Source organism: Ancrocorticia populi (assembly GCF_003123745.1).
GTDB lineage: Bacteria > Actinomycetota > Actinomycetes > Actinomycetales > Actinomycetaceae > Ancrocorticia > Ancrocorticia populi.
Window position 1 is genome coordinate 115344 of sequence record NZ_QETB01000003.1, and the last position, 115343, is coordinate 230686.

Annotated in this window: 99 protein-coding genes and 3 pseudogenes (2 of these 102 cut by a window edge); 29 read left to right on the plus strand and 73 right to left on the minus strand. The window is 59.8% G+C overall.

What is annotated here, in order from left to right; genetic code table 11:
• The 3 genes in view from DD236_RS06030 to pheS are tightly spaced (at most 33 nt apart) and all read right to left on the minus strand, a layout consistent with a single transcriptional unit that may run on beyond the window.
• Window positions 1-119, minus strand: the 5' end (the start) of a protein-coding gene (locus DD236_RS06030) for an SDR family NAD(P)-dependent oxidoreductase (protein WP_109093492.1). The gene continues 673 nt to the left of window position 1, outside the view; 119 of the gene's 792 nt are visible here — the first part of the coding sequence; its start codon is at window positions 117-119; its stop codon lies beyond the left edge, outside the window.
• 33 nt (window positions 120-152) lie between these two features.
• Window positions 153-2705 (minus strand): phenylalanine--tRNA ligase subunit beta, encoded by a 2553-nt coding sequence (gene pheT / locus DD236_RS06035; protein WP_109093493.1) that lies wholly within the window; start codon window positions 2703-2705, stop codon window positions 153-155.
• A 1-nt stretch (window position 2706) separates the two neighbouring features.
• Window positions 2707-3792 carry a phenylalanine--tRNA ligase subunit alpha gene (gene pheS, locus DD236_RS06040; protein WP_109093494.1) on the minus strand — a complete coding sequence of 362 codons (1086 nt, stop codon included), beginning with the start codon at window positions 3790-3792 and terminating at the stop codon, window positions 2707-2709.
• Window positions 3793-3894: 102 nt separating this feature from the next.
• On the opposite strand from pheS, the gene DD236_RS06045 reads away from it, so the two are divergent.
• The gene (locus DD236_RS06045) at window positions 3895-4746 is read left to right on the plus strand and encodes a PfkB family carbohydrate kinase (RefSeq protein WP_109093495.1); all 852 of its coding nucleotides are present in this window, start codon (window positions 3895-3897) and stop codon (window positions 4744-4746) included.
• On the opposite strand, the gene DD236_RS06050 is transcribed toward DD236_RS06045, so the two are convergent.
• The 9 genes from DD236_RS06050 to infC form a co-directional block, all read right to left on the minus strand.
• A complete protein-coding gene (locus tag DD236_RS06050; RefSeq protein WP_109093496.1) occupies window positions 4743-5552 on the minus strand; it encodes an SGNH/GDSL hydrolase family protein in 810 nt (269 codons plus the stop codon). The genes DD236_RS06045 and DD236_RS06050 overlap by 4 nt on opposite strands.
• Before the next feature lie 15 nt (window positions 5553-5567).
• On the minus strand, window positions 5568-7202 hold the full coding sequence (locus DD236_RS06055) for an NAD(P)-binding protein (RefSeq protein WP_109093497.1): 1635 nt from the start codon (window positions 7200-7202) through the stop codon (window positions 5568-5570).
• Window positions 7203-7205: 3 nt separating this feature from the next.
• Window positions 7206-8264 carry a thiamine pyrophosphate-dependent enzyme gene (locus tag DD236_RS06060; RefSeq protein ID WP_109093498.1) on the minus strand — a complete coding sequence of 353 codons (1059 nt, stop codon included), beginning with the start codon at window positions 8262-8264 and terminating at the stop codon, window positions 7206-7208.
• Window positions 8264-9520 (minus strand): pyruvate ferredoxin oxidoreductase, encoded by a 1257-nt coding sequence (gene porA, locus DD236_RS06065; RefSeq protein WP_109093499.1) that lies wholly within the window; start codon window positions 9518-9520, stop codon window positions 8264-8266. The genes DD236_RS06060 and porA overlap by 1 nt, the downstream gene beginning before the upstream one ends.
• Window positions 9504-10085, minus strand: coding sequence for a 2-oxoacid:acceptor oxidoreductase family protein (locus DD236_RS06070; protein ID WP_109093500.1), 582 nt, complete (start codon window positions 10083-10085; stop codon window positions 9504-9506). Before DD236_RS06070 ends, porA begins: the two co-directional genes overlap by 17 nt.
• 117 nt (window positions 10086-10202) lie before the next feature.
• On the minus strand, window positions 10203-11045 hold the full coding sequence (locus DD236_RS06075) for a TrmH family RNA methyltransferase (RefSeq protein WP_165819842.1): 843 nt from the start codon (window positions 11043-11045) through the stop codon (window positions 10203-10205).
• 112 nt (window positions 11046-11157) lie between these two features.
• Window positions 11158-11538, minus strand: a complete 381-nt coding sequence (rplT, locus tag DD236_RS06080; protein WP_109093502.1) for a 50S ribosomal protein L20 — start codon at window positions 11536-11538, stop codon at window positions 11158-11160.
• Between the two features lie 19 nt (window positions 11539-11557).
• Window positions 11558-11752, minus strand: coding sequence for a 50S ribosomal protein L35 (rpmI, locus tag DD236_RS06085; protein ID WP_109093503.1), 195 nt, complete (start codon window positions 11750-11752; stop codon window positions 11558-11560).
• A 54-nt stretch (window positions 11753-11806) separates the two neighbouring features.
• Window positions 11807-12493: a translation initiation factor IF-3 gene (infC, locus tag DD236_RS06090; protein ID WP_109093504.1), complete on the minus strand. Its 687-nt coding sequence runs from the start codon at window positions 12491-12493 to the stop codon at window positions 11807-11809.
• Between the two features lie 407 nt (window positions 12494-12900).
• Here infC and DD236_RS06095 point away from each other — a divergent pair, with 407 nt between their 5' ends.
• A complete protein-coding gene (locus tag DD236_RS06095) occupies window positions 12901-14355 on the plus strand; it encodes an HNH endonuclease (protein WP_133246065.1) in 1455 nt (484 codons plus the stop codon).
• Here the strand turns inward: DD236_RS06095 and DD236_RS06100 are convergent.
• Complete coding sequence (locus DD236_RS06100) at window positions 14352-15365, minus strand: LacI family DNA-binding transcriptional regulator (RefSeq protein WP_165819843.1); 1014 nt, start codon at window positions 15363-15365, stop codon at window positions 14352-14354. The genes DD236_RS06095 and DD236_RS06100 overlap by 4 nt on opposite strands.
• A 158-nt stretch (window positions 15366-15523) precedes the next feature.
• On the opposite strand from DD236_RS06100, the gene DD236_RS06105 reads away from it, so the two are divergent.
• On the plus strand, window positions 15524-21526 hold the full coding sequence (locus DD236_RS06105; protein WP_165819844.1) for a GH92 family glycosyl hydrolase: 6003 nt from the start codon (window positions 15524-15526) through the stop codon (window positions 21524-21526).
• Here the strand turns inward: DD236_RS06105 and DD236_RS06110 are convergent.
• Genes DD236_RS06110 through DD236_RS06140 form a run of 7 tightly spaced genes read right to left on the minus strand, consistent with a single transcriptional unit; the run spans window position 21523 to window position 26879 of the window.
• Window positions 21523-22260, minus strand: a complete 738-nt coding sequence (locus tag DD236_RS06110; protein ID WP_109093508.1) for an SseB family protein — start codon at window positions 22258-22260, stop codon at window positions 21523-21525. The genes DD236_RS06105 and DD236_RS06110 overlap by 4 nt on opposite strands.
• Window positions 22260-22991 (minus strand): bifunctional 1-(5-phosphoribosyl)-5-((5-phosphoribosylamino)methylideneamino)imidazole-4-carboxamide isomerase/phosphoribosylanthranilate isomerase PriA, encoded by a 732-nt coding sequence (gene priA, locus DD236_RS06115; protein WP_243410026.1) that lies wholly within the window; start codon window positions 22989-22991, stop codon window positions 22260-22262. Before priA ends, DD236_RS06110 begins: the two co-directional genes overlap by 1 nt.
• 8 nt (window positions 22992-22999) lie before the next feature.
• Window positions 23000-23632, minus strand: coding sequence for an imidazole glycerol phosphate synthase subunit HisH (gene hisH, locus DD236_RS06120; RefSeq protein WP_109093509.1), 633 nt, complete (start codon window positions 23630-23632; stop codon window positions 23000-23002).
• A gap of 23 nt (window positions 23633-23655) precedes the next feature.
• The gene (locus tag DD236_RS06125; protein WP_109093510.1) at window positions 23656-24255 is read right to left on the minus strand and encodes a hypothetical protein; all 600 of its coding nucleotides are present in this window, start codon (window positions 24253-24255) and stop codon (window positions 23656-23658) included.
• Between the two features lie 3 nt (window positions 24256-24258).
• Window positions 24259-24858 carry an imidazoleglycerol-phosphate dehydratase HisB gene (gene hisB, locus DD236_RS06130; RefSeq protein WP_109093511.1) on the minus strand — a complete coding sequence of 200 codons (600 nt, stop codon included), beginning with the start codon at window positions 24856-24858 and terminating at the stop codon, window positions 24259-24261.
• Window positions 24859-25962, minus strand: a complete 1104-nt coding sequence (locus tag DD236_RS06135) for a histidinol-phosphate transaminase (RefSeq protein WP_109093512.1) — start codon at window positions 25960-25962, stop codon at window positions 24859-24861.
• Window positions 25963-26012: 50 nt separating this feature from the next.
• Window positions 26013-26879, minus strand: coding sequence for a universal stress protein (locus DD236_RS06140; protein WP_109093513.1), 867 nt, complete (start codon window positions 26877-26879; stop codon window positions 26013-26015).
• A gap of 254 nt (window positions 26880-27133) precedes the next feature.
• Between DD236_RS06140 and DD236_RS06145 the strand changes: the two genes are divergently transcribed.
• Window positions 27134-27841, plus strand: a complete 708-nt coding sequence (locus tag DD236_RS06145; protein ID WP_109093514.1) for a VIT1/CCC1 transporter family protein — start codon at window positions 27134-27136, stop codon at window positions 27839-27841.
• Here DD236_RS06145 and hisD read toward each other — a convergent pair.
• The 3 genes from hisD to recO are packed head-to-tail and all read right to left on the minus strand — an operon-like array spanning window position 27827 to window position 30768.
• A complete protein-coding gene (gene hisD / locus DD236_RS06150) occupies window positions 27827-29161 on the minus strand; it encodes a histidinol dehydrogenase (protein ID WP_109093515.1) in 1335 nt (444 codons plus the stop codon). The two genes, DD236_RS06145 and hisD, sit on opposite strands and share 15 nt — an antisense overlap.
• Window positions 29162-29196: 35 nt before the next feature.
• On the minus strand, window positions 29197-30006 hold the full coding sequence (locus tag DD236_RS06155) for an isoprenyl transferase (protein ID WP_423716461.1): 810 nt from the start codon (window positions 30004-30006) through the stop codon (window positions 29197-29199).
• A gap of 18 nt (window positions 30007-30024) precedes the next feature.
• Window positions 30025-30768, minus strand: coding sequence for a DNA repair protein RecO (gene recO / locus DD236_RS06160; RefSeq protein WP_109093516.1), 744 nt, complete (start codon window positions 30766-30768; stop codon window positions 30025-30027).
• 110 nt (window positions 30769-30878) lie between these two features.
• On the opposite strand from recO, the gene DD236_RS06165 reads away from it, so the two are divergent.
• Window positions 30879-31601, plus strand: a complete 723-nt coding sequence (locus DD236_RS06165; protein ID WP_109093517.1) for a glutamine amidotransferase-related protein — start codon at window positions 30879-30881, stop codon at window positions 31599-31601.
• A 1-nt stretch (window position 31602) separates the two neighbouring features.
• Window positions 31603-32757: a glutamate--cysteine ligase gene (locus tag DD236_RS06170; RefSeq protein ID WP_109093518.1), complete on the plus strand. Its 1155-nt coding sequence runs from the start codon at window positions 31603-31605 to the stop codon at window positions 32755-32757.
• A 14-nt stretch (window positions 32758-32771) separates the two neighbouring features.
• Here the strand turns inward: DD236_RS06170 and leuA are convergent, their stop codons facing one another.
• The 9 genes from leuA to hrcA form a co-directional block, all read right to left on the minus strand.
• Complete coding sequence (leuA, locus tag DD236_RS06175) at window positions 32772-34544, minus strand: 2-isopropylmalate synthase (RefSeq protein ID WP_109093519.1); 1773 nt, start codon at window positions 34542-34544, stop codon at window positions 32772-32774.
• Between the two features lie 190 nt (window positions 34545-34734).
• Window positions 34735-36318: an alpha/beta hydrolase family protein gene (locus tag DD236_RS06180; RefSeq protein ID WP_109093520.1), complete on the minus strand. Its 1584-nt coding sequence runs from the start codon at window positions 36316-36318 to the stop codon at window positions 34735-34737.
• The gene (gene era, locus DD236_RS06185; RefSeq protein WP_109093521.1) at window positions 36318-37247 is read right to left on the minus strand and encodes a GTPase Era; all 930 of its coding nucleotides are present in this window, start codon (window positions 37245-37247) and stop codon (window positions 36318-36320) included. The genes DD236_RS06180 and era overlap by 1 nt, the downstream gene beginning before the upstream one ends.
• Complete coding sequence (locus DD236_RS06190) at window positions 37240-38505, minus strand: hemolysin family protein (RefSeq protein WP_109093522.1); 1266 nt, start codon at window positions 38503-38505, stop codon at window positions 37240-37242. Before DD236_RS06190 ends, era begins: the two co-directional genes overlap by 8 nt.
• Window positions 38505-38999 carry an rRNA maturation RNase YbeY gene (gene ybeY, locus DD236_RS06195; protein ID WP_109093523.1) on the minus strand — a complete coding sequence of 165 codons (495 nt, stop codon included), beginning with the start codon at window positions 38997-38999 and terminating at the stop codon, window positions 38505-38507. Before ybeY ends, DD236_RS06190 begins: the two co-directional genes overlap by 1 nt.
• Complete coding sequence (locus DD236_RS06200) at window positions 38996-39970, minus strand: PhoH family protein (protein ID WP_207785708.1); 975 nt, start codon at window positions 39968-39970, stop codon at window positions 38996-38998. The genes ybeY and DD236_RS06200 overlap by 4 nt, the downstream gene beginning before the upstream one ends.
• Before the next feature lie 6 nt (window positions 39971-39976).
• Window positions 39977-40735: a 16S rRNA (uracil(1498)-N(3))-methyltransferase gene (locus DD236_RS06205; RefSeq protein WP_109093524.1), complete on the minus strand. Its 759-nt coding sequence runs from the start codon at window positions 40733-40735 to the stop codon at window positions 39977-39979.
• On the minus strand, window positions 40732-41859 hold the full coding sequence (gene dnaJ, locus DD236_RS06210) for a molecular chaperone DnaJ (RefSeq protein ID WP_109093525.1): 1128 nt from the start codon (window positions 41857-41859) through the stop codon (window positions 40732-40734). Before dnaJ ends, DD236_RS06205 begins: the two co-directional genes overlap by 4 nt.
• 29 nt (window positions 41860-41888) lie before the next feature.
• Entirely contained in the window at window positions 41889-42896 is a 1008-nt protein-coding gene (gene hrcA, locus DD236_RS06215) for a heat-inducible transcriptional repressor HrcA (RefSeq protein ID WP_109093526.1), read from the minus strand.
• Window positions 42897-43016: 120 nt separating this feature from the next.
• Here hrcA and DD236_RS06220 point away from each other — a divergent pair, with 120 nt between their 5' ends.
• Complete coding sequence (locus tag DD236_RS06220) at window positions 43017-43862, plus strand: DUF3097 family protein (RefSeq protein ID WP_243410029.1); 846 nt, start codon at window positions 43017-43019, stop codon at window positions 43860-43862.
• Window positions 43863-43872: 10 nt separating this feature from the next.
• Here DD236_RS06220 and hemW read toward each other — a convergent pair whose 3' ends face one another.
• Genes hemW through lepA form a run of 3 tightly spaced genes read right to left on the minus strand, consistent with a single transcriptional unit; the run spans window position 43873 to window position 47767 of the window.
• Window positions 43873-45069: a radical SAM family heme chaperone HemW gene (gene hemW, locus DD236_RS06225; protein WP_109093528.1), complete on the minus strand. Its 1197-nt coding sequence runs from the start codon at window positions 45067-45069 to the stop codon at window positions 43873-43875.
• A complete protein-coding gene (gene trmB / locus DD236_RS06230; protein WP_109093529.1) occupies window positions 45053-45907 on the minus strand; it encodes a tRNA (guanine(46)-N(7))-methyltransferase TrmB in 855 nt (284 codons plus the stop codon). The genes hemW and trmB overlap by 17 nt, the downstream gene beginning before the upstream one ends.
• Window positions 45908-45910: 3 nt before the next feature.
• Complete coding sequence (lepA, locus tag DD236_RS06235) at window positions 45911-47767, minus strand: translation elongation factor 4 (RefSeq protein WP_109093530.1); 1857 nt, start codon at window positions 47765-47767, stop codon at window positions 45911-45913.
• Window positions 47768-47924: 157 nt separating this feature from the next.
• Between lepA and DD236_RS06240 the strand changes: the two genes are divergently transcribed.
• Both DD236_RS06240 and DD236_RS06245 read left to right on the plus strand, forming a co-directional pair.
• Complete coding sequence (locus DD236_RS06240; protein ID WP_109093531.1) at window positions 47925-48527, plus strand: hypothetical protein; 603 nt, start codon at window positions 47925-47927, stop codon at window positions 48525-48527.
• Window positions 48528-48564: 37 nt separating this feature from the next.
• Window positions 48565-49098, plus strand: a complete 534-nt coding sequence (locus DD236_RS06245; protein ID WP_109093532.1) for a PH domain-containing protein — start codon at window positions 48565-48567, stop codon at window positions 49096-49098.
• Window positions 49099-49103: 5 nt separating this feature from the next.
• On the opposite strand, the gene DD236_RS06250 is transcribed toward DD236_RS06245, so the two are convergent.
• The gene (locus DD236_RS06250; protein WP_243410030.1) at window positions 49104-50159 is read right to left on the minus strand and encodes an LCP family protein; all 1056 of its coding nucleotides are present in this window, start codon (window positions 50157-50159) and stop codon (window positions 49104-49106) included.
• 241 nt (window positions 50160-50400) lie between these two features.
• Here DD236_RS06250 and rpsT point away from each other — a divergent pair, with 241 nt between their 5' ends.
• A complete protein-coding gene (rpsT, locus tag DD236_RS06255) occupies window positions 50401-50664 on the plus strand; it encodes a 30S ribosomal protein S20 (protein ID WP_109093533.1) in 264 nt (87 codons plus the stop codon).
• 73 nt (window positions 50665-50737) lie between these two features.
• A complete protein-coding gene (locus tag DD236_RS06260) occupies window positions 50738-52279 on the plus strand; it encodes a hypothetical protein (RefSeq protein WP_133246066.1) in 1542 nt (513 codons plus the stop codon).
• Here the strand turns inward: DD236_RS06260 and DD236_RS06265 are convergent, their stop codons facing one another.
• From DD236_RS06265 to DD236_RS06300, 8 genes are all read right to left on the minus strand, one after another.
• Window positions 52280-52792 carry a DUF4870 domain-containing protein gene (locus tag DD236_RS06265; RefSeq protein ID WP_207785709.1) on the minus strand — a complete coding sequence of 171 codons (513 nt, stop codon included), beginning with the start codon at window positions 52790-52792 and terminating at the stop codon, window positions 52280-52282.
• A gap of 32 nt (window positions 52793-52824) precedes the next feature.
• The gene (gene pntB / locus DD236_RS06270) at window positions 52825-54264 is read right to left on the minus strand and encodes a Re/Si-specific NAD(P)(+) transhydrogenase subunit beta (protein WP_109093535.1); all 1440 of its coding nucleotides are present in this window, start codon (window positions 54262-54264) and stop codon (window positions 52825-52827) included.
• A gap of 1 nt (window position 54265) precedes the next feature.
• Complete coding sequence (locus tag DD236_RS06275; protein ID WP_109093536.1) at window positions 54266-55795, minus strand: Re/Si-specific NAD(P)(+) transhydrogenase subunit alpha; 1530 nt, start codon at window positions 55793-55795, stop codon at window positions 54266-54268.
• Window positions 55796-55908: 113 nt separating this feature from the next.
• Entirely contained in the window at window positions 55909-56889 is a 981-nt protein-coding gene (gene holA / locus DD236_RS06280) for a DNA polymerase III subunit delta (RefSeq protein WP_207785710.1), read from the minus strand.
• A gap of 13 nt (window positions 56890-56902) precedes the next feature.
• The gene (locus DD236_RS06285; protein WP_165819845.1) at window positions 56903-59071 is read right to left on the minus strand and encodes a ComEC/Rec2 family competence protein; all 2169 of its coding nucleotides are present in this window, start codon (window positions 59069-59071) and stop codon (window positions 56903-56905) included.
• A gap of 67 nt (window positions 59072-59138) precedes the next feature.
• The gene (locus tag DD236_RS12160) at window positions 59139-59927 is read right to left on the minus strand and encodes a ComEA family DNA-binding protein (protein ID WP_207785711.1); all 789 of its coding nucleotides are present in this window, start codon (window positions 59925-59927) and stop codon (window positions 59139-59141) included.
• Between the two features lie 96 nt (window positions 59928-60023).
• Window positions 60024-60995 carry an aldose 1-epimerase gene (locus DD236_RS06295; protein ID WP_109093539.1) on the minus strand — a complete coding sequence of 324 codons (972 nt, stop codon included), beginning with the start codon at window positions 60993-60995 and terminating at the stop codon, window positions 60024-60026.
• A 22-nt stretch (window positions 60996-61017) separates the two neighbouring features.
• Entirely contained in the window at window positions 61018-63939 is a 2922-nt protein-coding gene (locus tag DD236_RS06300; protein WP_109093540.1) for a leucine--tRNA ligase, read from the minus strand.
• A gap of 95 nt (window positions 63940-64034) precedes the next feature.
• Between DD236_RS06300 and DD236_RS06305 the strand changes: the two genes are divergently transcribed.
• Window positions 64035-64472, plus strand: a complete 438-nt coding sequence (locus tag DD236_RS06305; protein WP_109093541.1) for an HIT family protein — start codon at window positions 64035-64037, stop codon at window positions 64470-64472.
• On the opposite strand, the gene DD236_RS06310 is transcribed toward DD236_RS06305, so the two are convergent.
• Genes DD236_RS06310 through DD236_RS12165 form a run of 3 tightly spaced genes read right to left on the minus strand, consistent with a single transcriptional unit; the run spans window position 64469 to window position 66451 of the window.
• Window positions 64469-65155 carry a vitamin K epoxide reductase family protein gene (locus tag DD236_RS06310; protein ID WP_109093542.1) on the minus strand — a complete coding sequence of 229 codons (687 nt, stop codon included), beginning with the start codon at window positions 65153-65155 and terminating at the stop codon, window positions 64469-64471. The genes DD236_RS06305 and DD236_RS06310 overlap by 4 nt on opposite strands.
• Window positions 65130-65924 carry an HAD-IIB family hydrolase gene (locus DD236_RS06315; protein ID WP_109093543.1) on the minus strand — a complete coding sequence of 265 codons (795 nt, stop codon included), beginning with the start codon at window positions 65922-65924 and terminating at the stop codon, window positions 65130-65132. Before DD236_RS06315 ends, DD236_RS06310 begins: the two co-directional genes overlap by 26 nt.
• Entirely contained in the window at window positions 65921-66451 is a 531-nt protein-coding gene (locus tag DD236_RS12165; RefSeq protein ID WP_133246068.1) for a hypothetical protein, read from the minus strand. The genes DD236_RS06315 and DD236_RS12165 overlap by 4 nt, the downstream gene beginning before the upstream one ends.
• A gap of 196 nt (window positions 66452-66647) precedes the next feature.
• Here DD236_RS12165 and DD236_RS06325 point away from each other — a divergent pair, with 196 nt between their 5' ends.
• The 5 genes from DD236_RS06325 (at window position 66648) to DD236_RS06345 (ending at window position 70954) form a co-directional block, all read left to right on the plus strand.
• The gene (locus tag DD236_RS06325) at window positions 66648-67355 is read left to right on the plus strand and encodes a purine-nucleoside phosphorylase (RefSeq protein ID WP_109093694.1); all 708 of its coding nucleotides are present in this window, start codon (window positions 66648-66650) and stop codon (window positions 67353-67355) included.
• 13 nt (window positions 67356-67368) lie between these two features.
• On the plus strand, window positions 67369-68061 hold the full coding sequence (locus DD236_RS12050; RefSeq protein ID WP_165819846.1) for a metal-dependent transcriptional regulator: 693 nt from the start codon (window positions 67369-67371) through the stop codon (window positions 68059-68061).
• A 303-nt stretch (window positions 68062-68364) separates the two neighbouring features.
• Window positions 68365-69357 (plus strand): methionine ABC transporter ATP-binding protein, encoded by a 993-nt coding sequence (locus DD236_RS06335; protein ID WP_109093545.1) that lies wholly within the window; start codon window positions 68365-68367, stop codon window positions 69355-69357.
• Window positions 69354-70040: a methionine ABC transporter permease gene (locus tag DD236_RS06340; RefSeq protein WP_109093546.1), complete on the plus strand. Its 687-nt coding sequence runs from the start codon at window positions 69354-69356 to the stop codon at window positions 70038-70040. The genes DD236_RS06335 and DD236_RS06340 overlap by 4 nt, the downstream gene beginning before the upstream one ends.
• 71 nt (window positions 70041-70111) lie before the next feature.
• Window positions 70112-70954 carry a MetQ/NlpA family ABC transporter substrate-binding protein gene (locus DD236_RS06345; RefSeq protein WP_109093547.1) on the plus strand — a complete coding sequence of 281 codons (843 nt, stop codon included), beginning with the start codon at window positions 70112-70114 and terminating at the stop codon, window positions 70952-70954.
• Between the two features lie 84 nt (window positions 70955-71038).
• On the opposite strand, the gene DD236_RS12290 is transcribed toward DD236_RS06345, so the two are convergent.
• Window positions 71039-73636 (minus strand): multicopper oxidase domain-containing protein, encoded by a 2598-nt coding sequence (locus tag DD236_RS12290; protein WP_165819847.1) that lies wholly within the window; start codon window positions 73634-73636, stop codon window positions 71039-71041.
• Window positions 73637-73944: 308 nt separating this feature from the next.
• Here DD236_RS12290 and DD236_RS06355 point away from each other — a divergent pair, with 308 nt between their 5' ends.
• Together DD236_RS06355 and metE are read left to right on the plus strand one after the other, a co-directional pair.
• A complete protein-coding gene (locus DD236_RS06355; protein ID WP_279322737.1) occupies window positions 73945-74877 on the plus strand; it encodes a methylenetetrahydrofolate reductase in 933 nt (310 codons plus the stop codon).
• A 9-nt stretch (window positions 74878-74886) separates the two neighbouring features.
• A complete protein-coding gene (gene metE, locus DD236_RS06360; RefSeq protein WP_109093549.1) occupies window positions 74887-77199 on the plus strand; it encodes a 5-methyltetrahydropteroyltriglutamate--homocysteine S-methyltransferase in 2313 nt (770 codons plus the stop codon).
• Here the strand turns inward: metE and rocD are convergent.
• From rocD to DD236_RS06385, 5 genes are all read right to left on the minus strand, one after another.
• Window positions 77191-78384 carry an ornithine--oxo-acid transaminase gene (gene rocD / locus DD236_RS06365; protein ID WP_109093550.1) on the minus strand — a complete coding sequence of 398 codons (1194 nt, stop codon included), beginning with the start codon at window positions 78382-78384 and terminating at the stop codon, window positions 77191-77193. The two genes, metE and rocD, sit on opposite strands and share 9 nt — an antisense overlap.
• Window positions 78385-78416: 32 nt before the next feature.
• Window positions 78417-79514 carry a hypothetical protein gene (locus tag DD236_RS06370; protein ID WP_109093551.1) on the minus strand — a complete coding sequence of 366 codons (1098 nt, stop codon included), beginning with the start codon at window positions 79512-79514 and terminating at the stop codon, window positions 78417-78419.
• Window positions 79515-79608: 94 nt separating this feature from the next.
• Entirely contained in the window at window positions 79609-80367 is a 759-nt protein-coding gene (locus DD236_RS06375) for a succinate dehydrogenase/fumarate reductase iron-sulfur subunit (protein ID WP_109093552.1), read from the minus strand.
• Window positions 80364-82283 carry a fumarate reductase/succinate dehydrogenase flavoprotein subunit gene (locus tag DD236_RS06380; RefSeq protein ID WP_243410060.1) on the minus strand — a complete coding sequence of 640 codons (1920 nt, stop codon included), beginning with the start codon at window positions 82281-82283 and terminating at the stop codon, window positions 80364-80366. Before DD236_RS06380 ends, DD236_RS06375 begins: the two co-directional genes overlap by 4 nt.
• Before the next feature lie 116 nt (window positions 82284-82399).
• The gene (locus DD236_RS06385; protein ID WP_109093553.1) at window positions 82400-83119 is read right to left on the minus strand and encodes a succinate dehydrogenase cytochrome b subunit; all 720 of its coding nucleotides are present in this window, start codon (window positions 83117-83119) and stop codon (window positions 82400-82402) included.
• Window positions 83120-83512: 393 nt separating this feature from the next.
• Between DD236_RS06385 and DD236_RS12390 the strand changes: the two genes are divergently transcribed.
• The gene (locus tag DD236_RS12390) at window positions 83513-85465 is read left to right on the plus strand and encodes an ABC1 kinase family protein (protein ID WP_109093554.1); all 1953 of its coding nucleotides are present in this window, start codon (window positions 83513-83515) and stop codon (window positions 85463-85465) included.
• 225 nt (window positions 85466-85690) lie between these two features.
• Here DD236_RS12390 and DD236_RS12300 read toward each other — a convergent pair.
• A pseudogene (locus DD236_RS12300) lies at window positions 85691-87010 on the minus strand (MATE family efflux transporter); the annotation flags it as partial.
• A gap of 192 nt (window positions 87011-87202) precedes the next feature.
• On the opposite strand from DD236_RS12300, the pseudogene DD236_RS06400 reads away from it, so the two are divergent.
• The 3 genes and pseudogenes from DD236_RS06400 to DD236_RS06410 all read left to right on the plus strand — a co-directional run bounded on the left by DD236_RS06400 (window position 87203) and on the right by DD236_RS06410 (window position 90038).
• A pseudogene (locus DD236_RS06400) lies at window positions 87203-87844 on the plus strand (ABC transporter ATP-binding protein).
• Between the two features lie 5 nt (window positions 87845-87849).
• Window positions 87850-89517, plus strand: coding sequence for an ABC transporter permease (locus tag DD236_RS06405; RefSeq protein ID WP_109093556.1), 1668 nt, complete (start codon window positions 87850-87852; stop codon window positions 89515-89517).
• The gene (locus tag DD236_RS06410) at window positions 89436-90038 is read left to right on the plus strand and encodes an ABC transporter permease (protein ID WP_109093557.1); all 603 of its coding nucleotides are present in this window, start codon (window positions 89436-89438) and stop codon (window positions 90036-90038) included. The genes DD236_RS06405 and DD236_RS06410 overlap by 82 nt, the downstream gene beginning before the upstream one ends.
• 16 nt (window positions 90039-90054) lie before the next feature.
• On the opposite strand, the gene DD236_RS06415 is transcribed toward DD236_RS06410, so the two are convergent.
• From DD236_RS06415 to DD236_RS06460, 10 genes are all read right to left on the minus strand, one after another.
• Window positions 90055-91095, minus strand: coding sequence for a zinc-binding dehydrogenase (locus DD236_RS06415; RefSeq protein ID WP_109093558.1), 1041 nt, complete (start codon window positions 91093-91095; stop codon window positions 90055-90057).
• A 160-nt stretch (window positions 91096-91255) separates the two neighbouring features.
• On the minus strand, window positions 91256-92302 hold the full coding sequence (locus DD236_RS06420) for a zinc-binding dehydrogenase (protein WP_109093559.1): 1047 nt from the start codon (window positions 92300-92302) through the stop codon (window positions 91256-91258).
• A gap of 152 nt (window positions 92303-92454) precedes the next feature.
• Window positions 92455-93960 (minus strand): FGGY-family carbohydrate kinase, encoded by a 1506-nt coding sequence (locus DD236_RS06425; protein ID WP_243410033.1) that lies wholly within the window; start codon window positions 93958-93960, stop codon window positions 92455-92457.
• A gap of 127 nt (window positions 93961-94087) precedes the next feature.
• A complete protein-coding gene (locus DD236_RS06430; RefSeq protein WP_133246069.1) occupies window positions 94088-94840 on the minus strand; it encodes an SDR family NAD(P)-dependent oxidoreductase in 753 nt (250 codons plus the stop codon).
• Window positions 94841-94886: 46 nt separating this feature from the next.
• The gene (locus DD236_RS06435) at window positions 94887-95885 is read right to left on the minus strand and encodes a 2-hydroxyacid dehydrogenase (protein WP_207785713.1); all 999 of its coding nucleotides are present in this window, start codon (window positions 95883-95885) and stop codon (window positions 94887-94889) included.
• Window positions 95882-97435 carry an FGGY-family carbohydrate kinase gene (locus tag DD236_RS06440; protein WP_133246070.1) on the minus strand — a complete coding sequence of 518 codons (1554 nt, stop codon included), beginning with the start codon at window positions 97433-97435 and terminating at the stop codon, window positions 95882-95884. The genes DD236_RS06435 and DD236_RS06440 overlap by 4 nt, the downstream gene beginning before the upstream one ends.
• Before the next feature lie 8 nt (window positions 97436-97443).
• Window positions 97444-98007 (minus strand): glycerol-3-phosphate responsive antiterminator, encoded by a 564-nt coding sequence (locus DD236_RS06445; RefSeq protein ID WP_109093563.1) that lies wholly within the window; start codon window positions 98005-98007, stop codon window positions 97444-97446.
• Entirely contained in the window at window positions 98004-98804 is an 801-nt protein-coding gene (locus DD236_RS06450; RefSeq protein WP_207785714.1) for a class I fructose-bisphosphate aldolase, read from the minus strand. Before DD236_RS06450 ends, DD236_RS06445 begins: the two co-directional genes overlap by 4 nt.
• Window positions 98805-99456: 652 nt before the next feature.
• A complete protein-coding gene (locus tag DD236_RS06455) occupies window positions 99457-99999 on the minus strand; it encodes a DNA-3-methyladenine glycosylase I (protein WP_243410035.1) in 543 nt (180 codons plus the stop codon).
• Between the two features lie 238 nt (window positions 100000-100237).
• The gene (locus DD236_RS06460) at window positions 100238-102247 is read right to left on the minus strand and encodes an HNH endonuclease signature motif containing protein (RefSeq protein WP_109093565.1); all 2010 of its coding nucleotides are present in this window, start codon (window positions 102245-102247) and stop codon (window positions 100238-100240) included.
• A gap of 716 nt (window positions 102248-102963) precedes the next feature.
• On the opposite strand from DD236_RS06460, the pseudogene DD236_RS06465 reads away from it, so the two are divergent.
• Window positions 102964-103674 (plus strand): annotated as a pseudogene (locus tag DD236_RS06465) (SDR family NAD(P)-dependent oxidoreductase); the annotation flags it as partial.
• 76 nt (window positions 103675-103750) lie between these two features.
• The gene (locus DD236_RS06470) at window positions 103751-104560 is read left to right on the plus strand and encodes a MerR family transcriptional regulator (RefSeq protein ID WP_207785716.1); all 810 of its coding nucleotides are present in this window, start codon (window positions 103751-103753) and stop codon (window positions 104558-104560) included.
• A gap of 58 nt (window positions 104561-104618) precedes the next feature.
• Here DD236_RS06470 and tal read toward each other — a convergent pair whose 3' ends face one another.
• From tal to DD236_RS06490, 4 genes are all read right to left on the minus strand, one after another.
• Complete coding sequence (gene tal / locus DD236_RS06475; RefSeq protein WP_207785717.1) at window positions 104619-105713, minus strand: transaldolase; 1095 nt, start codon at window positions 105711-105713, stop codon at window positions 104619-104621.
• Window positions 105714-106089: 376 nt separating this feature from the next.
• Window positions 106090-106428 (minus strand): hypothetical protein, encoded by a 339-nt coding sequence (locus tag DD236_RS06480; protein ID WP_109093567.1) that lies wholly within the window; start codon window positions 106426-106428, stop codon window positions 106090-106092.
• Window positions 106429-106526: 98 nt separating this feature from the next.
• Window positions 106527-106850: a cupin domain-containing protein gene (locus DD236_RS06485; RefSeq protein WP_109093568.1), complete on the minus strand. Its 324-nt coding sequence runs from the start codon at window positions 106848-106850 to the stop codon at window positions 106527-106529.
• The gene (locus DD236_RS06490; RefSeq protein WP_109093569.1) at window positions 106847-107449 is read right to left on the minus strand and encodes a GNAT family N-acetyltransferase; all 603 of its coding nucleotides are present in this window, start codon (window positions 107447-107449) and stop codon (window positions 106847-106849) included. Before DD236_RS06490 ends, DD236_RS06485 begins: the two co-directional genes overlap by 4 nt.
• A 188-nt stretch (window positions 107450-107637) precedes the next feature.
• On the opposite strand from DD236_RS06490, the gene DD236_RS06495 reads away from it, so the two are divergent.
• Complete coding sequence (locus DD236_RS06495; RefSeq protein WP_109093570.1) at window positions 107638-108033, plus strand: hypothetical protein; 396 nt, start codon at window positions 107638-107640, stop codon at window positions 108031-108033.
• A gap of 50 nt (window positions 108034-108083) precedes the next feature.
• Here DD236_RS06495 and DD236_RS06500 read toward each other — a convergent pair whose 3' ends face one another.
• The gene (locus DD236_RS06500; RefSeq protein WP_109093571.1) at window positions 108084-109025 is read right to left on the minus strand and encodes a VOC family protein; all 942 of its coding nucleotides are present in this window, start codon (window positions 109023-109025) and stop codon (window positions 108084-108086) included.
• Window positions 109026-109108: 83 nt separating this feature from the next.
• Here DD236_RS06500 and DD236_RS06505 point away from each other — a divergent pair, with 83 nt between their 5' ends.
• A complete protein-coding gene (locus tag DD236_RS06505) occupies window positions 109109-109486 on the plus strand; it encodes a hypothetical protein (RefSeq protein ID WP_207785718.1) in 378 nt (125 codons plus the stop codon).
• 123 nt (window positions 109487-109609) lie between these two features.
• The gene (locus DD236_RS12180; RefSeq protein WP_207785719.1) at window positions 109610-110062 is read left to right on the plus strand and encodes an ankyrin repeat domain-containing protein; all 453 of its coding nucleotides are present in this window, start codon (window positions 109610-109612) and stop codon (window positions 110060-110062) included.
• 137 nt (window positions 110063-110199) lie between these two features.
• Here the strand turns inward: DD236_RS12180 and DD236_RS06510 are convergent, their stop codons facing one another.
• Complete coding sequence (locus tag DD236_RS06510) at window positions 110200-111390, minus strand: MFS transporter (protein WP_109093572.1); 1191 nt, start codon at window positions 111388-111390, stop codon at window positions 110200-110202.
• Between the two features lie 145 nt (window positions 111391-111535).
• On the opposite strand from DD236_RS06510, the gene DD236_RS06515 reads away from it, so the two are divergent.
• Window positions 111536-112435 carry a class I SAM-dependent methyltransferase gene (locus DD236_RS06515; protein WP_109093573.1) on the plus strand — a complete coding sequence of 300 codons (900 nt, stop codon included), beginning with the start codon at window positions 111536-111538 and terminating at the stop codon, window positions 112433-112435.
• Between the two features lie 65 nt (window positions 112436-112500).
• Here DD236_RS06515 and DD236_RS06520 read toward each other — a convergent pair whose 3' ends face one another.
• The 3 genes from DD236_RS06520 to DD236_RS06530 all read right to left on the minus strand — a co-directional run.
• Window positions 112501-113511: a zinc-binding alcohol dehydrogenase family protein gene (locus DD236_RS06520; RefSeq protein WP_109093574.1), complete on the minus strand. Its 1011-nt coding sequence runs from the start codon at window positions 113509-113511 to the stop codon at window positions 112501-112503.
• A 52-nt stretch (window positions 113512-113563) separates the two neighbouring features.
• Window positions 113564-114325 carry an HAD-IA family hydrolase gene (locus DD236_RS06525; RefSeq protein ID WP_109093575.1) on the minus strand — a complete coding sequence of 254 codons (762 nt, stop codon included), beginning with the start codon at window positions 114323-114325 and terminating at the stop codon, window positions 113564-113566.
• 108 nt (window positions 114326-114433) lie between these two features.
• Window positions 114434-115343: the final stretch of a glycoside hydrolase family 3 N-terminal domain-containing protein gene (locus DD236_RS06530; RefSeq protein WP_109093576.1), read on the minus strand. 1382 nt of this gene lie beyond the right edge of the window; the window shows 910 of its 2292 coding nt (coding positions 1383-2292); the start codon falls outside the window, past its right edge; it ends in the stop codon at window positions 114434-114436.

A 115343-nucleotide genomic window follows, 5' to 3' on the forward strand; every position in this document is an offset into this window, starting at 1 on the left:
GTGCGCGCCACAAGAATCAGGGTGCGGCCGGGCCGCGCCAGCTCAACTGCCATGCGTTGGCCGATCCCGCGCGATGCCCCGGTGATGAGGATGTGCTCGGCCGCTGGAACTGTAGTCATGAGATAACGCTACAACTCCAGCGGCCCATCGTACTAACTGCGCAGCTCGGCGCCCAGCTTCTTCTTGGTCTGCTTAACGATCTTCTTGCGCAGTCCGGCGGTCTCCTCGGCGCTCAACGTGTGGTCTGCGCGAAGGCGCAGGGCATAGGCCAGAGACTTCTTACCCTCCGGCACCTGCTCCCCTGTGTACACATCGAAGAGGCGCAGATCCTCCAGCAGATCGCCGCCTGCCTTGCGGATGACGGCTTCAAGATCCGCGTTGGTTACTGACTCATCCACAACGAGCGCAAGGTCCTCCTTGGCTGCTGGGTGCGTAAGCACCGGTGCCACCTGAGCCGGTTCGGTCCCGCGAGCCCCAAACAGCGCATCGGAATCGATCTCGAATGCAACAGAACGCGTGGGAAGCTCGAAGGCCTTGCACACGGCGGGCGCCAGTTCGCCGGCATATCCGATCGGCAGCGTGCCAGCAAGAATCTGTGCACAACGCCCCGGGTGCCATGGCGCCTGCTCTGCGGAAACCACAGTGACGTCTAAGCCAACTGTACGGCCCATGGAAGCCACTGCCTCGATCGCATCGCGCCAGTCCCACAAAACCGCGGGGAGCTCAGCCTGAGCCTCGGAGACCGCCCCACACGCCACGCCGGCGATGTGATGTGGCTGGGACGGGATGGCACCCATGAGTCCGTTCAGAGTCTCCTCGCTCGGACGCTCCCCGACGGGCGCAGGGTCAGCGGGAACTACTCCATCGGGACGGCCCACGAGGCTCGCCTCGCACACGGCCACCGCAGGATTACCACGGGACACATTCAGACGCGCGGTATCCAGCAGCGAATCCAAGATGCTCGTGCGCAAGTAGGGCGCCTCATCCTGCAACGGATTAGCTAGACGAATCGCTGTGCGCCGCTTATCGTCAATCCCCTGCTTATCAAACGTATCCACACCAACGAACGGGTAGGAAAGTACCTGTACCCAGCCTGCCTCGGCCAACGTCCGAAGCACGTCGCGCCGCTGGCGCTGGACGGGAGTTAGTCCCCCGCCCGCGCGCGCCATCGGCAGCTCCACCGGGATCTCGTCGTAGCCAACAAGCCGCGCGATTTCCTCAACGAAGTGCGCTGGGCCCACAAGATCGGGGCGCCAGGTTGGCGGAGTAACGGACAGGACCTCGCCCTCGCCCTCGACCGCACAGCCAATGTCAGTCAAGATCTCCCGGATGCGATCCTCGGCCACAACAAGCCCGGTCAGGCGCTCCACCTCAGCCACAGGGAAGTCTTGCGCCGCGGGCGCCACCGTGTTGTTGAGATCGAACACCTCGTTGCCGGCCTCGCCGCCGCCATACTGGACCAGCAGATCCACCACGGCCTGCGCGGCCACGGGCCCGAGTTCGGGATCCACCCCGCGCTCGAAACGCTTGGCGGCCTCGCTGGGAAGCTTATGCCGGCGGGCCATGCGCGCCACGGACACCTGATCGAAGTGCGCGGCCTCAACTAGCACGTTCACAGTTTCCTTGGTGATCTCCGTATCGAAGCCACCCATCGTCCCGGCAAGCCCCAGAACCCGATCGCCGTCAGTATCGGTGATCAGCAAGTCCTCGGCGCCGAGCTTGCGCTCCACCTCGTCCAGCGTCACAAGCTTCTCGCCAGCCCGGGCGCGCCGCACGATGATCGGCCCGTTGACCTTATCCAGATCGTAGGCGTGCAGTGGCTGGCCCAAATCGAACATCACGTAATTCGTAGCGTCAACGGCCAGAGAGATCGGCCGCATCCCGGCCGCCGTAAGGCGATCGCGCAGCCATTTGGGAGACTCCGCATTCGGATCCACCCCGCGCACCACGCGCGTGACGAAACGATCGCAGCCCGCGACCCCGTGAATCGGGGCACCGTCGCGGACCTCAACCGGGTAGCCATCCGAATTAGGCTCGGGTAGCCCCTGTTCCAACGCAGGATCCGTGAATACAGCGCCCGTCGAATGGTGATACTCGCGGGCCACCCCACGCATGGCAAAGCAGTAGCCACGATCGGGGGTGATATTGATTTCGAGGGTCCGCCCCGCGATACCCAAGATGGGCCGCGCGTCCGTTCCAACTGCGGGAAGGGAGGCGATCGCTTCGTCGTCGTCACCCTTCGCCAAAACAATAATCCCGGAGGCGTCCCCACCGATCCCCAACTCTGTAGCCGAACAAATCATGCCGTCGGAGGTGTGGCCGTACGTCTTACGGGCGGCAATAGCGAATCCGCCCGGTAGAACTGCGCCCGGAAGCGAGACCACCACGTAGTCCCCCGCCTCGAAGTTGTGCGCGCCGCAGATGATGCCGCGCGAGGGAAGATCGGAGGGCTCCTTGCCGGTGCCGGGAGCATCGTTGTGATCGCCTACATCCACGCGGCAGTAGTTGATCACCTTGCCGTTGGACTGCTCTTTGGCCTCCAACGTCAGGACCTTGCCCACAACAACCGGACCCTGAACCTCGGCCTCGTGGATCTCTTCTTCTTCAAGGCCAACGCGCACCAGATCGGCCGCGAGCTGCTCCGGGGTCAGATCCTCGGGGACCTCAACGTGATTGGCCAGCCAATCGATTGGAATGAGTGGCATATCAGTTACCCCTTCCGGTAGTTCCGAACTGGAGCGAGAAGCGGACATCGCCCTCGACCATATCGCGCATATCCGCGATTCCGTGGCGCAGCATCAGGGTGCGCTCGATCCCCATGCCGAACGCGAACCCGGAATACACATCGGGATCAATCCCGGCATTCTTCAGCACCTCGGGGTTCACCATGCCGCAGCCGCCCCATTCGATCCAGCCTGGGCCGCCCTTCTTCTGAGGGAACCACAGGTCCATCTCCGCGGACGGCTCGGTGAATGGGAAGAAAGAGGGGCGCAGGCGGGTCTTGGCCTCAGGCCCGAACATAGCGCGCGCGAAGTGATCCAGCGTGCCCTTCAGGTGTGCCATCGTCAGGTGCTTATCCACCGCGAGGCCCTCGACCTGATTGAACACAGGCGTGTGCGTGGAATCCAGCGCATCCGTACGGAACACGCGGCCCGGGCACGCGATATACAGTGGCGCTCCGCGCTCCAACATCGTGTGGGACTGGACGGGCGAGGTGTGGGTGCGCAGCACGAGGTTCGGCTGGGCCTCCAGCGTTTCGCGATCGCCGGCCTGCTCCACACCCTCCACATAGAAGGTGTCCTGCATCTGGCGCGCGGGGTGATCCGGCCCGAAGTTCAGCGCATCGAAGTTGAACCACTCGTGCTCTACCTCGGGGCCCTCGGCGATGTCCCATCCCATGCTGACGAAAAAGTCCGCCACGTCCTCCATCAGGACGGTGAGCGGGTGACGCGCTCCCTGCGGGTTGCGGCGAGTGGGTAGCGTGACGTCCACGCGCTCCTCCGCCATGGCGCGAGCCTCCGCCTCGGCCTCGAGGCGCTCAGTTGCGTTGGCCAATGCCGCCTGAATCTGCTTGCGCGCCCCGCCCATGAGCTTGCCCGCCGTGGGCTTCTCGGACTTATCGAGCGTACGGATTAGGGCGTTGGCGTGCGTGATCGGGGCATGATCTCCGCTATGTGCCAAGCGTGCCGCCTTGAGTTCTTCGAGCGTTCCCGCCGCTGCAAACGCGGACTTTGCCGCCTCAACTGCTGCGGCGATGCCCGCCTCATCGAGCGGGCTCAGTTCCTCAGACATGTCTGCCTTTCGCTTAGATGACCACGCTACAGTCTAGTCAATAGCGTGTGATCGTATCCGCACCGCCCACCACGTTGCGTGCATTTTCACTAAGGTGGGGCCATGCGCACCGTGTTTTGTGGCCTGACAACCATCGATTTGGTCCAGCGAGTTGAGCGGGTACCCGGCCCCAACGAGAAGGTCGTGTCCGATTCCGCGCTCCTTGATGTGGGTGGCCCCGCCGCAAACGCCGCCCGAACCGCGGGAGCACTTGGCGCCTTCCCCACCTTGGTCTCCCCCATCGGTCCCGGGGTGTTCGGCTCGCTGGCAAGTGAGTGGTTGCGTTCGAGTGGAGTTTCCATTGTGGATATTTGTGCCGACGACGGCGACCCCGCCATCTCCTCCGTCTCCATCGACTCTGATGGGAATCGAGCCGTTATCTCCTCGAACAATACGGGGCGTACCCACGGTTTCCCCGATGAGGACATCCTAGATGGCGCCACCGCGCTCATGGTGGACGGGCATCTGTTGGACGTTCAGATCGCATTGGCACGAACTGCCGAAAGTCTGGGCATTCCGGTAGTCCTTGACGGCGGGTCGTACAAGCCGGGTCTCGATGCGCTGCTGGGTCACGTGACGCACGCGGTTGTTTCCGCCGATTTTCACCTGCCTGGGGCGGAGGACGCTCAGGTTCTCGAGACCCTCGTAGGTGCTGGTGCCCAGTTCGCCGCCCGCACCCACGGCGGCGGGGCGATCGAGGCCATCGTGGACGGCAAGCTTTACAAGCTCCCTATCCAAAAGGCGGCACACGTGGCGGATTCGCTCGGTGCGGGCGATGTTCTGCATGGTGCCTTCACGGCCGCGCTCGGAGCCGGTCAGGATCCGCTCTCCTCGCTGGCCGCCGCAGCTCAGTTAGCCACGTTGTCTGTCCAGAGCGCTGGCGCCATGGGATGGACCGAAAACCTAGAGGACTAGATCCCCTTCCAAGTCGGGACGGCACTCATGTCCACACGTGTGAACTCAAGCCGGTCACTGATCTGGTCCATGAATAGCTGCGACCACCGGTGATACCACGGGGTGTTCGGATGGAACATATCCCCCGCGTGATACTCGTTCATATACACCCACGTGGTGAAAGTGTTCGAGAGCTTTTGCAGCTCGATGAGACCCGCCCCGCTCTCCCGTGAGGCGCGAGCGATCTCGGCAGACATTTCCGCCGCGCGTGGCTCCGTCTTCAACGGTTTGAACGTGGGAATGTCCGCCACGAATGTGGGCGCAGAGATTCGCCCGAGGATCGCGTCCATGCGCCGCCCAAACTCGGGGACGGTTAGGCCCGCGACGCCCACGTCATTGCCACCGATGTCCAGTGTCACAACGTCAGGAACAAGCGGCTTGCCACCGATCGTCAGCCCCTCCAATTGAGGGATCTGGGTGCCCAAAACAGAGGCGGCGGTTCCGCCGGAGAGCGAGATGTTGAGCAACGCCACGTCGCGCCCAGTGGCCGCTTTCAGACCAGCTGCTATGCGCGGAACATACCCATCCTCGAAGCGTGCAGCACCCAGCCCTTGCGCCGCAGAATCGCCAAGCGCCACGTAGATCAGCGGGAGTTCGCCGCCCGATTGCGCGGTCTTCTCTAGCCGAGCCATCGTGGCGAGAAGGTTTTCCTCCCAGCGCCGCCTGAACGGGGTGTTCTGCTTTGCCACCGCCTTAGCGCGCCGATAAATCGTCAGCGTTCCTGCGCCGATACCCAATCCTGTTAATCCGCGTGCTGCCCTATTCATACTCTCAAGTTACAGCTAAATCTCCTCCGGAATCATCTCGATCGCACCACATGGACACTCCGCGGCACACACTCCGCATCCCTTGCAATAGTCATACTTGAACTCGTAGCTTCCGGGCTCCAGCTTGGTGATGGCATTGTCCGGGCACACGCCGAAGCAGTTGTCGCAACCAAAGCAGTTACCGCAGCTCATGCACCGCCGGGCCTCGAACAGTGCCGAATTCTCGTCGAGTCCCTGCACAACCTCCGCGAAGGTGGACGCCCTTCGGGCCCCTTCGATGCGCTCGCGCACCTGATGGGGAGCATCCGAGTAATACCACGTCTCCATGCGGTCCAAACCGGCATCCCCCGGCTTGGGTGCGGGGTTGTACTCGGTTCCACGCAGGTAGCCATCGATGTAGCGGGCTGCCTTCTTGCCGTGGCCGATCGCCATGGTCACGTTCTTCTCGGACGGAACCATGTCACCGCCGGCAAACAGGCCGGGGCGTCCCGTGCGCATCTGGCGATCCACCTCGACGATCCCGTCCTTGACCGCAACGTCGGGCATGCCATCAAGCAAGCCCAGATCAGACTCCTGACCGAGCGCCATGACCACTGAATCAGCTTCAAGCTGCTCGTATTCGCCGGTGGGCTGAGGGAAACCGTTTTCGTCGAGCTCCATCTTTTCGATCATGAGCTCCGCTGAATCAATGTGCTTGATCGTCGAAAGCCAGCGCATCTTGATACCTTCTTCTTCGGCCTCAGTGACCTCGGAATCGTTGGCAGGCATACGATCGCGTGTGCGCCGGTACAGGATGACAGAATCGGTGGCACCCAAGCGCTTTGCGGTGCGCGCGGCATCGATGGCCGTGTTTCCACCGCCGTATACCACTACGCGACGGCCAAGCAAAGGCTGTGCCTCGCCGCCTTCCTGAGACGTCTCAACACCGCGCAGCATCTCCACTGCGTCCAGCACGTGTGAGGCCGAACCGGCCGGGATGTTCACATGCTTGCCGATCTGGGCGCCAACAGCGAGGAATACGGAATCGAATTCGGCCAGAGCCGCCTCCAGATCGGTGACCTTGGTGTTCATCTCGAAGGTCACGCCCATGTCTTCGATCCGCTTGATCTCGCCGTCAAGGATTCCCCGTGGTAGGCGGTAGGACGGAATGCCATAGCGCATCATCCCGCCGGGTAGTTCGCCGTCGTCCCTCACCGTCACCTTGTGTCCCAACCTGGCGAGGTGGTACGCGGCCGAAAGCCCAGAAGGCCCGGCGCCCACAATCAGTACCGTCTTTCCGGAGGCCGGCCCCATCGGCTTCACGCTCCAGCCTTCCTGAAGTGCCTTATCTCCTAGGAAGCGCTCGATGGCGTTGATGCCCACGGCCTCGTCCACCTGTGCCCGGTTACAAGCGGTCTGGCACGTGTGGTAGCACACGCGGCCCATGACTGCTGGGAGCGGGTTATTTACCATGATCTCGCGCCAAGCGGCCTCGTAATCGCCTTCTTCGGCGTGGTAGAGCCACTGCTGGATGTTCTCCCCGGCGGGGCACTCCTTGTTGCAGGGAGGCATGAGGTTCACGTACACCGGGCGCTCGGTGCGCCACGATCCGGTTCGATTAGCGGCGGAGCTCCCCACCGGGAGCATCACCGCGAATGGTAGATTCTGCATTCCTCAGTCCTCCTCGTGCTTCACGAACGGGTCTAGGCCCTCTTCGTCGATAAGCCCGTACCGTCGGATGTTCTTGTCCGCGACTCCCTGCAGGCGCTCCAACACGCTCTGATCAGCGCCCTTCTTGAACAAGTGGGCGAACCTCCGCTGGGGGCGCAGATACTCCTCCACGGCTACGGGCCGGCGAATCTTCGTCACGGCCGTGACCTCACCTTCTTCGGCTTCAAACACCGGGAACAGTCCCGATTGGGTAGCAAGCCGGGCCAGCTTAATCGTCACGTTGGAAGCCGATCCCCAGCCGAGCGGGCACGGTACCAGCACGTGGATGTAGCGCGCCCCGCGATACTTCATCGCCTTATCCACCTTGTATTCAAGATCGGATAGATCCGCCACGGTTGCGGTAGCCACGTAAGGGATTTCGTGGGCCATGGCAATGCGCGGCATGTCCTTGCCCTGCCCCCACACGTTTCCAGGGTTGGGCCCAACGGGTTGCGTTGTTGCCGTGCGAGCTGTTGGAGGTGTTGCTCCAGAACGCTGCACGCCTGTGTTCATATAGCCCTGATTGTCGTAGCAAATGTAGAGCACATCGTCATTGCGCTCGAACATGCCGGAAAGGGCACCCATGCCGATATCAACGGTTCCGCCGTCGCCGCCCTGTGCGATCACGCGGGTTTCGGTCTTGCCCTTGGCACGGAGTGCGGCCTGCACACCCGTCGCTACAGCTGGGGCGTTGCCAAAGAGTGAATGGATCCACGGAAGCTTCCATGAAGTTTCCGGGTAAGGCGTAGAGAACACTTCGAGGCAGCCAGTAGCGTTGACCGCGATAACGTTATTCCCCGCGGCGTTCATCGCCGCATCCACGGCGTACCGGGCGCCCAGCGCCTCGCCGCATCCCTGACAGGCGCGGTGTCCCGAGGTCAGCGAGTTCGCGCGGTCTGCCTCAGACTGGACAGATCGCAGTGCTTCGGGAACCAGACGGTTTCCCACCGCGAACGAACCAACTTGGTAATACTTCACCTCGTTGCGCGCGGCTGCATCCTTTTCGAGTGGCTGCGTACTCATTATTCAGCCTCCTGCAACACCATTTCGGTGATGTCTTTAATCATGTTCTCGGGCGTTGACCCGGACCTACGGGTACCGCGCTGACGCTCGAGCTCCTTCTCCACCAGCTCACGGTTCAAATCCAAGAATGTGAAGCGCTTCTGCTTGCCCGCCTTTAGCTCGTCTAGGTAGCCGTGCAGCGAAGCTGAGGTAATGTCGCGTCCGCCCAAGCCAGCGATAAGTTCGTAGTGATCTACGTTTTCGTCCAGAAGCGCCGTGCGAACGTTTGAGGAGACGATGCCTCCGATACCTACGGAGAACGCCTTTTCAAGAACGACGACGGTCTTCGCTCGTGCCAAGGCCCTCCTCACAGCGAGACGAGGGAACGGGCGGAAGGACACGAGAGAAACAACGCCGATCTTCTCGCCAGCTTCCCGGCGCTGATCGATTACGTCACGGAGCGTTCCGGTAACCGAACCGAGGCAGAGAACAATGGTTTCCGCGTCCTCCGTCCGGTACTCATGGAGCAGGCCTCCCGAATCGCGGCCGAACACCTCTTGGAATTCCTTCTGTACCTGCGGGATCAGCTCTAGCGCCTGCATCTGCTTGTGGTGGGCAAGGTACTTCACCTCGGTGAACGCCTCAGGCCCCACCATCGCGCCCATGGAGAGCGGGTTCTCCGGGTCAAGGACCACGCGCGGCTCATAGGACGGGAGGAACGTCGCGATGTCCTCAGCATCGGGAACATCTACCTGCTCCACGGCGTGGGTCAGAATAAACCCATCCATGCATACCATGACGGGCAGTGAGAGCTCCTCGGCAATCTTGAAAGCCTGAACATGTAGATCTGCGGCCTCCTGATTGTCCTTGGCGTAGAGCTGGAGCCAGCCGGAATCACGCTGCGACATTGCATCCGAGTGGTCATTCCAGATGTTGATGGGGCCGCCGATGGCGCGATTGGCCACCGTCATGACGATGGGCAGACCAAGTCCCGAGGCGTTGTAGACCGCCTCGACCATAAACAGAAGTCCCTGCGATGCAGTTGCGGTGTAGGCCCGGGCGCCGGCCGCCGACGCGCCGATGCAAGCGGACATGGCCGCGAACTCGGACTCCACGTTCACGTACTCGCAGCCTTCGAGCTCGCCTGCCTTCACTTGGCGGGACAGCTCCTCCACGATGTGCGTCTGTGGCGAAATCGGGTAGGCCGAAATTACCTCCGGGTGGCACCCGGCCACCGCATGGGCAATTGCCTTAGACCCCTCAATTTGCTGCAGCATGCTCTACCTCCTTCGCCACCAGGGCGTACGCGGCCTCCGCGGCCGCCACGTTCTTTTCTCCCACTGCCCCGGGGAAGCGCTCGCGAACAGCGCCTTCAACTGATTCCAATTGGAACGGGTGTGCCAGTGCGGCCATCCCTCCCAGAAGCACAGCGTTGGGGACCGTGCGTCCCGTGTGCTCGCGGGCAATGTCCGTTGCGGGAATGGACATAACGTGCCCGGCTGGCTGCTGGGTGACCAGCCAATCTAGCCCAAGCTCGCTGGGCGATTTCGAGGAGTTGATGAGGGCATAACCGTCCTTGGTTAAGCCCGAGAACACATCGAGGATCGGCAGGAGGGTGGGGTCCTGAACAATAATAAGATCAGGGGACAAAACAGGTTCTCGCGTGCGGATCTCTGTGTCTCGAATCCGCGCGTAGGCAACAACTGGTGCGCCCGTCCGCTCAGATCCAAACGACGGGAAAGCTTGCGCGTGGCGGCCCTCATGGAAGGCTGCCATAGCCACCATGTCGGCGGCCGTGACCACTCCCTGTCCGCCTCGTCCATGAATGCGTACTTCGACCATGTCCTCAGACTAGGACTCCGTGAAAATACGTGCGTCGCTATCCGCGCCTATGAAACACGTTTCGTTTTATGCAACGAAACTCGTGCGAATTGATGCGGCAATAGCAGGACCCTAGTCCTACGAAACGGTGCGTTGCGCCATTGCGGTTGTATACAGACAAATGGATGCTGCCACCGAGACATTGAGGGACTCAGCTTGCCCATAGAGCGGTATGGCCACCTTGGCATCTACCTCTGAGAGATCCACGCCATCGAAGCCGCGCGCCTCATTGCCCACAACCCATAGAGTTGAGCGAGAAATGTCCGGTCCACCAGTTACTCCCGCGCCATATGCCGCCTGTACGAGGGCCGGAAGGTCCCACTCCCCCGTACCTTCCGCAGCCAGTACCTGCATGCCCGCGGCATGCGCCTGAGCAATGATTTCAGCGAGGTCTAGGTTCGTTGCAGCAGGGACGTGAAAAAGGGAACCGACCGTTGAGCGGACCACCTTGGGCGCCGTCAATTCGGCGCATCCCTTGGTCAAGAGCACTGCGCCTGCACCCGCCGCATCGGCGCTGCGCACGATGGTCCCTACATTGCCCGGGTCGGATGCGCCCACCGCGGCAATCGCAAGCTGCGTGTCCGCCAGCAAACTCTCCAGCGTGGGCTGCTGCGGCATCTCAGCCACAACAACGAATCCTTGGCCATCGCCGGAGAGGTCGCGAAGCGCGTCGTCGTCGACAATATGCGTCCACACCCCGGCACTCACGGCCAACTCGCGGATCTCGGGGTAACGCTCGAAGGCGCCCTCGCTCACGTACAGGTCCCGGATCAAGCCGGGCTCGCACGCGAGCACCTCGCGTACTGCCTGCGGACCCTCCACCAAGAACTGTCCATGGCGCGTGCGCTGTTCGCGGCGGTGCAGCTTCTGGGCGCGTTGGAGCTGGTTACGGGTGGCGGGCTTGAGGCGCAGGGATGTCATGGCCCCATCTTCCCACACGGTCTGAGAGGTTCCCCAATCCGGTCCCTCATGGCACAAAAAATCCGGCCACGAGCGTGCGTGACCGGGTTTTTTCGTTCGTATATAAGGTAAATCAGGCCTTGGGGGCGTTGACATCCTCAGGAAGAGCGGCCTTTGCCGACTCGACAACAGCCTTGAATCCCTCGGGATCGTTGACAGCCATTTCGGCGAGCTGCTTGCGGTTCACTTCGATACCAGCAAGGTTCAAGCCCTGGATGAAACGGTTGTACGTCATGCCCTCGGCACGGCATCCGGCGTTAATGCGCTGGATCCACAGCTTGCGGAACTCGTTCTTCCGGACCTTGCGGTCGCGGTAGTTGTACACCATTGAGTGCGTGACCTGTTCCTTCGCCTTACGGTAAAGGCGGGAACGCTGGCCACGGTAACCCGAGGCGCGATCGAGTGTTGTACGACGCTTCTTCTTTGCGTTTACTGAGCGCTTAACGCGTGCCATAAGAGTTCTCCTTCTACCTTCAGCGTCCGAGCAGCTTCTTGACCTGCTTGGCGTTTGCCTTGTCCAGAACCTGATCGTTAGACAGGCGGCGCTTGCGGCGGCTGGACTTCACTTCGAGCAGATGGCGCTTGTTGGCCTGCTCGCGCATAAGCTTTCCGCTACCTGTGGCGCGGAAACGCTTCTTGGCACCGGAGTGCGTCTTATTCTTAGGCATTGTTAGCCCCTCATTCGGGCCGCAGTTTCCCTGCGGCGGTGTACTCGGATAAAACTAGTTCGAAGCCCGTGGCGGCTTAGGCATTGGCATGGAGGGCTTTGCTGGCGCCTGAGGCGTCTCAGCTGGCTTCACCTCGTCTTGCTCCTCGCCTGAACGGCGTGTCTTTTCGGCCCTGCGCGATTCACGCTCTGCCTCGCGGCGGCGGCGTTGATCGGACTTAGCCTCAGACTTCTTACGCAGCGGGGCCAGCACCATAGACATGTTGCGGCCCTCGGCGCGTGGCGCGGCTTCGATCGTGGAAATCTCAGAAAGCTCTTCAGCAATCCCGCGCAGCAAGCGCACGCCCTGATCGGGGCGGGACTGCTCGCGGCCCTTGAAACGCAGATCGAACTTCACCTTATCGCCACCATTAAGGAAGCGTTCGGCTTGGCCCTTCTTCGTGTTGTAATCGTTCTCATCAATCTTCAGGCCGATCCGAATCGACTTGATGACCGTATTGGACTGATTCCGGCGAGCTTCACGAGCCTTCTGAGCAGACTCATACTTGAACTTCCCGTAGTCCATGAGCTTCGCGACAGGTGGGTTGGAGTTTGGCGCGACTTCTACCAGATCAAGTCCAGACTCTTGGGCAAGGCGGAGGGCATCCTCCACGCGGACGACACCTACCTGTTCACCACCCGGGCCGACAAGGCGAACCTGATCGACGTGGATGCGCTCATTGACTCTTGGTTCGTTGTTAATGGCTGCTCCTCAACATATTCCTCGACGTGCGCGCACGGAGTACTCCCCAAAGAGCATACGAACCCAAGCCACATGCGTGGCTGGACCGTAGGACCCGGCACCGCTAGGCACCCAGGTGGGATTTCTCCGCTTGCGTTCCGGCGGTTTCGCCGGTCGGTCGGCTAATAGTGTAGCAAATCTGGGCCGTGCCCCGCATCGTTGGAGCGTCACGGTGTTGGTGAGCTTGCTTTCACTCTTTCCATTTTTAGTGTTTTAACGACGACGACGTTTTCTCCTCTCTCCGTATTTATTGATGCTGTTTGGGTGTGTTTAGGTATTGTGTTTCGAATGGTCGTTCGGTAAACTAGGGGTAGAACAATCATTCGGACATGTGACAGTTTCTTGGTAGGCACGAGGGGGTGGGTGCGGTGAGCGCAGTAGAAGATCAGGCTCGCGGAACAGATGTGCCAATCACACCACCCACTGACGCGGAATACGCTGCACACGAGGCGGCATGGATGGCCGAATCAGCCGCCGTGCTCACCACGACTGTTTCCCAAGACACCGCCGGGGCCGTGCGGGTCCTGCAGATCGTACGGGATCTACTGCGCGGACGGCTGGCTGCTGGTAGCGAGGCGGCCTGTATTGATCAGATCCGCCTGTTAGAGGACATTAAAAGCGCTGCCGCCGCAGCCCAGGTGGTGGCGACCGAGGAGTTTCGCCATCGTCGTGATCAGGCCGAGGCAGATGCTGGTATCAAGCTGGAACAGCGAGCCAGAGGCATCGGCAGCGAGATCGGGCTCGCTAGGAGGGTCTCACCCCAGCAAGGATCCGCAGCGGTCCGCACCGCCCACACGTTAACCACTGACATGCCCCACGCGTTGGAAGCACTGTGCGACGGGCGACTGTCCGAGTACACGTCGGGACTGGTGGTCAAAGAAACCAGTCATCTGGACCCGGCAGGCAAAACCGCGATCGATACCCACATGGAACCCCGCTACGGAAAGACCGGTTCCCGCCGCCTGGCCGGTGAGGTCCGGGCCCTAGCCCAGCAGGCCGACCCGGTGGCTTATATTAAAGCCCACGCCCTGGCTAAGTCTGCGCGGGCGGTGAACATACGCCCAGCACCCTCGGGGATGGCCTACCTAACCGCCCTACTACCGTTAGGGCAAGCCTTTGCCTGTAAGAAAGCCCTCCACGATACCGCCACCTCTATGGCCTTCAGCGAAGAAACCGTGCAGGCTGGCCCGACCCAGCTCGAAGCCGACCTATTGGTCCAGCGCCTGACGGGGCAATCCCATGCTGAGGCAGTCAACATCGAAGTCCAGTTGGTCATGACCGACGAAACACTGCTCGGCACCACCACAACCACCCCCAGCCACGCTCCGGTCATTGATAATACGGGCCGGCACGCCGAGGATGTGTTTACCTCGGCGTGGATGCCCGGCTATGGTCCCATCCCCGCCGCACTCGCGCGGGACATGCTTGACCCGGTCCATGATCACCAGACCCCAGCTAGGGTGTTTCTACGGCGCGTGTTGACCGATCCGGTCACCGGTGAGGTCACGAAGATTGACACGAGGAAGCGTGAATTCACCGGTCCGCTACGACGAGCTCTGGTTCTGCGTGATCAGCAGTGCCGGACCCCGTGGTGTAACGCACCCATCGCCCATTTAGACCACGCCCACCCCTACGCCAAAGGCGGCCACACAAGCGCTGGCAACGGGACCGGGCTCTGCGCCAGATGTAACTACACCAAAGAAAACCCCGGCTGGCACCACACCCCCACCAACACCAGCACCCGAAACATCACCACACCAACCGGCCACACCTACAACTCAACCCCGCCCCCAATAACGCCAAACCTCAACAGGCGGATCTAGGAAAAGGGAGGCCGCTCCCCCGAGCCACGCTCAGTCAGGGCAACTGGCAACTCAATCATCTCTGCTTCCTTACTCGGATCCTCGATGCGCGCAAACGCCAAATCCGCCGCCTGCCGCCCCATGTCTCGTGAATCATGTGATATTACGGAGAGCCCGAGTACGCCGGCCCATTCGACGTCGTCGAACCCAATCATGGCCGGACGGCGTCCAACGGGATACCGCGAATGTACCTCGTGCAAAATGGCCAGTGCGGATCTATTATTTCCACCTACGAAGGCCGTGGGCGGGGCCTCCAGATCGAGCAATTCGCGGACTATCTCGCGGGCCCGAGCAACATCATGAGCATCCTTGCGAACCAGGCGCTCCCAATTCGAAATGCCCGCCTCAGACATCGCGTCGGAAAAGCCAGCCAGTCTGGCCTGTTGGGTGGGAAGCCATTCGTAGTCCCCCACATATGAAATACGGGTATGACCATGCTCTAGTAGGTGCGTAGCGGCCAACCTGCCACCTGCTTCATTGTCGAGTACCACGGAATCTGCTTGAATAGCCCGCGGCTCGCGATCTACGAAGACAACGGTAAGGCCGGTCCGGACTAGGTCAAGATATTGCGAATTGTCCTCCATCGAGGACACAACGATCAGTGCTCGGGACCTCTGCCGGGCCGCACCTTTCGCCAACTCCCACTCGGTATCTGGATCCTCGCCAGAACTCGACAAGCTAAGGATCATACGGTGCTCGCGTGCGCGTTCCTCGATACCCTGCGCCATTGCAGCATAGAAGGGGTTCGTCATATCACCGATGATCACGGAAATTGCGTCCGCTTGTTGCCCACTCGCCAAAAGGCTCGCCGCGGCGTTCCGCCGATAACCAAGCACCCGAGCTTCCTTCAGGACGCGTTCGCGAGTCTGAGGAGCCACGTGAGGTTCGCCCGCCAATACGCGGGACGCCGTCTTCAGGCTTACTCCAGCAGCCGTGGCCACCTGTGCAAGCGTGACGTTAGTGTGTGTCATTCTTCTATTATCTGTGATCTCGGACTCCCACATAGTGATTTGAGATGCTAGACTCGCCACTATTCGTGACAGCGTTGTCAGAGGCGCTGGATCGGATCACACTACTGGACGAAGGAGACCACCACGTTATGAGACGCCCATCAAGTAGTCACAGGCGAGTGTCAGGGAGGGTAGGCGCGGCGTTTGCAGCGAGCACCCTTGTCCTCACGCTTGCCCCGGGAGCCACGGCGGCGCCGGAAGGTGATGATGGCTTTGCCACGTCATTCGAAGATGACGATAAAGAAGTAGCAGTATCAACCCCCTACGATGACCCCACCAATCTCACGGGACAGGCCGGCAAGCCTGGCAGCCTGCTTGGCTCCGTCACAGAAGTTAGCGCATCTGGTGAGAACCCTCCGAGCGAGGTAGCAACTGCGCTTGCGGATGCCAACCCGTCGAGCAAGTGGCTGGTCAAGGAAAAGACCGCGTGGGCACAGTACGAATTGGAGGAGCCCGCGGCGATCACCTCGTATACGCTCACATCCGCCAACGATGCCGAAAAGCGCGACCCGAAGGACTTTGAGGTTCTAGGATCGAATGACGGCGAGAAGTGGGAAACGATTGATTCCCAAAAAGACCAGACTTTTGACGGGCGGCTGAAGACCAACAATTACGAGCTGTCGGAAGCCTCCGACGAATACTCGTACTACAAGCTTGATATCACCGCGAACGGCGGTGAAACCATGATCCAGCTCGCGGACTGGGAGCTCATCGATTCACGGATCGAGGACACAGCTACGCCCATGACGTCCAAGCAGGGAACGGGACCGTCCAGCTCTTATACAGCCAAGACCGGCGTGGGCTTCACTGGTCTGAAGTCGCTGGAGTATGGTGGCAGAATTCTGGCCGATGGTGCGGCCTCGGCAACTAACGAACTCTATGACGTGGACGTAGATATTAAGGACGGCATGGAGCTCTCTTACAAGATCTTCCCCGTCTTGGATTCGGATCTGACGTATGCCTCCACATACGCCTCCGTTGATCTGCTGCTTTCGGACGGATCGCTACTGTCCGCCGGCGATCTGACAGATCAGAACGGATTTGCGGCGAACGCTTCGGTACAGGGCGCTTCGGATGCCCTGTGGCCGGATCAGTGGAACTCGATCAAGATCGATCTGTCGGGCCTCGCGGGCAAGAGCATCGATAAGGTCCTGTTCAGCTACGACATTCCCGATGCACCGGCTGGAACCGTGTTCCGCGGCTACGTGGACGATGTTGAGCTTTCCACGCCCGAGGCCCTCGATACAAGCGACGGACTCATTTCCTACGTGGATACCCGCCGCGGAACCAACTCCTCGGGAGGCTTCTCGCGTGGCAACAACTTCCCGGCGGCCGCATGGCCCAACGGATTCAACTTCATCACACCCATGACGAACGCTGATTCCACGGGCTCGCTCTACCAGTATCAGGCGGCGAACAATTCTGAGAATCTGCCAACACTCAACGGGATCGGTTTTTCACACGAGCCCTCAATCTGGATGGGCGATCGCAACCAGCTCACATTCATGCCCGCGGCAGGCGATTCACCTACCTCGAATATGAGCGATCGGAAGCTGGCCTTTAAGCACGAGAACGAGGTGGCGCGTCCAGATCTGTACTCCGTTGCGTTTGAAAACGGGATCGAAACGTCCGTGACTCCCACAGATCACGGCGGAGTCTTCTCCTTCACCTTCACTGGTGATAAGGGCAGCGTCCTTGTTGACAAGGTCACCGGCGATTCGAAGTTGTCCGTTAGTGAGGACGGCGTGATTTCCGGTTGGGTCGACGGCGGCACAAGCTACCCAGGCCGGACCCGCATGTATGTGCATGGCATATTTGACGCAAAGCCGGCAACAGCTGGAACACCGTCCAATGGTGACCGTGGCGATGCCCGCTACGCAGCCTTCGATACATCATCAGACAAGACCGTTGAGCTGCGCGTTGCTACCTCATTCATATCCTCTGCTCAGGCACAGAAAAATTACAGCCTTGAGCTTGATGGGCGTAGCTTCGACGCGGTCCAGCAGGCCGTTGAGGCCGAATGGAACGATCGTCTGGGCGTGATCACGGACATCAAGGGTGCAACGGACGAACAGCTCGTCAACGTGTACTCGGACCTGTACCGCATGAACCTGTACCCGAACTCCCAGTTCGAGAACACGGGCACTGCGGATTCGCCTACGTATGCGTACGCGAGCCCGGTATCCCCCACATCGGGCGATGCCAGTGACACCGAAACGAATGCGAAGCTCGTGGACGGCAAGGTGTACGTCAACAACGGATTCTGGGATACCTACAGGACCGAGTGGCCAGCCATTGCGTTCTTCTACCCGGACCTCGCCGAAGAACTAGTGGACGGATTCGTTCAGCAGTACCGCGATGGTGGTTGGGTTGCTCGGTGGTCCTCTCCCGGTTACGCCGATTTGATGACGGGAACCAGCTCGGATGTTGCCTTCGCTGAAGCGTATCTGGCTGGGTCGATGTCCAACGAGAAGGCGCTCGATGCCTACGATGCCGCGGTAAAGAACGCGACGGCGCAGCCGGCTTCCTCGGGAGTTGGGCGCAAGGGGCTCGAAACCTCGATCTTCCTCGGCTACACGCCGGAGAGCACCCACCAGAGCGCATCTTGGGGGCTTGAGGGATACATCAACGATTTCGGCATCGCGCAGATGGCGGCCGCCCTCGCGGAGGATCCCGACACACCGGAGGAACGCGTTGAACAACTCGAGGACGAGGCCGCCTATTTCGAGACGCGCAGCGAAGAGTTCGTCAACATGTTCAACGAGAAGGCTGGCACCTTTACATCTAGGAACGCCGATGGCTCCTTCAGCGACGGTGCCGATTTCGATAAGAAGGATTGGGGAGGGGCCTTCACGGAGGCCAGCGGTTGGACCTTCGGGTACCACGCGCCTCACAACGTTGACGGCCTCGCCGCGCTGTACGGCGGCCGGCAGGGCCTGATCGACAATATTCACGAGTTCCTCACGGAACCCGAAGAAGCTGCCTACTCCAGCATTCATGAGGCCCGGGAGGCCCGCGACGTCCGAATGGGCATGCTGGGCATGAGCAATCAGGTTGCTCACCACATCCCCTATGTTCTCGGCGAAGCTGGCGATGTGTCCGGTTCTCAGAAGCTAATCTCGGACATTCAGGATCGTTTGTTCGTTGGATCGGACATCGGTCAGGGATACCCCGGCGACGAGGACAACGGAGAGTTTTCGGCATGGTACGTGTTCTCCACCCTCGGGTTCTACCCGCTGGCTGTGGGCTCCGGTGACTACACCGTGGGTTCACCCATGTTCGACTCGGCCACAGTGAACCTAGGTGGCAAGCACCTCACAGTGAACGCTAAAGGAGCTTCCTCCGGCCAGAACTACGTGGCTGGTGTTGACATCAACGGCGAATCGATCGATTCCACAACCTTCGATGGCGATCTCATCCGCGATGGCGGAACCCTCACGTTCACGATGAGCGGCGAGCCCTCCAACTGGGGTGCGAAGGATCTGGACGAAGATCTGGAAGTGCCGGAGATGGCAGTGGACGCCACAACGTACGGAACGTTCAGCGCCGCTGGGGATACTGAGATCGAAAAGGGCGGAGTTGCTTCGCTCTCCGACAACTCGATGAAGTCCTCCGTGACCTTCACAGGAAACGAGGCCTCGCTCATCTGGAAGTCCGGGTCCGGCCCTGTGGCACTGGAGCGCTACACGCTCACCGCACTGGAGGGCGCGGGAGCACCCGAAAGCTGGGCGCTATCGGGCTCACTCGACGGGGAAACCTGGGTGGAGATTGATTCACGCGAAGGAGAGTCTTTCCCGTTCGGGACACAGACACGTCCCTTCTCCGTGGACTCTGCCTCGGCCTTCACCTCATATAAGTTGGACGTGACCGGCACCGAGGCGAAGAACGTTGCTCTAGCTGAGATCGAGCTATTCGGTGGGACGGCGGAGAGCTCGGACCTTGTTCTGACTCCTGCTGATCCAATCTCCGCGAAGGTTGATACCGAGGTCTCGGCCACGCTGGGCACTCTGGTGGGCGCGGAAGAAGACGCAAGCGATTACTCGGTTAAGGTTTCCGCCGGGGACGGCTCAGATTCCGAAGATGGCGTTCTTAAGAAGAACAAGCTGGGCGGATGGGACATCACCGCGCCGCACACGTATACGGCCGCGGGTACCTACACGATCACTTTGACTGCCACCGATTCCCAAGGGGGTGCCGCAACGGCAACCACAACCGTCAACGTGAGCCGCGATGAGACGTTCATCGGCATGTTCAATAACACGTGCATAGCCGATTCAACGTATCCCGCAAGCTGCGACGGTCAGGGTTACGGCTACATGCGGGAGAGCCTTGCGGAAGACGGATTCACTCAAGGTGAGACCATCGATCTTGACGGAACAGAGCTCAGCTTCGACCTGCCAGAGTTCGTGCCCGAAAAGCCGGATAACATCACCACGGAGGGCCAAACCTTCGCGGTGAATCTTGGTGAGGGAGCAACCCAGCTCTCGCTGATCGGTGCAGCCACAGAGAACAAGAAGGACCTCACGGCCACTCTCACGTTCTCCGACGGCTCCACGCAGGAGGTTCCCGTCCAGTTCGGTGATTGGGTGGGCGCATCAGGCGATCCGGTATTTGGCAATACCGTGGTTGGCCTTTCCGAGGGCCGGTACTCTGGTACAACTCCCGAGGGAACGGTAAAGAATACCGCTGTCTACGCCACAAAGCCGCTGACGATCGATACCGATGATGACGGCGCCCCCAAGGTAGCCGTGAGCCTCACGTTGCCGCAGGATAAGGGCACGCTCCGCAACGACGGCCGCCCCCACATCTTCGCCATCGCATCCGATGGTGATCGCAGCGTTTCAGACGAACTGACAGTGACGCCCGCCGAGGGCCTCACTGTTGAGCAGGGTGCGGAGCTCTCCGATGTACTCGCAACGGTTGAAGGTGGCGCTGAGGATCAGTCCGCCACGATCAATTGGGGTGATGGGAGCGCAACCGATGAGGCCGCTGTTGAAGACGGCGCGATCTCAGGCACCCATACCTTCGCTGAGGCTGGCGATTACACCGCGATAGTGACCGTGGATGATGGCCTAAAGTCCGTCACCGCCGAGGTCACCATTGAGGTCACTGAGACCGATGCCTACGAGCCCACGCTCAGCGCAGATCCGAATTCGGCTAACGCTGGAGACACGGTCTCGCTCACGGGCGCCGGTTTCAAGCCCGGTGAGGATGTCCAGGTCACCAGCGGCGATTCGGTCCAGACCGTTTCCGCGAATGACGAAGGTGGCTTCACCGCATCCATCGATATCCCGAAGGATGCAGGAGCGGGCGATTGCGTGGTTTCGGCCGTGGGCACTGAATCCGAGGTTCCCGCTCGCGTGACCATCACCATCAAGGAAGCCGTACCTGGCCCCGAACAGACCACAACTGCGCTCTCCGCATCTCCGGAAGCACCGCAGGTGGGACAATCCGTTGAGCTCAAGGCAACCGTTGAACCTGCGAACGCAGAAGGTTCCGTCCGCTTCGTGGAGAACGACGAGTTGTTGGGAACAGCGCCAGTTGCGGGCGGTACGGCGTTAATTGACGTAAGTTTCAATTCCAGCGGTGGACACGGCGTAGTTGCGGAGTTTATTTCCGACGACGACACTGCATTCACCAACTCCTCCTCCAACACGGTGGCCATCACTGTGGAAGAGGCTTCCGCCGATGAACCGTCGATTGTTCTCTCGGACATCGAGGTCATGGCGGGTGAGTCTGTCACGGTGACCGGCAAGGGCTTCGAAACGAAGGAAGCTGTTTCGCTGGAGCTGCATTCGGATCCGGTGGAGCTAGCCACCGTGACAACGAACAGTTCGGGCGGCTTCTCTCAGGTGGTAACTATCCCGGCTGATACCACCAATGGTAAGCACCAGATCGTCGCGAGCGGCGCTGATTCTGGACTAGAGGCCAGCGCCAATATTCAGATCACAACAACTAGCGGTGGAGGGAACGACGGCGATGGTAATAACACGGGCGGATCGGACAATGATTTGAGCTTCACTGGAGCTCAGGTTGGCGGGTTGATCGCCGCGGCCATCCTTGCGGTTGCTGCAGGAATCGTCCTGGTCTCGGTCCGCAGGCGAAAGGGAGGTGAGGTTTAGGCCAGACGAACCGGAACTACCTCGATAAGGTCCAGGCGGGATGCAACGTAACTATCGTTGCGGGAGACGTCGATTAGCTTTTCGGCAGCCTCCATCGCGTCGGCCTGTGTGGCAAAATCAGACATTCTCAATGTCAGCCGCACAAGCCCACGCGGGCCCGCCTGGACCTTTACCGTTAGGGCTTCGTGGCTCCCAGCGATTGCCTCCTCGAGCTTATCGGCCAACGTAGGATCCAGCCACGGAGCGAACCACGGTTCGTCCATCGCTAGGCTGACTGTTGCAGTACGGCCAACATAGGTGGCATCCGCGCCATTCATATCCGTCGGATCGAGCGCGATGATGCCGGTATTGAGCAGTGCTTGCGCGGCAACGGCCTGCCCCTCGAGGGGCAGTGGGCGAGCCTGCGTATCAAACGCAGTGAGCGAGGCCATCGAAGTAAAGGCCGGCATGGCCCTGAGCCCACCCGGGGCCGCAACTGTGAGAGCGCCAGCTTCCTCCTGAGCGGCCTCGTTAACCCCCTCGGGGTCGTGTTCCTTGATCGCACCATCACCTCCCACACCTGGATGCGCGTGCGGCTGTACGGCGAGAAATAGGCGCCCAGTGCCAATCGCGGCAACAACAGATTCTTGGCGTTTGGCATTATCCGATTCAGCCAATGCGGCGGCCATCTGGGGCTGGACGGATCCGTCGTCGCCAGAAAAAGGGTTCGGACGTAGCAAGCGTTCAAAATCCACTAGAGCTGCTCCCCCGCCATCTCGATAGCTTGCGCCAGCGTAAACGCGCCTTCGTACAAGGCCTTGCCCACAATGGCGCTATCAACCCCGGCGGGAACCAACTCGCGCAGGGCGGCAAGATCGTCGAGGGAAGAAATCCCTCCCGAGGCTACAACGGGTGCCTTCGCGGTGCGGGCAACCCTGCTGAGAAGATCCGTGTTGGGGCCAGTCAGGGTGCCGTCCTTCGTCACGTCAGTCACCACGTAACGGGAGCATCCTGCTGCTTCCAACTGTGCCAATACGTCCCACAGGTTGCCGCCCTCACTGGTCCAACCACGGCCCGCAAGTACCTCGCCCCGAACGTCCAGTCCCACGGCCACGCTCTGCCCGAAGCGTTCGATCACCTTCGCAGTCCAATCCGGGTTCTCGAGTGCGGCAGTACCGATGTTGACGCGGGCGGCACCGGCATCGAGGGCGCGCTGGAGGCTGGCATCATCCCGAATGCCTCCGGTTAACTCCACGCGTACGGGTACGTCGCGGACGATGCGTGCCAGTAGTTCGTGATTCGATCCGCGGCCGAACGCGGCATCAAGGTCCACGAGGTGGATCCATGTGGCGCCCTGATCGGCCCAGTTCGCGGCCGCCTCGGCGGGATCGCCGTAACCGGTCTCGGAACCGGCCTCGCCTTGCAGGAGGCGGACGGCCTGCCCGTTCACTACGTCAACGGCGGGCAGAAGCTGAAGTGGTTGCACGGAGATTCCTAAAGGGTAGATAGCCAATTGGTCAGAAGCTGTCCGCCAGCTTCGCCGGACTTTTCCGGGTGGAACTGGGTGGCCATAAGCGGCCCGTTCTCCACAGCTGCAACGAACCGGGCTCCGTGTTCGGCGAAGGTGACGAGCGGTGGCTCTATCTTCTCGCTTGGCGTTAGTGCGGCCGCTGGGTCGGACTGAACGCCGTACGAGTGAACGAAGTAGAAACGCTCGTCCTCGATGCCTTCGAAGAGGCGGGAGCCCTCGGGCACATCCACGAGCGACCACCCCATGTGAGGAACAATGTCCGCCGGCAGCCTGTCTACGGATCCGGGCCACTGCCCGAAGCCCTTATGAGCGCCATGTTCGGTGCCCTGCTCAAACATCACCTGAAGGCCCACGCAGATCCCGAGCACGCTCTGACCGCCGGCAAGGCGCCGTTCAATCAGCCGGTCCGCACGCACGGACCTGAGCTTCGACATCACGGCCGTGAACGCACCAACGCCGGGAACCACGAGGCCATCGGCGGCCATAACGGCGCCGGGATCCGCCGTAAGTTCCACGTCGCCGCCCACGTGTTTCAGGGCGCGAACCACCGAATGGACGTTACCTGTTTCTGCGGCGAGTACAACGATCTTCTTCACGTGCGCAATTGTAACCGGTGTTGCTAGTCAGACTGCTTCCGGTTCCAGAAGTGACGCTTCGGGCCGTCGTTGTCCTTAGCCTGATCACCAGATTCTTGGGCCTCACGCGTCTTCTTCACAATTTCGGCGGGTGTGATGTCAAGTGAATGCACCGCATCGTAATCCTTCGGGGACTTTTCACCCAACACGATACGTTCAATCACCGGATCAAGGCTATTGAGGAGAAGACCTGCCGCGATCTCATCACCCGATTCACCTCCGATGAAGCGGCGTGCCCGAACCACACCCGAAATGCCGGCTTCAAAGCCCGTGTCCTCCCCAAGATCTACATCGATGAGGACTACACCATACTTAGACAACCGAGAAAGGAACGCCGCAACAGCAGGGGCGTTATCAGACGGGCTATCCTCCCCCAGCTCCGCCAGGTCCGAATCGTCTGGGCCAAGAATATTTCGGATATCCCACTCGTCATACTGGGGCACTGGCAGCTCGCGAACCACGAGGGCCCCAGATTTCGTGCCCATGACCTCAACGTCCAACTTCTGGAGCGCAGCAATGCCCGCCACCACTTCCGGCTTATCGAACGGAGTTAGAATTGCGTAGCGCTTGATCTTTGTGCCCATAGGCTACAGGCTACCCTTTGTGGAGGGGATGCCAGAAACCCTTGGGTCAGGCTCAACGGCCTCCCGCAGAGCACGCGCTAGGGCTTTGAACTGCGCCTCGACAATATGGTGCGGATCGCGGCCGCGGATGAGATCCACGTGCAGGCAGATGCCGGCGTGATAGGCAATCGCCTCAAAGCAGTGCCGTGTCATCGAACCCGTGAAGTGACCGCCGATTAGATGGTACTGCTGGCCTTCCGGTTCACCTTCGTGAACCAGATACGGACGTCCGGAGATATCCACCACCGCGCTGGCCAACGCCTCATCAAGGGGCACAGTGGCCTGCCCGAATCGGCGGATACCCGCCTTGTTGCCCAGCGCCTCGCGCAGGGCCTCACCAAAGCAGATCGCGGTGTCTTCCACCGTGTGATGGACGTCCACCTCAACGTCTCCGCGCGCCGTGACGTCTAGGTTAATCAGCGAGTGCCGCGAGAGCGCCGTCAGCATGTGATCATAGAAGGGCACGCCGGTATCGATGTGCGATTCGCCCGTGCCATCGAGGTCAATAGCAAGCGAGATCGTGCTCTCTGAGGTTGAACGTTCGATCTTGGCGGTACGTGACATTTAGATAACCTCCTTGAGGGCCGCGACAAATGCGGCGTTTTCCTGCGGCGTGCCGATGCAGACCCGCAACCAGCCTTCGGGACCCACTTCGCGGATCAGGACTCCACGGTCAAGTATGCCCTGCCAGACTGCGTGGCGGTCCGCAAAGGTACCGAACATGACGAAGTTCGAATCGGATGGGACTGTTTTCAGTCCCAAAGCACCCAGCTCTTCGACCAAACTATCGCGGTCCTCTCGAATCTTGGCTATCTGATCCGCCAACTGATCCGAATGGGCTAGGCAGGCGCGGGCAGCAGCTTGGGTGAGGGCCGAGAGGTGATAAGGCAACCGGACAATAGTGAGTTGGTCGATCACCTCTTTGGCTGCGGCAAGGTAGCCCAGACGCAGGCCAGCAGCGCCAAAAGCCTTGGACATCGTGCGCGAGACCGCCATGTACGGATAATCCGAGAGGAGCTCGAGGGCAGACGAGACTCCGTCGCGGCGAAACTCCACGTACGCCTCGTCAATCACCACGAGCGATGCCTGCCCTGGTTCAGGACCGGTATGTCGGGCAATGTCGAGGATCTCAATGAGTTGCTCCTGAGGCAGGGCCGTACCCGTCGGATTGTTCGGGCTGGTCAGCAATACCACTCCCGGGCGCTCACGTTCCAAAACACTACGCACTTCGTCCAAGTCCAGCTCGAAGGAGTCCGTTCGCGCACCCGCCACCCAAGTAGCAGACACATCACGTGCGTACTCCGAGTACATGGAGTATGTGGGGGCAAAGGAGACCACAGTACGCCCCGGGCCCGCGAAGGCTTGGAGCACGTGCAGCATCACTTCGTTCGATCCGTTGGCCGCCCAGATGTTGGCCGGGTCAACATGCACGTGAGATTCGCGCTCCAGGAAGGCCGAGAGGTCCTCGCGCAGTTCCATGAAATCACGGTCGGGATACCGGTTGAGCCCCGCTGCCGCAGCGGCAACGCCACGGGATATATCCGCGATCAGCTCTGGGCTGGGCGGATAGGGGTTCTCGTTAACATTCAGGCACACGGGAACATCGAGCTGGGGAGCACCATACGGGCTCTCATTGGCGAACTCTGGACGGTACGGAAGAATACTCACGGCACTAGCTTACGAAACGGCCCGCCACAATGGGCGGGCCGTCCGTATGCTTATACCTCCTTGGGTATCACTGCCACAATGGGCGCACCGGTTAGCACACCATGGGTGACCGAGCCGAGCAGCTGCGCCGTCATCGCGCCAGCGCCGTGGGCACCCACAACCGTCAGGCACGCATCATTCGAGGCCTCGAGCAGAGCGTCTACCGCATGGAGCATCGAAACATCTAGCGACGCCTCAACGTCCGGGAAATCTTCGCGGAGCTTGTTGAAGGCCTCGGTGCCACGCTTCTCAGCCATGTCCATTCGCGTGGCGATCATGGAACGCATCGCTGTTTCGGGAAGCGTCTCGTAGTTCGCTGCGGCATGCTGCTGAGACTGAATCACATGGACGGGGCATCCGCGCCTGCGTGCTTCCTCAAACGCATACCGCACAGCTTCCTGTGAGCCACCTTCTGGGGACATACCCACAATGACGGGCCCTTTCTCGTTTCCGGCATTACCACGAACAACTACGACTGGGCACTTCGCGTGCGCGGCAACCTTGGACGATACGGAGCCAAGCAGAAGCCTGCGCACGGCGCCGAGACCACGCGCTCCCACGAATACAACCGTTGCCTCCGCCGATTCCTTGACCAGTGCTACCGAGGGGTCTGCGACGATCACTTCGGTTGTGATCTGAAGCCCCGGGAAGTCTTTCTCGATACGCGTCTGCTCGGAATCCAACACGTCTTGGCACGATTGCAGAATGTCCGGCGGCGGGGTCGGATCCAAACCCGCGTATCCATAAAGCGGGGCAAATCCGTAGATGAGCCTGAGCGGAAGGTCTTGACGCACAGCCTCAGCCGCGGCCTCCGTTACAGCGGCCCCTGCACGAACAGATCCGTCGGTACCGGCAACTACCGGATAGACGTCAGCCATGATGGCCTCCTCTTGGGCCCGCGTGTCTGAATTGCCAGATCGTTGCCGCTGGCCCGTACACCCATTCTACCTTCGAATGTGTTATGGGTCACGACGTTACATAATGTGACCGACTTCACTTTAATGTCTGTATAGCTTGATACAAAGCCACTTCCAGAGAGTTTTCAGGCCGTTAGGAACCCCTAATATAAGGCTCTCCAAACTGGAGCTATTCCAGATTACTTTCTAGCCTTAGCTTAACGAAAGGAGGCGAGATGTCCACAGAAGTCGCGCAAAAAGAGACACCATCAATCCAAAGCAAGTTGAACTGGCTACGCGCTGGAGTGCTTGGGGCAAACGACGGCATTGTCTCCACCGCCGGACTGGTTGTGGGGATATCCGGCGCCGCCCTCACGGGCAATGCTCTCCTCGCAGCCGGCGTAGCCGGAATGATTGCCGGGGCGCTCTCCATGGCTGCGGGCGAATACGTATCCGTCTCCACTCAACGTGACACTGAGAGAGCTGCGCTCCACGCCAAAAGGATCGCCCTGTCGGAAGATCCCGATGGAGAACTCGAGGTCCTCACCGGTCGGATCGAGGCCTCCGGCGTGAAGCCTGAACTCGCTCGCCGCGTTGCCGTGCAGCTTTCCGCACGCGACGCCCTCGCCGCCCATGCACGATGGGATCTGGGTATCAATCCCCACGAGATCGTGAATCCGTGGCACGCAGCCTTCGCCTCGTTAATCTCTTTCATCTTGGGCGCCATCATCCCTCTAGGGGCAATCGTCCTCAGCCCCGCCGCCATCGCGGTACCGCTCACCGTAATTGCCGTGACGATATCGCTCGCAATTACCGGATCCGTCTCCGCTCATCTGGGAGGAGCTCCCAAGCAGCGCGCAACGATCCGGAACATTTGTGGCGGGTTGCTCGCAATGGGCGTCACCTACATTATCGGGACGGCAGTGGGCTCATTCGGTGTCTAGCCGGGCAGCGAGTGCCTCGGCGTGAGCAGGCAGATCCTCGTCTAATGCCACCGCCTTGAGGAGCGGATACACCTTCTCCATCGCCTCGCGCGAGTATTCGACCGATTGAACGGACTTGATAAATGCGTGAACGTTCAGGCCGGAATTGAAAACAGCAGTACCGCCCGTGGGCAGCACATGGTTTGATCCAGCCATGTAATCCCCGAGCGGAACAGGATTGTAGGGCCCAACGAAAATTGCTCCCGCATTATGAATGAGATCGGCGTGGTGCGGCGCCTTCTCCGTCTGAATCTCCAGGTGCTCGGCGCCGTAGGCGTTCGCCACGGCTACGCCGGCATCCATATCGTCAACCAGCACCGTTCCCGACTGCGGCCCAGTCAGTGCTGTGTGCACCCGCTCGGAGTGCTTGGTAGCATCAGCGCGGCGTTCGAGCGCCACATCCACCCGCTCGGCAAATTCCGTGGAATCGGTGATGAGCACGGAAGCCGCGGCCGGATCGTGTTCGGCTTGCGAAAGCAGATCAGCGGCCACGTGTTCGGGATTGGCCGTCGCATCGGCAAGAACCGCGATCTCCGTGGTGCCAGCTTCCGCATCGATGCCCACTACGCCGCGGACGAGACGCTTGGCGGCCGCAACGAAGATGTTCCCCGGGCCTGTTACTACATCCACCGGATCACACAGTACCTCCGGGTCTTTGGTACCCGGCTCCCCCGCCGCCCCGTATGCAAACATGCCAACGGCGCTTGCGCCACCAACCGCGTACACCTCGGTAATACCGAGCAGGTGGCACGCGGCGAGGATAGTGGGATGCGGAAGTCCGGCGAACTCCGCCTGTGCGGGCGAGGCCAGCGCGATCCCTTCAACCCCGGCCACCTGCGCGGCCACGGCGTTCATGATGACGGACGAGGGATAAACTGCCAACCCGCCGGGAACGTAGAGACCCACACGCTTGACCGGGATCCAGCGCTGCCGAACGAAGCCCCCCGGCATGACCTCGGTGAGCTTTTCCTCGGGAAGCTGAGCTCTATGGCCCGCTCTGTTATGCGCGATGGAGACTTCGAGTGCTTTGCGAAGCTGGGGATCCAACTGTGTTGCAGCGCGTTCAAGTTCCTCGGCGGGAACACGCAGGGCAGCTGGCCGGACTCCATCGAACTTTTCTGCGGAATCGCGTAGGGCGGCGCCACCACGCTCCCGCACATCCTCGATGAGCGGGCGCACAACATCTAGAGCGTGTTCAATGTTGAAGGCCGCACGGGGTAGCTTATCTGCCAAAACTGATCGCGAAACCGATACTCCGCGTAAGTCAATCCTCTGCAACATGCCTGCAAGTCTACCGGTTACCGGGTCCCCAAGGCTCAGGCGTCCGGATCGTCGTATTCCTCAGGTGCCCACACCCTAGGCTCAGTTGTGGCTACGCGATCAACCGCACCGCCGTACCTGCGGTCGCGCCCCGCGAATTCGCTACAGGCTCGCCACAGCGCCAGCCTGTCAAAATCTGGCCACAGCAGATCTGAGAAGTACATTTCGGCATAGGCAGATTCCCACATGAGGAAATTGCTGGTGCGTTGCTCTCCGCCGGTTCGGATGAAGAGGTCAACGTCAGCCATGTCTGGCGCGTAGAGATACCGCTGGATCAACTGGTCATTCACGCTGGACGGTTTAAGAAGGCCATCAGCCACATCGGCCGCGATACGCGCCATAGCATCCGCGATCTCGGCTTTCCCGCCGTAGTTAATACAAAGATTAAAAGTGAGCTTGCGGTTATCTTTCGTCAGTTCCTCGGCTGCCCTCAGTTCCGAGAGCACCGATTTCCACAGGCGCCCCTCGCGGCCAACCCAGCGGACACGGACTCCCCACGCGTTGAGATCATCACGTTGTTCTCGAAGGATCTGGCGCGAGAAACCGAGGATATATCGGACTTCTGCTGGGGATCGCTTCCAGTTCTCAGTAGAAAATGCATATGCCGAGAGCTCGCTAACACCAATCTCCAGCGCTCCCGCAATCACGTCCATGAGGGTGGCCTCACCCTCACGATGCCCATCGGTACGGGGCAATCCCCGGGTGTTGGCCCATCGGCCGTTTCCGTCCATGACCACAGCAACGTGGTGAGGAACCTTGGCAAGTTTTGGGGCGACTGCGCCAGACGGGTGTGCAGGCGGCTGGATATGTTCCACGAAACCTTCCTAAAGATGAATGAGTGGCGTTCCCACCATGTCCAACGATTTGACCTTGCGCTCGATGTGCCACTGCAGGTAGGCCGTTACGAGGCCCGCACTCTCATGCCGCGCCGTCAACCCGGACCGGTCCACAATGTCCCAGTCTCCGATCTGGAGAGCCGCGAGCAGCTGGACGGTTTCATTGTGGGGATGGGCCGCACTTCGCGGCGCACAACTCTCGCACACCATACCGCCCGCACGCACATCGAAGCGATGCAAGGGGCCTGGGGTGCCACACGTAGCGCAGTTGCCGATAGCCAAGGCCCACCCGGCGTTAGCCAGCGACCGAAGGATGTAGGACGCGAGAATCGATTCGGGATCATGAGCCTTCAGCGACAGTGCGTTAAGCGCCCCCACCAGTAGCAGATACTGACCCTCGTCCGGTAAGCCTTCCTGCGAGGTCAGCTTGTCCGTTACCTCGGCCATCGCGCTCGCGCAGGTGTATGAATCGTAATCCCGGCCGATCTTCCCGGCAAACGAACTCATGGTGGACACTTCAGTGATGATATCGAGCGATCTACCCTCATAGAACTGCGCATCCACCATCGCGAAAGGTTCTAGCCGCGCCCCGAATCGAGATTTGGTGCGCCGGATCCCCTTGGCAACAGCTCGCACCTGCCCGTTCCTCCGCGTCAGAAACGTGATGATGCGATCTGCCTCCCCCAAGTCATGGGTTCGCAGGACTACGCCCTGATCACGGTAGAGTTTCACGCGATCATTCTTGCACGTTCGCCAACCTGCGCAATGAGGCGGGCCGAATGATTAGCTCAGGGAGTAATACCCACTAACCTACCGGTTATATCGCGTGTTAAGATCTCGCTATGAAACCGTTCTTGCTCTTGGTAGCACGCCCGGATAGCCCCATCAAGGCCGACGAAGTGAACTCCCTTCTGCGCTATGGGGCATTGGACGATGAGAAACTCGTCGTCGTCGATCTTCTTCAGCCTCTCACCAACACGCCGGACTTTACCCAATACTCAGGAGTATTCATCTCGGGCTCCCCTTACAACTACCTCACGCCGCTTGCACAGAAATCCCCTGAGCAGGTTCGCGTGGAATCCCAACTTCTACCACTGGCGAAAACCTTGGTGGATCAGGACATCCCCACGCTTGGGTTGTGCTACGGCCTCCAAATTCTCGCACTTGCCGCCGGCGGTACCCTGACGCGGGAGTTCAGCGAAGATATGCAGCCCGTGCGAGTGAGCCTGACGGAGGCTGGACGGAAAGATCCCGTAACGGGCCAGCTCCCGGAGACCTTCATCGAGTATGTGGCACATGCCGAATCTGTTGGCGAGCAGCCCGAAAACATGGAAGTGTTGGCATCCTCAACGGGTTGTCCCGTGCAACTTGCCCGCATCAAATCCAACATCTACGGAACGCAGCATCACCCGGAGATTGATCGGGAAGGTATCGCTATCCGGGTGAAACAATATGTCGGAGTGTATTTCACCGAAGAAGAGCATCCAGCCGTTCTAGAATCGGTCCAATCCGTTTCAACGGAACAGCGGCTCATTACTTATTTCGTTCAACATTACGGAGTCTGACATGGAATTTGCCCAGTCACAGCAATCCACAATCGGCATCGAGTGGGAACTCCAGCTCGTGGACAAAGATTCTAACGATCTGCGTCAGGCCGCCGCATTTGTGATCGATCAGCTCAAGGGCAAACCCTTCATCCAGAAGGAGATGTTGCTGAACACGGTGGAAGTTACTTCCGGCGTGCACCAGACCGTGGCCGGATGCATCGGCGATCTGCGAGAGGGAACCGAATCTGTGCGCAGGACAACCGATCCCCTGCGTATCGATATCGCTGCGGCCGGATCCCACCCGTTCGCTAACCCCATGTACCAGCGCGTCACGGATAATGACAGATATGCCGAACTCGTGAACCGGACGCAGTATTGGGGCCGGCAGATGCTGCTGTTCGGCACACACGTCCACGTGGGCTTGGACCGCCGCGACAAAGTGTTGCCGATTCTCAAGGCCCTGCTGACCCGGGCGTACCACATCCAGTCACTTTCGGCTTCCTCCCCTTTCTGGGCGGGAAATCGCACTAACTATGCTAGTAACCGCGCCATGGTGTTCCAGCAGCTTCCAACCGCGGGCACTCCACGCCAGTTCGATGCCTGGGAGGAGCTGGAGCAATACACCCGCGATCTTCGCAAGACGGGGACTATCGAAGAGTTCAATGAAGTGCGCTGGGACGTGCGGCCTTCCCCCGGCTGGGGAACCATCGAGGTGCGGGTGGCCGATGCTAGCCCGAACCTCATGGAGATGAAAGCCGTTGCCGCCCTCGTTCACTGCCTAGTGGACCATTACGCTGCCGAATTGGATGGCGGACGCGAAATCCCAACCCTCCCCGATTGGTACGTGTCAGAAAACAAATGGCGTTCAGCGCGCTACGGCATGGACGCGGTGCTCATCAAAGATCGCCATGGCAATGAGCAACTTGTGGGTGAGACGTTACGGGAAACAGTTATGGAGTTGGAGCCCGTGGCCGAGCGGTTGGGCTGCGTTCAAGAGCTCGCCGGAGTGCTGGACATTCTCGATACTGGGGCGGCCTATCAGCGCTTCCTTGCCGTGTCTGATGTGCACGGAGGATCGCTGGACGCGGTTGTAGAGCACATGCGCGAAGAGATGAAGGAAGAGCGGCCGCTGCCCGCCGAGGCAACCCAGAATCACCCCGACGGGCTGCGATAAGCCCTACCTAGGACTCATCGCAGCGAACGGTTCACCGCGGAAACGATAGCCTTGAAACCGGCACGAACCGTGGACGGGTCGATTCCACAGCCCCACAGCGTTTGGCCGTTGACCTCACACTCGATGTAGGCGGCCGCCGTCGCGTCGTGGCCAGAGCTCAGCGCGTGTTCGGCGTAATCGAGCACCTTGACATGAACGCCTGCTGTGGCCAGCGCCCCGACGAATGCATCGATCGGTCCATTGCCCTCCGAGCTCACTACGTGATCAAACTGGGAATCGCCCTCACCGTACTCGCGAATGACGGTGCTGAGCTCGGAATGTGAGCCTTCCTCGCCCGAGACCAACGTGCTGGATATGAGCCGATACTTGCCCCATGGGGAAAGTCCCTTGGCCTCCTTGTAGGGCAGGTACTCGTCCACGAAGATCTGCCAGAGGCGATCCGCGGTGATTTCCCCACCGTAGCGATCGGTGTGGAGCTGAACCAGCTTGGCCAGTTCCAGTTGCATCCGGCGGGGCAGATCGAGATGTCGCGTGGAAGACATCAGGTAGGCAACGCCACCCTTACCAGATTGCGAGTTCACGCGAACAACGGCCTCGTAGTTTCGACCAACATCCTTCGGATCCAGCGGCAGATACGGAACATCCCACGGAACTGCACTCTGGTCCCCGCCAGCGGCGGCCACGCGTTCATCGCGATCCGCGAATCCCTTCTTAATGGCATCCTGATGAGAGCCCGAAAAGGCTGTGTAAACGAGGCTCCCCGAATACGGCGTACGCTCAGGCACCGCCATTGAGGTGCACTCCTCATAGATATCCACGATCTGATCGATATCAGAGATATCTAGCTGGGGATCGATGCCCTGGCTGAAGAGGTTGAGCGCAACCGTCACAAGATCTACGTTGCCGGTGCGTTCACCCTGCCCGAACAGGCAGCCTTCCACGCGATCGGCGCCGGCCAGCATAGCCAGCTCCGTGGAGGCTATGCCCGTGCCCCGATCGTTATGGGTGTGGGTGGACAGCGCAATGAAGTCGCGGCGCGAAAGGTTCCGGCTCATGTACTCCATTTGATCGGCATAGACGTTGGGCGTGGCACGCTCCACCGTGGTGGGCAGATTAATGACCATCTCACGGTCCGGGCCAGGCTGCCAGACGTCCATTACCGATTCGCATATCTCCAGAGCGAAGTCGAGTTCGGTATCCATGAAGATCTCGGGCGAATACTCGAAACCAGCGATCGTATCGTCAGAGATCTTCTTCTCGAGCCCGCCTAGAACCTCGTGAGCACCCGCGACGGCGAGCTGCTTAGTAGCTTCCTTATCGTTGTGGAACACCACGCGACGGAAGATAGGCGCTGTTGCGTTGTACAGATGAACGGTAGCGCGCGGCAGGCCGTCAATCGCCTGAACAGTCCGCTCGATGATCTCCGGGCGAGCCTGAGTGAGAACCGAAATCGTAACGTCCTCAGGAACCGCATCATCGGCAATGAGGCTGCGGCAAAAATCGAAATCGGCGGCCGATGCGGCCGGGAACCCAACCTCGATCTCTTTAACTCCCATCTTCACCAGCAGATCAAACATCGCTCGTTTCTGCGCCGGATTCATGGGATTGACGAGCGCCTGATTACCGTCGCGCAGATCGGTGGAAAGCCAACGAGGAGCTTTCGTTATACGATTGTTTGGCCACTTGCGGTCCGGTAGAAGGATTTCATTCGTCTCGAGGAAAGGCCGGTACTTACCGTACGGCATATTTGAATTCTTCTGACGATTCGCGAATCCTGAAGTCAACATTGAGGGTACCCCCTTTAATCGTTTGGCCATCTATGGCGACTGGCGCAACGATTTACCCGCGGCGGGGAGCCAGTCAGCTAGGACCCGTCGCGGCGGCTAAGAAGGAGCATCGCCGTACGCATAGGTTCACCCTAGACAATTCGCTTCGAGTTCGCATGCTCAATTCCGCATGTTGATACGCGTGTCGCGATCAGAAGAGAGCTGGGTACACGCCCCAATATGCCAGCGCGAAGAGCAACATCACCTGCGCCACGAAGGAAATAACCACGATCGCATTGGCGAATCCGCTCAGGGTGTGATTGCCGCTGCCATCTTCCGGGTAGTGCGCACGGTGCCACGCAAACGGAACCCGAACTACCATCCATACAGCCAGAATTCCGATCACCTGCGCCAGTAACCAGCCACCCTGGACAAGAAGTCTGTTTTGCTCGTAGGACACAGCTAGTTCGGCCACCGCCACCGTGTAACCGAGCGTAACGATCCAGGCGAGGATCACCGTGAGTGACGCAAAGTTAACCGCGCCCCCACAACCGTGGAAGTACAGAAGCCTCTTGCGCCGGTAACTCATCGCCCCGATCGTGGTCATGACAACCCCTACGAGGGCCAACCCAAGACCGATCAGGAGGATCCAGACTGCCACCATCCCCGAGGCGAACCACGGAGGTTGATTGACCCGGCCCGCCATATAGTCTTGCTTGGGCTGAGCCCCAGCCACGTGTGGCGCCGCGTCGGCGGTGTACGGCAGGCCGTTGACCCAATCGGCTGTGTCCTGCATAGCCTGATCCACCAGCACTTTGTCCACCTGAAGCCCGTGATCTGCGTCCTCGTAGTAGCGTACAGTGAGGTCAGAATTTCCCGCGGTTTCCAAGTCTTCTCGCGTGATGATTGGGCCCTGTACCGTGGGCATGGACATGTCTCCGGTGCCGTAGAGCATCAACACCGGCATCGTCATCTGCCGCTGGTATTCGGAGACATCGAAATCGATGTATTCGAACGCATCCTGCCCAAAATCCTGACCTATCAGCTTTGGGATGGCGGACAGGATTTGCTGCGGCGCGCCGAGATTACGAAGGTAAGAATCGGCCGCCAAGGCTCCCTGCTCGCGTATGGGGAGCACGGGGGCGGAAACGAGGGCAACGTAGCTAACGGCAGAGTTCCGCGCCGCAACAATTGGAGCTATATTGCATCCCTCTGAAACCGCATAAAGCCCAGTTCGCTGCGGATCTACCCCCGGCCTACTCAACAGATCGGTGAAGGCATCCTCGTAATCCTTGGAAAGCTCCGGATAATCGCGATGGGTGGTGGTGTAGTTATCCGTCCGTTTGTCCGGTACCAATGTGATCACGCCAGCCGAAGTGATCGCATCGGCCTCCCGATCAAAGTTCTGGTAGGAATCGGTGCCCGTCCCATGGACGAACACCATTCCTGGAGCCAAGCCATCCGTTCCCACGGGTGTGCGGAGCGTTGCGGGTATCTCAGTGCCGTCGCGCAGCTCAACCGTGATCACCTCGCTTTGGACTTCATAATCGCCCAGCCCGGGAGTTTCGTTGCGCGTGGCAATGGAAGTATCGGCCGATTCGGGCACGATCAGCGAACGCATCGGCTGGGGGTTCCAGCCGGGCCCAGCCCAGCTCCCCCACATTCCAAAGATCAACACGGCGATCAGCCACACCATGAGGCGTGGATGGCGCAAGGCGAACCGGCGGATGCCACGGGGTTCGGTGGATTGATCCGGTTCTGGTTCCGAAACTTCTGCTGATACTTCTTCCGACACTAAAAGCCGAGCCGCCCCAGCAGCTTTGGGTCACGCTGCCAATCCTTAGCAACCCTCACGTGTAGGTCAAGGATCACACGCGCACCCAACAGCGGCTCGATCCCCTTGCGTGCGTCACGCTTAATGCGCTTAAGCCGCGCCGCGCCCTTCCCGATTATGATGCCCTTCTGGGAGTCTCGCTCCACGTGCAAGCTCGCGTGCACCCGCAGGATCGGGCGCTGGTCCGGATCGCCCTTGGCCGGCTGCTCATCAAGCATCTCCTCAACGGTAACCGCGAGGGAGTGTGGGAGTTCGGCGTGCAGGCCCTCGAGCGCGGCCTCCCGAATCAGCTCGGAGATGAGGGTCTCCTCTGACTCATCCGAGATCGCATCTCGGGGATACAACGGCGGGGAATCTGGCATCTGATCAAGAACAACCTCGGCCAGAACATCAACCTGCTCGCCTATTGTGGCGCTGACGGGGACAACGTCCACAAACGGTGCCATCTCGGACACTTCCACAAGGTGCGCTGCCAAATCATCGCGTCCCACCCTGTCCGTCTTGGTTACGGCAGCAATGATCGGCACGTTCATCTGTGAGACGAGATCCAGTAGGAACCTATCCCCCGGTCCAATCGCCTCATCGGCAGGCAAGCACATAACTACCACGTCCACCCCGGCCAGCGAATCCCGCACCATATCGTTCAGGCGTTCTCCGAGAAGAGTGCGCGGACGGTGCAGCCCCGGCGTATCCACTAGGATGATCTGCCCATGATCGCGATTAACTATCGCGCGGATAACACGCCGCGTTGTCTCGGGCCTATCCGAGGTGATGGCTACCTTCTGCCCCACCATCGCGTTGGTAAGCGTGGATTTGCCCGCGTTCGGGCGCCCCACGATGCAGGCGAATCCAGCCCGGAAATCATCGGGCCACGCGGGCTGATCACTCATCGTCTTCTGCCTCGTCTTTCGCTCTGGTGGCTATCAGTGTGGCAAGGGCGCGCCTACGCCCTTCGAACCGTTCGGCGATCAAACGGATGCCGTCAATCTCCGCCTCTGCACCGGCCAATGGTACCCTCCCGAGCAGCTTTGCCAAGAGTCCGCCGGCGGTGTCTACGTCGTCGTCGTCCAAATCAACTCCGAACAACTCACCCATATCGTCAATCGGGAAGCGCGCCGGAACCCGGTACGTATCCTCGTCAATGCGCTCCACCACGGGTTCGGCTCGATCGTGTTCATCCGCGATCTCTCCAACCAGTTCCTCAACCAGATCCTCGATCGTCACTAGGCCGGCGATACCGCCGTATTCGTCCACGGCTAGGGCGATATGGATCTGATCCGATTGCATCTGGCGCATGAGAACATCCACCATCTGGGTTTCGGGCACGAAGAACGGCTCGCGCATCACCTCGCGCACCGTCAGGCCCTCAGCATCAGAGCGGTGATGCGTGTGCTGGATTGCGTCCTTGAGGTAGAGAACTCCAAGAAGATCATCCACGCTCTCCCCGATCACGGGAACGCGTGAATAGCCTGAACGCGTAAACAGCGACAGCGCGCTATCGATGTACTGATCCACACCAATCGCAATCATGTCCGTTCGCGGCACCATGACCTCGCGGACCATGGTGTTACTCATCTCGAACATGGATTGAAGCATCTCGCGATCGTTATCGTCCAAAGCCTCCGATTCGGCCACGTGCTCAACCATGAGAGCCAGCTGATCTTCCTGCCGCTGCTCAAACTCCTCCGGGCTCGGTCCGCGGCGCCGCACGAACGGCCCAAAGGCCACCGCTAGCGGCAAGATAATAATCGACCCGCTGCTCAACACCCAGACCGGCCTGTTAACACCGAAGGTGGTGGGAGACGCCGCGATCTGCAGGAGCAGGCACACAACAAGCACGCCCACGAAGATGAGTACCAGCTCCCACCACGTGTTCGCCACACTGGCGGCAACGAGCGCCGCGGAAAATGCGAATCCGGACGTCAGTGCGAACCTACTCGTGACAAGCCCAACATCCGCCGCCTCACGCCGATCCAAGATCTTGGCTATGCGCTGGGCTCCACGCCCGCCTCCGGAGACAGCATCTTCAACTTCGGATCGTGTGACGCGCCCTAAGGCCGAGAGGGCCGCCGTACACGCCATCGTGGCTGCGAGAAAGATCAGGGCAAGCGCGGACAGCAACCCGATGGGTAAATCGCCTGTATCCATCAGCTAACCGTCGGCTCAGGAGCGGTTGCGGGGCCACCGCGCGAGGCAAGAAAACTCAGCAGCAGGGTGCGTTGTAGATCAAACATCTCTTTCTTTTCGGCCTCTTCTATATGATCGAAACCTAAAAGGTGCAAGATTCCGTGGGTGACGAGGAGCAGAATTTCTTCGGCCGTGGAGTGCCCGGCCCGAAGTGCCTGACGCGCCGCCACTTGCGGGCACACCACGATATCCCCGAGCGTGCCCTCGCGTGGCTCCTCGCCAATCGGGGCTGGGCGCAGTTCGTCCATGGGGAAGGACAGAACGTCGGTGGGGCCGGGAAGATCCATCCACTCGATGTGTAGGTTCTCGATAAACTTCTCATTGCCCATGAGCACGTTGAGCTCAGCTTGAGGATGGACGCGCATCTGATCCAGCACGAAACTGGCTAGCACGGACACCTCCTCTAAATCGACCGGTGGCTCAAACCCCGATTCGTCATGAACTTCAACTGTCACCGCGAGTTCTCACTCTCTCCAAACCGTGCGTATGCATCGATGATTTCGGCCACGAGGCGATGGCGCACCACGTCCCCAGATCCAAGCTCGATGAACTTGATGCCGCCCACGTCCCGCAGGATGTTTCGCACAAGAATAAGCCCAGATTTCTGCCTGCCAGGCAGGTCAACTTGCGTCACATCTCCCGTGACTACCATCTTCGAATTGAACCCGAGGCGCGTCAGGAACATCTTCATCTGCTCGGGTGTGGTGTTTTGTGCCTCATCGAGCACCACGAACGCATCGTTGAGAGTGCGCCCGCGCATGTACGCCAAGGGTGCCACCTCAATCGTTCCGGTCTCCATAAGCTTGGGGATAGTTTCGGGATCAAGCATGTCATACATCGCGTCGTAAAGCGGGCGCAGATAGGGATCGATCTTGTCCGTAAGCGAGCCCGGTAGAAAGCCGAGCGATTCGCCGGCCTCCACTGCGGGTCGGGTCAGGATAATCCGGGAAACCTGCTTCTTCTCGAGGGCCACCACCGCCTTCGCCATCGCCAGATAGGTCTTGCCAGTGCCCGCCGGCCCGATTCCGAACGTGATCGCGTATTCGTCAATCGCGTCCACGTAGGCCTTTTGCCCGAGCGTCTTGGGGCGGATCGTCTTCCCGCGCGCTGAAAGAACATCAGTGGTCATGAGGTCCGTGGGGCGCGCCACCCCACGCCGCGCAATCGCGATCGCACGCGAAACGGATTCCATCGTGAGGTGTTCGCCGCCTCGTACCACGTCAATCAGCTCGCCGATCAGTGCGTCCGCGAGGTCCACCGCGGCAGCCGGACCATCGAGCGTGATCTCGTGCCCTCGCACGTGAATCGTTGCTGGGGCTAGCCCGCGTTCGAGGGTACGGAGAACTTCATCCTCGTGCCCCAGCAGGTTGATCATCGCCACGCGATCGGGAACCACTAGGGTTCGTTCTATCGAATCTTCAGTCATTTGTTCTCAGTCTACTGGGCGCGATGCGTAAGATGCCATAATCGTTGCGATAGCGTATGGCCCAGCCGTTGCCGAGCGGAGTACGTGCGCAGACAGTAGGCATGTTTTCGCCCCTACCCGCGTGAAAAGCTCCAGTTCATCCGGAGAGATTCCGCCCTCTGGGCCGACGACGGCGATGTACCGTTCCCCCGCTTCCGTCGCAATCTCTGGAAGGCTGCTCGTGGCCTCCTCATGGCAGATGAGTGCAACTGCTCCCGCAGATATCTGGGCCTCGAGCGCACAGGCAAGCTCGGCCGAGCTAACAGGAGCTTCAACCTCGGGTATCCATGCCCGTCGCGATTGCTTTGCCGCGGCGGTGGCACAATCCTGCCACTTCTTACGGCCCTTCTCCTCTTTGCCCCGCCAGTTGGCTATTGACCGCGCGGACTGCCACGGGATAATTCGGGATGCCCCAAACTCCGTCGAGGTCTCAACCGCCTGCTCGTCCCGTCCGCCCTTTGCCAGTGCTTGAACCAGCACGATGTTCGGGCTAGGGGCGGTTTCCTGAACCACGGTCAGGACCCTCAGATTAAGAATTCCCTTGCCAAGCTGGCCCACCTCACAACGAAGCCGTCCGCCCGATCCATTGACGAGGTCTATCCGTTCGCCGACGCGTGTGCGGCGCACCGTGGCAGCGTGGTGCCCCTCTTGCCCCGCCAACTCGATTGTGGCACCGGGCGCCATATCACTGGGATCGAAGGCGGCAACGTAGCAAGGTGCAGTCATCGGCCCGCGAACTTGTCCTTGAGCTTGGAGAAGATGGAGGAGTTCTGCTGAACCAAGCGCGCGGTGGGCTGCTGTTCGCCGCGCATCTGGGCCAGTTGTTCGAGGAGGGCGCGCTGGGCCTCATCCAGCTTCGTAGGTGTCTTGACCGCTACCGCCACCTTGAGATCTCCACGGCCGCCTCGATGGAGGCGCCCAACGCCAAGGCCGGATAGCACAATGACGTGCCCGGACGGCGTACCCGCGGGGATCTCGATGTCCTGCGGGCCATCGAACGTATCGATGGTGACAGTGGTGCCCAACGAGGCGCTGGTCATCGGAACCTGGAGCTCGCACTGGAGATCATCCGCCGCCCGCTGGAAGACGGGATCTTGGTTGATGCGAACCTCAACGAAAAGATCTCCGGCCGGGCCGCCTTCGACGCCCGCATTGCCCTGCCCGGACAAGCGGATACGCATACCTTCTTCTACACCCGCCGGGACCTTAACCTTCGTGGACTTCGTGACACGCACGCGGCCTTCCCCGGCGCACTCGGAGCATGGCGTCACAATGACGGTCCCGTGGCCGTGGCACTTCGGGCACACGGACTGGGAAACCATCTGGCCAAAGAGTGAATTGGTGACCCGCTGAACGGAGCCGGTGCCGTTGCACTGATCGCACGGAATGGGTTCGGTTCCCGGTGCGGCGCATGTCCCATGGCAGGTGGGGCACTCGCCGGCCAGTGTGTGAGAGATGCTCTTCTCACAGCCAAACACAACCTCTTCGAGGTCCAATGTGGCGCTCACAAGGGCATCTTGGCCGCGCCTACCGCGCGGTACCGGGCCGCGTTGGCCGCCGCCCATGCCTCCGCCCATTCCGCCAAAGAACGTATCGAAGATATCTTGGAACCCGCCGAAGCCTGCTCCTCCGCCTCCATGAAGCGCTTCCTCACCGCCCATGTCATACAGCTTGCGCTGCTCCTGATTGGACAGAACGTCATAGGCCTCGTTCACGGCCTTGAACTGTTCCGCTCCCTCTGGACCGGCAACATCGGGGTGTAACTTGCGTGCGAGCTTCCGGTACGCCTTCTTGATTTCTTCCTGCGAAGCGTCACGGTTCACGCCGAGCGTTGCGTAGTAATCAGCCAACGGTCTCTCTTCTTAGATGGGTTTCCAGCTCAGTGAGCTGAAAGGATTTCTGACAGGTATCGTGCCACTGCCTGCACGGCGGCGATCGATCCGGGGTAATCCATGCGGGTAGGCCCGATGATTCCCACGCGAGCTACAGACCGATCGTCCACATCGTAGGTGCTGGATATAACCGAGGCCTCAGAGAGGCCATCGGACTGGTTTTCTTCGCCGATCGATATGGACATGCCGTCTTGCATGGCACCCAACAGCTTCAAGAGCACAACCTGCTCCTCAAGGGCCTCCAACACGGGAGAAATTGAGCGGGCGAAGTCTAGGTGGTGGCGCGAAAGATTCGCCGTTCCGGCCAGCATGATCCGCTCTTCCCCTTCGGCGCGGAGCGCGGATTCAACAACGGCGGAGACCGCCTGTGCGATCTCTTCCACTGGCGGTGCCAAGTGTTCAGGCATCGAGCTACCGAGCGAATCAAGGCTCTTGCCCGCCCACTCATTGTTTAGTGTTCGCGCGAGGTCCTCGAGGGTTGCAGCGGCTACCGGTTCAGGGAACACCAGCGTTCTCTGCTCGACGCGCCCCGCCTCCGTGATGATAACAAGTAGCGCATGAAGGTCACCCACCCCGATGAGCTCAAGATGACGCAGGGATACCTTGTTCAGCGAGGGGTATTGGACCACTGCGGCCTGATGTGTGATTCCGGCTAGGAGCCGCACCGCCCGGGCGATCACATCGTCAAGGTCAACCGCGCCGTCCATCAGGCGTTCCATGGCGCGCCTCTCTGACGGGGAAAGAGGCTCGATGATCTGAAGCGAATTAACGAAAGTTCTGTACCCCAGATCCGTTGGGATACGGCCTGCGGAGGTGTGCGGTTGCGCGATCAGGCCTTCATCTTCGAGGACTGACATATCGTTTCGCACCGTGGCCGGGGAAACGCCTAGGCGGTACTTCTCTACGAGCGCGCGGGAACCCACGGGTTCCCGATGAGAGACGTAGTCACGCACAATTGCCTCAAGCACGCGCGTACGCCGTTCCTCGCTTCCCACAACCGCTCCTTAGACATAGCACTCGACGTTCCTGAGTGCTAATCCTACGCTCGCAGACCCCGGGAACACACCATTACACCCGTCATGCATTTGCCCACACCCTGAAGCTAGCCTTATCTGGTGTTCGAAGATCCCTACGGTAGTGACGTTTTGTCCGATGATCCGCACCGTCAGCCTCAATCCCAAAAGGTCGCGGCCGCACCCGGCCTACTCATCGAGGATCTGCAGTCTGGCTTCGTAGGTGAAATTGTGAAGGTGGGACGGGTTGCCGGCCAATGGCAGTTTGAGGCCGAGGGCCGCGGTGGGATTCGACGATCGTTTCGGATGGGACGCGGCTTCTGGATCGAAGGCAAGCCGGTGGAGCTAGTTGCCCCGGAGCCGGCCGTCACAAAGAAGGGCCCCGCCGTTACCGCCTCCGGATCCTTCCACGTTGACCACCGCGCCCGCGTTGCCCGCGAATCGCGCATCTGGGTAGAGGGTAAGCACGATGCCGAGCTGGTCTCCAAGGTATGGGGCGAGGACCTCGCCTACGAAGGCATTGTGGTGGAGGAACTCCTCGGGGTTGATCGTTTAGAGGAAATGATCGCTCAGTTCCAGCCTTCTCCCATCCGTCGTGCCGGTGTGCTCGTAGATCACCTCGTGCCCGGCTCAAAGGAATCGCGGCTCACCGATCGCTTCGCCCGCATGCCCGGCGTGCTCATTCTGGGCCATCCATACGTGGATGTGTGGCAGGCTGTCAAGCCCGCTGCGGTTGGGATTTCTTCTTGGCCCGCCGTCCCGCGTGGGGAGGATATCAAGATGGGCACGCTCAAGCGGCTGGGCCTACCCCACGAGAGTCCGGGAGATATCGGCCGCGGCTGGGCTCGGATACTCTCCCACGTTCACAGCTACAAGGATCTTGAACCGAGCCTGCTTGGGCGTATGGAAGAGCTCATAGATTTCTTGACGGAGGCGGGGGCGCGGTAGGCCGTCGTCGTTATAAATCCTGCCACAAAGCCCGGGTTACGGAATCTGCCAATAGCCTGCCCCGCAACGTGAGGCGCAGGGTGCCGGAGAATGCGGAGGCAGGGTCAACAAGCTCATCCGATATAAAGCCGGCAATAACTTCGCGGCCCGTCGCGGCCGGAACCGGAATTCCTTCGGCGAGCCGGATCCCCAGCATGATGGTCTCCTCGGCACGCTCCGTGGCGGACAGAAGCTCGCGGGCCGCCGCTGGGCTGGCCCCATCCAGCAGCCGATTTGCGTAGGCGAGCGGGTGCTTAACGTTCCAGAACCGCGTACCGCCTATATGGGAGTGCGCGCCGGGGCCATAACCCCACCAATCACTACCGCGCCAATATGCGAGGTTGTGGGCGCACTCGTGGCCGGGACGCGCCCAATTCGAGATCTCATACCAGTGGTAGCCCGCTGGCTCTAGCATCGCGGCGGCCATCTCATAACGATCGGCCTGCATATCTGGATCGGGCAGAGAAATCTCACCGCGTCGAACCTGGCCGCCCATCTTGGTGCCCGGTTCAACCGTCAGTGCATAGGCGGAAATATGGTCCGGCTCCAGGGCCAGGGCCGCCTCCAAGGAAGCTCGCCATTCAACATCGGTCTCCCCCGGCGCACCGTAGATGAGATCGAGGGAAACCTCCAAACCGGCCTCCCGCGCCCAGCGCACCACTTGCGGAACTCTGGACGGGCGGTGCTGGCGATCCAGAATGGACAGCACGCGCGGAACCGCCGATTGCATGCCGAAGGAAACGCGAGTAAAGCCGCCAGCTGCTAGCTCCCGTAGCGATTCGGGAGTCACTGACTCGGGATTTGCCTCAGTTGTGATTTCAGCGTTTGCGGCAAGCCCGAAGGTGGCTTTCAAATCGCCCAGAACGGCAACCAACTGGGCCGAATCCAGCATCGTAGGGGTACCACCACCGAAAAAGACGGTCTTGATAGGGCCGTTCCCTTCGAGCACGCGCCGGCTGAGCGCGATCTCGCGGGCCAGCGAATCGGGGAAGTCTGTTAATCCCGCACCCGGCCCGAAATTCGGGTTCGTATACGTATTGAAATCGCAGTACCCGCAGCGCACAGAACAAAACGGGATGTGGACGTAGGCGGAGAAGCCCGCACTAATATCCGGGTTCGGGAGCGAGCCGTCTTGAGGCGCCGGTTCACCGTCAGGAAGACTGGCCATTGCGAATAACCTCGAGGTCGTGGATCGTGCGCCCGGCCTCGATACCCCGCTCCTCAAAACGCGTCATAATCCGCCCTTCCCAGCGTGGTGCATAACCCCCGCGCTCGGGCTCAGGATCGGCCGGATCTTGGAGGTTGCCAGCATGCGGGTTGTCGAAGTAGGGCGAAGCCTCAACGGTGTCGCGCATCTGCCAAGCGTAATCGTCCCAATCGGTGGCCATTCGCCACGTTCCACCCTGACGCAGGAGGCCCGCGGCAACACCTGCGAAGGTGGGCGAAACGATCCGGCGCTTGTGATGGCGCGCCTTGCGCCACGGATCCGGGAAGAAGGTCCACAGCATGTCCGCACGCGGGTTTTCTGCGTTCGGATGGGCAGGGTTAAGACGTGGGCCAGCGGCGATGATCTCCTCTGGGGCGTTTTTCCCTGCCGCCTCCAGCCCGAAGAGGATCGGAAGGGCTTGAGCCGCGTCCGCCTCGATGATGCGCACATTCGTAATGTTCTCGCGGGCGGCGCGGGCAACACACCGGGCCACACCCGGGTGCCACGCTTCGAGCGCCAGCACGTTCCAATCGGGATGGGCCGCGGCGAAAGACACAAGTTGTTCGCCGGAGCCTGGCCCGATCTCAATGGCGAGGTGGCCCGAGCGCCCAAACTCCCGCACAAGGTCGAAGCGGGCATCGGCGGCCACGGCAGTAGCGTCGTGTCCGGCTGGCAGATCGATGATGAACTCTGGGCCGCGTTCTGCCAGAAGGGTTTCGTATTTATCGCCAAGGCGCGAACCGCGCAGGGTAAAAGACTTAATGCGGGCAAACTCGGGACGGCCCGATTTTTCCGGCATATGCTACTTCTTCTCTGACGTTGGCTCGGAGGTGAGAGCGGCAACGAAGGCTTCCTGCGGTACATCCACTCGGCCAATCGTCTTCATACGCTTCTTACCTTCCTTCTGCTTCTCCAATAGCTTGCGCTTTCGCGAAACGTCACCTCCGTAGCACTTGGCCAGCACGTCCTTTCGGACGGCCCGGATAGTCTCGCGTGCGATCACTCGCGTGCCGATGGCCGCCTGAACCGGGATCTCGAACTGCTGGCGGGGTATGAGGTTCCTCAGCTTTTTCGTCATTTCAAGGCCGTAACTGTACGCCTTTTCACGGTGAACGATGGCGCTGAAAGCATCAACCGGCTCGTGGTTTAGCAGCAGATCCACCTTGACCAGATCGGCCTCCTGCTCGCCTTCGAGATCGTAATCGAGGGATGCATAACCCTTAGTACGGCTCTTGAGCTGATCGAAGAAGTCCGTCACGATTTCGGCGAGCGGGAGATCGTAGTGCAGCTCCACCCGCTCCTCGGAAAGGTAGTCCATACCCTGCAGGTTCCCTCGGCGTTGCTGGCATAGCTCCATCAGGGTTCCCACGTATTCGGAGGGTGTCAGGAGCGTGGCCTTGGCCATCGGCTCGGAGATATGAGCGACCTTGCCGTCAGGGAACTCCGAGGGATTCGTGACGGTTACCTCCTCGCCGCCGTCCGTGATCACGCGGTACACAACAGATGGGGCCGTGGCGATGATCGAAATATCAAACTCGCGCTCGATGCGCTCACGGATGATATCCAAGTGAAGCAACCCGAGGAACCCACAACGAAAACCAAAGCCAAGCGCCACGGAGTTTTCAGGTTCGTATTGGAGGGCGGCATCATTCAGCCTGAGCTTGTCTAGCGCCTCACGCAGGGCTGGATAGTCCGAACCATCGATCGGGTATATACCCGAGAAAACCATCGGCTTGGGATCGGCGTAGCCCTCTAGAGGCGCGGGCGCCGGGCGCGAAGCGGATGTAACAGTGTCTCCCACACGGGACTGCCTCACATCCTTGACTCCCGTGATGAGGTATCCGACCTCTCCCGCCGCCAGCCCGGCGGTGGGCTTGGGTTCGGGCGCGATAACGCCAATTTCTAGAAGCTCGTGTGAGCTGCCGGTAGACATCATGGCCACGCGCTCCCGCGGATTGAGCCGGCCATCCTTCACACGGACGTAGGTGACAACACCCCGATAGATGTCATAGACCGAATCGAAGATCATGGCACGCGAGGGCGCATCTAGATCACCCTCCGGGCTCGAAATCTCGGACACGATGCGATCCAACAGCTCTGGTACACCCGCGCCCGTCTTGCCCGATACGGCGATGCACTCTTCCGGTTCCACGCCCAGCAAGGAGGCGACCTCCTGAGCGTATTTCTCAGGCTGAGCCGAGGGGAGATCAATCTTGTTAAGAACCGGGATGATCGTGAGGTCGTTTTCGAGGGCCATGTACAGATTGGCGAGCGTCTGGGCCTCGATGCCCTGAGTGGCATCCACGAGCAGGATCGCACCCTCGCAGGCAGCAAGTGAGCGATTTACCTCATAGGAAAAGTCCACGTGCCCGGGGGTATCAATCATGTTGAGGGCGTATGCCTGCCCCTCCATCGTCCAGGGCATCCGCACGGCCTGAGACTTAATGGTGATACCGCGTTCACGCTCGATGTCCATGCGATCGAGGTACTGATCGCGCATCTCTCGCGCGTCCACAATGCCGGTCAATTGCAGCATCCGATCAGCCAGCGTGGACTTGCCGTGATCGATATGGGCGATGATGCAAAAGTTCCGGATATATTCCGCAGGGGTTGCGGAGGGCTGGATTGATTCCAGCTCTGCAGGGGTTGTGACGGGCACGGTACTCCTTCTTCAACAGTCGCGCCCATTCTAGTGGTGAAAGCTGGTTTCCAACATTTCTCAGAGTGTGGGGTTGGTCAGTTTGACTGTGGATTGGTCAGTTCACCCTGAGAGTGAAGGCGTGCCGGGCACGGCCGAGTGATGGAACAATTAGGACATGTTCCCCTTCTATGGCTCGCTCAAGGACATTGTCCCGGTTATCGAAACCCTCACGCGGTTGCCCGGGCAGCTCATGGGGCGCGCATTGGCGGTTCTTAGTACCCTTGTAGCTGTACTCGGATGGTTCGTGGGGCGCGCTGGCGAGGGCTTCATCGACTGGCTCCCGTTCGCCGCCGGAATCCTCGGGCTGGGCGTTGCCGGGTTCTTCACGTGGCGGAGGTACCGGCTAGCGAACGCTGTTGGCGTATGGGTAAAAAATCAAGAGTCCACTATTCAGGGAGAGGCCGCCACCTCGGAAGATGTCACGATAATCTCGCAGGATGGAACTCCTCTAGGAACCAACTCGCGCGCCACTCCCGCCGAAGATACGGACGCCCAGCGCAACTATGACGCCATGATGGAGGAAACCCAACTGCGCGACACTTGGATGCCGCGGGTGGAGGCAGCTCAGAGGGCAGCTGTCGCGGCTGCGGGCGGAACGGTGAACGCCCCCTATCTGAAGGACGATCTACGCATCACGTTGGTTTCCGCGATAGCAACTGGCGTTCTCATTCCGATTGAGACTCTATTCGCGTTTATTGCGTTTTTTGCCGTGCTCTAAAGGCGCGCCGCACAAATATTTGTGACACTATAGCCGCATGAAGTTCTCAGAAAAGCTCTTGGGCCAGAACGAGCACGTTATCCTGCACATGCGCACCCACATCAAGGAAATCATCCCGAACCTGATAGCCACTATTGTGCTGATCGTGGTGGCGGTTCTGGCATACGTGTATCTGCCTGAAGACTGGCGGCCCGCATCGACGGTAGCGATCGTGGCAGTTGCCGTGACGCTCTTCCTTGTGATCTTCGTGTGGCCATGGTTTAACTGGCTCACATCCACTTACACCATCACCAACCGCCGCATCATCACCCGCCGTGGAGTCCTCACGAAGACGGGGCACGACATTCCGCTGAGCCGCATCTCCAACGTCTCCTACGAGCGCTCGGTCCTTGACCGCATGCTCGGGTGCGGATCCCTCGTTCTTCAAACCTCTGCCGCCGAACCGCTCCTCCTCGATGACGTTCCCAAGGTTGAGCGCGTCCACGTCACGTTGACCGAACTGCTTTTTCACACGTCCGCTGACGGTTCCTCGCGTAATGATGTCGCGCGTTTTGAGGACCACACCGAATAGCTCACCTACTCGATTGGTCTCGAATCTAGAGTCTCCAGTTCTGGATGGGTCACAACCCACTGTTTGACAGTATCCTCTTGGAAAGCTTGGCTCAGCCCAGCCACCGCCTCCTCATCGAGCAGCACGATGGATTGGCCATCGGAGGACGTGTCAGTGCCCGAATATGGGGCGGTCAAGAAAATGAGGCCGTCCGAGCTGAGGTTGCGCAGTGAGCTCCCCAGTTCCACCAGCCCGGTGACGCTTAGGCCCTCATCCACGGACAGATAGTCCTGAACTGTGCCGTACACGTCCATGAGCTTACTGGGAGAAGAGAGCACTTCGGGAGTCAGGAGACTCTCGAAAACCGTTTTCATCCACACCTGCTGGCGCCGGACCCGATCGAAGTCCCCACCGGGCAGACCGTACCGCTCCCGAACGTAGGTGAGCGCTTCGCCTCCGGACATGTGCTGTGTGCCATCCGGGGTTGGTAGGTCAACACCGCCCACGAGGTCAGTCAGTTCGGTGAACGATGTGAAGTCCACGATCGCGAAGTGATCAATTCTCACACCCGTCAGGTTCTCCACCGTTTCGATGGTCAACGCAGGGCCTCCGTAGGAGTATGCCGCGTTAATCTTTGCCTCTCCTACACCGGGTATATCAACCCACGAATCGCGAGGAATTGACATCACGGCAACAGACCGGCGGTTGCCAGCAACCTGCACCAACATGATCGCATCGGTTCGCTGAGCTCCAGGTTCCCAATCGGCGGCGTCGCCGGCGGAAATGCGCGAATCTGAACCGAGGATCAGGAAAGTGACCGGATCAAGGTTCGATTCTTCCACCGGCTCTCGTGAGGGGCGCGCCGTCAGCTCCTCAAACGGATCGCCAAAGGTGTTCAGAGATTCGAACTCCTGCTGTCGGGCAAAGAGCACGCCTGCAATCCCAAGGCCAGCAACCAGCACCGCAATAACCAGAACAATGATGGCGGTACGAAGAGGCTTACGTTTGCGATGTGGCGCAGCATCCACACCCTCAAACACATCATCGATGAAATAGTCATCGGATTGTCCGCTTCGCGCCATGATGACATAGTAGCCAATGGCGCACTAATGCGCTTGGTCTCACATCATATCGGGCCTCGGCTGCTGCCCCTGCTCTTTCTACTCTGGTACAGTAAACGATTGGACTTCTCACCTGGTCGGGTGGAAGGTCCAGCCAAAGGCACTCCACGGGAACCCCACTTCCCCAGTCCCGCTGATGGCATATCCCTCACCGACCATGTACATCTATCGTCACCTGACGATTGAGTTGAAAGAGAATTAAGTGGCAAACATCAAGTCGAAGAAGAAGCGGATTCTCACGAACGAGAAGTCGCGTCTTCGCAACCGCGCAGTTAAGTCCGAGCTGAAGACGTACGTCCGCAAGACCCGCGAAGCCGTGACGGCTGGCGATAAGGAAGCGGCTCAGGCTGCTTACGAGGCAGCGGCCCGCAAGCTTGATAAGGCTGTATCCAAGGGTGTCATCCACAAGAATCAGGCTGCTAACCGCAAGTCAAAGCTGGCTCAGGCCATCAACAAGCTGAGCTGAGATTCTTAAGCGTGAGGAAGCGGCAGGCCGTTAGGCTTGCCGCTTTTTCTTTTCCATTCATTAGAATGGTTTAGTGACTCTGACGAAATCTCGCGTCCCGTTGCGCGAATATGCGTGGTTCGTGGAACCTACCGATCCGATGGAGAAAGCGCGGTCGCTCAATCCCATCGTTCAACTTGAAGCCGCCCGAATGGACGGCGCAACTTTCATTGGGTTAGCAGTTATTGATGACGATGCTGCTCTCACGGCCTCCTCGATAAAGTGCATAGTCACTGAATTCGAAGATCTGGCCCAGTTTCATCCCACTCTGATTCTCGCAGATCGCGTGGTAGTCCCGGCCGGTGCCGCAGAGCTCATCAGTGCTATCGAAGGCGAGGGCCTTCGCGCAGTCTCATCCTCCCAGTTGACCGAGTTTGAGCTGGCGGGCCTAGATCCTGCACGGCTAGCGAACACCCTGCTTGGCACCGGGCTAAGCCAGCTCCTGTTGACCACTCCGGCCATCGGTTCTTCCGCTCCCCTGCCCGCGGTCAACACGGTAATCGATCTGTCCACTGCAACCGGTCCGCTCACCGCAATCCGGGCCAACACACTCGCTCAAGACCGCGCGTCCCGCAAGACGCTGCATATATGGACCGTGACTGCCCTCCGCGGAAGCGACGGGGAAGACGTGCGCCAGCTCATTGCCAAACACGCGCGGGTGTGGGGTCTCAGCCGAGATGGTGAGTCTCGGATGGTCCAGGGCCTGGACCATGTGCTCGATTACCGGCAGAGAAAGCACCTCAACGAGATTCTGACGGGTAGCGCACCCACAAGGATTAACGAGATCAACACGAGCACGCTCAATGCACTGCAGACCAGAAAGGCCACGGCAACCCAGTGGATGTCCTATACCCCACTGCCCGAAATCACTCCGGAGCTTCTCATCGAGGAGCCTCAAGAGGTCCCCGGCTTCAAGCTCAACCAGAGCGTCAACTTCGCCGTCACCGTGCTCTACGTAATCCTCATCGCCGTGGCCGTACGCTTTGCCCTACTCGGGAACCTACTCGGCACAGGCATCCCCCTCCTCATCGTGGCGATCAACTATCCGATCATCACGGACATCGGGCGCACGGTGCGCAGCTCGGCATCCGGTGGCGCCCAGTTCACTCAACTATTCCGCGTGCTGCAGGCGAGCGCCAGCGATTTGGGCAGGTCCTTCGACCTTCCTTTTGTTCATTTACTGCAAACCCGTCCAGTTAAGTGGGTCAAGGGTGAATCCGAGAAGATTGAGATTACCATTAAGGACCGGGAGGTGAGTGATTGCCAAGACATCCTTGAGGCCGCGCATCAAGTCCTGACCCCCGCCAATGACAAGGCGCAGTGGGTACTCGAAGCCGGGCGCACAGATTTTACGATTGGGCGCAGCCTCGTATGGCTGGTGACCATCCTGTTCCATGCCAGCAAGCCGCGGTACTTCGCGCTGCCCACGCAGATTGCATCGGAAGAGGCCGCTAGGGCATTCGCTTCTCACTGGTGCCAGTTCGTCGGGCCATGCCGATTAAGACAGATGCCCGAACACGCTGCCGAGCTCCCTGGCGCCTCGGCTAGAGCAGCCAGAATTCGCGATCTCGCCTGATTAGTTGAGTACTCTCAGTGACAGCGGGTAACGGTAGGACTCACCGCGCGAATACCCGATCGCGGCCTTGATCGGGTGGTAAACGGAGAAGATGAAGACGATGATCCAGATTGCCACGGATACGGGTACAAGGATCACCGTGAACAGCAGGATCCATGCGAGAACGCTGAGTAGGGTCATACCCAGCTGGAAATTGAATGCTCGGGCAGCTTGATCGCGCAGGAACGGACTCTGATTCCTATAGATCGCCCACACGATAAGCGGGCCGGCAAATCCTAACCAACCCAGCGAAAAGAGCATGCCGACGGGGCCGGAAAGCGCCGCGATCGTGGCGAACGTCCGGTCATCGGAAGCGGAGACCGTTCCTTGGCCCGGATAGGCGTCAAAGCCGTAGCCGCCGGTTGGCCCGGCACCAGCGTTTTCACCCATGCTCCACGCGTTGGCGCGATCGGACCGATCGAAGCCATTGTCCGGGAAGGAGCCATATTCGTTTTCTGGGAACTGGTTGCTCATAGCACAATCATCCATGAGGAACGCAGATATGGCTAGCTTGCCTTTGCTACCAGCTCAACTCTAGCCGTGATCTCCTGCACCGATTGCTTCGCATCCCCCAGAAGCATCTGGGTATTGTCCTCAAAGAACAGTGGATTCTGAACGCCCGCGTACCCTGCGTTACCCATGGAACGTTTGAAAACAATCACGTTAGCGGCTTCCCATACGTGAAGTACGGGCATTCCAGCAATGGGTGATCCGGGCTCCTTGGCAGCGGGATTCACCGTATCGTTAGCCCCAATCACCAACACCACATCGGTTTCAGCAAGGTCATCGTTGATCTCGTCCATCTCTAGAACGATGTCATAAGGAACTTTGGCCTCTGCCAGCAGAACGTTCATGTGCCCTGGTAGGCGTCCCGCAACCGGGTGTATACCGAAGCGCACCTGAACCCCACCGGCGCGGAGCGTTTGTGTCAGCTCAGCTACGCTGTTCTGAGCCTGAGCAACTGCCATACCATAGCCCGGCACGATCACCACGGACTTTGCGCGCTCCAGCAGCGCAGCAACATCTTGCGCAGTAGCCTCAACGTGCGTGCCAGTGGCCTCAGCGGAGGCGACCGCTCCGTCGTGGTTCCCAAATCCACCCAAAATCACGGAGATAAACGAGCGGTTCATTGCCTGACACATAATGTAGGACAGGTAGGCGCCGGATGCACCCACGAGGGCGCCGGTGACAATGAGGAGATCATTGCCTAGGGTGAAGCCGGCCATTGCCGCGGCCCAGCCCGAGTATGAGTTGAGCATGGAAACTACAACCGGCATATCACCGCCGCCGATCGCAAGGACTAGGTGGGCACCCAGAAGAAGTGCAATCACCGTGAGAACCACTAGCGGCACCAGTCCCGTAGCGATTGAGCGCGTATGGGCAAGCCAGACGATGAGGGCAACCGAAGCTACCGCGGCCGCTAGATTCAGGAGATTGCGCCCGGGAAGTGTAAGTGGACGGCCGGACAACTTCCCCGAGAGCTTGAGAAAGGCCACTATCGAGCCCGTGAAGGTGACCGCCCCAATGAATACTGCGAGGCCAACTTCACCCATGTGGAAGGCATTTTCTGGCGAATTGGTGCCCGGCAACTCGATGAACGAGTTGTAGCCAACCACCACCGCCGCCAATCCCACGAAGGAGTGGAGCAGCGCGATGAGCTCGGGCATTCCCGTCATTTCGACACTCTTGGCGCGCCATATGCCGATCGCGGCACCAATCACAAGGGCAATGGCAATGAGGGTTGCGCTGAGGGCTTGGCTGGAACCCTGAGAGAGCGTAACCCACACAGTGGCGATGAGCGCTAAGCCCATTCCGAACATGCCCAATACGTTGCCACTCTTGGCCGAGGCCTGCTTGGACAATCCCCCAAGCGCAAGAATGAACATCATAGCCGCCACAAGATAGGCCAGATTCTCGAAGCGGAATACTGCGGACGTAATCTCCATCTCAGCTCCTCGCAAACATCTTGAGCATTCGGTGGGTCACCGTGAACCCGCCAAAGATATTGATGGACGCCACCACTATGGCGATAAACGACGCGACAACCACGAACACGTGAGCAGAGGTGATTTGAGTGATGGCACCCACGATGATGATGCCCGAAATCGCGTTGGTCACTGACATCAGGGGCGTATGCAACGAATGGGTAACGGCCGTGATCACGTAGAAGCCTAAGAAGACGGCCAGCGCGAACACAAAGAAGTGGCCCTGCATGTCCGGCGGCGCCGTCAGTATCAGCCACGTGAAGACCGCGACCAGAAGCGCCTTCCACCACGTCCGCTTAAAGAATGACGGGCGAACCGGAGGTATGGGGGCCGGCACTTGTTCGGCCGTGGGAGCAGGAGTGGCCTGCGGGGCGGCCGATACGCTGATGGGAGGGGGCGGCCACATGAGGGTTCCCTCGAACGTCACCGTCACGCCGCGAACTACCTGATCACTCTGGTCAAGAACTAGATTCCCATCCTTTTGTGGGGTGGCGAGCTTCAGAAAGTTCATGATGTTCTGGCCATACAGCTGTGAGGCTTGGCCTGGTAGCCGCCGGGCAAGATCTTCGTAGCCAATGATCGTGACGCCGTTGGCGGTGGTGTAGACCTCACCCGGCCGCGTCAGCTCGCAGTTTCCACCGGTCGAGGCGCCCAGATCCACGATCACGGATCCGGGGCGCATCTGGGCCACGGCATCCGCGGTAATAAGCGTTGGAGCGGGCTTGCCGGGAATCTGAGCCGTGGTAATGACGATATCGGATCCGATCGCCTCGCGCGTGTAGACGGCCTGAGCCTGCTGGGCCTGATCCTCGCTCATCGCGCGGGCGTACCCATCGCTCGATTCTTGGGAAACCGGGATCGGAACAAACCGCCCGCCCATCGATTCAACCTGTTCGGCAACCTCGGGCCGTACGTCCGTTCCGCTGACTTGGGCGCCCATTGAGGAGGCGGCGCCAACGGCGGCCAACCCGGCAACGCCCGCGCCAATCACGTATACGTTGGCCGGTGGAACCTTGCCCGCAGCCGTGACCTGCCCAGTGAAGACGCGGCCGAATGCGTTCGCCGCTTCGATCACTGCCCTGTATCCGGCAATGTTTGCCATCGAGGAGCGGACGTCCATCGATTGTGCTCGCGAGATCCGTGGAACGGCGTCCATGGCCAGCGCATTGACCTTGAGGGAGGTGAGCTTTTCTACAAGCTGTGGACGGGAATTCGGGTCCAAGCGTGAAATCAGCGTGACACCGGGGCGGAGCAACTCCAGCTTCTCTGCCGGAGGCTCGTCCAAGCAGATCACAACGTCGGACTCCCACACCTCCTTGGACTCCACAATCTCTGCTCCTGCAGCGAGGTACTGTTCGTCCGGGAAGGACGCCGCGTTACCCGCTGCATGTTCTACCCGTACCGTGTAGCCCAAGGTAACGAGCTTTCTTACGGAATCAGGCGGTGCGGATACAAGGTTTTGCTCTGGCTCATTGGGTATGCCAATCAGCAAGGCCCACTCCCATCATCGTTGATTAAGGCGGCCGCGAAGCATTGGTGTTGGTAATGATCGGGCCGGTCTGACCAATTCACATCATACACAAGTTATGACGCAAAGCACAGCAGTCAGCCGCGGGCCTGACCAATCCTCACGATAGCTCTCTCCAGCGCGAATCCCGGGCTGCGAGAGCCTCCCTTCACCTCGGAATCCGCGGCCGCAATGGCAAGGACGGCCTGGGCTAAGCCCTCCTGACTCCAGTGGCGTACCTCGTCTCGCGCGCGCCGAAGCTGCCACGGAGCTAGCTTTATTTCCTTGGGGTCAACCGCGCCGCGAGAGGCCAGTGCGAGGCCCATCCCACGCAGCTTCGAGGCGATAGCTGAGACTATCGGCACCGCCTGCGTACCCGTTGCCATCGCGTGGCGGGCAAGTGTGATGGCCTCCGCTGTACGCCCAGCGATCACCGCGTCTGCCACGGCGAACGGTGTGGCCTCGTTGCGCCCCGCGTAGTAGGTGTGAACTGCGCGCTCATCGATCGTACCTGGTACGTCATCTAGAAGCTGATCCACTGCCGAGAGCAGTTCGCGGACATCATTGCCCAGAGCATCCACAAGATCCTGAACTGCCTCGCGCGTAATCTGGCGCCGCTTGGACTTAGCGTGGGCAGAGACGAGATCCGCCTTCTCGCTATCACGCTTGATAGCAGGAATCGCCGAGCACTGGAATCCGGCGGCCCGGATCGTGTCAAAAAGCTTCTTGCCACGAGGCTTCGAGGTGGAATGCTTGAGAACGAACACCACGTCCGATTCTGGCGCGGCAACGTAGGCTAAGGCATCCGCCAGAAACGCATCGTTCATCGTTTCCCCGCGCGGCACAATGACCATACGAGCCTCGCCGAATAGCGAGGGACTGGCCAGCATCGGGAGCCTTCCGGGACTGTATGCCGCGGCATCGAGACGCGTGACCTCCGTGGACGGGTCGCGGTCCAAAGCGAGGCGGACCAGCCGAGCGATTGCCTGATCCCCCAGCACATCTTCGCCGCAATCTATGAGGATCACCGGGGCAAGGTCAAGCTGATTCCACGCCACGTTCGATGATCCCTTTGCCATGGCACCTAGTATGTCACGGCGTCTCATCGCATCGCGATTCGATGTTACCTTCGGCAGTGATGGCAATCGGGCCACACGTCAATGTATCGAAGACCTGTGAATCCGAGTAGAGATCAAGGGCTGCCGGAGCTGGATGCCCGTAGCTGTTTTCTCCTACGGAAATGAACGTGAAGTCTGGCGAGGCATTCGCCGCGAGTTGGGATGACTGATCCGCACTTCCGTGATGCGCCATGATCACTATCGGCACGTGACCGATGTGCGGAGCGAGCCGCTCCTGAGAATCAGCCGTCATGTCGGAGAGCACTAGAAGTCCCCCACTCACGTCAATATAAGCCGCGAGCGATTGCGCGTTGGCTTCGCCCTCGCGTTGGTTTGGTGTAATCGGCCAGAGGATTTCGAGAAAGTTCTGGAACGTTTCGCCGGCCCGAACGCTCCGATACGGGATACCCGACGCATCGAGCTGGCGTTCCACCCACTCGGTGTTGTCCGCGGGATCGGGGTTGGGTGAGAGCCATACTTCGGCGATATCCACCTCACTCATCACCTCGGGGAGGCCGCCAATGTGATCCGAGTGAGCATGAGACAAGATCAATAGGTCGAGTTCTCTGATTCCCGCGGAGGAAAGGCAACGGGCCGCGGACGGGCCCTCGGGCCCCACATCCATCATGATGGTTGCGCCGGCTTCATTGCGCGCGATAAGTGCTGAGCCCTGCCCAACATCGCACTGGATCGCCGCCCAGTCCTCGGGTGCACCCGCTGGGCGCCCAACAACGAACGTCCATGCCCACCAACAGCCCAGCGCCACTGCTACGCGGGCCGCTAGCATCGCCCCGCGAAAGGCCACCAATGCGGCGAGCATCGCGAAGCAGACCACCCCAGACCATAGCAGCGGGATGCCTGAGCCGGGCGCTGCGGCAAAGGACCGTGCAACTACGTCAATCCACCACGTGGCCATGGTTGCCGGGATGAGCGCTAGGGAAGCTAGCGGCAACGGAGCGGCCAGCGCGACAATTAGACCCGCTATGGTCAGTGGTGCCACTACTGGTGCTACCAGAGCATTTGCGGCTACCGCCCACACGGAACCCTCCTCGCTGAACAGCATGAGGATCGGGACGCACGCCAGCTGAGCAGCCAAGGGAATTGCGATGGCCTCAGCGAGCCCGCGCGGCATCCACACTGCCAGCATCTCAGCAAGCGGCGAACCGACGGTGACAATACCCGCGGTGGCGGCAGCCGATAGCCAGAAACCGTACCCCATTGCGATATAGGGAAATACCCACGAGGTGGCGATGATGGCGATGCAGAGTGCAGGTACCGCACCGGTGCCTCGCCCTACAGACATCGCGGCAAGCAACACCACGCTCATCCCGACCGCCCGGATTACCGACGGGTGCGGACCCACGAGCAGCACCAAACCCACGAGTGCTACGGCGCATAGCGATGCGGCAATAGCGCTGTGTCTGCGGCCCACTATCGCCAGGGTGATCGCAATGACGATGGAGATGTGCCCGCCCGATACAGCAATAAGGTGAGTGAGTCCCGTCAGCTTCATGGCGTCGGCGAGGACCGAAGATACGCGCGAATCGTCTCCTAGAGCTACGCCGGGGATCAGTCCCTGAGCGTGCTGGGGCGCGCCGTCTAGGACCTGGCCCATACCGTCATCAATCTTGGCGACAATGCGCTCGCTTGCCCGCCCAGTACCAGAAACCTGCGTCTCATGCGGGACCATACGAAACGCCACCTCCTGTCGGGGTTCGGTTTCAATTGGCCGTCCCTCGATGCGGACGTTCTGGCCCGGTATCACTCCACAGGGCAGGCTTACGATCGCTACTTTCGTATGGGGGTACTGCGCGGTCTGACCTTCGCCCACAAAACGAGCCACACTCACGTTCGCCGAACACTGGGTTTCGCCCCAAGGCGTCAGGCTCGGGTGGGGACGCGAAGTCACGGTCCCATCGATGATCAACCGGCTGGCCTGACCGCTAACGGTCACTAGCGCGGACGGATGTGCCACGGCCACCTGACATATCCCCACGCCAACACTTGCCACGAGGATCGCCCCATGCACAACGATCCAAAGCCGGGGCACCCGGACCACGATTGCAAGCAGTGCAAGGGCGGCGCCAGCCACAACAAGACCGCTCCCCCAGATGAACCCCTTGCCTATCTGTCCGATACCCACCCACGTCCCGACAAGAGCACAACAAGCCAAGGGAACCAATCTGAAGTCCTGCCGCGGCAGGACGATCCTAGACCGTCGCGAATTCTCTGAGTTGCTCAAGCTTGCCGCTTCCGATGCCGGGGACGTCCAACAAATCATCAACAGCGGAGAAGGCACCGTGAGTCTCGCGCCACTGCACGATCGCCTCCGCAAGTTTGGGCCCGATTCCGGGTAGTGCTTGAAGCTGCTCCGCCCCGGCATTGTTGATGTTCACGACGTCCGAAGATTGCCCGCCGTCCGCCTGACCGCTCGCCGGAGCTTCCCCGGGTTCCGGCACGTGAATGTGTTCGCCGTCTAGCGCGGGCGCCGCAAGGTTAATGGAGCTGGCGTCCGCGTCCTCGGTCAAGCCCCCACCCGCTTCAACCACATCGTTGACGCGCGCTGGCCCGGCCAGCGTATAGACACCCGGGTTCTTCACCTGTCCTGAGATATAGATGGTGACATCGCCGCCATCGATTGGCGTTGCCTCGATCGTGTCCGGCCACGGTGTACTTGTTGGTGCCGAATCAGCGACACTGGCAGAGCCATCCTCACCGAGCGGCACTGGTTCCGAAGGATTCGCGAACGCGAGGGACGCCCAAACTGCCCCAATCAGCGCCACGCACGCAATGATGACCGCGCGCAGCGCCACCCCATCTAACCGGAATCGAGGCTTCGCCCCGCGCTCCGTCAAAGCAGCAACGTCCTCGCCTGTGCCGGACGCCAAAGCCAGAGAGGCCAACGAGCGCCGCGTGGTTCGCGTGGCAGCTGTGCGCGGAGGGCTCGTAGGCTGAGGGCCCTTGTGCTTAGGTTTTGAGCGTGGCGGTGGAAGTGACATGGTCACATCCTCGCGCCCCAGATCCAACCCCCGCGAGTCACATCCCATCCCCTGTGGAGAAACCTCGCACGAACCGACGCTGGGGAAACGCCCGCTCTACCGTTTGTAGCTTAAGGTGAGTGTCAGGGTGCGCTCCTGCCCGGGCGCCAGCCGAATAGCACTTGCAGAATCAGCCCGATTGAACGAATCGGACATTGCCGAACACGGCTCTAGCGCAATGGACTTGCGCTGATCACGCGCTAGGAATTCCCCGGTGTACACGTGCAGTCCGGGGGCCTCGGAAGGCTCCTGAGTCAGCAGGATCTCCCTCCCGCTGGCCGGATCGGTCAGGCGAGAGACAACCACACCATCCTCGCTGGGAACAAGATCCGTATAGGTGCGGTCGATCTTCTGATGCCCAAGATAATCCATGCGCGCTGGCGCGTTGATCCCCGCGATCGCGGCATCGCCCGGAAGCGGGATGAGCTGCGAATCGGAAAGGATCTTGCCGCGCGCAGGAATGGTTAGAGATAGATTCGAGATGCCGTCTAGTCCTGGCATCTTGAGGTAGGGATGCCAGCCGATGGAAACTGGGGCATCTTCTTGTGAGGCATTGAGCGCGCTAATGGACACCGAGAGGTGCTCTAGACCGGAGGCTCCACCCTCAAGAGAGAAGACTACTGAGATCTCGAGCCTCCACGGATACCCAGAACTGGGCTCCAATACGCCCCTCAGGAGCAACGCATCGCCAGCACCCTCTCGAACAAACTCGAGACTTCCGGCCTTTCCGCCGTGCAATCCCAGATCCGGATCCACGTCAGCGCCCAGATGATGCGACCCGAAGGAGTACGCCCCGCCAGCGATCCGCCCAAACCAGGGCACCATCACAAGGGAACGTTTCCCATCTTGAGCGGCAAGCTCGGCGCTATCCCGATAGCCGTCGATAAGTTCAATTCCCTTGGCGGGCTGCCAAGAGAGCAGGGTTGCCCCGCGGGCCGCGATGAGCGCAGTTGAGCCATCGGGCCCCGTCATGCGCCACGCGGGCTGACCATCGAATTTCTCTTCTTCGATGAGCGTTACGTTCGCCATTACTCCTAGGCCTCTCTTATCGTTACGGAACGATATTGATGAGTTTCGGTGCGCGAATAATAATCTTGCGAGGCTCACCGTCTAGGTATTTTGCTACCTTATGCGAAGCCAGCGCCATTGCGCTGAGATCATCGTCTGAAATATCGGAGGCCACTTCTAGACGATCGCGCAGCTTACCTTTCACCTGAACGATGCAGGTTACCGTATCGTCAACCAGCAATGATTCGTCGCTCACCACGGGGAATGGCTCGCGGGCCAGACTCTGGCCGTGCCCCAAACGCCCCCACAGTTCCTCGGCTACGTGCGGCGCCACGGGCGCGGTCATGAGGATCAGATCCTCGACCGCTTTGCGTGGAACGCGTTTAAGCCCAGTCAGGTGGTTGTTTAGCACCGTCATCTTGGAGATCGCAGTGTTGATGCGCATGCCGTCGTAATCACCTGTCACGTCCGCAACGGTGCGTGCCAACAGTTTTGCTGTTTCGCTGTCCAGATCATCCTCAACCACAGTGACCTCACCGGTGGCCTCGTCCACAACGTTGCGCCACAGGCGCTGCAAGAATCGCTGGGATCCCACTACCGCTCGAGTTTCCCACGGACGGGAAACGTCCAGCGGCCCCATGGACATCTCGTAGAGCCTGAACGTATCGGCCCCGTACTCCTCGCACATGGCGTCCGGGGTCACAATGTTCTTCAGGGACTTGCCCATCTTGCCGTATTCGCGATTGACAGGCTGACCTTTCCATTGGAAGGCAACTTCCCCATCGCTGCCTACAATCTCTTCAACCTCTTCAGCGGGTACGTATTGCCCGCGAGCGTCTGTGAAGGCGTAAGCCTGCACATACCCCTGATTGAACAGCTTGTGGAACGGCTCGGACGAGCTGAGATAACCCAGATCGAAGAGCACCTTATGCCAGAAACGCGCGTAAAGCAGGTGCAACACCGCGTGCTCCACACCGCCCACGTAGAGATCAGTTCCGCCCGAGACGTTGCCCTGCTCGGGGCGCGGCCCCATCCAGTACTCTTCGTTGGCGGGATCGCAGAACGCTTCATTATTGAGCGGATCGGCGTAGCGCAGTTCGTACCAGCATGAACCAGCCCATTGCGGCATGGTGTTTGTATCGCGCCGGTACTTCTTCGGGCCATCACCCAGATCCAGTTCGACGTTCACCCACTCATCCGCACGCCCCAGAGGTGGCTCCGGGGATGAGCTTGCGTCATCGGCGTCATACACCTTCGGTGAATAATCGGACACCTCGGGCAGGTCCAAGGGCAGCATATCCTCGGGAATCCCGTGCGCCTCCCCAAACTCATCCCACACGATCGGGAAGGGTTCACCCCAGTAGCGCTGCCGCGAGAAAAGCCAATCCCGCAGCCGGTAGGTCACCTGTGCGTGGCCCTTACCAATGGATTCCAGCCACTCGGTCATCGCCGCCTTGGCCTCGTCCTTACCCAGCCCGGTCAGAGAGATCTGATCGTTGGCGGAGTCCACGGCAACGCCGTCACCCACATAGGCTTCAACACCCAGATCAGGTCCATAGGGAGCCTCTGCCGGCCCGATCGTCCGCACGATATCCAGATCGTACTTGGTGGCAAACTCCCAGTCGCGCTGATCGTGCGCGGGAACCGCCATGATCGCGCCGGTCCCGTAACCAGTCAGCACGTAATCGGCCACGAAGATCGGCACCCGATTGCCGTTGACCGGGTTCACCCCGAAGTAGCCGCTGAAGACGCCGGTCTTAACCCGAGCATCATCGGTACGTTCCATCTCGGACTTGTGGGCAGCCTGCGCCCGGTAAGCGGCAACGGCCTCGGCCGGGCTTACCGCCCCGCCAGTCCATTGCTCCCGCGTTCCCTCGGGCCAGCTCGATGGCAGCGTGAGTGCTTCCTGATCATCTGCCGCGCCAGCCTCAGTTCCTCCCAGAATCGGGTGCTCCGGAGCAACCGCCATGAACGTGGCACCAAACAGGGTATCGGGCCGGGTGGTGTATACCTCTAGGGATGTGCCCGCACCGGGAACTTCGAACGTGACGTCGGCGCCTTCGGACCGCCCGATCCAGTTGCGTTGCATGGAGCGGACCTTGTCAGGCCAATCGATCGTATCCAGATCCTCGACCAACCGGTCAGCGTAGGAGGTGATCCGCATCATCCACTGGCTCAGGCTGCGCCGGAACACCGGGTAGTTTCCGCGCTCTGAGCGGCCCTCGGCCGTGACTTCCTCGTTGGCCAGCACCGTGCCCAGGCCCGGGCACCAGTTCACGGGTGCCTCGCTCACGTAGGCCAGCCGATATCCGTCGATTACTCCGGCCTGCTCGGCCGCGCTCAGCGCGCCCCAATCGCGTCCATCATCAACAACCCGCGCACCGGATTCGAACTCAGCGCGCAGCTCGGAGATAGGACGGGCAGCACCCAGTCCGCGCCCATCACGGCGCTGGGCCTCCGCATCAAACCATGAGTTGAAAATCTTCAGGAAGATCCACTGCGTCCACTTCACATACTCGGAATCCGTAGTGGAGAAGGAGCGCCGAATATCGTGGGAGAGGCCGATGCGATGCAGCTGGCGCCGCATGTTCGCCACGTTTTCTTCCGTGGTGATGCGCGGGTGCTGACCAGTCTGTACCGCGTACTGCTCGGCCGGCAGGCCGAAAGCGTCATAACCCATGGTGTACAGAACGTTCTTGCCCTTCATCCGCTGGTATCGCGCCACCGTATCGGTGGCGATATACCCCAGCGGGTGGCCCACGTGCAGGCCCTTACCCGACGGATAGGGGAACATATCTAGGAGATAAAACTTCTCAGGGGGAACGTCACCGGCAAGGGCACCAACAGGGTTGGGAGCGTTAAATGTGCCTTCCCTATCCCACCGCTCCTGCCACGATGCCTCGATCTGGTTAGCCAGCTCGGCCGTATAACGATACGTTGTGGCGGCCGTCTCCTCTGTTGCCATTACACTCCTTCACGGTAAGTCTGCTTTTAAGACTATCGCAGGCCTGCGCTCCGCCCATCCGTTGTCCACTGTGAGACTCGGCCTAGAATGGTGTCATGAGCGTATTTACAGAGATCATTGCAGGTAATATCCCGGGTCGCTTCGTATGGGCAGATGAAACATGCGTAGCTTTTGGCACCCACGAACCTATCAAGGATGGGCACACTCTCGTGGTGCCCCGCCAAGAGGTTTCCCGATTCACCGATTTGGATGAGGAGGCTTTCGCGCACCTCGCCGTCGTCGCCCAAAAAATCGGAAGGGCCCAAGAACATGCGTTTAGCGTTCCAAGGGCAATGCTGATGATCGCTGGTATGGAGGTGCCGCACGTGCATCTTCACGTTATCCCCGCGACGTCTGAGGCCGATATCCGGTTCGAGAACGCCCAGTCTGGGCTTCCGGGAGAGAAGATGGACGCGGCGATCGAAAAGGTCCGGGATGCCCTCAGGGAGCTTGGTTACGGCGAGTTTGTTCCGGCGGATTTACACTCCCTTTAGAAAACCAGCGGCCACTTATCCCAGAACGCAACCACAATGACGGCCAGCAAAATCACGTAAATTCCCGCCACGATGTACCAACGTCCACGAACAAGAGCGGAGCGCAGGCCGTCCGGGAGCGAGACGTGGCCGGCTTGAGCCGAACGCGCCCACGTGTTGACGATGAGTGGGATTGTCACTACCCAGACGATCAGGCAGTAGGGGCACAGGGAGCGTTCAACGGTAATGGACGTCCACTGGAACCACACGAGCCACGCGGCCGCAAGGACCATGAGGGCGTCGAGTCCGACCCAGAGCCAACGGCCCAGACGCCCACCGGATGCTAAAACCACGCCAAGCGCGAAGATACCCGCGAAGAAGGCGAGGCCAAATACGGAGTTCGAGGTGTCGAAGAATACCGAATTCTGCGAAGCGGTTAGGAACTTGCTACAGCCAATAAGTGGGTTGATATCGCACGTAAGCGCAGTCCCGGGATCCTGCAGCATGGCCTTTTCAGCGCGTAGAAGCTCGATAGCGGCAAACATGCCGCAGATCCCCACGAAAACCATCAGGAGCGAGTAGCCGAGTGGGGCGCCTCCCTCGCGTTGGGTTGGAGTAGGCAGCGCGCCCGAATGATCACGTTCGAGGTAGCGCTCTACTTCCGCATCCGTTAGCTCATCAATGTTCACGTTCTGACGGCTCATTATCTTCCCTTTGCTCGCAGCGACGGACGTAATCCTCGACAAAGGCCGCCGTATCTTCCCAGCCGGTGACGGCGTGGGTATCAATGCCTAAACGCTTGACCGGATAATCATTACCGCCCTCATCGAGGCGGTCACCAACGAAAAGCATATCGGGAATAGCGATGCCAGTCTGCTTGGACAGCTCGGCGATGCCGTACGCCTTATCGATGCCTCGCCGCGTGATATCTATGGACGTGGATCCGCCCGAGCGAACCTCGAGATCTGGCAGCCGCGGTGCCACCGCCGCGCGCAATGCCTCCTTCTTTGACCTGTCCGGATCCCACGCCTTCTTGGCCTCCACAGGGGCAGATTGGCCAAGCGCGGAAAAAGTAATCTGAGATCCGCGATCCTCCAAAATCGGACCCCAGGTCTCAGACTCCCAAAGGCCGAGCCTGCGAGCTTCCTCCTTCAGCACAGCCAAAGCGTCTGAACGCTCCTTGGCGCTGAGATCGCGGGCGTACACATCGCGCCACGCCCCGTCCGTGAACACCACGTAACGGGTGCCGCAGGTAGGCATCAAGTGGAGATTGGCAAGAGCTGAAGGCTCTGCCTTGAGATTCGCCAACACTTGGGCATCAAACTGCGCGAACTGTCCGCCCGAGATGACGCAAACTTGCGTTAGGCGAAGTAAGGCGTCCAGCGCGTTTGCCATCCGGTCAGGAAGCGGCGATTTTGAAGGTGCCAGCGTATCGTCCAGATCGAAGGCAACTAACTTGTAGTTGGTGCTCATGCGGCAGCCGATTCATCCCCTTCGTCCTTCACCGTGGTCTCGAGAATCACGCGAGTGATCCCAAGGATGAAGAGGGCAAACACGACGTCGCGAACAAACACGAATATGCCGCTGAAGATCTGCATACCCGACGCGTAATCGTAGCTCAATACGGTGATGAGGCTGAAGAGTGCGGCAACTGCGATCGCTCCTGCCACGATGAAGGCGAAGATCATGACTAGCTTCGCAATCTTGGATCCAAACTTCTGGGAAAAATCAAGAGAGAAGAAGGCGCCTAGCCCGGACGTCTGCGAAGGCGCCTGGTAGCCGTATGGCTGGCCATAAGCGGGCTGGCCGTATGCCGCCTGCTGCGGGTAGCCCTGAGGCTGGCCGTACGCCTGCTGGGGGTAGCCCTGAGGCTGGCCGTATGGCTGCTGACCGAACTGTGCCGTGCCGGGTGCCGAGTATGCAGAAGGTGCGGACTGCTGATTCTGAAATCCCTGCTGGTTGTCCGGCTGATTCTCCGGCGAATTTGGCTGAGTCATCATTCGTTCCTTTTCTCGGCTTGGGAGAGATTACCCCATACCTTAGTACTTCGATCTTCCACAGAGTTTCCAAGCCAGTTGGCCACTCCTAGAAGGAAACTACATCATGTCCCGCGGTTTTGTCGTCTACGCGCGTGTCATTTCACGCCGTTCCCGGATATTCTTGGGTGGTTACACATTCATTTCAAAGGAGACACTCGTGGCAACACCACATATTTCCGCCGAGCCTGGGGATTTCGCACCAGCCGTTCTCATGCCCGGGGATCCTAAGAGAGCCGCACGCATGGCCGATCAGCTTTTGGACGATGTTCGTCTTGTGTCTGACGTGCGCGGGATCGGCGCATATACCGGCACCCATCAGGGCAAGCCGCTTTCCGTTATGGCTTCAGGCATGGGCCAGCCTTCGCTCTCCATCTACGCCACCGAACTTTTTACGCAGTTCGGGGTTGAGCGAATTATCCGTGTAGGAACCGCCGGTGGGCTTGCGGAAGGCGCCAAGGCCGGTGACGTTGTGATCGCCATCGGTGCGCACACTGATTCCGCGATGAACCAGCACATGTGCCCGGGTATTAACTTCTCGGCAACCGCCTCTTGGTCTCTCCTTTCGGCCGCCGCTGCTTTCGCGGGCAACGATCCGCGCGTCAAGGTGGGCCCCGTGGTTTCTCGCGATGCCTTCTACGGAAATGAACCCGAGCAGGTCAAACTTCTGGCCGAACTGGGCACGCTGGGTGTGGAGATGGAGGCCGCAGCGCTCTACGGCCTCGCGGCGAAACACCATAAAGAAGCCCTTGCTGTGCTCACCATCTCGGATCATCTTTTTGATCCAAGCCAGGACATGAGCCCCGAGGAGCGGGAGACCAACTTCCAGAAGTCGCTGGGCATCGCTGTAGCCGCAGCCCTGTCCTGATCGAGGCGTACCGGTGGGGCTAACTAACTCGAATGAGGACTACCTCAAGGCCGTATGGAAGATCAACGAGTGGCAGGAGGAGCCAGTTTCCTCTGGCCAGCTCGCAAAGGCTCTTGACCTCTCGCGGTCAACGGTTTCTGAAGGTGTCGGCCGCCTAGTCGCATTGGGACTGGTGCGCCACGCCCCTTATGGAGCCGTACGGCTAACCAGCGAGGGCAAGCGGCAGGCAGCACGCATGGTGCGGGCCCACCGTCTCATCGAGACGGCCCTGGTTCAGATCTTCGACTATTCGTGGGATGAGGTTCACGAGGAGGCCGAGCGGCTGGAGCACGCCGTCTCCGATCGATTCATTGAGCGGCTCGATCACAAGCTCGGCCACCCCGAGCGTGATCCCCACGGGGATCGAATCCCGGCACCCCACGAATTTGAGGCGCACAGCCAGGTGCCAGTCTCACTCATCGGGGCTCAGCCCGGGGCCACCGTGCGCGTGGAACGCGTATCCGATGATCATTCTGATGTGCTCGTGTACCTTGAATCAGCCGGAATCGTCCCGGGAATAGAGGTCACAGTCGAAACCGCCCAGCCCGATCCCACGGTCTTGTCCATCACATGTGCCGGCGTCCGCTCGACCCTCCCCCGGGCTGCGGCTCAGGCCGTCATAATCGGCGCAGGTTCAGGCGGCGGCCCCACACCACATCAGGATTGATCCGCGGTAGAACCAAGTCTGCTTCGGCTTCAACGAAGGCTTCCAGAACGTCATCTTCTACATGTATATCCATAGAACAAGTGTTTCATCCCCCTCCCACATGATGATCATCACGCCATTTACCTACTTACCTATGGTTTAATCGCGTTGTTGACCACTCTGTGGGTTTCGTTTGGTGTTTGGCCGTGCAACGTGGTTTGCTTGTGCCAGATTCATCAAGAGCAGCTGAGAGACGTGGTTCGCAGACGCTGCAGCAACCCGCAGTGTCGGGTGCTTCTGCCACGATCGATGGAGGAGATTAAGGTGATCGAGCTACAGGACGTCAGCAAGATCTATCCTCGCCGCGGTGAGGACCCCGTTGTAGCGCTCGAGAATATCTCCCTGAGCATTGAATCCGGGGAGATACACGGGATAGTGGGCGAATCCGGCGCGGGTAAGTCCACGCTGATTCGCTGTCTGACAGCCCTCGAGAGGCCAACCAGCGGCTCTATCCTCGTGGACGGCAAAGATCTCTCCACCCTCCCCTCCAGCCAACTCCGCGACGCCCGCCGAACTATCGGCATGGTGTTTCAGGGCGGGAACCTGTTGGATCAGCGAACCGCCGCTGGAAACATCGCCTATCCCCTCCGCATCGCTGGTCAGGGCAAAGCCCTCACTCGAACGCGTGTCACGGAGATGCTTGATCTTGTTGGGCTTGGCGATCGCGCCCGCGCATTTCCCTCGGAACTCTCGGGCGGCCAGCGCCAACGCGTCGGCATCGCCCGCGCGATGGCCGATCGCCCCTCCGTTCTTCTGTGCGACGAACCCACCTCGGCCCTCGATACTGAAACCACAGATCAGATCCTCGGGCTCCTCAAGGATGTGCGTGATACCTATGGCGTCACCGTCCTCATCATCACCCACGAGATGGAAGTGGTCCGCAAAATCTGCAGCGAAGTGACCCTGTTGGATCACGGCAGGGTGTCCGCCACAGGCAAGGTATCCGACATTATGGAGACGATCGATTCTCCCTTGGCTCGGCGTATCGTCCCCGAGCCCGAGTTCGATCCGGCCCTCACCCCTGCCGACTCGGTGGTACTGGATGTCTCATTCACCGCACGCCAAGGTGAGCCAACCGGATCGCGCGTACTCGCGCTGGCCTCGCAGTACGGTGCAGATATCAGTGCCGGCACCTTCGAGACCATGGGCGATATTCAGGTAGCACGCCTTGCGCTCAGCATCCCAACGGAAGATCGCCACGATCTACTTTCGGCGCTGGAGAAAGTTGGCGTCTCAGCTAAGGAGCGCGCACTATGAACATCCTTGCGGCGGACGATACCTGGTTCAATAATCCAGTGATCCAGAAGGAACTCTGGAACGCCACGTCGGAAACTCTCCTGATGACAGCTTGGGCCACGCTGCTGGCTGGCTTCTTCGGATTGATCCTCGGCGTGATCCTCACGGCCACCCGCCCGAACGGTATCCTTCCGAACCGGCCCATTTACCAGATCCTCGGGTTCATTGTGAACGTTGGCCGCGCCATCCCGTTTATCATCCTCATGGTGCTCCTTATTAACGTGACCCGAATGATCGTTGGGCAGGCGAACGGCTGGCAGGGTGCCATGGTTCCTCTTGCCTTGTCAGCCATCCCGTACTTCGCGCGCATGGTGGAATCCAACCTCGCAAACGTAGACCGAGGGAAGATCGAGGCGGCCCAGATGATGGGAGCCTCGCGCTACCGTATCCTCACAGGCGTGATCGTGCGCGAGGCTGTACCCACGCTTATCCAGTCCCTGACCATCCTCTGCATCACGATCATCGGCTACACGGCCATGGCCGGCGCTGTGGGTGGCGGCGGACTTGGCGCGCTTGCGATCAACCAAGGTTACTATCGAAGCGAGATGGATATTCTGCTCATCATCGTTGTGGTAATCGTAGTTATCGTCAGCATCGTTCAGATTGTCGGAGACATGCTCAGCCGGCTGGTAGACCACCGCTGAGAACTACTAGCCGGGGGCAAACCCTCAGCACTGCCCACAAGACTTTCAACACAACCACCAAAGGATCAATCATGAAGAAAATCCAATCACTTGCCGCCATCGGCGCGGTTGCCGCCCTCACGCTCTCCGCGTGCGGCAACAGCGACGATTCCTCCGATGACTCAGCTTCGGGCTCCTCCGAGGGCCTTACGCAAATCACGGTTGGCGCATCCCCAGTTCCCCACGCGCAGATCCTCGAATTCGTTCAGGAAAACCTCGCCGAAGATGCTGGCATCGAGATCGAGATCACCGAGTATCAGGACTACGTTCTGCCCAACACCGCGCTGCAGTCCGGTGAGATTCAGGCGAACTTCTTCCAGCACATCCCTTATTACGATGAGGCGGTTGCTGAGAATGACTTCACCTTCGATCGCGGCGAGGGCGTGCATATTGAGCCTTACGGCGTCTACTCCAACACGATCGACGATCTAGCCGATCTCCCCGACAACGCCAAAGTCGGTATAACAAACGATCCGTCCAATCAGGCGCGAGCACTCGAACTGCTTCAGGTCAACGATCTCCTTACGCTGGATGACGTAGATAACCCCACTATCTATGACGTGGCTGATAACCCGAAGAACATCGAGTTCGTTGAGGCCGAGGCGCCGGCGGTTCCCAAGCTGCTGCCAGACGTTGATATCGCGATCATCAACGGCAACTTCGCCCTGCAAAACGATCTGGTTCCGTCCGAAGATGCGATCTACCTCGAAGAGGGCGAAGGCAACCCTTACTCCAACATCCTCGCGTGGAACTCCGAGTCGGACTCCGAGGTAGTAGAGGCCGCGCAGACTCTCGACGAGCTTCTTCACTCCCAGGAAGTCTCGGACTTCATCGAGGAGACTTGGCCCGATGGTGAGGTCATCCCGGCCTTCTAAGCCCTTGACACTGAGGCCCCGCTTACCCGCCCCGTTTCGTACGGGAGATTTGGGTAGGCGGGGCTTCGTCGTCGTTATTAGTTGTTAATTGTCGACGACGACGAGCTTTCCGTGTGCACCACGCTCCGCATTACTCATCGCGTGGTTCACGATGGTGTAGCTGCCGGCTTGGTGCGGAGAGAACTCGACGAAACCTCCCTGAGCGGCGAGCAAGCCGAGTGTCTGCGAGCCCGAATCCTCGCTGTGATCAATCAGGTAATCACCCTCGCTCCAGACCGTATCGAACTGGGTACCCACTACGTGGAAGCTGAGCGGCAGATTCGGACCGGCGTCCAATACCCACATGCGCACGCGGTCACCCGCCTGAGCGCTCAGCGGCTCGTGATCGTACTGGAAGGGGTAACCGTTGAAAGTCACGGCCGAGGGCGTCCCGTACGCCACCGCGTCAGCGTCCGTGCCCTCCGTGAGGTCGCTAGACCAATACTGCTCGCCCTGAATGAGCACGTACTCCTCGTCAACGGGTTCCAGGCCCGGCGGATCGATGATCACCGCGCCGTACATGCCGTTGGCGATGTGGACGGACATCGGGGATGTGGAGCAGTGGTACATCCAGATACCGGAGCGGTTCGCCGTGAACTCGTAGGTCAGGGATTCGCCCGGCTCGATGGTGCGCATCGGCTCATCGGGCGATACGTCGCCCGCGTGGAAATCGATCGAATGTCCCATCGAGCCGTTATTGGTGAGCTCCACAACGAAGCGATCGCCTACCTTCCCACGCAGGACAGGACCCGGAGTCTGGCCGTTGAACGTCCACACAGTTTGGGTGCGGCCGGGGGCCACCTCCTTCTCAACTTCTTCGACGTCTAGGCTCACGTGATGGACCGTTTCCTCGGGCGCAGGATCCAGCGCGGCGTCCCACGGCACAAATTGCTCGCCAGGATCCGCTGAGAGTTCGGCCATCGTGGGCAGATTGGGTAAGCCATTCGAGGGGCCCGAGGCCGAATCAGAATCGTGCGAGTTGGCGGTGCCGGTGGCAATAACGTCGAGGGTCATCCCCATCTGGCGGTGGCCCACCATAGAACACCACCCCTCAGTGGATTCTTCAATGATTCCCGCGTCCACTGTGGCGGTTTCGCCAGTGGGTACCGGGCCGGTTTCCGCCCCGTTATCAAACACCAGATCGTGGCGCTGATCCCCCGTGTTTTCAAAGTTGACGATCAAGCGGTTTCCGGCCGGAACCTTGATCTGGCTGGGGACGAATGACATGCCGCTCACCGTCACGTCAACCTCGGTGACGGGCGCGTTCTGGTTGTCCGATGTACCGGGGCCAGCAACCGATTGGACACCGTAACCACCCGCGGTCACGGCTAGGAGCAGAGCCGCGGCAATAGCGGCACCCGATTTCAGGTGGGGATCGGGCATGGGGCGCGGGCCGCGCTCTTGAGCAGGCCTGCTAGTCTCTGACGGCTTGGATTCGGGACGCTTTTGCCTGACTACCGCCATGAGCACAAGCACAAAGCTCATGAGGGCTGTGAGTCCGGCTGCGCCCAGCAGAATGTTATGGACGTGCAGGGGGAAGGGCATTAGTGCCAGAACCATCGCACCGTTCAGGACAAAGAACCTTAGGGCCCCGGTTCGCTCTAGGAATTCAATGGACTGGCGCAGCATCGCCGGCCCTCCCCCGGCCACAACTGGAAGCAGGTAGGTGAGAGAGCCGAGGATCAGCTGGAGTGCTCCAGCTGCGAGGAAGATCGCGTAGGTTCCGCCGGAGACGCTGCGCGCCTCCTGAGCGTCAGGTGCCAGCGCCAATTGCACCGCCCACACCGCACAACCCGCCACCAGCCAGATGAGCCCGGCCCCAATAGTCCAGCCATCGCCAACGCCCAGCATCGAACCGCGCCATGTCTTGAACACAGGCCAGAGAACGCCCACGATGGCGGCCACAACCCACACACCGGCGGCGATACCCGCCACTACTGGAAGGCCGGCGAGGGACGCTGCCGCACCCACCACGATCGCGCTGATAAGGACCGGAAGCGCCCGTCCCGCCCACCTCAGGCTTTGGGCGCTCATGCGAGTCCGGCCCACCGTTGGCCCAAACGTAACGATAGTTCCCAGCACCGTCATCCCGATGAAGCCGAGCACCATCGCAAACACGTGTACTAGCGCCATAGCGTCGTGGTTCTCATATAGGGCTGGCCACCACGATTGAGCCAGCTCGAAGCTGGTCACATCGATCGTCATGATCAGGCCCACCAGTGCCCCGATGATGAAGATGATGCCGCCCGCAAGGTGGTAGCGGAGAGTGACCGCACCCGGAGAAACGAAGGCGGCACCCATGGCACGCCGCAGTGCCCATGAGTGCCAGACGAACGCGGCGCACACCATAAGAGAACCTAGGACCCCGAGTACAACACCCGCCATACCGGTGGTGGCAAGTGCTCCAGCCAGCACAAGGGTGCCGACCGATTGAAGAGCTAGCCGAATGATCTGATGGGGCTGAGACTGCTTCGAACGGGTGAGGGCATCGGCGAAATGCCACGTCCAGATGAGGATAGAGGCACCGGCCACGCCCAGCCCACTCACGTGGATGAGATACCACCGAGGGTTGGGAAGGATGAGCTGACCGGCCACTGAAGCCACCAGCACGATGATCCAAAAGCCGGTGACTATCGCTGTCATGCGATGCCACGTAGAACGAGCCAGCATCTGCCCTCACTCTGCACACTTATTTTCACGGATTTATACAGTTAAATTATCCCGGGTTGTGCGCGGTTTGGGAACTCCGGCTGTAGATCTGGCACGCACGCCACACCAGCGCTCCGGTCCAAAAGGCGGACACCCCTAACTCACCAGCTGAACTTATCGCAGAATTCTTACATGATCATCGAAAACGCTTCGCGCCCTAGACCAGACCGAGTTGGTACTCAGTTGGCTGCACGAATGCACATGATGATGCAGGAGGTTGCGCCGCTGAAGGCGGTGCGCCGGTGAGCATCTCCCCCAACTCCACACGCCGTGGATCGCGGACGCTCTCCTTTGAAGTGATGCCGCCCCGCCGCCCGGACATTGCTCCCAAGTTCTGGAACACAGTTACTCGGCTCCTCGAAACGCAGCCGGACTTCCTTTCGGTCACGTATGGGGCAGCGGGCCAAGATCGCAGCACAGCCCGCCAGGTTGTGCGCCGGCTCGTGAGAGATACCCCGATCCAGCCCATCGCACACCTGACATGTGTGCGAGCCTCACGTGAAGAACTCGTCTCGGTTATCTCGGATTACTTGGACTCCGGCGTACGTACGTTCCTTGCCCTGAGAGGCGATCCCCCTGCAGACGATCCCACGTGGCGTCCCGCGGCAGACGGGGTGAATTCGGCCGCCGAGCTGGTGAACGTCATCCGCACCCTTGAGCAGCATCGCAACATCAAACAGCCTGGAGCGGGACTGCGCGCTGCGTTCAAACCGCTCACGATCGCCGTGGCCACCTTCCCGTCGGGAAACCCCGAGGCGGGGACCAGCCCCGAGCAGGAGATTGAACGCCTCCTGCTCAAACAGGTAGCTGGCGCGGATTTCGCCATCACCCAGCTCTTCTTCGAGGCCGATGATTACATCGCCTTCGTGGAAAAGGCTCGCCGGTATGGCGTGACAATCCCGATCGTCGCTGGCATCTTGGTGCCAACTGAACCGCGCCGGTTGGCGCGCGTAGCCGAGCTGACGAAGGTGGTGGCACCCGAACGGCTGGTGAACGATCTTTCTCGCGCAAGTGACGAGCAAGACCTGTATCGTCGCGGAATCGTTCACGGTTCAACGCTCGCCCGCCAGATCCTTGACTCCGGGGCGCCCGGCATCCACTTTTACACGTTTAACAAGGCCCAGCCCGTCCTCGACCTCATTGACGAATTACCCGAACTAACACCCACTGACTAAGGAAGAACCATGGCAACCGAATTCCCCACGGCAACAATCCTCGGATACCCGCGCATCGGGCGCCGCCGCGAACTCAAGCGCGCCGTCGAATCCTACTGGGCCGGGCGGTCAACCGCCGAAGAGCTCACCTCCGCGTTCACCGCACTGCGCCACGCCACCTTCGATCGGCTGGCCGAACTCGGCTACGATCGCAGCAATTCTTCAATCCCGGAGAATTCCTCGCTGTACGATCAGGTTCTTGACGTCACGTGGCAGCTAGGTGCCATCCCGCAGCGTTTTTCCGGCAAGAGCGAATTGGACCTCTACTTCGCACTTGCGCGCGGCGATCAGGACGTTCCGCCACTGGAGATGACGAAGTGGTTCGATACGAACTACCACTACCTCGTTCCCGAAATTGGTCCAGACACCCCGATTTCGTTTGCTAACGATCACCTTGTTCAGCGCTTCGTTGAGGCGAAGAACGCCGGCACTTTAACGCGCCCCGTTGTGGTTGGTCCCGTCACGTATTTGGCTTTGGCTAAGGCCGCCGATGACGCCCCAGAGGGTTTTGAGCCACTTGATCGGATCGACGACGTTGTGGCCGCTTACCGCGAACTCGTCTCAGCCTTCGGTGCGGCAGGAGCAACGTGGGTGCAATTCGATGAGCCGGCGCTCGTCTCCGATAATCTCTCGGTCTCACGGATAGACCTTGCCGAGATCGCCGGCCGTGTCTGGCCGCTGCTCGCGGCGCTTGAGGACCGCCCGAGTCTGCTGCTGGCCCTGCCCTATGGCGATGGGCGTATGGCTCTCCCAGCCATTGCGGGCTCCGGCGTTGAGGCCATCCAGCTTGATCTGGTGCGGGGATCAGCTCCCGTTCCCGGGGAAGTGAACCTCTCCAAGGTTCGGCTCGTGGCTGGCCTGATTGACGGACGCAACATTTGGCGGGCCGATCTGGCGGCGGCACGCGATGCCCTTATCGAACTCGAACAGCTGGGCGCCGCGGGAATCTCCGTGGCTACCACAAACTCTTTGCAACACGTGCCTCACGATACGGCCGATGAGAAGTGGGGGGATACCGAGCTCAACGCGAACCTGCACGATTGGCTGGCGTTCGCCGATCAGAAAGTGGCTGAAACGGCGGTTCTGGCACGTGGACTCTCACATGGCTGGGACAGTGTTGCCGCCGATATCGCGCAGGCATCCACGGCCCTCGCCGCCCGAGCGATCGCCCCGGGTGTGCGCCGCGAAGACGTTCGCACCCGCACCGCCGCACTTACCGAAGCTGACCGCACCCGTATCCCTTTCACTGAGCGTGAGCCGATTCAGGCACAAAAGCTTGGCTTACCTATTCTTCCCACCACGACGATCGGTTCCTTCCCCCAAACTCCGGAGATCCGCAACGCACGCGCTGCGCTAAACCGGGGAGAGATCGATGAGGCTGGCTACACGGAGCGAATCCGCGGTGAGGTAGCCAAGGTGATCAAGCTGCAAGAGGATCTGGATATCGACGTCCTTGTGCACGGCGAGCCAGAGCGCAATGACATGGTTCAGTACTTCGCTGAACAGTTCGATGGCTTTGCCGCTACCCGCAACGGCTGGGTCCAGTCCTACGGATCTCGCTGCACACGTCCTTCCATCCAGTGGGGCGATGTGGCCCGCCCGGCGCCCATGACAGTGGAGTGGACCTCTTACGCCCAATCTCTAACCGGACGCCCGGTTAAGGGAATGCTTACTGGTCCCGTCACCATCTTGGCGTGGTCCTTCCCCCGGATCGACATTCCGCTGGGCGAATCCGCCGATCAGATCGCGCTAGCACTGCGGGACGAGGTGGCCGATCTTGAGGCCGCCGGCACTTCCATCATTCAGGTGGATGAGCCCGCGCTGCGCGAACTCCTGCCGCTGGACGCCGATCGTCAGGCCGATTACCTCGACTGGTCCGTGGGCTCCTTCAGGGCCGCCACCGCGGGTGTGCGCCCGGATACGCAGATCCATACGCACCTGTGCTACTCAGAGTTCGGCCAGATCATCGATGCAATCGCGGGCCTGGACGCGGACGTAACTTCGATTGAGGCAGCACGCTCGAAGATGGAAGTGCTCCCCGAGCTGGCCGCTAACGGCTTCTTCCGTGGCGTTGGCCCCGGTGTGTGGGACATCCACTCCCCACGCGTGCCCAGCACGGCCGAACTCGTTGAGCTCATCCAAGCCGCAGCTCAGTCCGTTCCGGCCAACCACCTCTGGGTCAACCCGGATTGTGGATTGAAGACGCGCGCGTACCCCGAAACGAACGCAACCTTGGCGAACCTGGTCGAGGCCACAAAGATTGTCCGGGCTGAACTAGCCTAGATCCGCCAGCGCCGCCGCGAGACCAGTCAGCATGAATTCAACATCTTCTGACGTTACGGTTAGCGGCGGCGAGAGCCGGACGGTGGAGCCATGGGTATCCTTGGCTAGAACGCCGTGGGCAGCTAGCCGCTCGCACAGGTCCCGCCCGGTTCCCAGCTCCTCCGGTATGGTGACACCGCTCCACAGCCCCACATGGGTGAAGTGTTCGATTCCCTCCATCGATTCGAGCCCTCGCCGCATCTGGGGCGCGAGGCGGCGCACATTCGCCTGAGGCTTGCCTTCAGCCAGAATCTGGACTACCTCGCGCGCGACGGCCGCCGAGAGTGGGTTGCCACCGAATGTCGAGCCGTGCTGACCGGGCCCGAGCACGCCCAACACGTCACGTCTGCCCACCACGGCCGATACCGGAACAATCCCTCCTCCGAGGGCTTTTCCGAGCGTCATGAGGTCCGGCTTGACGCCCCACAGGTCGCAGGCAAGGGTGGTGCCTGTTCGCCCCAGACCGGACTGGATCTCGTCCGCTATGAGCAGCACATTGTTTCGCGAGCACAGCTCCCGTAGGCCGGGCATGAAGTCATCCGGTGGGATGATTACCCCTGCTTCGCCCTGTATTGGCTCGGTCAGCACGGCCACGGTATTGGGATCGACCAGTCGCTCTACCGATGCGACATTTCCGAACGTCGCTTGCCGAAAGCCCTGAGTGTAGGGGCCAAAGTCGCGGCGTGCATCGTCGTCGTCAGAAAAAGAAATCACCGTCGTAGTCCGGCCGTGAAAATTCGAACCCATCACGATGATGTTTGCCCTGTCTTCGGGGACGCCTTTAACCCGGTAACCCCACGCGCGCGCAGTCTTGATGGCAGTCTCTACGGCCTCCGCGCCGGTGTTCATGGGCAATACCATCTCTGCCTCGCACAAAGTGGCGAGTTCGCGGGCCAGCGGACCCAGCTGATCGTTGCGGAACGCCCGGGAGATCATCGTGAGGCGGCCCATTTGCTCTGTGGCACGGGCAACCAAGCGATCGTTGGTGTGCCCAAAGTTCACCGCAGAATACCCCGCAAGGCAATCAAGGTATCGATCTCCCTCGGTGTCCTCAACCCATGCACCGTGTCCGGAGCGGATAACCACGTCAAGGGGATGGTAGTTGTGGGCTAGCCACGTGGATTCTTCGTCGATGAAATGCTCCATGATTCATGGTATCGCCGAAACCGCACGCTAACCTAGACTTTCCGGCGGAAGTCTCCCTGCAGGCCCGTGCGCACGAATCCGAGGTGCGCGTTGATATCCACGAGGTGCTCGTTGGCGGGATCCACGCCCGTGGTGATGGTTTCGGTTTGCGGATGCGAATCGATCACGTTGATGATGTTCGCGGCCTTCAGCGTGATGCCGAGGTTGCGCCCACGGTGTTCAGGGCGAACGATCGTGCCGGCCTGAACCGGGCGCTCGGGTGAATCCACGTTTGAGATGATGGTGGAAAAGCCCACTACTTCCCCACGGCTGTCTACGGCGGCGGTAGTAAAATGAGGCTGGCCAACTGCCACGTTATACGCGTCTTCGCCGGCCAAGGAAGCCGCGGTCCACGATTCAGTCCGCGACACCTCCGGAGAACCCTGCTGCTCATCCATGGTGAACTGGCGCCGGAACTTCGCCAAGGAATCCAGCAGATTTGCGGGCGTCATGCCCTGCCAAGAGACGAGGCGGTAATCGCCCGGCTGGATCAGCGGGGTCATGCGTTCGCGGATCGTCCCATGATCAGAAACGTCCCAGCGGTAATCCTCGTATGTATGAGCCAGCGTAAAGCCATGCCGCAGGAGGAAGGCACTCCCCGGTTGCTCCATGAACAGCTCGGAGACCGTGGCGTTATAGGTACTGGGATACGGCATATACACCCGGCAAGAGAGCCACTTAACGCCGCGCTTCTTTGCTTCCTTGGAGATGACCTCAAGCAGGTAGTCCTCGTATCCCTTACCCCAGCTTTCAGGATGAATCACGATGTCGAAAAAGCCAAGGGATCGCTCTTTATGTACTTGGGAAAGTCGCAGGTAGCCATAGCCGAGGATCTTGGCGGGACGGCCCGGGGCAAGCTGGGCGATGGGCGCATCGAAGTTGCTTTCCGTCGGATCGCTCAGGAGATAGACGAGGCGCTTATAGACCTGATCACGTGCATGTGCCGTAGAGACCTCGCGGGCCGAGTGCACGGTGATGGCACGCGCCTGCCCATCCTCATACCGGGCCCGTGTCAACGCCTCGATGGCTTCGAACTGGCCGAACGGATCCTCGCCGGGATAGGACGGAACGGCAACTTCTGTGATATCCATGTGCACCTCTCAACCAGATTATAGAACGAGGAGGCCCCCGAAAGGACCTCCTCGTACCGGGCCTTAAGACACCCGGCAATTCTCTCAGGACAATCTACGCCCCAGTCTTCACCTGCCGGCGAAGACCAGAGAGCATACGCTCCTTGTTCACTGCGGCTACCGCGGAGAGCGGAATGTTCTCCGGGCAAACCTTCGCGCACTCGCCATAGTTGGAGCAGGGTCCGAAGGAACTTTCTGCCGCGGTCACCATGGCCTTCGCACGCTGGTCGCGCTCTTGGCGCGGCACGGGAAGCATGCTCAGATGCGCAAGCTTTGAGCCAACGTAGAGATGGGCAGCACCGTTCGGGCATGCAGCCACGCAGGCTCCACAACCGATACATGCGGCGAAGTCCATCGCCAGCTCCAGCTTCTCATGGTTGATCAACTGCGTGTCTGCATCGGGGGCAGTTCCGGCGTTCACAGCAACGGTTCCGCCAGCAATGACAACCCGGTCCAGGGCGGAACGATCCACAATCAGATCGCGCACCACCGGGTAGGATGCCGAGCGCAGAGGCTCAATCCTTACCGTATCGCCATCCTTGAAGTGGCGGAGGCGCTGATGGCAGGCCGGAAGGTTGTTCTCCGGGCCGTGCGGGAGGCCATTGACCGTCAAACCACACGCGCCGCAGATGCCCTCGCGGCAGTCCGATTCAAACGCAACCTGTTCCTTGCCCTGCGCGATCAGTTGCTCGTTCAGCGCGTCGAGCATTTCGAGAATGCTCATCGCAGGCTCTAGTCCGTCTAGTTCGTGACGCTCCCAAGTGCCCTGAGCATTTGTTGAGGGCTGGCGCCAAACTTCGAGTGTTAGTTTCACTTGTAGCTCCTCGTTGCCATGGGAACCGCTGAGAATTCCAGTGGCTCCACGTTACGTGTAAAGGTCAGAGGCTCGGAGGCCGAGGTTGGGCCCTCTCCGCCTTCGGTACCCCACGCTGAGGCGAAGGTCCAATGCTCATCGTCACGCTGGGCTTCGCCTTCTTGCTGATGCTCAACCCGGAAGTGTGCTCCACAGGATTCCTCGCGATCCAAGGCATCCACGCACAGTAGCTCGGCCAGCTCAAGGAAGTCAGCCACGCGGCCCGCCTTCTCCAGAGTTTGATTGACCTGAGATCCCGTGCCCGGCACTGCGACGTTGCTCCAGAACTCCTTGCGGAGTTCTTGAATCTTGCCGCGTGCTTCCGTGAGGCCTTCCTTCGAGCGATTCACACCGCAGCCTTCATACATGATGTCGCCAAGCTCGCGGTGGAAGGCCGTTGGGCTCTTCGATCCGCCTACGCTCAGCAGAGCATCCGTACGTGCGTTAACCCGCGCCATCGCCTCCTGGACCGGCTTCGAATCCATGCCCGGCAGCGCCTCACCTAGGTGATCGGCCAAGTAGTTCGGGATGGAGAACGGAAGAGTGAACCAACCGTCCACACATGCCGAAAGGAGGGAGTTAGCACCTAGGCGGTTCGCGCCATGGTAAGACCATCCGGCCTCTCCACCAACGAACATACCCGGGATAGAGCTCATCTGATTGAAGTCCGTCCACAGGCCGCCCATCGTGAAGTGAGCGCCGGGAGCAATACGCATAGGAACCTTGTACGGGTTCTCTGCAACGGCACGCTCATACATCTCGAAGAGGTTTCCGTAGCGTTCACGAATCGCGCCCTCGCCATCGCGGGCGATGGCATCCTTGAAGTCCAGATAAACGGAGTTCTTCAGGGGGCCAACACCGTGACCCGAATCCAGCTGCTCCTTTGCGGCGCGAGAAGCGATATCTCGCGGGCAGAGGTTGCCGAAGGCCGGGTACTTGCGCTCTAGGTAATAATCGCGCTCGTCCTCAGGAATCGTGTTGGGATCGCGATCGTCGCCAGCCTTCTTCGGTACCCAAATCCGGCCATCGTTTCGCAGAGACTCAGACATCAAGATGGTCTTGGACTGGAACTCGGACTGCACCGGAAGTGCTGTCGGGTGGAACTGGACCCATGAGACGTGAGACATGTACGCACCATGGCGGTGTGCACGCCACGCAGCGGAGGCGTTGCAGTTAATCGCCAGAGTCGAGTAGTAGTACAGCGATCCGTAACCACCGGTTGCCAGCACCACGGCGTGAGCCGGGATGGCTGTGACCTCACCGGTCACGAGGTTACGAATTACAACGCCACGAGCAACACCATCCTCCATGATGAGGTCCAGCATCTCGGACCTAGTATGAAGGGTGATCGTCCCGCGCTTTACCTGACGCAGCAGAGCCTGCGCACCAGCAATCTGGAGCTGCTGGCCCGTCTGGCCGCGCGTGTAGTACGTACGAGACACCTGAACGCCGCCGAACGAACGGGTGGCGAGTGTGCCACCATACTCGCGTGCGAATGGTGCGCCAATGGCGTTCATGTGGTCGATTACGCGGATGGACTCTTCGCCCAGTCGGAAGGCCTCTGCCTCGCGGGAGCGGAAATCGCCACCCTTGACTGTGTCCTTCACGAATCGATAGATGGAATCGCCATCAACCTTACGAGCGCGAGCCGCGTTGATGCCGCCCTGCGCAGCAACGGAGTGAGCACGCCGCGGGGCGTCATGGTAGGTGACCGAATGGACGTTGTAGCCCTGTTCGGCCAGTGCAGCCGCGCAGCCACTGCCAGCAAGTCCGGTACCAATAACAACAACGGTGAACTTGCGCTTGTTGTTCGCACCAACCAGCTTGTAAGCGTCGCGCCGCTTGTGCCATGCTTCGGCCGGATCGCCTTCTGGCACCTTGCCATCTAGGACTTGACCGTTTGTAGCACCCGCGACGGTGACGCGGGGCGCTACAAAGGGAGCCGCAGCAGGTTCAGCGGTTTCTGTGGACACGTTCTTACGGAAAATATTACTCACGATATGACTCCAAACTGGACTGCGAGCGGAATGGCCGCATTACCGAGCAGGATAGCGAGGGCACAGAGGCCAGCAACGATTGCGGCAACGAGACGAACACGCTTACCCATTGCGCCGAGATCCTGAACAACAGTGGTCACTCCGTGTGCCACGTGGATGGAGATAAGCACCATCATGATGATGTAGATGGCTGCCATCCAAGGACGCTCGAACGAGGCGATGACGTTGCTGTACGCGGCCGGACGGGTACCCACCGGATGCTGGAAGGAATCTGATGCAACCGGCTTAATTCCGAGCGTCAGGTCCATTAAGTGGATCACGATAAAGGCAAGCGTGAACACGCCCGTCACGGGCATCAGCCGAGCAGAAAAGCCCTGGAAGCCGGTGCGCGATGCCTTGATTCCGGCCCGGTGCGGACCACGCGCCTTACGCCCACGGGACCAAATCGTGATTGCACCGTAAACGTGGATGAAAAGGCCGCCGAATATGACGATCCTGAACAGCCAGAGCACCATTCCTTCGGGCAGGAACGGTGCGAATGCGACACGCAGCCACTCGGCGTAATCGTCGAAGTGCTCGGGCCCGGTAAAGATCTTAAAGTTACCAAATAAATGAATAAGCAAGAAAGCTACTAATAATGTGCCAGTAATGGCCATAGCAACTTTAAGCACCCACGTACCTGGACGGGGCGGTGCTTGTTCTGTCGTTGTTGACATCTGTGTCCTCCTCTTCCACGAGGCTACTGCATAAGCTCAGTAACTTTCGCTTCTCGAAGCATCGGCACACACACCGCATGTGGAGCTTCGATCACAAATGAATGCTAATTCGTACTTTAGTCCCAACAAGCCCCCAGTTCCTAGGTGAATTAAGTAAGTCATCCCTTGTGAAAATGGCTTAGCTGTGCCAAAAACCGTGGCTGAGCCCGCCCGCTCACTCGCTTGTCAATCGCTGGTAAAGATTCCGTGAAAAATACTCCATTATCCCACCGGCCACACCGGACCCTGAACGGATGCGGCACTTCGCATACCATCATTAGCGAGCCTGACACGGGCATAGGACGAAGTACCCATACACGTACATCACACATCCCGGACGACTACAGTAGAGAAATGGACGCCCTCAGTTTCCTTTACCAAGCGCTGACCACCTTGCTCGTTGCCGCGGTCTTCACCGTGGTGATCAAACGTCTGCTGCCCGCCGTAGGATGGATTCGCGCGTACCTTGTTTCACTTCTGACTCTGATCGCACTAATTCCTGTGTCGGTGTGGGCGGGGACCGCGCTGGGCATCTTCACTGACGAAGGTGCTCTGGCTGTCGCTCCGGGCATCGCTCTCGTGACCGGTGCCATCATCCTCCTGTGGATTTTCGCCGTGGCACTGCTGGCTCTTGTGGTTGTTGAGCTCATCGTCCCAACCGGGACCTTCGGTGGCCCTATCGAGGGCATCGTAGAAAGCAGACTAGGCATCCGGCGGCTGCGGCGCTACCTCCAGCTCGGCTGGATTGTTATGCGCTCTGGACTTGGCCGGGCACTGCGTTACGGCCCCGAATCCTCCGAATTCGTCACCGCGCTCATCCGGATGATCAATAGCGCTGGAGTCACGTTTGTTAAGTTCGGTCAGTTGCTCTCCACGCGTTCGGACCTGCTTCCCGCTCCCCTCATCACGGCGCTTTCCTCTCTCCAGACCTCCGCCGCGCCGGCCTCATCAGAGGATATCCGAGAAACGTTGTTGAACGAATGGGACGCGGAACCCGATGCAATCTTCGGACACTTCGATCCAGATCCTTTCGCCGCTGCATCGGTAGCGCAGGTACACCGCGCTACCCTCAAGGATGGCCGCCGCGTTGTGGTCAAAGTGCAACGGCCCGGCGCAGCTGAACAAGTACAAGTTGATTGCGACATCCTACTTCGCTTCGCTAGGACCGCCCAGAAGCGCTTTGAGTGGGCAGACAGGCTGGGCCTACTTGCCCTTATCGGCGGTTTGGTGGATTCCTTAAACCAGGAGTTGGACTACGATATCGAGGCTCGCAACACCACCGCCATCGCCCGCTCGCTGAAGTGGCATCCGCTCATTACCGCACCCACGATAATCCCGGAACTCTCCACGAAGCGAGTGCTAGTGATGACCGAACTTCAAGGTGCCCCAGTTCCGTCAGCAGTGGCCTCTACAGAAACCGCCCAACGCGATGAACTGGCCAGCGAACTCTTTTCCGCCACAGCCGAATCCATCCTCATCCACGGCGTTTTCCATGCGGATCTTCACCCCGGCAACATCATGCTGCTACAAGACGAGACGATTGGGCTTCTTGACTTCGGCGCAATCGGGGTAATCGATGCGGAAACGCGCCAACTGCTCGCGTCCCTCCTTCTGGCCATCTTTACGGATGATAACGTCAACGCCGTTGCGTCGATCTTAATGGCATTCGATGTAGACCCAGATATTGATCGCAGCGCCCTCCAGCGCGATCTGGGCCGGGTACTAACCGTCCTCGGCCACCGCCAAGAGGCGGACGCTACCATCTTCTCCGATGTGTTCGCCGTGCTACGCGAGTACGGCATCAGTATTCCAGGGGACGTAGCCGGAGCATTCCGCACACTCGCTTCACTGGACATCACGCTGCAAACGCTCAGGCCAGGCTACGGACTGTTCCAAGCAGCCCAAGAAGCTCTCCCGCATCTTGTTACAACGCTAAGTTCCCCGGAGCTCCTAGCCAACATCGCCGCAACATCGGCCCTTACCTCGGCCATAGCTGCCCGCCGCCTACCGGCCCGCGCGGAGCGCCTGACAACTCAGCTAGAGCGCGGCGAACTTACGCTACGCGCCCGCTCGTTCGCCGCCTCATCGGACCCGGAGTGGTTCGGCTCCGTGGTGGACGATATCCTCTCGGGTGCCTTCGCCTGTATTGCCATCGTCATGGCGCTGGTTTTTCTGCTCGTGCCCAGCACTGTCCACATAACTACGGTTCTGACCCTTCACCACCTGATCGCCGGAGTGCTTGGATTCATCGGCATCACTCTGGCCCTGCGGCTGATTATCAGACTCTTTGCTCGGCGCGCTGGCTGACGAAGGTAAAACATCGTTATTCTCAAGTAGCCGATCGGAGGCGGGCGGGAAGGTCACTTCTACCTGACCCTCAGCAAACGGAACCTCCTTCAAGCTGCGAACGTCCGCAGGTAGCTTGCGCCGGGCCACGATCCAAGCCGGAACTAGGAGCATGCTCGCCCCGATCCATGCGAGTGGATTGGCGGAAACGATCCCTTGGAAACCAAGTACTTGGCTAAGCACCACGGCCGCGCTCACGCGCATAGCAAGCTCCAGCACCCCCGCCAGCGTGGGAATTAACGTGCGCCCGAGCCCTTGCAAGGCGCTCCGTGTCACGAACAGGACTCCGAGGACAACGTAAAGGGCACCGTTGATCACGAGGTATTCGTGTGCCATGGCCACTACTGCCTCTTCACCGCTACCCACAAAGCTGCGCACAATCGGGTTGCCCGCACTCACGAGGGTCACGGAAAGGAAAAGCGACACTACGAAGGACATCACGAGGGCCTGACGTACCCCCGTCTTGATCCGTTCCGTGTAACCGGCACCGAGGTTCTGCGCTGTGAAGGTGGAAACCGCGAGGCCCAGAGACATAAGGAAGGCTACTGCCAGCCCGTCCACGCGTGTGGCGGTAGTGTAAGCGGCCACAGCGGTGGCACCCAGCCCGTTGAGGGACACCTGAACCGCCAACGTACCGATCGCGATGATCGACTGCTGGAATCCCATCGGCAACCCGATCTTCAGCTGCCGGCCCAGAGCCGCCGCGCCAACGCGCCAATCTGCCCGCCCCACGTGGAGCGCCTCAATTGACCGAACCAGATACCCCAAGCACAGCAGCGCGGAGGTGAGCTGGGCGATCACGGTGGCCAGCGCCGCCCCGCCTACACCCAGATCCATGACCTGCACAAACAGCACAACCAGCGCCACATTCAACAGACACGCGATCACAAGGAACACGAGGGGTGTTCGCGAATCGCCGATAGCCCGGATAATCGCGGAGAGGTAATTGAAGAACATCAGTGCCGCGACGCCCAAGAAGTTGACCGTGGCGAACGTGACCGCCTGATCGCTGAGTTCGGGAGGTGTGCGCAACAGTCCCAAGAAGGGGCGAATGATAAGAGGCGCGCCCACCATGAGAACTAGGCTGGCGACCGCCGTAAGAATGGTACCAGCGGCCACAGAGCGCCTCACGCCGCGCGCATCGCCAGCCCCAAACGCCTGAGCGGTAGGGATTGCGAAGCCCTGCGTCATTCCCTGAGCAAACCCGATGAGCAAGAATAGGATGCCATTCGTTGCGCCCACTGCTGCCAGCGCATCCACCCCAAGGTGCTGGCCCACAACCATCGCGTCAGCAACCTGATACATCTGCTGCACCACATTCCCAATAAGAAGTGGGATGGCGAATCGGATCATAACCCGCCAAGGGGTGCCCGATGTCAGGGCGTGATTCATGGCGCAGAGCTCCTTCAGAAAAGACGTGTGGTTAGGGTACTGTCGTAGCCACGAGCGCACACTTTCCCCTGTTGTTGCAGGAAATAGTGGGAACGCGCTTGGGCGAACAGTCATCAATCTTACGACCGTCCTCCCGGGGTGCGTCCAGAGCCCACGAGGGTGACGTCCCACTCATCATTGCCCGAAAAATCGGACCCGAGTACGATCGCACTGGCTATCGGCGAAAAACAGGGGAGAAAAGGCGGTATGGCGTACATCGAACTAGTGGATTCAACCAAGCGGTATCACATGGGCGGATCCACGATTATGGCCAATGATCAACTCACGTTTTCCGTCAATGAGGGCGAGTTTGCGGTGGTGCTGGGAGCGTCCGGCGCGGGCAAGTCCACAGTCCTCAACATTCTGGGTGGTATGGACACCAATGATGACGGACAGGTGATCGTTGACGGCCTCGACATCGCCACCTACAACGCCAAGCAGCTCACCACCTAGCGCCGTAATGATGTGGGCTTCGTGTTTCAGGGTTATAACTTGGTTGCGAACCTGACCGCGAAGGAAAACGTGGAGCTGGCCTCCTAGATCGTGGAGGATGCAATGGATCCGGAGGAGGTCTTGACAAGCGTTGGCCTTGGCGATCGCATCAATAACTTCCCGGCACAGCTCTCAGGCGGCGAGCAGCAGCGCGTGGCCATCGCCCGCGCCATCGCGAAGAAGCCCAAGCTGCTCCTGTGCGATGAGCCCACTGGTGCCCTCGACTTCCAGACGGGCAAGCAGATCCTCAGGGTTTTACAGGACATGTCTCGCCGCAACGGCGCCACGGTCATCATCGTCACGCACAATGCCGCGATCGCCGCCATAGGCGATAGGGTGATCGAACTACGCGATGGGAAGGTCAAACGCGACGAGGTGAACGAACATCCTCGTGATATTTCTGAGATCGAGTGGTGAGCGCGATGCACAGGACCGCGTGGAAGGAAGCGTGGCGCACCATTACCGGGTCATGGGCCCGGTTTTTCTCCATCGCCGCTCTGATGTTTCTGGGAGCCTTCGCCCTCGTGGGCCTCAAGGTGACTGGCCCGGATATGCGCGAAACCGGCGCGGCTTTCTTCGATGAAACAAACCTTGCCGATGTAACTGTCACCTCCCCGATGGGGGTGAACGAGGATGCCCTCGCCTCCGTGGATGGAGCCACCGCCGAATTCGGGTACGCTGCCGACGCTACAGTGGAAGACTCCCTGACCACCCTGCACCTCATGTCCACCCCCGAAGAGATCTCCACCTTCTCGCTCACAGCTGGCTCAATGCCGTCCGGCTCAGACGAAATCGCCCTCACCTCCGAGTTGGAGGGCAGCTACAACGTTGGGGACACCGTAGTTTTTAACGACGACGACGAATCCCCACTCGCCACCCGGTCCTTCACCGTGACTGGCTTCGTTCGCTCGGCGGAGTATCTTGACCGTGAGGACATCGGGCAAACCACGTTGGGAACTGGCCAGCTAGACGGATTCGCCGCGGTGGCACCCGAGGCATTCGAGTCGCCCGTTTATACGATGGCACGGTTGCGATTCGCGGAAACTGCGGGGTTCGAACCGTACGCGGATTCGTATCTTGCCCGGCTCGATGAGTATCAGGATGCGGTTGAGGCGGCGCTCGATAACGAAGCTGACAGCCCATACGAGGTTCAGGACCGGAGAGACCTTCAGGGCTATCTCACCTATGGGGATAGCGCGGACCGGATTGACGCGATCTCGCAGGTGTTCCCCGTGTTTCTGTTCGCGATCGCCTCTCTGGTCAGCCTGACAACGATGACCCGGATGGTCCAAGAGCAGCGCACCACAAACGGCACGTTTGCGGCCCTGGGATACTCACCTCGAGCAATTCGTCGCAAATACCTCCTGTACGGGATCAGTGCCAGCACCTTGGGCGGCCTCATCGGAGTGGGCGTCGGACACACTCTCCTACCCACGGTCATCTTTAATACCTATCAGGAAATCTTTTCGTTCCCGGCTCTTCAGCTTGGGTTTTATCCGCTCATCTCTGTGACCGCGGTTGCCATCGCTATCATCTGCACCGTGCTCGTGGCCGCAATCGTGGCAACCAGAGAACTCAACGAGGTGCCGAGCCAGCTCCTCCTACCTAAGCCGCCGGCCGCCGGCACGCGGATCTTCCTAGAGCGGATCAGACCTCTGTGGAGGCGGATGAGCTTCACCCAAAAGATCACCGCGCGAAACCTCTTCCGCTACAAGAGGCGGATGTTCATGACGGTGTTCGGGGTGGCCGGGTGCACTGCGCTCCTTATTCTGGCCTTCGGCGTTCTCGATTCCATCACCGGGGTGGTAAACCGGCAGTTTAACCAGATTGTGCACTACGACCTCATCGCCGTAGCTGCACAGCAACCTGAGGATGAAGTCGAGTCCGTCGATGGCGTTGAGGACGCCACTAGCGTCCGCTTCGAGCAGATGAGCGTTCGTCTGGACGGGGAGAGTATCGATCAGGAGATCAGATCGTACTTCAGGACTCCGATGGCGAAGAAGTCTCGATGGAGGTGGCCGGCATTGCGGAGATGTATGCCGGGCACTACGTGTTTGGAGCAAGTACCTCGGCGCCGAACGCGCACCTGATTCAGGCACCGGAAGCTGATATAGACGAGGTTTCCGCCGATCTCATGGACTCCCCCGCCGTCTCCGGGATCGTTCAAGTCACCGCCATCATCCACACGATGGATTCGATGATCGACGGCCTGAACGCCGTGATCATCGTGTTGATTGTGTGCGCGGGGCTGCTCGCCGTCGTCGTTATATTCAACCTAACGAACATCAACGTATCGGAACGAATCCGCGAACTCTCCACGATCAAAGTCCTCGGGTTCTACCCGCGAGAAGTGACCATGTACGTCTTCCGGGAGACGCTGCTGCTGACCCTGCTGGGGATTCTGGCTGGGTTCGCGCTCGGGGTGCCGCTTCACGCGTTCGTGATCACCTCGGTTCCGCCGGACATGCTGATGTTCCAGCCGGACGTGCTGTGGACCAACTTCGCGCTTTCGGCGGCTATCACGTTCGCAATTTCGATCGTGATCATGGCCGCCATGCACGTCCGGCTGAAGAACATCGATATGCTCGACGCCCTGAAGGCGCAGGACTAGTTCTGCAAATGCGGGGCTAGTTCGGAACTACCGAGACCTTGAGGGCTTCGCCGCTCTGGACTCGGTCAAGAGCCGCGAACAAATCGTCCAACGCGTAAGTATCGGTATGTAGCGCCTTGGCGTTCACAGCTCCCTCGCCGATCAGGCGCAGGGCCTTCTCGTAGTTCGCCCGCGAGGTGTTGGATCCGCCCGTCACCACCAGTTCGTTGTAGTGGATGAGGTTCGGATCCATCTCGGACAGCGATCCCTTGGCAAAGCCCGCAAACGCGGAGACGTGGCCTTTCGGCCGCGTGCATTCGAGCGCTTGCTGGAATAGCTCATTGCGGCCAATACACACCACGGTCACATCCGCCCCGCGCCCATCGGTGAGCGAGCGGACGTATTCCTCCAGGTCAGTCGTGGTGGGATCAACCACCGCCGTTGCACCCAGTTCGCGCGCAATCTTCAAGCGTTCTTCGCCCGTGTTAGAGACGATAATCTGGGAGGCACCTAGATACTTATTCACCATCACGTGGAGCAACCCAATCGGGCCCGCGCCGATAATGAGAACCGTATCGCCCATCTTCGGCTCGTAGTTCGCCACCCCGTTGAGGACGCATCCAAGAGGCTCCCCAAGCGATACCTCGGCAGGTGTGAGGTGATCCGCTGCCTTGTAGAGTGCGCGGCGGGCCACCGCCTGCTTCGGGATCAGAACGTAATCGGCTAGGCCACCATCAATGGCGTAGCCGAATAGCTCGGCCCTCTCGCACAGGTGCTCGGCGCCCGTGCGGCAGTAGAAGCACGTTCCGCACGAGACCGTGGGATTGATCCCCACGAGGTCACCTTCGGCGTAGCCTTCCACGCCCTTTCCGATTTCGTGCACATATCCCGAGATCTCGTGACCCAAGATCACTCCCGGACGCACACCAGCGGACTTCTCCCCCTTCATGATGCGCACGTCCGTTCCACACACCGTATTTGAGCCCGTCTTCAGGACGATTTCTCCCTCGCCTGCGTGTGGCGTTGGAACTTCGCGTAGCTCCAACTGGCCCGGTCCCACAAAAACAGCAGCCTTCATGTTGATCTCCTTCATTGCGTTGAGCCGGTTCGCGGCACTGAACCCGTTCGGGCCTTGGCCTAGTTGGTGGCCCTAACCCAGTTCGTGGTTCTGTCTCGGTTCGCGGCGTTGCCTCAGTGCGCGATCTCGATTCATCTTGTGTCTTAGAGCATATCGTCTCTTACTTACCATCCGGGCTAACGGCAACCTTAATTCCCTCGCCCGTCTGGGCAAACTCAATGCCCTCAACAACGTCATCGAGCGCAAAGGTGTGCGTGTGTAGCGATTTTACATCGATCTTTCCCTCGCCGATGAGGCGGAGTGCGCGCTTGTGGCTGGCACGGGACGCGTTGGAAGCGCCAGTGACTCTGAGCTCTCCGTAATGGATGAGGTTCGGATCCACCTCTGCAAGAGATGTCTTCGAGAAGCCTGCGAAGGCGTTGACAGCACCTCCCTTGCGGGCAATCTCGAAGCCTTGCTGCACAAGACCGGGGTGACCGATGCAGACCACCACCACGTGGGCCCCTAATCCGTCCGTGAGGTCGCGGACGAAGCCGTCCAGATCTGTGGCGGTCGGATCCACGGTATGCGTTGCGCCGAACTGTTCCGCTATTTGGCGGCGTGGCTCAGACGGATCCGAGACGATGATTTGGGACGCTCCAAAAAGGCGGTTGACTTGAGCATGAAGCAGGCCGATCGGTCCCGCGCCTATGATCACCACGGTATCGCCCACTTGAGTCCGGTACTGGCTGGCGCCGTTCAAGACGCAGCCAAGCGGCTCGGCCAGCGCAACCTCGGCCGGTGTGAGGCCCTCGGCTGCGTGGAAGACGGTCCGGCGCTCAATCGCCTCGCGCGGGAACTTCATGTATTCGGCAAGTCCGCCGTTGACGCGGTAACCAATGATCATGGCATCCGTGCACAAGTGCTCCTTACCGTGCTGGCAGTAATAACAGCGCAGGCAAGGAATCGTTGGGACGCCACCGATCAACTCCCCTTCAGCAAAACCTTCAACGCCGCTGCCCACCTCGGTGACATACCCGGCAAATTCGTGGCCGAGCACCACACCCTGATCGATTCCCTTGCTCTTTTCTCCGCGCAGAATTCGGCCGTCGGTGCCGCACACCGTGTTGGCGCCAACCTTGATGACAACTTCACCCGGCCCTGCGTGCGGATCGGGGATCTCTTGTAGTTCGAGTTGGCCAGGACCAACAAAGATTGCGGCCTTCATTTTCACTCCTTAATCATGTGGCGGCAGGTGGGCGGGACGGCTGTAGATCCGTCCCACCCACCAACCTTGTGCCATTTTCGTTGCTAGCTACTATGCGCTACTCGCATCAATAACTCTGAGCCTTGCGCCACTGGCATTCGCGGCTCGGCACACTAGCGATTCTGGATTTCCGTCAGCTTATGCACCATGGGTGCAGAACTCGGGTAGAGATCCAGATATACCTGGAACATCTCCTTGTAGAGTTCCGCGTTGTCCTCATTAGGCTCAATCTCGCGATCCACAGAATTCCATGTGTCCGTGGGAGAGACCGCACCAATGGCCATAGCGGCCAGCTGGGCATCACCGTAAGCCGCGCCGATAGTGACCTTCGGGATCAACTGCTTGATCCCGATAATGTCGGACATGATCTGCGGCCACAGTCCGCCCGTGGTGCCGCCGCCAACAGCCCAATACTCTGAAGCCTCACCTCCACAGTTCGCGATGGTCTCGAGGATGTGCCGCGATCCGTAGCCTGTTGCCTCCAGCACGGAGCGATAGATATCGCCCGAATTATGAGTCAGGTTGAGGCCAGCGATCACGCCACGGGCCGCCGGATCGGAGATTGGCGTGCGCTCACCCGAGAAGTACGGCAACATAATGAGGCCGTTCGATCCCGGCTTAGATTCGGCCGCAGCCGCGGAGAGCTCATCGTACCCCCTACCTGTTAGTTCCCCGACCCACGTTGTGAGCGATCCCGTGGTGGACATACCGCCCGAGAGATTGTACGTACCCTCCAATAGGCCGGAACAGGACCACAGCGACGGGCCCACAAGCGGCTTATCCGTGATCTGCACGCCCACCATTGTCGAGCCGTACATGATCAGAACCTGACCGGGCTGGGAAACGCCAGTGGACAGTGCCTCGACAAAGGCGTCGATGGAGCCAACCGCCACCGGCGTGCCTTCCTTGAGCCCCGTAATCCGCGAAGCCGAATCCGTGACGTAACCGGCCACTTCGTTGGACCACATGAGCCGAGGCATCGGTAGATCCTCGCAAACGTCCTCCACCCACTCCGGGATCCAGTCACGCGTGAATGGCGAATACAGTGGCTCGCACATGGACGCAGCCAGATGGTCCATCACGTAGGCGCCAGTTAGGTGGAACACGCAGTATGTGTGTGCCATGAGGAAGCGACGGGTATCCTTCCACACCTCCGGCTCGTTTTTCTTAACCCACTCGATCTTCGGGCCAACCGACTGGGCCGTCAGGCCGTTACCACACTTCTCAAGGATCGCGTCCTCACCATAGCGCTCAGTTTGCTCATCAATCTCCACGGCGGATCGGGTATCCACACCGTACAGAATTGCCGGGCGCAGTGGCACTCCCCGATCGTTTGCCGGGAGGAACACCGGGCCGATACCCGAAATGCACAGACCCGCCACATCACCCTTTGCGAAAGCCGTCAGCTTCCGGCAGATCTCCACAACATCGTTCCACCAAACCAGATCCGCATCGTGTTCGGCCCAACCTGGCTGAGGGAACGAAGTCTCGTGCCGGACAACCTCGCTGAACAGGACGTTGCCATCCGTGTCTGCAAGAACGCCCTTGCTTGAACCGGTACCGATATCGATACCAATGACCAAATCAGCCATCTCTTCATCTCCTTTGATAAAGGGCATGGTGCCTGCTCCTCCGGGTGACTCTCACCCTTCCACGTTTCAGGATTAGGCTGCCCGATTTTTTCTTTATCTTGACAGTGCTTTCTAGAATTTCCTTGAGACCGGTGCAACCGGTTGCGATAGGCGGCTAGTGGCGCAGCTGGCCGCCGCTGACGTCTACCGTTGCCCCAGTCATGTAGTTGGAGCGCTCAGATACGAGGAAGGCCGCAACATCGGCCACCTCTGATGCAGTGGCGAGCCGCCCCACCGGAATGCGCGCTTCGTAAAACTCCCTTCTGGTCTCCAGTGCCTCCGCGATCATCGGTGATTCCATCGTGCCGATCGCAAGCGCGTTGACGGTGATTCCGCAGGATCCGAGTTCGTTGGCGAGCGAACGTGTCAACGCCACCATTCCCGCCTTGCCAATGGCGTAGGGAATATGCCCGGTTGACGATCCGAAGAAGGCCGCCTGAGAGGTCACATTGAGAATACGGCCAGACCGTCCGCCTTCCTTTGCCGCCACGATGAAACGCTGAGAGAGCATGAGGGCCGAATAGATGTTGACATCCATGGACCGGTCCCAGTCATCATCCGTAATCTCCCCAATCTTGCACGTTAGCCACAGCCCGGCGTTATTCACCAGAATATCCAGCCCGCCAAACGCATCTTCGGCGCCGTCAAACAACTGATCGATTTCGGTGCGCACGGCGAGATCCGCACGGATGGCCACGGCGTTATCTGCGCCGAGCTCTTCCACGAGTTTGCGCGCCTCATCCTCGCGGCTCCGGTAGTTGATAACCACGCGAGCACCCTCTGCCACGAGCTTTCGGCACAGCTGAGCGCCCATTCCCGAGGCGCCGCCAGTGACCAGCACTCGCTTACCTTGCAAACCTAAGTCCACGAATTTCCCCTTTCCTTGTGTAGCCGGATTCCATAACGAGAACGGCTTAAAAGAACTCTCGCAACAATCGATCGCTCAGAAGCCGCGGGGTCTTCCGGAACGCATCCTGAGTGGATCCAGCAAGATGCGACGTGATGGTGGCGTTATCTAGGCTCATCCACGGCGAATTCTCTGGCAACGGCTCGTCATCGAATGTATCGATCGCCGCTCCCATAATCTCGCGGCTCTGGAGCGCAGCAATCAGCGCCTGCTCGTCCACAAGTCCCGAGCGGGCCGTGTTTACAAGGATCGCGCTCGGCTTCATCAGCCGAAGGCGACGAGCATCGATCAGGTGGTGATTCTCTGGTGTCAGACGCGAATGGATAGTCACAATATCGGACGCAGCCAATAGATCGTCCAGATCTTCCACTCGTTCCCCGTAGAGGGAACTCTCCGTGTAAGGATCGAAGAAAATGCACTTGGCATCGAAGCCGGACAGGAACTTCATGACGAGCTGGCCGATCGCGCCAGCACCCACAACACCAACCGTCCGATTCTCCAACTCCGGGATATCTGCGGAATTTGGAAAGTCCTTGAGCCACACGTGCTCGCGCATCGCGGCGTGCGTGCGGGCGATGTTCCGGCTCTCAGACAGAATCATACCCACGGCAAACTCAGCCACGGCACGGGCATTGCGCCCCTGAGTGTTGAACACAGGAACACCGGCCTTCTTCGCGGCCTCCCCATCCACGTTCTCGGTGCCGCCCCGCATCACGCCAATGGCCTTCAGCTGCGGGGATGCCTCGATAAGAGCGGCGGAGATTGGCGCGAACTGAGTGATCACCACATCGGCTTCGCCTATCTTCGCCTGAAGCTCCGCCGGCAGGTCCACACCATTCGGGCCATTCAGCTCAACCTGAAGATTGATCTCCTGAAGCTCCTCAATAACGGCCGGTCCCCACGAAACTACCTCCACCTCGTGACCGGCATCGCGCAGAGCCTGCGTGCCATCGGTGAGCATATCTGCCGGGATATATGCATCGGCAATTGCCAGAACTCTCATCATGACTCCTTCGCTGCAATCCATGCAGTCTCGGGGATATCGGCGCCGAGGCTCGCCAAATGGCTCTCGAAGCGCGCAAACCTCTTCTGGAATAGCTCCGCGAACTCAGGGTTCGGATAGACGGTCTCGCGGGTCTTACCCGCCATGTGCTTGACGGCCGTCTGCACATCTGGATGGATCCCGGCCGCAACGGCGGCACACATGGCTGATCCCAGAGTGCCCGATTCCTCAACGTCCACGATATCCAACGGCAAACCGATGGCATCGGCGAACATCTGCGTCCAGATCTGGGAATTGGCGGCACCCCCGGTGAAGCGCACGTGTCCAGTCAAATCAATGTACCCGCGGAGCTGCTTGATGAGGTGCATGTGGGAGAAGATAACGCCCTCGTACACCGCGCGGACCATATGCCTCATATCGTGATAGCTGGTCATCCCGACGAATCCAGCACGGCCATCTGGAATGATCGAGGTTCCGTTAATGAAGGGGAGGAAGAAGGGATCCTGCACGTCGGGCGTGAAATCGTGAATGAGCTTCTCGCACAGAGCAAAGACTTCCGCGTCACTCATCTCGCGGTCCCCAAACACATCCAAGTAGCGCCGAACCACGTTGCGGATGTACCAGTCGAGGTTGGAGACTCCGTTCGGGTTTCCTTCAAGGATTAGCCACGTATCGGGGATCGGGTACACATCAGTGAGGAACACGGTGTTGTCGAGCCGAGGATCCGAAGAGATGACCTCGTTGATGGACCACGTCCCTGTGATTACGGTGAGCTCGTCTTCATCCGTCAGGCCCGCGGCCAGTGCCCCGGCCACGATGTCCATCGTTCCGCCAGCAACCGGCGTTCCAACAGCAAGGCCGGTGAGCTTCGCAACCTCTTCAGTGACCTGACCGCCGAACTCCGTGGAATCCACTATTGGGGGCATCTTCTTCAGCCAGCGCGAGATACCGAAGAAGTCAAAAAGATCAGGGTCCACTTCCCGCGTCATGATGTTCGCCAGGCACACTCCGCACGCATCTGTAGTCTCTAGCGTGGCTGTTCCGGTGAGCCGCAGCCGGATGTAATCCTTGCAGGAAAGCACGTAATCGGTCTCCTCGAAAACGTCCGGCTCGTTATCGTCTAGCCAAGCCAGAAGCGCCGGGGGCTGACCGGCCCATACCGTAGAGCCCGTCTTCGCCTGCACCCTCTCCTTATACTCGGGATCCGCAAGCCACCGATCCGCGTAGCTCTGGGCGCGAGCGTCCGTAGAGATGATCCCGTTGCGCGGGGCCGAACCATCCTTGCGTGCCAGATAGAGCCCGTTACCGTGGCCCGTGATCGCGATTCCGGCGATATCCGCCGGATCTACCTCCGACTGATCGATGCAGCGCCGGATAGCCCGAATGTTGGCCTGCCATAGCTCCTCGCAGTCCCGCTCGGTGAAGAGCGGCTGAGGCACCAACGTGTCCATGTGGCTTTGCGCGAGTGCGTGGACAACGCCGTGGCCGTCATAAAGCGCAGCTTTGATAACGGTCCCGCCGTTATCAATACCTAGAACAAACTTCTTTCCCACAAATACTCCTAAAAACTCATCTTCCAAAGGTCTGATGTGCTGGCCGTGATCGCCTCGTAACCCGTGTCAAACAGCTCTTCCGCTTCCTCGCGGCTCCGGACCATTCCCCCGGCGATCAGTGCACACTGATCCGCCCACTGATCGAACAGCGTGTAGTAGTGCGTGGCCAGAGCGCCAGGCAACACTTCGATCCCGTCCGGCCGGGCCTCCCCCAAGGCAGCGAGGCTACGATCCAGCGAGCGGGAATCCATAATGAACACCCGCTGAATCGCCAGCAGCTTCGCCTTCTTCGCGGCGGACACCACGTGCGCGCTCTGCGACAGCACCCCATCAACATGGAACATGTTGCGCAGCAGCTTGATGCCATCGCGATCCGCCTTGAATCCGCCAATCAGATCGGCGTGCACCAGGACCTTCTTACCGGCCTGCGCGCAGCGAGCAGCCAACGGTTCCAGATTCCCGATGTGAACCTCGGACAGCAGCACGAAGTCCGAGGGACCCTGCAACGCCAGCTCAAGATCCTTCAGCTTACGCACCGACGGTATAACCGTTGGGCTATCGAATTCGATCATGAATCGAGAGACTCGTAAATCGCCATCGCGTCCTTCGCGGTCGCATTTTCGTGCACGAGCGCGTTAAGTGCAGACACCACGGCCAGCGGCTTTGGATCCTGCGTGATGTTGCGGCCTACGGCCACGCCCTTCGCGCCGCATTCGATCACGTGCTGAACGAACGCGAAATAGGTTTCGTGATCAGACTTCGGGCCGCCCAGTGCGATCACCGGAACCGTGCAGTTCTCCACAATCTTCCGATCATCATCCGTACCAGCGAAGCGCGTCTTGATAATGTCCGCACCCAGCTCCTCAGAGAATCGGGACGCCACCGCCACCACCTCGGGATCAGCGGATTCCGGCGTGGTCACCGGGTAACCGTACGGGAGCGTTTCGCACATGAACGGGACATTCCATTCGTCGCACTGCTGCGCCAGCATGGCCGCAAAAGCGTTCGTGGCCCGCTCGTTGTGAGCGCCTGGGAAGTTCATGATCACAACGCCGTCCGCTCCAACCTTCAACGCATCCGTCACGTCGAAAGCAGGCATGTTATCCGGGACCGACGCATCAAACACGCCCGTTGTTACATCCACCCGCAGGCACATGCCTACATTGGTGAAGTACTCGGCAAAGTTCTTCGCCTGTCCGTACGTCACCAGTACATTGTCCAGCCCATGTTCGGCCATCGCCGGAACAGTCCGAGCAGCGTGATCCACCCCGGCCGTTGTTGCCGAGAATCCAAATCCATCGAGCGCCAGCGTCACGGTCTTTCCATCCGCCGCGAAGATATTCCCTAATCTGCGCGTCTTTACCATCATTCTTCTCCCTCGAAGTAGTTGCGTGTTCGGGCCCTTGCAGGCTCCTATCAGAGGCACTCGTTGCGTTCACTGAGCTGTCGTTACGCTCGCTGAGCTGCCGTTGCGTTCACTGAGCTGCCGTTGCGTTCACTGAGCTGCCGTTCTATTCGTCCAGCTGAGTGAACAGTTCATTCACCCTCCGCTTTCAAGTGATCCGCCACCCGTTGGTAGTGTTCCGACCCACAACCAACAGCAGTCAATCTCCCCGCCTGCAAGCGAGCGAGCCGCCAACAGAGAGTGCTTAACGTACGACAAGGCCCACACAGATCATCCGATTCCGTGTGAGCCTTCAAAACCATCTCATGCCTCTTTTGTTATAAAGGTCACCTTAGCTAGACCGCTTCTTCTATGCAACGAAACCTGCTGTGACGGCAGCCACATACGGGACCGAAGTCACGCACGTGTTAGCGCTCACTCGCGCACCATTTCGCCACTTTGTCGCGTTTCTGGATGAAGTCTGGGACTTTGGCCGCCGCAGTCGCAGGCCTCCCGCACCTAGCGCATCTATCCGGTCGCACCGAGTACTGCGCACGCCGATCCGCCAGCACCGCGCTGCACGCACCAACCTCCCCACACCTATCCGACCGCACCTACCTAGCTTTAGGCACGCGCGTTATCCGTCAAGCCCCAGCGCCGTCCTCACGTCCACGATGCCGATCGCACACATCAGCGCGTACATGTTGGTGGGCCCAACGAATGTGAACCCGCGCGACTTCAAATCCTTGGCCAGCGCTGTCGATTCAACCGACCGCGTCGGGAGCTGAAGCTGTTCATCTAGAACTACTTTCTGATCAGCCTCGTAGGACCAGACCAACGCGGAGAATCCGCCATCGGCTCGCAGCCCCAAAGTTGCCTGCGCATTCGTCACAGCGGCTTCGATCTTCCGCCTGTTCCGCACAATTGCCGCATCACTCAACAACCTTTCAACGTCCAGATCCTCGAAAGCTGCGACAGCCTCCGGGTCGAAACCGCTAAACGCAGCTCGGAAGGCCTTTCGCTTCTTCAAGATGGTTAGCCAGGACAGGCCCGACTGAAACACCTCTAAACACAGCCGCTCGAATACTCCCGCCTCGCCATGCACCGGCCGGCCCCATTCGTTGTGGAAATACCGCGCCATCACAGGATCATTTGCCGCCCACGTAGGCGCCTCAGCCATCACCATTCGTCTCCCCATTCTCGCTCGCGCATCCGTGGCTCCACCCTGCACCATTTAGCAGGCCCGCGCATTTCAGAATCCACAGCCCCCGAGCTGGGGAAACCGCGAGCTTCAGACACAGGCTCCCCAAGTTTTGTAACGACGACGACTTCTTGCTAGCACCGCAACACCAGTGCTCCACAAACTCCGACAAAACCCGCACCATCGCCAGAGGCTCCGAGCATCCGGCACCAATTGTTCACGCCGCAAGTACCTCCACGTGACGGGTTATCCCAATACGGGCTCCGTTCCGTTCAGTAAACACAAAGCCTCCCGCATGATGCGCGATCGTGATCTGCTTCGAATGCACGTACCGATGATGATGGAAGCAGAGCAGCACGGCATTATCAACAACGGTAGCGCCACCCTTTTCCCACTCTTGGGCATGATGTACCTGACCAACCTCGATTCCGCTCGAACACCCCGGGAACCTACAGTGCTGATCCCTCGCAAGAACAGCCTTGGTTTGCCGAGCACTGAACAAACGCTGCGATCGCGACACATCGATTGGTTCCCCATACGCAGTCAGCACTACTCGAGTCAGGTCAGAGTCGCACAGCAACTGCCCAAGCTGTGACGGAGCTAAAGGCGAACCGTCGGAGAGCTTTGCAGGTGCAAAACCGTCGAGCATACCCACATCGATCCCAGCACGAATCATGCCAAGCACGGCACCTAAATCCCGCTCGAGATCATCGCGCCTCTCAAGACACGCCCCACGCAGTCCCAGACCCAACCCCTCGGTCGGACAATCCAACTCACCCGATATCGGCTGATGAGCAGCGGTCCGATCCGGAGGATCTGTGGAAGCCCAATCTGGAGGATCCCCCACATCGAAGAGATCTGTTTGCCGCCCGAAGGCGGACCCGGGAACCGAGCTGAGTCCACCCTGCGACTCCTTTCCAAGTTCGCTGGCAGTAGTAGTTGCAGTAGCACCCTCAGTGGCTACGACCCCTGCAATACCACCGTGGCCAGGTGCAACGGGCCCCGCAGTGGCAGAGCCAACTGAAATAGCAGGACCGCTGGGAGTTGCAGCACCGCCCTCTGGAGCAGCGCCACTACCTTCAGCAAATTGAGCCGTACCAGCAGACTCAGCCGCCAGCGCCTTGCATCCAGCCTCAATCGCCTCTTCCGTTCGGATTAAGGTAGCCAATGGAACGTGAACCAGAACCTGATGTCGCAATCCACTCGGACGCGTGTTGCCAGAGCCGACTGCATTTCCCGGTGCACCGCCGGGCCAAGGCCCACTTCCAACATGGGGGTCAGTGCCAACACCAGCTCCACTGCCAAGTTCATCACTCGTTCCAGCACCAACACCAACACCAGCGCCAGCCCCAGTGCCCGAACCCGAACCCGAACCCGAACCCGAACCCGAACCCGAACCCGAACCCGAACCCGAACCCGAACCCGAACCACCGTAGACCAGTTTCATGAGTCCTTCGGCATTGCGCTCGCCGTACTTGCGCCGATCATCTTTCGCTGGCACACCCACGCACTCACGAAGTGCAGTGTTTAGTGCCACGCCGTTCATCGCGGAGAGCCACCCATAGATCTTGTACCCGCCGTCGCCCGGCATGACGGCGAAGTTCTCCTGCCGCGCCTCTTTGGTCACTACTCGCTCAGCTACCAGTGGAGCCCGCTTAAACTGCCAAGACCTCAGGCTCTTCTTGAACTCATCGACGCCCTGTTCAAGCGCCAACGCCAACAGTTCCTCTTCGTCATCCTGAGCTTTCTCCTGCAACTCCGGACCACGCGTCACTGCCTTGAGAACGGCCACATAGTCCTTAGAAATCTTCCCGCGCCGCATCGCACCCAAGAATCTTGGAAACAGCTCGGAAGCAAACTCCGCGATTCGAATCTCCTGATTGGCATCCTTCCTAGGCTGCTTACCCGCACGAATAACAACATCGTGAAGCGTCCGATCCGGACCCGGTAACGGTTCCGGCTTGAAACCGCTATTGTTGCCGGCGCCGTTCCCAGCGTCACCGCCACCCCGATCCTTGGTCGCTGCCTCACGCTCTGCAGCCTGAATTGCGCCCACTCGTCCCATCGCCGCAGTCGTTAAACCATCCGCCGAAAGCCCCAACGCCTTGAGTTTCCCAATCAGGTCTACGCACTCCGCCAGCCCTGCCCGCTCAACGTCTACCAACTCACACTGCGCGACCAACGCATCGATCAACTTATTGATCTGACCAAATCGATCCTCGCTCATTCCACTCACCTCCTTTCACCTTGAGACCCATCCACATCGTCTCCACGTCCTCTCTTCTCGTCCCAAAATCCGATGGCAAAAACCGTCAGAAACCACCAAATTCATCAAATTCACGAACTTCAGTTCGATACCTCAATTCTATTAAGCGCCTCCCACACTTTTTTTCATAAGACGTCTGTCTTCGCTACTTGCTTCGTTACTTGCCCGTTTGCTACTTCCACCTTATGGCCCGCCTCCCACACCTTTTTTGGAGCGACTTCGGCCTCCGTACCTTCACCGTCGTTACCTCCACACTAACGCCGCCCTCCCACACGTTTTGGAACGACGACGACATCCCCACCACACCCCGCTCGCCACCTGCAACTTGGCTCAGAGGTTCCTGTACAAGCGTGCAAGATCTATCCAATCCGTGCGCTAGTACGCGGCCACAGATACTGTTGGAACTGCGTAACGGCCCGCCCAATCGTGAGGGTTGTGACTTGTTTCAGGGTCCTGCGTGGCGTGAACCCGTCTGCTTATACGGGCGTTTTGTTTAGACGAAGGTGACATAAAAACAAAGCCGCACACCACTACAAAGCTGCGCGTCTCTTAATCAGAGCCCAAAAGGTGTGCTTCAGCATCAACCGCGAAAGTTTAGCAATAGCAAAGGATTGAAGATGTCCGAGTTCCAGAACAGATTCTCGCTCGAGGGAAAGAAGGTCTGACTAACTGGCGCATCGAAGGGTATCGGCGCAACAACCGCTGAAGTCCTAGCGGACGCAGGCGCAGACCTGATTCTTTCAGGCCGTGACGAGAGCCAGCTGTTGGATACGGCGAAGCTGGTCGAATCAAAGCACCGTACCGCCCATATCCTCCCCGCTGACCTAACCTCCGCCGAAGCAGCCAGAGACCTTGGCAAACGCGCCCTTGAGATCTTTGATCCAATTGACATCCTCGTCAACTGTGCGGGCGTCGCACTTGTTGCGCCCTTTGAGGACCTGACACAGGATATGTGGGATCGGACCCTCGCGGTGAACCTGACCGCACCGTTTGCACTAACACAGGAAATTGTCCCCTCCATGATCAAGCAGGGCAGAGGAAAGATTGTCAACATTGCGTCCCAGACGGGTGTGATTGGTGCGGATGACCACGCAGCCTACGCCGCCTCAAAAGGCGGCCTGATCTCGCTAACTCGCGTTCTTGCTGGAGAACTGGGCAAACACAATATCCAGATCAACTCGGTTTGCCCAACCGTCATCCTGACGCCAATGGGCGAAAAGGTGTGGGGCCCGCCCGAGAAGGGTGACCCAATGAAGGCGAAGATTCCGCTGGGGCGTTTCGGCCAGCCCGTGGAGGTCGCGGATCTCGTTCTCTATCTGGCCTCCTCTGCCTCAGACTTCATGACCGGTGGAACCGTAATGCTAGATGGCGGATATACAGCCATGTGACGCAGCACTCCAGCATCCCACTTGACCCTCACGCGACGTCAGGCAGGAGGCTATTTCCGTGAGTGACAATAGATCCATGAGTATGACAGTGGGAGAGGCCGCGAATCTGGTGGGAGTCAGCGTGAGAACGCTGCACCACTGGGAGCAGATCGGCCTGCTGGTACCGGCGGCGCGCTCCAGCGCGGGCTATCGCTTGTACGGCCCGGCGGATATTGAGCGCATCCACCAGATTCTGGTGTACCGCGAAACCGGTATGGCCCTTGCTGACATAGCTCAGCTGCTAGGCGAGACGGAATCGGGAGTTGCACCAGCCACCCTCACCCCGTCAAGCGCCACGGCGCACCTCGCGCGTCAGCGCAAGCTGCTCACGGATCGCATCGCTCGCCTGCAGGAGATGGTCTCCGCAGTAGACACGATGATGGAGAAAAAGAAGATGGGAATACAGCTCACACCGGAAGAGCAGGTGGAGATTTTCGGCAAGGATTGGAAGCCGGAATGGCAGGATGAGGCTCGCGAGCGTTGGGATGATCCTGAGGTATGGAGCCAGTATGCAGACCGCACGGCTAAGCTCACAAAGGACGATTACCGCCGCATTACCGCCGAAATCAAGGCGATGGAGGCTCAGCTTGGTGAGGCGAAGCGAAACGGCGTTCAGCCCGGCACCGAGCGCGCCAACCAGTTGGCCGAACTGCACCGGGCCTCGCTAGATCAGTGGTTCGATGTTCCATATGCTCGCCAGATCCTCCTCGCACGCATGTACACGCAGGATCCGCAGTTTGCCAAGCATTACAACGATATCGAGCCGGACCTGACCCCCTGGCTCCTCCAGATCGTCGAGGCAAACGCCCGCGCCCACGGCGTAGATACGGAGAACGTTGAGTGGTAGGAAGGGCTACGTCGTCGTCGGCAATAATTAACGACGACGACGTACCTCCCATCTCCAACTAGCCGAGCACGGAAGCCTGGGCATCCTTCACGGACTGCTCCAGTTCGTGCCAGCTGACAATAAACTTGTCTACGCCTTCGTTTTCCAGAACTTGGAAGACGTCAGTAAGGTCCACCCCAGCGGCGGTTACCTCGGCCAAAGTGGACTTGCCTTGTGCCCCGGTACCTTCTAGCGGAGTGCCGATGTGACCGTGATCGGCAAAGGCGTCCATGGTCTTCTCGGGCATGGTGTTCACAACGCCATCGGCCACCAAGTTGGAAACGTACAGGGTATCGGAGTAAGCGGGATCCTTCGTGCCGGTGGAGGCCCACAACGGACGCTGCTTGTTGGCGCCCTTACCTGAGAGTGTCGCGAACCGTGAGGAAGCGAAAACTTCCTCGTAGGCGCCAAGAGCAACCTGAGCGTTGGCAATCGCCGCCTTGCCTTTCAGCTGCTCGGCACCAACGGCAGCCAGCCGCTTATCGATCTCGGAATCCACGCGGGAGATAAAGAATGAAGCGACCGAGTGAATCTTCGTCAGATCCTTGCCTGCCGCGGCGGCCTTTTCGAGGCCTGTCAGGTAAGCGTCCATTACCTCGCGGTAGCGTTGCTCCGAGAAGATAAGCGTCACGTTCACAGAGATTCCCGCTCCGATCGTCTCGGTGATGGCCGGTAGCCCTGCCTTGGTTGCGGGGATCTTAATCAGGACGTTCTCGCGGCCAACCAAGTCCGCGAGCTCTGCAGCCTGGTCGATGGTTGCCTGCGTTTCATTGGCAAGGGTGGGGGCAACCTCGATGGAGACGCGGCCGTCGTAGCCGCCGGTCCTCGCATAGATATCAGCGAAGAGGTCACATGCGTCGCGGACATCGCGGGCAGTACATTGCTTGATCGCGTCCTCCACCGATACGTCACCGAGTTCCTTGAGCTGGTCCGCATAGTCCGCACCCTGCGAGAGAGCTGCGGCGAAAATAGTTGGATTCGTGGTCACACCTGTAACGGAATCCTGCTCGATCTTCTGAGCGAGGTTGCCACTGGTCAGGCGGGCGCGAGACAAGTCATCGAGCCAAATCGAGACGCCGGCGTCCGACAATGTTTTCAGTGGATTGTTCATCATTGACTCCCAAAGTTGAGCTACATGGCCACTATCAGATTACCGCGGTCACACTCGCTTGCCACCAGAGTGAGAATGCGTGCCGGGCGACAACTGTCTGCGGGAGGATTTTATCCTTGGATCTGGACCTAGCCTCGTATATAACGAGGCTGACGCATCATTCAAGGACGAAACGTGCATTCGGGCGGACAGAGGCGCGGATCTTGGCATGCGAATGGGCAGACCCTACGATAAGAATCCGCAGTTTTGAAGCAACTACGCAATCGACACACATTGTTCTTCATCCCAATTCAGTGGTAGGGAATCCTGTTGCCTCTGGCCGGCATCGCTATAACCGCCGCAACACTGAGCAACTGACGCGCGCAGATAGCGGCGGCAGCTATGCCCAAGCTGAGCCGGGCCCAAGCGCTCCGCCCGGTCCCTTCTCGTACGCCTCGACGGTATCCTTGGCATCCTTGAGACTCAGGGATGGATAACTCTGTTCGCGCAGCAGCTTGATTGCAAGAATCTTGTTTCCGGATGCCAACGCCTCCACCGATGCTGGCGGCAACTTCGGAAGCTGATCGGCCCGGGCGTTCGCCTGGACGGGCAGCTGAGCTACAGCCGGCGCGATCGGTATGTCCAGCTCCGCAGCAATCTTCTCGATGATCGCCTGCTGCGCGTTAACCTGGCGCTGCAATCCGCCAATCCGAGCCTCTAGTTCTCGCTTGCTTGCCATGCGGGCACTCCTGCCGGTAGTTGGGGCACTGACATGTTAGCGAAAAGGGGCTTCAACAATCACCTATTCGAAGGTAGTGATGGTACCCAGACTCCGGCCTAGACACCGCCCCGCTGAACGATCACCGCAGTAATATCCGTATCCGCCCACGTCTGGTGTTCCTCCCCGTACTCCCAGATCACAGAGCTGCCGGTCTGAACGGGCACCTCAAGGCCTTCAGCACCGGCAACTCTGCCGCGTCCACTCACCAGGTAGAAGACTTGTTCGCGTCCGGCGCGGTGCCGCGGAATAGTCGCACCAGCCGCTAAATGAGCTACATCTACCCGGACTCTTTCAGGTTCTGTCCCCCGGTTGAGGCCCACCAGCGAAAACCCTGGCGCCCCCTCAATCGGGTCATACTCTGCCCGTTCAACTTTCATCATGCAGGCCTTTCGAGGGTTACCCAGTGCTCGTCGATTGTGTAGCCTAACCTAGCGTCCGCGCTCAGAATCGCCGTGTTATCTGCCGATCCGCCCGTTCGAAATACCTGAATGCCGCGCTCAGTGAGCGTCAATAGAGAAGCAGCCTTCAGCGCCGTCGCTATATGCCTCCCCCGATACTCTGGGACAACAACGGTGAAATCCGTGTCTGCAACCGCAGACCCATGCGCTGTTTCTACATCAACGAATGTCATCCCGATAAGGCGCCCATCCTCAGCGAACGCTCCGAACCCCGGGTGTTCAAGCGTTGCCACCGAAGTCTCAGTATCTAGCGGAGTGTGTGCCGTCGCTGCCCGTCCCGGGTAGTCGCTTTCGGTCAGGTGATCCAGTTCGAGGATCGCTGGCGAATCCGATGCCAACAGTTCTCTGATTTCAATTGGTTGCACGCCTATAAGGAAGTCCATCAACTCGCTGGCCCTTATATCCTTAGCATGCAGCACCGCCGCGAACGATCGTGCCGTGATTTCCCATCCCGACGAGCAGAGTTCAGCAACCTCAGGATCCTCGGCACGCAGAATGCGCGCGGCACCTTCACCCGCCATCGACCTTCCTATCAAGCGACGCACTTTTACAACTCCACTTTAGTCGGCCACCTAGAGTCCAACAGAGTCCTCCGTTACCAGCGCATAGGCTAGTCTGACGGCACAACTCACATCCGTAACTATAGGCACCTAATTGAACGGGTAATTTTGGGATAGGCCTAGCTGCCCGGACTTGCTAGGGTTCCTACATGAACACGAAGAAGCTGTATCCGTACATGGCCGTCGAGGCCGTTGCCATGATTGCCTTCGCCTACGGCATTATGGCGCAGAATACTGCGCTGCAAGTTGGCGGCTTCGTGCTCATCATGCTCACGGCTTTCGCGCTGTCATTTGCCCTATTCCGTGACGCCCGCCGCCGCGCCAGAGGCATCAATACCGGTTCCAACTTCTTCGTTACTGACAATGACTCGTCCGCGCAAACCCACCGCGATTACCCCTACGCGCCAAACGCGCCAAACTCACCAAACGCGCCAAACGCACAACCTATACAACCTACTCAGGTGACGCCTCCGCACGCGCAAGATTCAGCATGGGGCAAGGGCAGCTCTCAGCCAGACAACGGCCCGTTCCATCAAGGCCGCTAACCCGCCGTTAACCCCCATGCCGCTAGAGCCCACGCCACAAACCGCCAGCCCTAGAAGTCCGCGATAACCAGCCGCTTCATCCCGAGTATACGATCGTAGGCTCCGGGCCTCTCAAGTAGCTCTTCAACGTTCGACGGCACGATCTGCCAGCTCACCCCGAATCGATCTTTGAGCCACCCGCACATCTCCGCCTCGGGATCGGCAGAGAGCGCCTCCCAGAGGCGATCAATCTCTGCCTGATCTTTGCACCGTACTTCAAGTGAGACCCCATGGGTGAAGTTGGGGGTTTGGCCGGATCCGTCGTCGTTCCCAATAAACCACTGGTTTCCGATACGGAACTCTCCAAACGCAAGCTCCCCGGGCCCAGCCGGGCCGGTGGGCACCCCGTACGGGTAGCGGTTCCCGATACCTGACCGGCCACGAGACTTTTTGAACAAGGACACGTAAAAATCGGCAGCTTCTGCGGCCCTGCCTTGCGCGGCCCCGCCGAACATCAGCGCCGGAATCACGAATGGGCGCGGCTCACCTTCCGGGTTCGTGAGCATGAGCTGCCAGTTGAGACCGTAGCGGTCCTCCACCCAGCCGTAGAGCTTCGCGAACGGATACTCCCCCAGCTCCATGTGAACTACTCCGCCCTCGGCGAGGCGCTCCCACGTGGCGGCGAGGCTCCTGCGGGCGGCAGCCGAGGAATGTCCGGGGCTCGAACCGTCCTCGAACAGCAGCGGGTCAAAATTCAACATCAGTGAGATGGACTGATTCGGGCGGAACTCTGGCCCAGCGTTGATAAGCCGCAGCTTCGTCCCCGCCACATCCACCGCCACTACCAACGGCGCCCCAGCCAAATGCTCCTGAAACTCCGGCAGATCCTCCAGCGGGTAGCGGGACTCCACCTCCGAGCGTGCGAACGGGAGCGCCTTGCCATAAAACGCCCCGGCTGCCTCAGCATTGCCGTTGCACCAAATATTCGGAACGATTCTTTGCGTTACTGGCATGATGCCTCCCCTATCGTGGGGCCTATTATGCGCGGGTGGGATGGCGCGAACAAGGGGCGTTACCCGCGTGATAGCGTAACCGAATGGGAACTACGTGGCGTGATCTGATTCTGGACCAGCTCGATTTCTACTGGAACGTCCATCTGTGGCCGCGGTTGGAAGGCCTCACGGATGTCGAATACCTGTGGGAACCCGCACCCGGGGCGTGGAGCCTGCGCGAGGATTCGAACGGAACCGTAGTGATCGAATCGGCAGTGCCCGAACCACCCGTCCCGCCCGTCACCACTATTGCGTGGCGCATGGCCCATATTGGCCGCGACGTCTTCGGCAAACGCGCCCGCGCACTTTTCGGTACCTCCCCCGCGCCCGCAGGCACGGATATGTATAGCGATCTTCACTGGCCCGAACCGCTTCCCCTCACCGCCATGGGCGGGTTATCCCTCCTGAACGAGGGATACTAGCTTTGGCGCGAGGGTATTTTTAGTATCGACGACGACGAATCTCTCCTCCAACCTCTCGGACCCATTGGTGGACCCTATGCCGAGGAATCCTTGGCCGCGCTGGGCATGCACCTCAATAGGGAAATGATGGCGCACGGAGCGGAGATCTGCCTACTGCGAGATCTGTATCGGGTGCGCAGTTGGGAGAGCGAGCCGCTGGTGGGAGCCTGCTACGCCGGTAACGCTGGAGAAGTGAGCGCGAGGCTTCGGGACAACGCCGATCATGTGCGGGCGCTGGCGAATGCGCATCCCAGCTTGCTTGCCAATGTTGCTGCGCTCGGGCACTGGGACGTTGTGGAGCTGTTGGTGGCACTGGGATTCCCGCTCACGAGCGCAACCGGTACGGGCGCGACCGCTTTGCATTACGCCGCAGCGCAAGGGAACGAGGAGCTGGTACGGGGATTCGTTGCTCGCGGGGCCGATGTGGCTGCTCGCGAAGAACTCTACGGATTCGATCCGGCGGGGTGGGCCGAATACTTTGGGCATGCCGAGCTGGCGGGTTTTCTCCGCTCTCTTGGCGGCTCTGCGGCAGAGTAACTCGCAGCCTCGCTACCCCGAGGTTGCGTCAACTCCCGAAAGCCAAACGCGGGAGTGCGTCAAATCTATACAAGGCGAAGGCTCGGCACCCTTAGCTGTTGAAGCAACGACGAGGCCCCTCAGAACCACAATGTCTCTCAGCTGGCGACAGGCTCAGAGAGCCGGGGTGCCCGCTTCCCCACCGAAAATGCAGCTAGCAGGATTACCGTTCCTCCTACCGCCAACACCACACCTGCTGCGGCCGGAGCACGGTAGCCCCAGCCTGCCGCAACAACAACTCCACCTAGGTATGCACCAAAGGCGTTGGCTAAGTTGAAGGCGGCGTGATTCATGGCCGCGCTCATATTCGGGGCATCACTGGCTTCGCGCATGAGGCGAGCCTGTAGCCCATTGGTAAACAGGCTCATCGCGGTACCCATGAGGAACATGAGAGGAAGCACCACGTACCAGATGTGGGCGGTGAGGGAGATCAGAGTGAGCAGCACGGCCATGCCGCTAACGCCCGCCAAAGCGGATTTGTCTATGGACCGGTCCAAGCACGGCCCAGACACCAGCGATCCCATGGTCATTCCACACCCGTAGAGCACCAATACCCACGGCAGTGCAGTTTCAGAGATACCGGTAACCTCTGTCATAGTGGGCGTGATGTAGGTGTAGAAAGCGAATGAGCCACCAAAACCTACCGCGCCAGCCACCAGCGGCAGCCACACCTGAATGCGCGTCATGGACTGTAGTTCGGTCCGCGCTGAAGCACTGTGCTGGGGAGGGATACTAGGAAGAAGGCGAAGCAGCCCGAGAATTGTGAGCGCGCCGATGCCCGCCACCACCAGATAGGCCGCCTTCCATCCGAACTGGCTGCCCAGCCACGTGGCTGCAGGCACGCCCATGATGTTCGCAATTGAAAGTCCCAGAGCCGTGCGCGCAATCGCGGTACCTGACTTTTCCGGGCGGACTAAGCTGGCAGCCACAACTGCGGCAATCCCTAGCGTCACGCCATGAGGTAGGCCGGTGAGGAATCGGGCTGCGATCAGAGTCGGAAGGTTGAACGCACAGGCAGTCAGAAGGTTGCCCACCGTAAATAGCAAGGCGCACATCACCAAAAGCTTCTTGCGATCCATGCGCGGCGTCAGCACGGTAATAGATGGAGCTCCAATCACAACTCCGATGGCGTAGGCGCTCACTGCCCAACCAGCTTGGGGATTGGTGACGCCAAGATCGTCGGCAATCCACGGCAACAAGCTCATCGATGCGAATTCTGTGGTGCCTACGGCGAATCCACATGAAGCCAGAGCAGTGATGGCTAGTGATGCGGAACGTGCGCGGGGCATAAAGATTCCTAACGATCAATGACGGGATGGGCCCTAGGGCCCAAAAGACACGCGTTCGATCGTAGACCTGCGCATTGTCAGACGCTAGCATCGGCAGCGGTGAGAGTGTTCACGCCCTGCGCCAATCACGGCGTAGCATCACTCCATGGCTGGATCTAGGCACATTGGGACGCAAGGCGCCCGCTACACCCATTACACACACGGGCAAGAACCAGCAGTGCTTGCCTCCCATGGTCGCCGCACTGCGGAGAACTCCGCTGCCTACCTCTTGCCGTATCTCTCCCCGGGAATGAGCGTTTTGGACGTGGGTTGTGGCACCGGCACAATCACACTGGACCTTGCGGAGGCGGTAGCACCGGGGGACGCGGAAGCGTTCACGTCCGGAAAGGTCGTGGGTATAGATGCCTCTGACGAACCGCTGCAGATTGCACGTGAAAATGCAGCCGCGCGAGGTGATCAACGTACCCAATTCCAACGCGGAAACATCATGGCACTGGATTATGAGGCCAGCACGTTTGATGTTGTCCATGCCCATCAGGTTCTCCAACATCTCGACGATCCAGTTGGCGCACTTGCCGAGATGATCCGCGTCTGCAAACCCGGAGGGCTTGTTGCTGCCCGCGACGCTGACTATGGCGGGATGTTCTGGTCTCCCGAGCTCCCCCAGCTAGCCAAGTGGCGCGAGCTCTACTGCAAGATTGCACGCAGAAACGGCGGCGAACCCGACGCAGCCCGCTTCATGCGGAAGTGGGCAAGCGAGGCTGTTACAAGAGCTGGGCATTCGGCCGGTACTGCGCACCCGACATCCGGGAGCCAGATTACCCTTTCCAGTTCGAGTTGGATCTACGCCACTTCCGAAGCTACTGCTGCCTGGGGACAAAGTCAGGCCGCACGCGTGAGCGGGCCATCCTTCCGCGGCCAAGCCACAGAGCTCGGCACCACCGAAGCAGAGACAGATGCCATTGCCGAAAGCTGGCGCGCATGGGGAGAATCCCCTGATGCCACCTTCGCGATTCCGCACGTCGAGCTGCTCATCCGCGTCTAGGTGGCGGTGAACAGGGCCGGCCTGTTCGCGGGCTAGGAAGGGCGTCGCGTTCCCCTGCCGTATAGCTACTTCCAGCCGCTGATGACAACCTTCCCGACAGTGTGGCCGCCTTCTATTAGCGCGTGAGCCTCGCGCAAGGTATCGGCGGATATGGGTGTGAGGGTTTTCGTCGTCGTCGTTCTAATTAAATCCTTATCCACGAGGCCCGAAACAACGTTCAAAATCCGGTGCTGTTCGATCATATCTGGCGTCTGCTGGACCGGCCGAGTGAACATGAACTCCCAGTGCCAGGCGATGCTTTTGCGCTTAAGCGGGGACATATCGCGCGGGCTATCGTCGATCGCAACGATGTGTCCAAACGGGCGGAGGATCTGCGCATAGGTCTCAATCTGATCTGCTGAGTGAGCGGAAAACACCCAATCCACCCCATTAGGTGCTATCTCAGCAATCTGGCCGGGGATATCCTCGCGATGGTTGATCACTTGCTCAGCTCCGAAGCCGCGCACCCATGCAGCCCGTTCCTCATCGGACGCCGTAGCAACCACGGTGACGTTCGGAAGGAAAACCTCAGCCAGCTGGAGCAGGATCGATCCAACGCCACCGGTCGCACCAACCACCAAGAGCGTGCCAGTAGAGGCGTCAGTTAGGCCCAGCCGATCAAACAGGGCCTCCCACGCGGTGATCGCTGTCAAGGGCAACGCTGCCGAATCCACGAATGATAGCTTTGTGGGCTTACGGCCCGTGATCCGTTCATCCACTACATGCAGGCGCTGGTTCGTTCCGGGCCGATCGATGCTGCCCGCGTAAAACACCTGATCACCCGCAGCAAAGAGTGTCACCTCTGCGCCAACGGCGCGCACTGTGCCAGACGCATCAAAACCAAGCACCCTGAAACCCTCGGCCGGTGCCCCGGCGCGTTGCTTCACGTCCACCGGGTTAACCGAAACCGCTTCCACCTCCACAAGGAGATCATGCGGGCCGAGTTCCGGCACATCAATCTCGCGCTCGATAAACGCCTCCGGGTGGGTGGCCGACAAGTTCTGCTCGTAACCAATTGCGATCGTTGTAGTTCCCATACCGCCTATCGTCCCGCACCCGCCCTAGTGGGAGTCAAGAGGTCCGAGAACCCTATGCGCTTTCCAGAATCCCTTCAAGGGTCTGCATCGTCACCACACTGCCATGAAGCAGCTCGGCCGGACCGGCCAAAACCGAAGCTGGCTCTTCGTTCGGCTCTCCAAGGCTTGTGACAACGAGCGATGCGTGTGGGAAGGCCGCGTCACGGGTCAGTGCGCTCACGGTCACCAGATGCCGTAAGCCGGCATTGAAGGCCGCCGTTGCGCCCGGATTCGAGTCTTCTATCACCACGGTCTGTTGCGGATCAGCACGGAGCGCCGAAACCGCAGCCAGATATATATCTGGAGCCGGCTTCTTCGCCTTCACAGAATCGCCGGCGAAGATGCCGTCAATACTATTCGGGGTGAGAACGGCGTTGACCACGGCTTTCACAGACGAAACTGCCGATGTGGAAGCCATAGCTACCGTCCAGCCATCTGCTGTCGCCTGATCCACCAAGCGCCGTACACCTGGCCTACCGGGGATTTTGCCGCTCTCAATAGTTTCAATGTATTTCTGGGTCTTGGTCTCGTGCAGGCGAGCGACCAGTCCGTCAAGATCCGCTTCGGTCAAGCCCGTCCGGTACTCCGGATGTCTCTCGAAGTACTGCCGAATGCGTTCCTTCCCGCCACCGATCAGTACGAGCTCGCGGTATTCGTCTAACTCCCATCGAAACGGCAGGCCGGCTTCCTCGAACGCGTAGTTGAAGGCTGGAAAATGGCCGTAGAGCTCAGTGTCCGCCAGCACGCCATCGCAATCCAGAAGAAGTGTCTTCATTTCGTCACGCTTTCCCCTCGATCCAAAGGATGTGGCTAATGGAATCCGGTATTCCTTGCATGTTCCCAAGTATCTCGCACTTCTTCCGTGCCGCGGAGAACTACGGCTCTAAACCACCTCGAACCCGACCTCCAGAAGGTCCTCATCCCGAGAGGACGGCCCGAGCTTCAGCTTGAACTCCCCCGGCTCCACCACACGCCGCTCGCGTGAATCGACAATCGAGCACGCGGCAACGGGAATCTCGATGTGCACATCCACCGATTCACCCGGTTCTACGCGCACCTGCCGATAGCCCTTGAGCTCCTTGTCGGCCCAAGACACCGATGTCACCACGTCGCTGATATAGGCCTGAACGGTCTCCAGTGCGGGGCGATCGCCGGTGTTGGTGACGGCAACGCTCCCCCGGACCACGCCACCATCGCGTGAAAGCCGGTCTGCCTCCACGCGCGGATTCGAGTATTCCACGCTCGTGTATGAAAGGCCGTACCCGAAAGGATAGGCGGGCCGCTGGGTCAGATCCGCATAACGCCGCCCGTGCTGTCCCCGAATCTGGTTGTAATAGGTGGGTTGCTGGCCAACGTGCTCGGCAAAGGAAATAGGCAGACGCCCGCTCGCCTCCACTTTCCCGAGTAAGACTTCGGCGATCGCCTGGCCTCCCTCCATCCCCGGATTGGCAACCCACAGTAGCGCCGCGGCACGGCGAGCGGATTCCGGTAGTACCAGGGGCTTGGAGGCGAGCAATACCACCACCATCGGCGTCCCAGTCTCCGCCAGCGCATCTAGCAGCGCCACCTGCCCGCCCTGCAGCTCGAGAGTAGCCGTTGAGCGCGCCTCCCCCACGAGTTCAATCCGGTCACCCACCACGGCCACAACCACATCGGCGGCCTTCGCTTTAGCCACCGCTTCTGCAATCTGCTCCGTATCAGGCTCAGCTGGCACGGCGATGGGCGGACGCGGCTGGCCGTCCGCAAACGTGGCGCCCTCCGGATCCGGTTCCAACCGGACGATCTCCGCGCCC

Coding starts and splice junctions, on each gene's coding strand:
- pheT (WP_109093493.1), bottom strand. CDS start 2,705: ATGCCACTCATTCCAATCGATTGGCTGGCCAATCACGTTGAGGTCCCC.
- pheS (WP_109093494.1), bottom strand. CDS start 3,792: ATGTCTGAGGAACTGAGCCCGCTCGATGAGGCGGGCATCGCCGCAGCA.
- DD236_RS06045 (WP_109093495.1), top strand. CDS start 3,895: ATGCGCACCGTGTTTTGTGGCCTGACAACCATCGATTTGGTCCAGCGA.
- DD236_RS06050 (WP_109093496.1), bottom strand. CDS start 5,552: ATGAATAGGGCAGCACGCGGATTAACAGGATTGGGTATCGGCGCAGGA.
- DD236_RS06055 (WP_109093497.1), bottom strand. CDS start 7,202: ATGCAGAATCTACCATTCGCGGTGATGCTCCCGGTGGGGAGCTCCGCC.
- DD236_RS06060 (WP_109093498.1), bottom strand. CDS start 8,264: ATGAGTACGCAGCCACTCGAAAAGGATGCAGCCGCGCGCAACGAGGTG.
- porA (WP_109093499.1), bottom strand. CDS start 9,520: ATGCTGCAGCAAATTGAGGGGTCTAAGGCAATTGCCCATGCGGTGGCC.
- DD236_RS06070 (WP_109093500.1), bottom strand. CDS start 10,085: ATGGTCGAAGTACGCATTCATGGACGAGGCGGACAGGGAGTGGTCACG.
- DD236_RS06075 (WP_165819842.1), bottom strand. CDS start 11,045: ATGACATCCCTGCGCCTCAAGCCCGCCACCCGTAACCAGCTCCAACGC.
- rplT (WP_109093502.1), bottom strand. CDS start 11,538: ATGGCACGCGTTAAGCGCTCAGTAAACGCAAAGAAGAAGCGTCGTACA.
- rpmI (WP_109093503.1), bottom strand. CDS start 11,752: ATGCCTAAGAATAAGACGCACTCCGGTGCCAAGAAGCGTTTCCGCGCC.
- DD236_RS06100 (WP_165819843.1), bottom strand. CDS start 15,365: ATGACACACACTAACGTCACGCTTGCACAGGTGGCCACGGCTGCTGGA.
- DD236_RS06125 (WP_109093510.1), bottom strand. CDS start 24,255: ATGGGCACAAAGATCAAGCGCTACGCAATTCTAACTCCGTTCGATAAG.
- hisB (WP_109093511.1), bottom strand. CDS start 24,858: ATGTCACGTACCGCCAAGATCGAACGTTCAACCTCAGAGAGCACGATC.
- DD236_RS06140 (WP_109093513.1), bottom strand. CDS start 26,879: ATGGCTGACGTCTATCCGGTAGTTGCCGGTACCGACGGATCTGTTCGT.
- DD236_RS06145 (WP_109093514.1), top strand. CDS start 27,134: ATGTCCACAGAAGTCGCGCAAAAAGAGACACCATCAATCCAAAGCAAG.
- hisD (WP_109093515.1), bottom strand. CDS start 29,161: ATGTTGCAGAGGATTGACTTACGCGGAGTATCGGTTTCGCGATCAGTT.
- DD236_RS06165 (WP_109093517.1), top strand. CDS start 30,879: ATGAAACCGTTCTTGCTCTTGGTAGCACGCCCGGATAGCCCCATCAAG.
- DD236_RS06170 (WP_109093518.1), top strand. CDS start 31,603: ATGGAATTTGCCCAGTCACAGCAATCCACAATCGGCATCGAGTGGGAA.
- leuA (WP_109093519.1), bottom strand. CDS start 34,544: ATGTTGACTTCAGGATTCGCGAATCGTCAGAAGAATTCAAATATGCCG.
- era (WP_109093521.1), bottom strand. CDS start 37,247: ATGAGTGATCAGCCCGCGTGGCCCGATGATTTCCGGGCTGGATTCGCC.
- DD236_RS06190 (WP_109093522.1), bottom strand. CDS start 38,505: ATGGATACAGGCGATTTACCCATCGGGTTGCTGTCCGCGCTTGCCCTG.
- DD236_RS06200 (WP_207785708.1), bottom strand. CDS start 39,970: ATGACTGAAGATTCGATAGAACGAACCCTAGTGGTTCCCGATCGCGTG.
- DD236_RS06205 (WP_109093524.1), bottom strand. CDS start 40,735: ATGACTGCACCTTGCTACGTTGCCGCCTTCGATCCCAGTGATATGGCG.
- hemW (WP_109093528.1), bottom strand. CDS start 45,069: ATGGCCAGTCTTCCTGACGGTGAACCGGCGCCTCAAGACGGCTCGCTC.
- trmB (WP_109093529.1), bottom strand. CDS start 45,907: ATGCCGGAAAAATCGGGCCGTCCCGAGTTTGCCCGCATTAAGTCTTTT.
- DD236_RS06240 (WP_109093531.1), top strand. CDS start 47,925: ATGTTCCCCTTCTATGGCTCGCTCAAGGACATTGTCCCGGTTATCGAA.
- DD236_RS06245 (WP_109093532.1), top strand. CDS start 48,565: ATGAAGTTCTCAGAAAAGCTCTTGGGCCAGAACGAGCACGTTATCCTG.
- DD236_RS06250 (WP_243410030.1), bottom strand. CDS start 50,159: ATGGCGCGAAGCGGACAATCCGATGACTATTTCATCGATGATGTGTTT.
- DD236_RS06265 (WP_207785709.1), bottom strand. CDS start 52,792: ATGAGCAACCAGTTCCCAGAAAACGAATATGGCTCCTTCCCGGACAAT.
- pntB (WP_109093535.1), bottom strand. CDS start 54,264: ATGGAGATTACGTCCGCAGTATTCCGCTTCGAGAATCTGGCCTATCTT.
- holA (WP_207785710.1), bottom strand. CDS start 56,889: ATGGCAAAGGGATCATCGAACGTGGCGTGGAATCAGCTTGACCTTGCC.
- DD236_RS12160 (WP_207785711.1), bottom strand. CDS start 59,927: ATGTCACTTCCACCGCCACGCTCAAAACCTAAGCACAAGGGCCCTCAG.
- DD236_RS06295 (WP_109093539.1), bottom strand. CDS start 60,995: ATGGCGAACGTAACGCTCATCGAAGAAGAGAAATTCGATGGTCAGCCC.
- DD236_RS06300 (WP_109093540.1), bottom strand. CDS start 63,939: ATGGCAACAGAGGAGACGGCCGCCACAACGTATCGTTATACGGCCGAG.
- DD236_RS06305 (WP_109093541.1), top strand. CDS start 64,035: ATGAGCGTATTTACAGAGATCATTGCAGGTAATATCCCGGGTCGCTTC.
- DD236_RS06310 (WP_109093542.1), bottom strand. CDS start 65,155: ATGAGCCGTCAGAACGTGAACATTGATGAGCTAACGGATGCGGAAGTA.
- DD236_RS06315 (WP_109093543.1), bottom strand. CDS start 65,924: ATGAGCACCAACTACAAGTTAGTTGCCTTCGATCTGGACGATACGCTG.
- DD236_RS12165 (WP_133246068.1), bottom strand. CDS start 66,451: ATGATGACTCAGCCAAATTCGCCGGAGAATCAGCCGGACAACCAGCAG.
- DD236_RS06340 (WP_109093546.1), top strand. CDS start 69,354: ATGAACATCCTTGCGGCGGACGATACCTGGTTCAATAATCCAGTGATC.
- DD236_RS06345 (WP_109093547.1), top strand. CDS start 70,112: ATGAAGAAAATCCAATCACTTGCCGCCATCGGCGCGGTTGCCGCCCTC.
- DD236_RS12290 (WP_165819847.1), bottom strand. CDS start 73,636: ATGACAGCGATAGTCACCGGCTTTTGGATCATCGTGCTGGTGGCTTCA.
- metE (WP_109093549.1), top strand. CDS start 74,887: ATGGCAACCGAATTCCCCACGGCAACAATCCTCGGATACCCGCGCATC.
- rocD (WP_109093550.1), bottom strand. CDS start 78,384: ATGGAGCATTTCATCGACGAAGAATCCACGTGGCTAGCCCACAACTAC.
- DD236_RS06370 (WP_109093551.1), bottom strand. CDS start 79,514: ATGGATATCACAGAAGTTGCCGTTCCGTCCTATCCCGGCGAGGATCCG.
- DD236_RS06385 (WP_109093553.1), bottom strand. CDS start 83,119: ATGTCAACAACGACAGAACAAGCACCGCCCCGTCCAGGTACGTGGGTG.
- DD236_RS12390 (WP_109093554.1), top strand. CDS start 83,513: ATGGACGCCCTCAGTTTCCTTTACCAAGCGCTGACCACCTTGCTCGTT.
- DD236_RS06405 (WP_109093556.1), top strand. CDS start 87,850: ATGCACAGGACCGCGTGGAAGGAAGCGTGGCGCACCATTACCGGGTCA.
- DD236_RS06410 (WP_109093557.1), top strand. CDS start 89,436: ATGGAGGTGGCCGGCATTGCGGAGATGTATGCCGGGCACTACGTGTTT.
- DD236_RS06415 (WP_109093558.1), bottom strand. CDS start 91,095: ATGAAGGCTGCTGTTTTTGTGGGACCGGGCCAGTTGGAGCTACGCGAA.
- DD236_RS06420 (WP_109093559.1), bottom strand. CDS start 92,302: ATGAAGGCCGCAATCTTTGTTGGTCCTGGCCAACTCGAACTACAAGAG.
- DD236_RS06425 (WP_243410033.1), bottom strand. CDS start 93,960: ATGCCCTTTATCAAAGGAGATGAAGAGATGGCTGATTTGGTCATTGGT.
- DD236_RS06435 (WP_207785713.1), bottom strand. CDS start 95,885: ATGATGAGAGTTCTGGCAATTGCCGATGCATATATCCCGGCAGATATG.
- DD236_RS06445 (WP_109093563.1), bottom strand. CDS start 98,007: ATGATCGAATTCGATAGCCCAACGGTTATACCGTCGGTGCGTAAGCTG.
- DD236_RS06450 (WP_207785714.1), bottom strand. CDS start 98,804: ATGATGGTAAAGACGCGCAGATTAGGGAATATCTTCGCGGCGGATGGA.
- DD236_RS06455 (WP_243410035.1), bottom strand. CDS start 99,999: ATGGCTGAGGCGCCTACGTGGGCGGCAAATGATCCTGTGATGGCGCGG.
- DD236_RS06460 (WP_109093565.1), bottom strand. CDS start 102,247: ATGAGCGAGGATCGATTTGGTCAGATCAATAAGTTGATCGATGCGTTG.
- DD236_RS06470 (WP_207785716.1), top strand. CDS start 103,751: ATGAGTATGACAGTGGGAGAGGCCGCGAATCTGGTGGGAGTCAGCGTG.
- tal (WP_207785717.1), bottom strand. CDS start 105,713: ATGATGAACAATCCACTGAAAACATTGTCGGACGCCGGCGTCTCGATT.
- DD236_RS06480 (WP_109093567.1), bottom strand. CDS start 106,428: ATGGCAAGCAAGCGAGAACTAGAGGCTCGGATTGGCGGATTGCAGCGC.
- DD236_RS06485 (WP_109093568.1), bottom strand. CDS start 106,850: ATGATGAAAGTTGAACGGGCAGAGTATGACCCGATTGAGGGGGCGCCA.
- DD236_RS06490 (WP_109093569.1), bottom strand. CDS start 107,449: ATGGCGGGTGAAGGTGCCGCGCGCATTCTGCGTGCCGAGGATCCTGAG.
- DD236_RS06495 (WP_109093570.1), top strand. CDS start 107,638: ATGAACACGAAGAAGCTGTATCCGTACATGGCCGTCGAGGCCGTTGCC.
- DD236_RS06500 (WP_109093571.1), bottom strand. CDS start 109,025: ATGCCAGTAACGCAAAGAATCGTTCCGAATATTTGGTGCAACGGCAAT.
- DD236_RS06505 (WP_207785718.1), top strand. CDS start 109,109: ATGGGAACTACGTGGCGTGATCTGATTCTGGACCAGCTCGATTTCTAC.
- DD236_RS12180 (WP_207785719.1), top strand. CDS start 109,610: ATGATGGCGCACGGAGCGGAGATCTGCCTACTGCGAGATCTGTATCGG.
- DD236_RS06510 (WP_109093572.1), bottom strand. CDS start 111,390: ATGCCCCGCGCACGTTCCGCATCACTAGCCATCACTGCTCTGGCTTCA.
- DD236_RS06515 (WP_109093573.1), top strand. CDS start 111,536: ATGGCTGGATCTAGGCACATTGGGACGCAAGGCGCCCGCTACACCCAT.
- DD236_RS06520 (WP_109093574.1), bottom strand. CDS start 113,511: ATGGGAACTACAACGATCGCAATTGGTTACGAGCAGAACTTGTCGGCC.
- DD236_RS06525 (WP_109093575.1), bottom strand. CDS start 114,325: ATGAAGACACTTCTTCTGGATTGCGATGGCGTGCTGGCGGACACTGAG.